At 47.2% G+C, this 87,500-nt stretch carries 82 protein-coding genes, 10 tRNA genes, 1 rRNA gene and 6 pseudogenes (2 of these 99 running past the window's edge); 69 read left to right on the plus strand and 30 right to left on the minus strand.

The features are described from left to right. The 12 genes from BBR47_RS01580 to rocF form a co-directional block, all read left to right on the plus strand. A 23S ribosomal RNA gene (locus BBR47_RS01580) occupies positions 1-450 on the plus strand (it extends 2,479 nt beyond the left edge of the window). A gap of 52 nt (positions 451-502) precedes the next feature. Next, positions 503-578: transfer RNA gene (locus tag BBR47_RS01585), tRNA-Asn, on the plus strand. 6 nt (positions 579-584) lie between these two features. Then, positions 585-660: transfer RNA gene (locus tag BBR47_RS01590), tRNA-Thr, on the plus strand. 19 nt (positions 661-679) lie between these two features. Further along, a tRNA-Glu gene (locus BBR47_RS01595) sits at positions 680-753 on the plus strand. A gap of 86 nt (positions 754-839) precedes the next feature. After that, positions 840-915, plus strand: a tRNA-Val gene (locus BBR47_RS01600). A gap of 8 nt (positions 916-923) precedes the next feature. Next, a tRNA-Tyr gene (locus tag BBR47_RS01605) sits at positions 924-1,008 on the plus strand. A gap of 20 nt (positions 1,009-1,028) precedes the next feature. After that, a tRNA-Gln gene (locus tag BBR47_RS01610) sits at positions 1,029-1,103 on the plus strand. Positions 1,104-1,109: 6 nt separating this feature from the next. Beyond that, a tRNA-Lys gene (locus BBR47_RS01615) sits at positions 1,110-1,185 on the plus strand. Between the two features lie 20 nt (positions 1,186-1,205). After that, positions 1,206-1,282 (plus strand) — tRNA-Arg (locus BBR47_RS01620). A 5-nt stretch (positions 1,283-1,287) separates the two neighbouring features. Further along, a tRNA-Pro gene (locus BBR47_RS01625) sits at positions 1,288-1,364 on the plus strand. An 11-nt stretch (positions 1,365-1,375) separates the two neighbouring features. Continuing rightward, a tRNA-Gly gene (locus tag BBR47_RS01630) sits at positions 1,376-1,449 on the plus strand. Between the two features lie 172 nt (positions 1,450-1,621). After that, entirely contained in the window at positions 1,622-2,518 is an 897-nt protein-coding gene (rocF, locus tag BBR47_RS01635; protein ID WP_012684013.1) for an arginase, read from the plus strand. A 93-nt stretch (positions 2,519-2,611) separates the two neighbouring features. Here the strand turns inward: rocF and BBR47_RS01640 are convergent, their stop codons facing one another. Further along, on the minus strand, positions 2,612-2,770 hold the full coding sequence (locus BBR47_RS01640) for an aspartyl-phosphate phosphatase Spo0E family protein (protein WP_012684014.1): 159 nt from the start codon (positions 2,768-2,770) through the stop codon (positions 2,612-2,614). A 170-nt stretch (positions 2,771-2,940) separates the two neighbouring features. Between BBR47_RS01640 and BBR47_RS31445 the strand changes: the two are divergent. From BBR47_RS31445 to BBR47_RS31450, 12 genes and pseudogenes are all read left to right on the plus strand, one after another. Then, a pseudogene (locus BBR47_RS31445) lies at positions 2,941-3,147 on the plus strand (sigma factor); the annotation flags it as partial. After that, a complete protein-coding gene (locus BBR47_RS01645) occupies positions 3,071-3,499 on the plus strand; it encodes a sigma-70 family RNA polymerase sigma factor (protein WP_231850541.1) in 429 nt (142 codons plus the stop codon). The pseudogene BBR47_RS31445 and the gene BBR47_RS01645, both read left to right, overlap by 77 nt. Positions 3,500-3,515: 16 nt before the next feature. Continuing rightward, a complete protein-coding gene (locus BBR47_RS01650) occupies positions 3,516-4,139 on the plus strand; it encodes a zf-HC2 domain-containing protein (protein ID WP_012684016.1) in 624 nt (207 codons plus the stop codon). A 105-nt stretch (positions 4,140-4,244) separates the two neighbouring features. Next, positions 4,245-5,069 carry a diadenylate cyclase CdaA gene (gene cdaA / locus BBR47_RS01655; protein WP_012684017.1) on the plus strand — a complete coding sequence of 275 codons (825 nt, stop codon included), beginning with the start codon at positions 4,245-4,247 and terminating at the stop codon, positions 5,067-5,069. Next, positions 5,062-6,309 (plus strand): CdaR family protein, encoded by a 1,248-nt coding sequence (locus BBR47_RS01660; RefSeq protein WP_012684018.1) that lies wholly within the window; start codon positions 5,062-5,064, stop codon positions 6,307-6,309. Before cdaA ends, BBR47_RS01660 begins: the two co-directional genes overlap by 8 nt. A 43-nt stretch (positions 6,310-6,352) precedes the next feature. Continuing rightward, positions 6,353-7,699: a phosphoglucosamine mutase gene (gene glmM, locus BBR47_RS01665; RefSeq protein WP_012684019.1), complete on the plus strand. Its 1,347-nt coding sequence runs from the start codon at positions 6,353-6,355 to the stop codon at positions 7,697-7,699. Between the two features lie 481 nt (positions 7,700-8,180). Further along, the gene (glmS, locus tag BBR47_RS01670) at positions 8,181-10,013 is read left to right on the plus strand and encodes a glutamine--fructose-6-phosphate transaminase (isomerizing) (protein WP_012684020.1); all 1,833 of its coding nucleotides are present in this window, start codon (positions 8,181-8,183) and stop codon (positions 10,011-10,013) included. Positions 10,014-10,443: 430 nt separating this feature from the next. Further along, on the plus strand, positions 10,444-10,572 hold the full coding sequence (locus tag BBR47_RS31745; RefSeq protein WP_269446213.1) for a hypothetical protein: 129 nt from the start codon (positions 10,444-10,446) through the stop codon (positions 10,570-10,572). A 3-nt stretch (positions 10,573-10,575) separates the two neighbouring features. Then, positions 10,576-10,776 carry a helix-turn-helix domain-containing protein gene (locus BBR47_RS29990; RefSeq protein ID WP_269446214.1) on the plus strand — a complete coding sequence of 67 codons (201 nt, stop codon included), beginning with the start codon at positions 10,576-10,578 and terminating at the stop codon, positions 10,774-10,776. 59 nt (positions 10,777-10,835) lie between these two features. After that, positions 10,836-11,030: a YgaP family membrane protein gene (locus tag BBR47_RS01675; protein ID WP_012684021.1), complete on the plus strand. Its 195-nt coding sequence runs from the start codon at positions 10,836-10,838 to the stop codon at positions 11,028-11,030. A 10-nt stretch (positions 11,031-11,040) separates the two neighbouring features. Then, positions 11,041-11,430 carry a carboxymuconolactone decarboxylase family protein gene (locus tag BBR47_RS01680; protein ID WP_050763811.1) on the plus strand — a complete coding sequence of 130 codons (390 nt, stop codon included), beginning with the start codon at positions 11,041-11,043 and terminating at the stop codon, positions 11,428-11,430. A gap of 145 nt (positions 11,431-11,575) precedes the next feature. Further along, positions 11,576-11,716, plus strand: a pseudogene (locus tag BBR47_RS31450) (IS3 family transposase); the annotation flags it as partial. Between the two features lie 98 nt (positions 11,717-11,814). Here the strand turns inward: BBR47_RS31450 and BBR47_RS01685 are convergent. Then, positions 11,815-12,486, minus strand: a pseudogene (locus BBR47_RS01685) (IS66 family transposase); the annotation flags it as partial. A gap of 189 nt (positions 12,487-12,675) precedes the next feature. Between BBR47_RS01685 and BBR47_RS01690 the strand changes: the two are divergent. Then, complete coding sequence (locus BBR47_RS01690) at positions 12,676-13,089, plus strand: nuclear transport factor 2 family protein (protein ID WP_012684025.1); 414 nt, start codon at positions 12,676-12,678, stop codon at positions 13,087-13,089. Positions 13,090-13,363: 274 nt separating this feature from the next. On the opposite strand, the pseudogene BBR47_RS01695 reads toward BBR47_RS01690, so the two are convergent. The 3 genes and pseudogenes from BBR47_RS01695 to virB10 form a co-directional block, all read right to left on the minus strand. Then, a pseudogene (locus tag BBR47_RS01695) lies at positions 13,364-13,829 on the minus strand (transposase); the annotation flags it as partial. Between the two features lie 109 nt (positions 13,830-13,938). Then, positions 13,939-14,148, minus strand: a complete 210-nt coding sequence (locus tag BBR47_RS01700) for a hypothetical protein (protein WP_012684027.1) — start codon at positions 14,146-14,148, stop codon at positions 13,939-13,941. Next, complete coding sequence (virB10, locus tag BBR47_RS01705) at positions 14,148-14,750, minus strand: type IV secretion system protein VirB10 (protein ID WP_012684028.1); 603 nt, start codon at positions 14,748-14,750, stop codon at positions 14,148-14,150. Before virB10 ends, BBR47_RS01700 begins: the two co-directional genes overlap by 1 nt. A 292-nt stretch (positions 14,751-15,042) precedes the next feature. Between virB10 and BBR47_RS01710 the strand changes: the two genes are divergently transcribed. Both BBR47_RS01710 and BBR47_RS01715 read left to right on the plus strand, forming a co-directional pair. After that, a complete protein-coding gene (locus BBR47_RS01710; RefSeq protein ID WP_081437211.1) occupies positions 15,043-15,270 on the plus strand; it encodes a TrfB-related DNA-binding protein in 228 nt (75 codons plus the stop codon). 255 nt (positions 15,271-15,525) lie between these two features. Then, the gene (locus BBR47_RS01715; RefSeq protein ID WP_197535040.1) at positions 15,526-15,978 is read left to right on the plus strand and encodes a phosphopantetheine adenylyltransferase; all 453 of its coding nucleotides are present in this window, start codon (positions 15,526-15,528) and stop codon (positions 15,976-15,978) included. 792 nt (positions 15,979-16,770) lie between these two features. On the opposite strand, the gene BBR47_RS01725 is transcribed toward BBR47_RS01715, so the two are convergent. From BBR47_RS01725 to glpT, 11 genes are all read right to left on the minus strand, one after another. Beyond that, positions 16,771-17,817: a TIR domain-containing protein gene (locus BBR47_RS01725; protein ID WP_012684032.1), complete on the minus strand. Its 1,047-nt coding sequence runs from the start codon at positions 17,815-17,817 to the stop codon at positions 16,771-16,773. A gap of 580 nt (positions 17,818-18,397) precedes the next feature. Beyond that, complete coding sequence (locus tag BBR47_RS01730; protein ID WP_041749759.1) at positions 18,398-18,787, minus strand: hypothetical protein; 390 nt, start codon at positions 18,785-18,787, stop codon at positions 18,398-18,400. 302 nt (positions 18,788-19,089) lie between these two features. Then, on the minus strand, positions 19,090-20,196 hold the full coding sequence (glpQ, locus tag BBR47_RS01735; RefSeq protein ID WP_012684034.1) for a glycerophosphodiester phosphodiesterase: 1,107 nt from the start codon (positions 20,194-20,196) through the stop codon (positions 19,090-19,092). A gap of 256 nt (positions 20,197-20,452) precedes the next feature. Beyond that, positions 20,453-20,749, minus strand: coding sequence for a putative quinol monooxygenase (locus tag BBR47_RS01740; RefSeq protein WP_012684035.1), 297 nt, complete (start codon positions 20,747-20,749; stop codon positions 20,453-20,455). A gap of 31 nt (positions 20,750-20,780) precedes the next feature. Beyond that, on the minus strand, positions 20,781-21,422 hold the full coding sequence (locus BBR47_RS01745; protein ID WP_012684036.1) for a nitroreductase family protein: 642 nt from the start codon (positions 21,420-21,422) through the stop codon (positions 20,781-20,783). Between the two features lie 25 nt (positions 21,423-21,447). Continuing rightward, positions 21,448-21,867 (minus strand): MarR family winged helix-turn-helix transcriptional regulator, encoded by a 420-nt coding sequence (locus BBR47_RS01750; RefSeq protein ID WP_012684037.1) that lies wholly within the window; start codon positions 21,865-21,867, stop codon positions 21,448-21,450. A gap of 232 nt (positions 21,868-22,099) precedes the next feature. Next, entirely contained in the window at positions 22,100-23,314 is a 1,215-nt protein-coding gene (locus BBR47_RS01755) for a Ger(x)C family spore germination protein (protein ID WP_012684038.1), read from the minus strand. Beyond that, positions 23,292-24,401: a spore germination protein gene (locus BBR47_RS01760; protein WP_012684039.1), complete on the minus strand. Its 1,110-nt coding sequence runs from the start codon at positions 24,399-24,401 to the stop codon at positions 23,292-23,294. The genes BBR47_RS01755 and BBR47_RS01760 overlap by 23 nt, the downstream gene beginning before the upstream one ends. 28 nt (positions 24,402-24,429) lie before the next feature. Continuing rightward, positions 24,430-25,923, minus strand: a complete 1,494-nt coding sequence (locus BBR47_RS01765; RefSeq protein WP_012684040.1) for a spore germination protein — start codon at positions 25,921-25,923, stop codon at positions 24,430-24,432. Between the two features lie 5 nt (positions 25,924-25,928). Beyond that, on the minus strand, positions 25,929-26,054 hold the full coding sequence (locus tag BBR47_RS31750) for a hypothetical protein (RefSeq protein WP_012684041.1): 126 nt from the start codon (positions 26,052-26,054) through the stop codon (positions 25,929-25,931). A gap of 201 nt (positions 26,055-26,255) precedes the next feature. Then, positions 26,256-27,620, minus strand: coding sequence for a glycerol-3-phosphate transporter (gene glpT / locus BBR47_RS01770; RefSeq protein ID WP_012684042.1), 1,365 nt, complete (start codon positions 27,618-27,620; stop codon positions 26,256-26,258). A gap of 305 nt (positions 27,621-27,925) precedes the next feature. Between glpT and BBR47_RS01775 the strand changes: the two genes are divergently transcribed. Beyond that, positions 27,926-29,449 carry a chitinase gene (locus BBR47_RS01775; protein ID WP_041749203.1) on the plus strand — a complete coding sequence of 508 codons (1,524 nt, stop codon included), beginning with the start codon at positions 27,926-27,928 and terminating at the stop codon, positions 29,447-29,449. A 78-nt stretch (positions 29,450-29,527) separates the two neighbouring features. Here BBR47_RS01775 and BBR47_RS01780 read toward each other — a convergent pair whose 3' ends face one another. Next, entirely contained in the window at positions 29,528-30,223 is a 696-nt protein-coding gene (locus BBR47_RS01780; RefSeq protein WP_012684044.1) for a hypothetical protein, read from the minus strand. Between the two features lie 167 nt (positions 30,224-30,390). Between BBR47_RS01780 and BBR47_RS01785 the strand changes: the two genes are divergently transcribed. Together BBR47_RS01785 and BBR47_RS01790 are read left to right on the plus strand one after the other, a co-directional pair. Then, positions 30,391-30,693 carry an ArsR/SmtB family transcription factor gene (locus BBR47_RS01785; protein WP_041749761.1) on the plus strand — a complete coding sequence of 101 codons (303 nt, stop codon included), beginning with the start codon at positions 30,391-30,393 and terminating at the stop codon, positions 30,691-30,693. Positions 30,694-30,788: 95 nt separating this feature from the next. After that, positions 30,789-31,994, plus strand: a complete 1,206-nt coding sequence (locus tag BBR47_RS01790; RefSeq protein ID WP_012684046.1) for an MFS transporter — start codon at positions 30,789-30,791, stop codon at positions 31,992-31,994. 224 nt (positions 31,995-32,218) lie between these two features. On the opposite strand, the gene BBR47_RS01795 is transcribed toward BBR47_RS01790, so the two are convergent. Then, positions 32,219-33,010, minus strand: a complete 792-nt coding sequence (locus BBR47_RS01795) for a hypothetical protein (protein WP_012684047.1) — start codon at positions 33,008-33,010, stop codon at positions 32,219-32,221. A gap of 304 nt (positions 33,011-33,314) precedes the next feature. Here BBR47_RS01795 and BBR47_RS01800 point away from each other — a divergent pair, with 304 nt between their 5' ends. Then, positions 33,315-35,291, plus strand: coding sequence for a methyl-accepting chemotaxis protein (locus BBR47_RS01800; protein WP_012684049.1), 1,977 nt, complete (start codon positions 33,315-33,317; stop codon positions 35,289-35,291). 72 nt (positions 35,292-35,363) lie between these two features. Here BBR47_RS01800 and BBR47_RS01805 read toward each other — a convergent pair whose 3' ends face one another. Continuing rightward, the gene (locus tag BBR47_RS01805; protein ID WP_012684050.1) at positions 35,364-35,945 is read right to left on the minus strand and encodes a TetR/AcrR family transcriptional regulator; all 582 of its coding nucleotides are present in this window, start codon (positions 35,943-35,945) and stop codon (positions 35,364-35,366) included. A gap of 250 nt (positions 35,946-36,195) precedes the next feature. Here BBR47_RS01805 and BBR47_RS01810 point away from each other — a divergent pair, with 250 nt between their 5' ends. The 3 genes from BBR47_RS01810 to BBR47_RS01820 all read left to right on the plus strand — a co-directional run bounded on the left by BBR47_RS01810 (position 36,196) and on the right by BBR47_RS01820 (position 39,528). After that, positions 36,196-37,404, plus strand: coding sequence for an MFS transporter (locus tag BBR47_RS01810; RefSeq protein WP_012684051.1), 1,209 nt, complete (start codon positions 36,196-36,198; stop codon positions 37,402-37,404). Positions 37,405-37,502: 98 nt separating this feature from the next. After that, a complete protein-coding gene (locus BBR47_RS01815; protein WP_012684052.1) occupies positions 37,503-38,555 on the plus strand; it encodes an LLM class flavin-dependent oxidoreductase in 1,053 nt (350 codons plus the stop codon). Between the two features lie 31 nt (positions 38,556-38,586). Further along, a complete protein-coding gene (locus BBR47_RS01820; protein ID WP_012684053.1) occupies positions 38,587-39,528 on the plus strand; it encodes an alpha/beta hydrolase in 942 nt (313 codons plus the stop codon). A 95-nt stretch (positions 39,529-39,623) separates the two neighbouring features. Here BBR47_RS01820 and BBR47_RS01825 read toward each other — a convergent pair whose 3' ends face one another. Continuing rightward, a complete protein-coding gene (locus BBR47_RS01825) occupies positions 39,624-39,968 on the minus strand; it encodes a carboxymuconolactone decarboxylase family protein (protein ID WP_012684054.1) in 345 nt (114 codons plus the stop codon). A gap of 381 nt (positions 39,969-40,349) precedes the next feature. On the opposite strand from BBR47_RS01825, the gene BBR47_RS01830 reads away from it, so the two are divergent. Together BBR47_RS01830 and BBR47_RS01835 are read left to right on the plus strand one after the other, a co-directional pair. Continuing rightward, positions 40,350-41,729 (plus strand): amino acid permease, encoded by a 1,380-nt coding sequence (locus tag BBR47_RS01830; RefSeq protein WP_012684055.1) that lies wholly within the window; start codon positions 40,350-40,352, stop codon positions 41,727-41,729. Between the two features lie 189 nt (positions 41,730-41,918). After that, positions 41,919-42,443, plus strand: a complete 525-nt coding sequence (locus tag BBR47_RS01835) for a DUF420 domain-containing protein (protein WP_012684056.1) — start codon at positions 41,919-41,921, stop codon at positions 42,441-42,443. A gap of 70 nt (positions 42,444-42,513) precedes the next feature. On the opposite strand, the gene BBR47_RS01840 is transcribed toward BBR47_RS01835, so the two are convergent. Then, positions 42,514-42,831: a hypothetical protein gene (locus BBR47_RS01840; protein WP_012684057.1), complete on the minus strand. Its 318-nt coding sequence runs from the start codon at positions 42,829-42,831 to the stop codon at positions 42,514-42,516. Between the two features lie 141 nt (positions 42,832-42,972). Beyond that, positions 42,973-43,899, minus strand: coding sequence for a macrolide 2'-phosphotransferase MphJ (mphJ, locus tag BBR47_RS01845; RefSeq protein WP_012684058.1), 927 nt, complete (start codon positions 43,897-43,899; stop codon positions 42,973-42,975). 225 nt (positions 43,900-44,124) lie between these two features. Here mphJ and BBR47_RS01850 point away from each other — a divergent pair, with 225 nt between their 5' ends. From BBR47_RS01850 to BBR47_RS01860, 3 genes are all read left to right on the plus strand, one after another. Then, positions 44,125-44,886: an exodeoxyribonuclease III gene (locus tag BBR47_RS01850; RefSeq protein WP_012684059.1), complete on the plus strand. Its 762-nt coding sequence runs from the start codon at positions 44,125-44,127 to the stop codon at positions 44,884-44,886. 168 nt (positions 44,887-45,054) lie between these two features. Next, positions 45,055-46,374 carry a hemolysin family protein gene (locus BBR47_RS01855; protein ID WP_012684060.1) on the plus strand — a complete coding sequence of 440 codons (1,320 nt, stop codon included), beginning with the start codon at positions 45,055-45,057 and terminating at the stop codon, positions 46,372-46,374. 234 nt (positions 46,375-46,608) lie between these two features. Continuing rightward, on the plus strand, positions 46,609-49,620 hold the full coding sequence (locus tag BBR47_RS01860) for a beta strand repeat-containing protein (protein ID WP_012684061.1): 3,012 nt from the start codon (positions 46,609-46,611) through the stop codon (positions 49,618-49,620). A gap of 99 nt (positions 49,621-49,719) precedes the next feature. Here the strand turns inward: BBR47_RS01860 and BBR47_RS01865 are convergent, their stop codons facing one another. Further along, positions 49,720-50,271 carry a dihydrofolate reductase family protein gene (locus BBR47_RS01865; protein WP_012684062.1) on the minus strand — a complete coding sequence of 184 codons (552 nt, stop codon included), beginning with the start codon at positions 50,269-50,271 and terminating at the stop codon, positions 49,720-49,722. 120 nt (positions 50,272-50,391) lie between these two features. Between BBR47_RS01865 and BBR47_RS01870 the strand changes: the two genes are divergently transcribed. Then, the gene (locus BBR47_RS01870; RefSeq protein ID WP_012684063.1) at positions 50,392-51,993 is read left to right on the plus strand and encodes a HEAT repeat domain-containing protein; all 1,602 of its coding nucleotides are present in this window, start codon (positions 50,392-50,394) and stop codon (positions 51,991-51,993) included. Positions 51,994-52,036: 43 nt separating this feature from the next. Here the strand turns inward: BBR47_RS01870 and BBR47_RS01875 are convergent, their stop codons facing one another. Further along, positions 52,037-53,047, minus strand: a complete 1,011-nt coding sequence (locus BBR47_RS01875; RefSeq protein WP_012684064.1) for an alpha/beta fold hydrolase — start codon at positions 53,045-53,047, stop codon at positions 52,037-52,039. A 93-nt stretch (positions 53,048-53,140) separates the two neighbouring features. On the opposite strand from BBR47_RS01875, the pseudogene BBR47_RS31920 reads away from it, so the two are divergent. The 3 genes and pseudogenes from BBR47_RS31920 (at position 53,141) to BBR47_RS01890 (ending at position 55,262) form a co-directional block, all read left to right on the plus strand. Beyond that, a pseudogene (locus tag BBR47_RS31920) lies at positions 53,141-53,945 on the plus strand (MerR family transcriptional regulator). A gap of 137 nt (positions 53,946-54,082) precedes the next feature. After that, a complete protein-coding gene (locus BBR47_RS01885; RefSeq protein WP_012684067.1) occupies positions 54,083-54,862 on the plus strand; it encodes a cyclase family protein in 780 nt (259 codons plus the stop codon). A gap of 4 nt (positions 54,863-54,866) precedes the next feature. Then, positions 54,867-55,262, plus strand: a complete 396-nt coding sequence (locus BBR47_RS01890; protein WP_012684068.1) for a hypothetical protein — start codon at positions 54,867-54,869, stop codon at positions 55,260-55,262. A gap of 2 nt (positions 55,263-55,264) precedes the next feature. Here BBR47_RS01890 and BBR47_RS01895 read toward each other — a convergent pair whose 3' ends face one another. The 3 genes from BBR47_RS01895 to BBR47_RS01905 form a co-directional block, all read right to left on the minus strand. Further along, positions 55,265-55,564 (minus strand): Ada metal-binding domain-containing protein, encoded by a 300-nt coding sequence (locus BBR47_RS01895; RefSeq protein WP_012684069.1) that lies wholly within the window; start codon positions 55,562-55,564, stop codon positions 55,265-55,267. A gap of 82 nt (positions 55,565-55,646) precedes the next feature. After that, positions 55,647-56,765: a deoxyribonuclease IV gene (locus tag BBR47_RS01900; protein WP_012684070.1), complete on the minus strand. Its 1,119-nt coding sequence runs from the start codon at positions 56,763-56,765 to the stop codon at positions 55,647-55,649. Positions 56,766-56,784: 19 nt separating this feature from the next. Beyond that, complete coding sequence (locus BBR47_RS01905) at positions 56,785-57,717, minus strand: DNA-3-methyladenine glycosylase 2 (protein ID WP_012684071.1); 933 nt, start codon at positions 57,715-57,717, stop codon at positions 56,785-56,787. A gap of 169 nt (positions 57,718-57,886) precedes the next feature. Here BBR47_RS01905 and BBR47_RS01910 point away from each other — a divergent pair, with 169 nt between their 5' ends. From BBR47_RS01910 to BBR47_RS01955, 11 genes and pseudogenes are all read left to right on the plus strand, one after another. Then, complete coding sequence (locus tag BBR47_RS01910) at positions 57,887-58,456, plus strand: bifunctional transcriptional activator/DNA repair enzyme AdaA (RefSeq protein ID WP_012684072.1); 570 nt, start codon at positions 57,887-57,889, stop codon at positions 58,454-58,456. A gap of 64 nt (positions 58,457-58,520) precedes the next feature. After that, positions 58,521-58,667 (plus strand): annotated as a pseudogene (locus BBR47_RS29995) (serine hydrolase); the annotation flags it as partial. A gap of 19 nt (positions 58,668-58,686) precedes the next feature. Beyond that, complete coding sequence (locus BBR47_RS01915) at positions 58,687-59,793, plus strand: threonine aldolase family protein (protein ID WP_012684074.1); 1,107 nt, start codon at positions 58,687-58,689, stop codon at positions 59,791-59,793. A 90-nt stretch (positions 59,794-59,883) separates the two neighbouring features. Further along, entirely contained in the window at positions 59,884-60,366 is a 483-nt protein-coding gene (locus BBR47_RS01920) for a GNAT family N-acetyltransferase (RefSeq protein WP_012684075.1), read from the plus strand. Positions 60,367-60,550: 184 nt separating this feature from the next. Beyond that, positions 60,551-61,054, plus strand: a complete 504-nt coding sequence (locus BBR47_RS01925; RefSeq protein WP_012684076.1) for a DinB family protein — start codon at positions 60,551-60,553, stop codon at positions 61,052-61,054. A 212-nt stretch (positions 61,055-61,266) separates the two neighbouring features. Then, a complete protein-coding gene (locus tag BBR47_RS01930) occupies positions 61,267-61,905 on the plus strand; it encodes a nitroreductase family protein (protein WP_012684077.1) in 639 nt (212 codons plus the stop codon). Positions 61,906-61,928: 23 nt separating this feature from the next. Then, positions 61,929-62,876: a ring-cleaving dioxygenase gene (locus tag BBR47_RS01935; RefSeq protein WP_012684078.1), complete on the plus strand. Its 948-nt coding sequence runs from the start codon at positions 61,929-61,931 to the stop codon at positions 62,874-62,876. Beyond that, positions 62,876-63,493 (plus strand): alpha/beta hydrolase, encoded by a 618-nt coding sequence (locus BBR47_RS01940; RefSeq protein ID WP_012684079.1) that lies wholly within the window; start codon positions 62,876-62,878, stop codon positions 63,491-63,493. Before BBR47_RS01935 ends, BBR47_RS01940 begins: the two co-directional genes overlap by 1 nt. Positions 63,494-63,783: 290 nt before the next feature. Further along, on the plus strand, positions 63,784-64,464 hold the full coding sequence (locus tag BBR47_RS01945) for a response regulator transcription factor (protein ID WP_012684080.1): 681 nt from the start codon (positions 63,784-63,786) through the stop codon (positions 64,462-64,464). Continuing rightward, a complete protein-coding gene (locus BBR47_RS01950; protein WP_012684081.1) occupies positions 64,461-65,870 on the plus strand; it encodes a sensor histidine kinase in 1,410 nt (469 codons plus the stop codon). Before BBR47_RS01945 ends, BBR47_RS01950 begins: the two co-directional genes overlap by 4 nt. Before the next feature lie 26 nt (positions 65,871-65,896). Beyond that, positions 65,897-66,337 (plus strand): hypothetical protein, encoded by a 441-nt coding sequence (locus BBR47_RS01955; protein ID WP_012684082.1) that lies wholly within the window; start codon positions 65,897-65,899, stop codon positions 66,335-66,337. Between the two features lie 42 nt (positions 66,338-66,379). Here the strand turns inward: BBR47_RS01955 and BBR47_RS01960 are convergent, their stop codons facing one another. After that, on the minus strand, positions 66,380-66,754 hold the full coding sequence (locus BBR47_RS01960; RefSeq protein WP_035290894.1) for an ArsR/SmtB family transcription factor: 375 nt from the start codon (positions 66,752-66,754) through the stop codon (positions 66,380-66,382). Between the two features lie 142 nt (positions 66,755-66,896). Here BBR47_RS01960 and BBR47_RS01965 point away from each other — a divergent pair, with 142 nt between their 5' ends. Beyond that, positions 66,897-67,193 (plus strand): hypothetical protein, encoded by a 297-nt coding sequence (locus BBR47_RS01965; protein WP_012684084.1) that lies wholly within the window; start codon positions 66,897-66,899, stop codon positions 67,191-67,193. 192 nt (positions 67,194-67,385) lie between these two features. Then, a complete protein-coding gene (locus BBR47_RS01970) occupies positions 67,386-69,617 on the plus strand; it encodes a heavy metal translocating P-type ATPase (protein WP_041749204.1) in 2,232 nt (743 codons plus the stop codon). A gap of 58 nt (positions 69,618-69,675) precedes the next feature. Here BBR47_RS01970 and BBR47_RS31755 read toward each other — a convergent pair whose 3' ends face one another. Then, positions 69,676-71,679, minus strand: coding sequence for an ABC transporter ATP-binding protein (locus BBR47_RS31755; protein ID WP_012684087.1), 2,004 nt, complete (start codon positions 71,677-71,679; stop codon positions 69,676-69,678). A gap of 293 nt (positions 71,680-71,972) precedes the next feature. Here BBR47_RS31755 and BBR47_RS01980 point away from each other — a divergent pair, with 293 nt between their 5' ends. The 3 genes from BBR47_RS01980 (at position 71,973) to BBR47_RS01990 (ending at position 74,258) form a co-directional block, all read left to right on the plus strand. Next, on the plus strand, positions 71,973-72,623 hold the full coding sequence (locus BBR47_RS01980; RefSeq protein ID WP_231850543.1) for a polysaccharide deacetylase family protein: 651 nt from the start codon (positions 71,973-71,975) through the stop codon (positions 72,621-72,623). Between the two features lie 69 nt (positions 72,624-72,692). Further along, complete coding sequence (locus tag BBR47_RS01985) at positions 72,693-73,658, plus strand: helix-turn-helix transcriptional regulator (RefSeq protein ID WP_012684089.1); 966 nt, start codon at positions 72,693-72,695, stop codon at positions 73,656-73,658. 84 nt (positions 73,659-73,742) lie between these two features. Then, positions 73,743-74,258 carry a DinB family protein gene (locus tag BBR47_RS01990; RefSeq protein ID WP_012684090.1) on the plus strand — a complete coding sequence of 172 codons (516 nt, stop codon included), beginning with the start codon at positions 73,743-73,745 and terminating at the stop codon, positions 74,256-74,258. A 283-nt stretch (positions 74,259-74,541) separates the two neighbouring features. Here BBR47_RS01990 and BBR47_RS01995 read toward each other — a convergent pair whose 3' ends face one another. Beyond that, positions 74,542-75,555 carry an ATP-binding protein gene (locus BBR47_RS01995; RefSeq protein ID WP_012684091.1) on the minus strand — a complete coding sequence of 338 codons (1,014 nt, stop codon included), beginning with the start codon at positions 75,553-75,555 and terminating at the stop codon, positions 74,542-74,544. A 256-nt stretch (positions 75,556-75,811) separates the two neighbouring features. On the opposite strand from BBR47_RS01995, the gene BBR47_RS02000 reads away from it, so the two are divergent. The 10 genes from BBR47_RS02000 to BBR47_RS02045 all read left to right on the plus strand — a co-directional run. Beyond that, on the plus strand, positions 75,812-77,461 hold the full coding sequence (locus BBR47_RS02000) for an AraC family transcriptional regulator (protein WP_012684092.1): 1,650 nt from the start codon (positions 75,812-75,814) through the stop codon (positions 77,459-77,461). A gap of 112 nt (positions 77,462-77,573) precedes the next feature. Continuing rightward, positions 77,574-78,578 carry an iron-hydroxamate ABC transporter substrate-binding protein gene (locus tag BBR47_RS02005; protein WP_012684093.1) on the plus strand — a complete coding sequence of 335 codons (1,005 nt, stop codon included), beginning with the start codon at positions 77,574-77,576 and terminating at the stop codon, positions 78,576-78,578. A 19-nt stretch (positions 78,579-78,597) separates the two neighbouring features. Then, positions 78,598-79,605, plus strand: a complete 1,008-nt coding sequence (locus BBR47_RS02010) for a FecCD family ABC transporter permease (protein ID WP_012684094.1) — start codon at positions 78,598-78,600, stop codon at positions 79,603-79,605. Continuing rightward, entirely contained in the window at positions 79,598-80,617 is a 1,020-nt protein-coding gene (locus BBR47_RS02015) for a FecCD family ABC transporter permease (RefSeq protein ID WP_012684095.1), read from the plus strand. Before BBR47_RS02010 ends, BBR47_RS02015 begins: the two co-directional genes overlap by 8 nt. Before the next feature lie 9 nt (positions 80,618-80,626). After that, positions 80,627-81,967 carry an alpha/beta hydrolase-fold protein gene (locus BBR47_RS30005; protein WP_041749206.1) on the plus strand — a complete coding sequence of 447 codons (1,341 nt, stop codon included), beginning with the start codon at positions 80,627-80,629 and terminating at the stop codon, positions 81,965-81,967. A gap of 277 nt (positions 81,968-82,244) precedes the next feature. Beyond that, the gene (locus BBR47_RS02025; protein ID WP_012684097.1) at positions 82,245-83,471 is read left to right on the plus strand and encodes an MFS transporter; all 1,227 of its coding nucleotides are present in this window, start codon (positions 82,245-82,247) and stop codon (positions 83,469-83,471) included. Positions 83,472-83,502: 31 nt separating this feature from the next. Further along, positions 83,503-83,886, plus strand: a complete 384-nt coding sequence (locus tag BBR47_RS02030; RefSeq protein ID WP_012684098.1) for an MmcQ/YjbR family DNA-binding protein — start codon at positions 83,503-83,505, stop codon at positions 83,884-83,886. Between the two features lie 53 nt (positions 83,887-83,939). After that, positions 83,940-85,310 carry a sigma-54 interaction domain-containing protein gene (locus BBR47_RS02035; RefSeq protein WP_041749207.1) on the plus strand — a complete coding sequence of 457 codons (1,371 nt, stop codon included), beginning with the start codon at positions 83,940-83,942 and terminating at the stop codon, positions 85,308-85,310. 405 nt (positions 85,311-85,715) lie between these two features. Next, positions 85,716-87,098 (plus strand): GntP family permease, encoded by a 1,383-nt coding sequence (locus tag BBR47_RS02040; RefSeq protein ID WP_012684100.1) that lies wholly within the window; start codon positions 85,716-85,718, stop codon positions 87,096-87,098. A 66-nt stretch (positions 87,099-87,164) separates the two neighbouring features. After that, positions 87,165-87,500, plus strand: partial view of a 3-hydroxybutyrate dehydrogenase gene (locus BBR47_RS02045; protein WP_012684101.1) — the 5' portion only. 450 nt of this gene lie beyond the right edge of the window; the window shows 336 of its 786 coding nt (coding positions 1-336); its start codon is at positions 87,165-87,167; the stop codon falls past the right edge of the window.

Genomic DNA, 87,500 nt, shown 5'->3' on the forward strand with positions numbered 1-87,500 from the left:
AACAGGCTTATCTCCCCCAAGAGTCCACATCGACGGGGAGGTTTGGCACCTCGATGTCGGCTCATCGCATCCTGGGGCTGAAGTAGGTCCCAAGGGTTGGGCTGTTCGCCCATTAAAGCGGTACGCGAGCTGGGTTCAGAACGTCGTGAGACAGTTCGGTCCCTATCTGTCGCGGGCGTAGGAAGTTTGAGGAGAGCTGTCCTTAGTACGAGAGGACCGGGATGGACGCACCGCTGGTGCACCAGTTGTCACGCCAGTGGCACAGCTGGGTAGCTATGTGCGGACGGGATAAGCGCTGAAAGCATCTAAGCGTGAAGCCCCCTCCAAGATGAGACTTCCCACAGCGCAAGCTGGTAAGACCCCTCATAGACGATGAGGTTGATAGGTTCGGTGTGGAAGCGCGGTAACGCGTGGAGCTGACGAATACTAATCGGTCGAGGACTTATCCACACACTCTTAGCAATCATGCGTATTCAGTTTTGAAGGAATAAACCTTCAACGTTCCTCGGTAGCTCAGTTGGTAGAGCAATCGGCTGTTAACCGATCGGTCGGCGGTTCGAGTCCGTCCCGAGGAGCCATATTATGCTCCTGTAGCTCAGTCGGTAGAGCGTTTCCATGGTAAGGAAGAGGTCGCAGGTTCGATTCCTGTCGGGAGCACCAGAAGTATTCTTATGATCTTGGCCCGTTGGTGAAGCGGTTTAACACAGCAGCCTTTCACGCTGTCATTCAGGGGTTCGAATCCCCTACGGGTCACTTAAAAACACCTTAACAGTGGTTAAGGTACCTGCAAAGTTCTCAGAGTATGCTTCTTAGCATACTCGTCACTTTGTCAGGGATTTGGAGGCTTAGCTCAGCTGGGAGAGCATCTGCCTTACAAGCAGAGGGTCGGCGGTTCGATCCCGTCAGCCTCCACCATAAAAAATGGGGAGATAGTGAAGTGGCTAAACACGGCAGACTGTAAATCTGCTCCCTCCGGGTTCGGCGGTTCGAATCCGTCTCTCCCCACCATTTTTTATTTTGCGAGTTGTTGGGGTATAGCCAAGCGGTAAGGCAACGGACTTTGACTCCGTCATTCCTAGGTTCAAATCCTAGTACCCCAGCCATTTTGCGAGCCATTAGCTCAGTTGGTAGAGCATCTGACTTTTAATCAGAGGGTCGAAGGTTCGAGTCCTTCATGGCTCACCAGTTTTTTAAAATTAGAATAGGTGCCCTTAGCTCAGCTGGATAGAGCGTTTGACTACGAATCAAAAGGTCGGGAGTTCGAATCTCTCAGGGCACGCCACTTATCGGGAAGTAGCTCAGCTTGGTAGAGTACTTGGCTTGGGACCAAGGGGTCGCAGGTTCGAATCCTGTCTTCCCGACCATTTTTTTATATGCGGGTGTAGTTCAATGGTAGAACTCCAGCCTTCCAAGCTGGTCGCGTGGGTTCGATTCCCATCACCCGCTCCATATGTTTACGAGAAACGAGAAACCGAAATGGTTGCTCGTTTTTTTGTGTTTTTGACAAAGCTTGTCCGACAGGTTATTTATGCAAAATCATGTCGAGTTGAGTCATTTTGCTTTCCGGGGCTACAATATAGGAGTAGAGAATGAAATGAACGAAGGAAAGGGTGGCACTTTTATGAACAAAAACATGAGCATTGTTGGTGTACCGATGGATCTAGGTGCAGACCGCCGCGGAGTCGATATGGGGCCTAGCGCAATCCGTTATGCAGGTGTTGTAGCACGCCTGGAAAAGATGGGCTTCAATATTGAAGACCGCGGAGATATTTTTGTAACGCGCCCTCATCACTTCACCGAGACGGAAAACCATAAATACCTGGATGAAGTCGTGGAAGCTAATGAAAAGCTTGCCAATGTTGTAAGCGATATCATGACTGCTGGTCGATTCCCGCTCGTATTGGGTGGAGATCACAGTATTGCCCTTGGAACCATTGCGGGTGTCGCTAAGCACGTAAAAAACCTGGGTGTCATTTGGTTTGACGCTCATGGTGATTTGAATACGGGTGCCACTTCTCCATCGGGAAATATTCACGGTATGCCTTTGGCAGCGAGCTTGGGGTATGGGCATGAGCGTCTGACGAACATTGGGGGATATACACCAAAGGTAAAGGCAGAAAACGTGGTCATCATCGGTGCGCGTGATCTGGATCAAGGCGAGCGTGAATTGATCAAGCGTATCGGGATGAAGGTTTTCACCATGCACGAAATTGATAAGTTGGGTATGGCTCGAGTCATGGATGAAGCAATCGCGCATGTGTCCAAAAACACAGATGGCGTGCATTTGAGCCTCGACTTGGATGGACTTGATCCACACGATGCTCCGGGAGTAGGGACGCCAGTAATAGGTGGTATCTCCTATCGTGAAGGGCATGTCTCATTGGAAATGCTGGCAGATGCAGATATTCTTTGCTCGGCAGAATTCGTAGAGGTCAACCCGATTCTTGACCGAGAAAACATGACAGCTCGCGTTGCAGTCGCTTTGATGAGTTCCGTTTTTGGTGATAAATTACTATAAAATAAATGAAGAAGATCATGAAAAAAGAGAGGCTTTTGGCCCTCTTTTTTTGTTTTACCGCATCTTTACTTTGATGAGGGAAAGCTGTACATTCTAAGGATGGAGACGCAGTTTATTTAATAGCTGATCCAGTTGTACACTTAGTGTAATTAATTCTGGAGTAATGCAGGCTTGTTTTTTGTATTGATCGTTGAGTTCTTTTCGCAGCATTTCAATCTCGAGGAGAACGTTTTTTTTTGACAATCGTTGCACTCTCCTTTCCACCCGTGAGATAAATGAGCTATCATTACTTATATATAGAAGAAAGCAATACGCTTATTCCTCTATTTCCCAACAAATTATCCGCACAAACACAAGATTAAAAATGAAACCATATGCAGTATCATCCGTATATAGGATTACGGTATTGTGGGGAGGATCGCATGGATTTTGTAGAGAAACGGTTGACTCAGCGGGCTAAACGCGGAGACCGTGAAGCTTTTGCGGAGTTAATCGAGATTTATAAAGATAAGATATTTCAGCTCGCATATCGTATGGTGGGAAACCGTCAGGATGCAGAGGACATCGCGCAAGAAACATTTTTGCGTGTCTATGCCAATTTGCATTCATACGATGACAGCTATAAGTTCTCCACGTGGATCTACAGGATCGCGACCAATCTATGTATCGACCGTGGCCGGAAAAAACGACCTGACTTTTCATTGGATGAAGAAACCGAACCAGGGCCTGGACTGGTATTCACGCCTGTCTTCTAACGAGCGAACACCGGAGGACAAAGTCGTAACGCAGGAGCTGCAAGAGACTGTGCAAGATGCTTTGTCTCACTTACAGCCCAAATATCGCTCGATTATGATCTTGCGTTATATCGAGGATTTGTCGTTGCAGGAGATCAGCGATATCGTAAAGCTTCCCATAACGACAATCAAGACGCGTATTCACCGAGGAAGGGAAGCATTACGCAGCAAGTTGCGATTGATGTGAGAAAGGAGAAATCACGATGGAATGCCGGGATATGATTTGCCTCATCCACGAATATCTAGATGGGGACACTGATGAATTAGCCAATCTGCAATTGCAAGCACACATAAAGACTTGTGTGAGTTGTCGTCAGCATATGCATGAGTTGCAGAGAGCCATCGCTTTTGTTCAAAGCGCTTCACATATTCATGTCTCTTCTGATTTTACAGCTCGTGTACTTGCGCAATTGCCTGCGCCGACGAAAGCGAATCTGTTATCAGGATGGCTTCGTAATCATCCGTTTTTGACAGCTGCAGCGGTATTTCTCTTTTTGATGACCGGCAGCGTACTCAACAGTTGGTTTGATCAGGATGACACTCTACAGGTATCCTCTGCTAATTTGGATAAATTAAAAATAGATCGTGAACGCAATGTCGTAGTTGTACCAGCAGGAACCAATATTGATGGAGACTTGGTTGTCCGCAACGGAAACGTAGATGTTCAAGGCCATGTAACAGGAAATGTTGTGGCTATTGAAGGAAAAGTGTTCGTGGCATCTACTGCCCAAGTCGTGGGAAATACCGAATCGATCGAAGCGATCGTAGATTGGATCTGGTATGAGGTGAAAAATATTGGAAATGACTTGCTTCCGATCTTGCCATAAGAGAAAATAGAGAGTACAGCTATCAGAGCACGGCAGTGGAGCCGTGCTTTTTCCGCAGGAGATAGACTGACTTCATTAGATGGAGCGAGATATGGGGGCTTCGTTATGATATCAATATCCATGGATTATGGGGATTTGCTACGGTATGCAACGGATATTTTACTCGTTACATACGTGTTCTATAAAATCATTATGCTTATTCGCGGGACGCGCGCTGTACAATTGCTGAAGGGGATTATGGTCATCGTCATCACATGGTTCCTCAGCAAATACTTCCAGCTCACGGCACTACACGCGCTGATGAATCAGGCATTTACATTCGGGGTTTTGGCCGTCGTCATCATCTTCCAGCCGGAGTTGCGTCGAGCACTGGAGCAGCTTGGTCGAGGTAAGCTTTTTTCCCGTTCAAGCAGTACGCAGGATGAAGAGGTAGTTGGCCGTTTGGTTCAAGAGGTGGGCAAATCGGTTACGTACATGGCCAAGCGTCGCATTGGTGCATTGATCGTCATTGAGAGAGAGACGGGTCTGAATGATTACGTAGAAACGGGTATTGGCATTAACGGGCGAGTCAGCTCGGAGCTGCTGATTAATATTTTCATTCCAAATACACCGCTGCATGACGGTGCAGTCATTATGCGAAAAGACATGATTATGGCTGCTGCCTGTTATCTTCCACTGTCTGAAAACAATTCCATCTCCAAAGAGTTGGGGACGCGCCATCGAGCGGCAATAGGGCTAAGTGAGGTTTCCGATGGCATTGCGATCATCGTATCTGAAGAGACTGGACAGGTATCCTTTGCAGCGCATGGAGCAATGAATCGCAATCTGACGGAGGCGCAACTGGCAGAGATGCTGACAGAACAGCTACAGCCTCTGTCCAAAGGCAAATCCATGGGAAGTCGTTGGCAATGGAGGCGAAAACATGGATAAATGGTTAAACAGTCACTGGTTTGCACGTGCTGTTGCGTTGCTTTTGGCTATCATGACGTGGATGATTGTCAATCTGGAAGCCGAACAAACGACGACTCCTGAGGCAAGTCAGCCCACTTTTATTGATAGTGTCAATTTGCATGTGAAATACGATACCGATCGTTACCAGGTGGTCAAGCAGCAACGAACGGTAAAGGTTGCCTTGGAAAGTAATAATCCTTTTTATCGACACAATTTCTTCCCAGAGGAATCGTGGGAAGTGTATGTCGATGCGACGAACCTGGGCAAAGGAACACATCGTGTACCTGTCCAGTACAAGGGATTCCCGGATGAAGTCAAGGTAGGGATCATCCCGAATATCGTGGAAATTACCTTGGAAGAGAAGAAGACCGTTGAGCGTGAAGTTTCTGTGGAGAAATTGGGACAGGTCGCCCCTGGTTACACGGCTGGAGAACCTATTGTAAAGCCGTTTAGAGCACTTGTAAGGGTACCTGAAAGCCAAGTGAATAAGGTAGCTGCAGTTAAGGCATCGGTTGACCTGGAAGGGGCTACTTCCGCAATCAAAACAACGGTTCCGCTCAAAGTCGTGGACAAGTCTGGCAACGTGATTCAAGGTGCCGATGTAGTGCCACTTACGGTAGAAGTGAACATTCCCGTAACGAGTCCGTTTGCCAAAGTGCCAATCAAATTAAACTTGACGAATGAATTGCCGAATGGCTATAGTTTGGCTAGTATGGGTATGAATGTGGATGAGGTCACAGTCTATGGACCGAAGGAAGTCATTGATGGCATCAAATCCAACACTTATCCAGGGCCGGAAATCGATCTCAGCAACATTACATCAGATCGCGATATAGAGCTAAAGATACCGTTAATGGATAATATTGTGAAGGTAGAACCGGAGTATTTGACCGTATCGCTGAAAGTCGTTCCATCAACGACCAAGCGTTTGGATAAGATTCCGATTCGCATTAGCGGGCTATCAGAAAGCATGGAAGCAAAGGTACTATCCACCGATGGCCAGGAGATGTCTACAATCGACTTCGACGTAATCGGCGCTCCAGTAGTGCTGAATCAGTTGAGGCATGAAGACTTGCAGGTCGTAGCAGATGTCAGCAATATGCCGGCGGGTGTGTACGAAGTACCATTGAATTATATTTTCAATCAGTCGGAGTATATCAAGACTTCTGCGGGCGCACCGAAAAAGGTCACAATTCAAATCACGAACAAGCAAAGGTAGACATAAGCTGTTGTGTGCACAAGGAAGGAAATGAGGGACAATCATGGGGAAGTATTTCGGAACAGACGGTGTACGCGGTGTAGCAAATACACAACTGACACCCGAACTGGCATTTAAAATCGGACGCGTTGGCGGTTACGTTCTCACCAGACACAAGCAGGAAGGGAAACCAAAAGTGGTGATTGGGCGCGATACGCGCATTTCCGGTCAAATGCTGGAAAACGCGCTTTTGGCTGGACTGTTATCGGTTGGAGCAGAAGTGGTCAGATTGGGTGTTATCTCCACCTCGGGGGTAGCGTATCTCACACGTGCACTTGGTGCAGATGCTGGAGTTATGATCTCCGCCTCTCACAATCCGTTTCCGGATAACGGAATCAAGTTCTTCGGCAGCAACGGTTTTAAACTGTCCGACGAAGTGGAAGCTGAAGTAGAACAGTATTTGGACGCGGCAGAGGATACGATGCCTCGACCAACAGGCGAACAAATCGGGACGGTTCTGGAATTCCTGGAGGGTGGACAAAAGTACCTCTCTCACTTGAAGAGCACTGTATCCGAGCGATTTGACGGTCTGAAGGTAGTTCTGGACTGTGCAAATGGTGCTGTCTCATCATTGGCAGCTCGACTGTTTGCGGATGTGGACGCTGAAGTCATCACGATTGGTGCGAATCCGAATGGAATAAACATCAATGACCAGTGCGGTTCAACGCATCCTGAACGCTTAGTAGAAGAAGTTTTGAAGCATAAAGCTGACTTGGGTCTATCCTTTGATGGGGACGCAGATCGCTGCATTGCAGTGGATAATAATGGTGAAATCATCGACGGCGACTATATTATGGCGATCTGTGCTCGAGCGCTCAAGGCTAAAGGAAAGCTCAACAACAATACAGTTGTCACGACCGTAATGGCCAACATGGGCTTCTTCAAAGGGATGGAAGAGTGCTCCATCAATACAACGAAGACTGCTGTTGGGGATCGCTATGTAGTAGAAGAGATGCTGCGCGGCGGCTATAATCTCGGTGGCGAACAGTCCGGTCATATCGTCTTCCTGGACTACAATACGACAGGAGACGGTCTGTTAACGGGTCTGCAGCTCTTGAACATCATCAAGGAGTCTGGCAAGCCGTTGTCCGAGCTCAAACAAGTGATGGTCAAGTATCCGCAGCTTTTGATCAATGTCCGTGTAGAGGACAAGTCAAAGCTGAATGGTAATGAAGCTATTGCGCAGGCTATTCGTGAAGTAGAAGAAGATTTGGCCGGCAATGGTCGCGTTCTGGTTCGTCCGTCTGGAACAGAGCCAATCGTACGTGTCATGGCAGAAGGTCCAGATGCGGCACAATTGGAAGGGCTCGTGAATCGGATCGTTGACGTGGTCAAACAACAATTAGTGTAAAAGTAGTGTAAAAAGTTGCAGGGAGCGGTTTCGATGCCGCTCCCTTTTGCATACAACTACAATACGACGACGAAATGTTGTCGCTCTTCACAATCTGTGGTACAGTGTTCATGTGCGCTAGCACCAAGAAAGAAAAACTTGGGAGGGGTTGTGCAAAAAAGAATAAGCACGTAAACCAAATGCATACCATTGGAAAGCGCCAGCACTGAGGCTGCCCGACATGGAGCCCAGTGGACGAGGTGGAGGTTTATCGAAGCATTCGGCGGATACCTCCCGGCAGCAGTATCACTGCCGCAGAGCGCAGGGACAAAACATCAGGGTGATCTGATGGACAAAACCTTGTGTGTGATACGTTTTTTGCCATTGCCGAAATAGATGAAACAGTATGATCATAGAAAAAACATGGAATGGCGGGGGACTCACCCCCGTACCATTGTTCGGGTGGAAGTCCCTCGCCAAATTGGAAGGGGACCATACACTTATGTGCGGAATCGTTGGATATATTGGAAATAAACAAGCGCAAGACATCGTTATCGGAGGACTTCGCAAGCTGGAGTATCGCGGCTATGATTCAGCAGGGGTTGCTGTCGTGAATGAAAACGGCTTGGATTACTCAAAAGCACAAGGCCGTCTGGCTGTTCTGGAAAGTCGTTTGGAGTCGAAGCCATTGACTGGTTCTATGGGAATCGGGCATACACGTTGGGCGACACACGGAAAACCGTCTGACGAGAACTCCCACCCACATACAGACGAGAAAGCGGCTTTTGCAGTCGTTCACAACGGGATTATCGAAAACTTCCTGCCATTGAAAGAAGAGCTGCTGGCAAAAGGCTACAAGTTTACCTCTGAGACAGATACCGAGGTTATCGCTCACTTGCTCGCTGACATGTACGATGGCGATATCGTTTCTACAGCGCGTCGTGCTGTACAACGTATGCGTGGTGCCTATGCATTGGGAATCATGACGGAGCACGAGCCAGATAAGCTGGTAGCGATTCGTTTGGCTAGTCCGTTGGTAGTTGGTGTGGGTCAAGGCGAGAGCTTTATCGGCTCGGATATCCCAGCTATTTTGGAGCATACACGTGACGTGTACATTTTGAACGAAGGCGAAATGGCTGTGTTGACTCGCGATGGTGTGGAACTGATGAACGCAGAGACCGGTGAGAAAATCGAGCGGGAACTGTTCCATGTCGAGTGGGATCTGGTACAAGCGGAAAAAGGCGGATATGATTCCTTCATGCTCAAGGAAATGCACGAGCAGCCTCAAGCTGTTCGCGATACCATGGGTGCCCGCATTGACGAGGAAAACAAGCGAGTGATTTTGCCTGAGCTGAAAATGAGCGATGCGGAACTGGCGACATATGATCGCATCTACATCGTGGCATGCGGTACTTCCATGCACGCGGGTCTCGTCGGTAAGGATGTTATCGAAAAATGGACACGCGTACCTGTAGAGGTAGCAGTCGCTTCCGAGTTCCGTTACCGTGATCCGATCTACACAGACAAGACACTGATGATCGTTATCAGCCAATCCGGTGAGACAGCAGACACACTGGCTGCGCTGCGTGAGGCGAAAAAGAGCAACGTGAAGGTGTTGGCTATCACCAACGTGGTAGGCAGCTCCGTAGCTCGTGAAGCTGACGAAGTGATCTTTACGTGGGCTGGTCCAGAGGTTGCGGTAGCATCTACGAAAGCATACACCTCCCAAGTTGTTGCCCTGTACTTGTTCAGCCTGTATTTGGCTCAAGTAAAAGGCACCATGGCGGCTGCTGAGGTTGCTGAAGTGGTTGAGCACCTGAGCGAGATCCCTGGCAAAATCGCTTCCATGCTGAATAACGATGATCAAATTCGTCGCTTTGCAGAGGGCACGAAAGAGGTAAGCAGCCTGTTCTTCATCGGCCGCAGCCTCGACTATGCGGTATCGCTGGAAGGCTCTCTGAAGCTGAAAGAAATCTCTTACATTCACTCCGAGGCGTATCCAGCTGGTGAGCTGAAGCACGGTACTCTTGCGCTGATTGAAGATAATGTTCCAGTTGTAGCTTTGGCTACGCAACCAGACATCTACGAAAAAACGGTAAGCAACATCGTGGAAGTAAAAGCTCGCGGCGCTCATGTACTGGGCTTTGCGACTGAAGGCAACCACGACCTGGCGAAGAGTGTGGATGAGGTCATTTACATGCCAGCCACTCTGCCAATGCTCACACCGATTCTGACCGTCATTCCATTGCAATTGCTTGCTTACTACGCTTCTGTCGCTCGCGGCCTCGATGTGGATAAACCACGGAACTTGGCGAAGAGTGTGACGGTTGAGTAGGGGTTGAAGGGTTAATAAGTCGAGTGATTCATTACAATAAAGTATTGTTCTGATCAATAAACTATTGTTCCAAGATGATTTCTAACAATAAAGTTATGTTTTTTAGAAAATCACTGCTTATATTTAATTTTACCACCTGATTATAAGTAAAAGTGAAAATTGACGCCTGAAACCTGTTATGACAAATCGTTGTCATAACAGGTTTTTTTGAACTTATTTATATTGTTTACTGAAAGTAATGTATTAGACTCGAAAAATAAAGTGCTAGACTGAGAAAATATAGTTATAGACTAAGCAAATAAAGATTTAGACTTAATGCCGATCATTAGGCTAACTGGTAGTTTAGTTTTAATCGTTCTCTACAGGTCATTGCTTTTTTCATTTTGTTATTATTATAAACAGAACATTACAAAAAAGGGTGTCTCTCTGAATGGCCAGAACACTAAATGATAGTTTAATAGAGGCAGACATCGTTTCGTTGCAGTTGGCGATGGAATCAGGCGAGTTATCGTCAGCGGCTTGCGTTAGCTGGTATTTGGAGCGGATCGAACGACTCTAATTGTTGCTACGGAAAACGAATACCAATTCAGAAGCCCCTTTGTATGCTACTCATGAGGTATTGTCTTTGGAATTAGGTACGGCAAGAGAAGTGGTAAGCAGGATACTGAAGGAATTTGAAAGGCTTGGATGGATTAAATTGGGGCGAGGAAAAATTTATTTACTACAGCGCTCTGAGCTTGAACAGTTGGCTCAAGTAAAGTGATTATGTCACAGAAGCGGATCGTTTTCATCCCTTATAATGACCACAGGAGGGATGAAAACATGAAAAACGTCGGATATTTGGATCGTACTATACGATTCATAATTGGAATTGTTCTATTATCGATGCTTGTATTGGTCGAAGGAACATGGAAATACGCAGGACTAATAGGCATTCCATTAATACTGACTGGTCTGCTAGGTACCTGCATCGTCTATCGGATTCTTGGTGTCCGCACATGCTCTACCAAACCGTGATAAGAAGGAGATGAATGATATGAAAACCTATCTTTCCCCAGCTAATCTACAACGGATTCCGGAATTAATAAAATTAAGTCCCGAAGCGGCTGCTTCTTATTTGGATTTCGAGCACCAAGTTTATCAAACAGCAAATACATTACCGCAGAAGACAAAAGAATTACTTGCCGTAACAGTTGCTCACGTAACGGGATGTCCCTATTGCATCGACGTTCATGTGAAAAAATATAAGGCTTTAGGAGGTACCATGGAAGAGATAATGGAAGCCCTTCTTGTTGCGGCATCAACCCGAGCTGGAGCCATTCTCAGCCACGGAGTTAACGCTCTGATATCCTACGAAGAAGGGGAGGAAAATGCGCCTCAAAAGGGATCTAATGAAGGAATTAAGTGCTTTTGCTAAGAGTATAGTATCCATCTTAGTAGAAGGGACCTTGGTCAAGGATCTTAGTAGTTTTTAAGAGTAGAACCACAAGGTCTTTCAAAGAAAAGGACGACCGAACACAGGAACAAACGGAACTCATGGCGCTGTGTAAGGAAAATTAACGATTGATGACGTCATCCGTATATTTAAAATCAAACGTTCGCTGAGCATGAAAGGCTACCCTTACGACAATGCAGTCGCAGAAGCGACTTTTAAGCTGATCAAAACGGAGTTTGTAAAGAATCGAAGGTTTGAGTCACCAACATAGTTGAAACAAGAATTAGGGGCATACGTAAAATGGTTTAACGGTAAGCGCAAATTAGCCCCGCTAAGAAAAAATGGTGAGGGCTATTTCTTCTAGGACTAGGATTTCGTGATGTGACAAACATCTGGTAATGACGTCGACCATGGAAGGAAACGGTCCAACTCTTCTCCGTTCTTCACATCAGATAATTGGGGTATTTGTTCAAACAGATAGTTCAGATATTGGAAGGGATTTAGTTGGTTCTCTTTCGCTGTCTCAAGTAAGCTATAGATGATTGCACTGGCTTTTGCACCGCGAGGTGAATTTGCAAACAACCAGTTTTTTCTTCCAATGACAAAGGGTTTTATGGACCTTTCACTTCGGTTGTTATCCATCTCCAGACGTCCGTCTTCTAGAAAGGAAGTCAGTTTCTCCCACTGATTTAAGCTGTAGGCAATGGCTTGACCAACTGCGCTTTTAGGTAGGGTACGGGCTCTTTGCTGGCAAAGCCATACCAAATAAGCATCCAAAATGGGCTTGCTCCGCTCTTTTCGGATGGCATACCGCTCTTCCGTTGAAGGTAGGACTTTTAGTGCTTCGTCAAACTTTCGGCGAGCATGTGCCCAACACCCAACAAGTGTCGTATTGGCTACCTTGTGGTATCCCACATAGCCATCCACGTGGAGATACCCATGAAAGCCTTGTAGATAATCACGGGGATGCTCACCGCCACGAGTCCGTTTATAGTCAAATAAGACAATGGGTGGACCCATTCGTCCCGTTCGATACAGCTGTTAAAAGAAAATAAACCATTAGACTGAAAAATAAAGTGTTAGACTAGGAAAATAAAGTTGTAGACTGAGAAAATATAGTATTAGACCGGGAACGGAATTAAGCTAACGGGCAGAAGAGCTGAATAAATATGTTAAAATTGGATTGTGGAAAGCTTATTTCGCCTATTCAAAGGGAGATAGTAGAAAATGCAAAGTGCCCAACAGGTGCTAACAAGTTATTTTCAAGCATTAGGAAGCAAACAGATCGATAAAGTGATCGAATTGATTCATGATGAAGCAAAATTTATTATTCTTAAAAAAGAGCCCTCTAATAAAATTCCTTTATACGGCACATTTCATGGAAAAGAAGGGGTTAGAAATTATTTAAACTTATTAGAAAAGTCAGAACAAATAGAGGGGTTTGTCCTCCACAAACTCATCGGTAATGAGGAAGCTGCGTGTGCATGGGGGAATTTCCGCATCAAGGTTAATGTAACCGGGAAAGTATTCGAGAGTGATTGGGCAATTATTTGCGAAGTAGAACAGGAGAAGATAAGGTTTTTTCAAATCTTCGAAGATACGGCTGCACTAGAAGAAGCATTCGATTTAAGAGACCGTTGAAAGTTAGTGCGCCTGTACAGCACTATGCTGAGCAATCATACGAAAACATAGGTTATTGGCCGGCAACATAGTTAAGTAATGCGTTCAACTAACTGGGAACGTTAGTTGAACGACACCAGCGGAAGTCTAAGACTTTATTTTTCAAGTCTTGGTCCGCCGCTGTTTCTTTTAATGGATCAGTCTAAAACTCATTTTTCAAAAGCTGACGATTTTTCAATTCAAAAATAGCGTCAAATCAACGATTCCAGTCTAATTCTTTATTTTCATCGAACAACAGCCACATATAGGACTGTGTTTGTGGAGCTTTCCCCTGGTTCACGAAGGACTTGTAGCGTGGTTTCATCCGCATAAAGGACATCCTGACGTAACAGGTGTACACGCATCCTCTCTACAAGGTGAGACAGCCACTTTTCAGCTCCATAGATCATCCAATCGGCAAGAGTCTGTCGTGAGAGAGGAAGACCTAAGCGAGCAAACTGCTGCTCCTGCCGATACAAGGGCTGACTCTCTACGTACTTTTGGCACATAACATGTGCCAAAATAGAGGGAGAAGCGAAGCTACCCGGATAGACAGGTCGGGGCATCGGTGCTGTTACAACAGGCGTATGAACATCTTCACGTTCGCAATGACGACAGGCATAGACTTGACGCACATGACGCACAACTTTCACTTGTGCGGGGATAATCTCTATTTCACTTCGTGTCTCCGTACTCATTTCATGTAGTGCGCCACCACAGCTTGAGGCGATCTTGGAGCAATCGCAGGGTTTCGCAGATTCCCAAGTGCAAACGGCCCAGGACAGCGAAAAAAAGGCGTGGCGCGTCGCCGGCGCTTTCGGCGGTATCGCCCTACTCCTGACCAAGACACCATTCCTGCGTGATCGCTGGTATCTGGTGCGTCGTCCAGCCGTCCGGTCCCTCGGTAAGCACTTCGCCAGGACCGTTGATAACGAACTCCGTCAACGTCTTATCGTCCAAGAACGGCCGCAACGGCGCCAGTTGTAAATCGATCGTGGAAGGCGATGTTTTCAATTCCACCGCCTCAGAACGAGCATTCATCAAAGTTTCTCCTTGAGTCCGTACACACCCCGGAAATCGAGATCGCGGGCGACGTAGATGTTGACCGTAGCGCCCTGGTGTTTCCGCAAAGTCGGCGGGGGGATATCGGCCGTGAGCTTGAGCACGTCGCCCATGACCGATTGCGTGCCTTGGATCGTGTTCGGGAAGGCAAGGACGGTGTTGTTGCCCGAACCACTTCCCTTGGTCTGACTTGCGGCGAGCGCCGAACCAACGTCATCGATCAAGCTGAGCATGATTGCACTACCGAATCGCTCCCAAAAATGCGTGTCGACCTGGCCGCTAATCCCCGATCGGCCCAGCTCGTCAGCAGCCGGCGATGCCAGGTTGATGACGACACCGTTTGGCGTCTTGGCGCGGGTCCACAGCAAGAACGCACGGCTTTGGCCGTTCACCAGAGCACGCTGCATTTCACCTGTGTACACCGTACCTTTTTCCAATAGGACGACGGCGCCGTTGTCGCTGTACGCGTCTTGCGCCTGCAGGCACGACACCATGCCCGGCAACGTCGTGTCGATTGCTTCCGGCATCGTGCATTCGACGTGCGCAGCTTGCGCGATCAGGTAATTTCGATCGGTAAGCAACGCAGCCCGCGCACCGGGCAGATAAGATCCCTGCAGCCGTTCAGACAGTCTATCACCCGATCGAGCCGCACCATCGCCGGAGCTTCAAGGCGCCGATTAAAGACTTTCTCTGCAGGCGTAAGCGGCCGTGGTTGCTGCGCACCAGGTGGAGGCGGCGCCGGCGGCGCACCGTCAGCACCGACCGAAGTCGTTGCCACTGTCTGGCCCGCTGGCGTCGACGGAGGTGGTTGCGGAGGTGGAGGCGGCACGGTCAACGGCGGTAATACGCTAACCATTTTGGGAGTTCGCGACGATCCGCCCCTACTTGAAGCGCCTGAAAGAACGAAATATTCAGGTGATTTACGAACACCTGGTCGACGGTCGACAACAAACTGAACTTGCCGACGAACTAGGCATCACGAAGAAGGCGGTAAGCCAGATGGTCAGCAAGGTATGGGCGCTGCACATCGAGCACGGCGAACGGCCGGACGGTTGGACAAGTATTAGCGTCACTCTGGGCGCTGCGCACACTACGCCTTAGAACGACTAACAAAACCCCTAGTTGCTCTGCAGGCAACAGCCGAGTACACTGAGCCGTGCCGACCGTCCGCAATCGGCCAGAAGCGGCCCTTCGCCCGACCGAATTTTTGACAGCTGACAGGGACTGGAGTGATATGAAGACTGCGTTTGTAATATTTTTACTTTCGGTCCAGTCGAGCGACTCCAGCAACACTGAGGCCTCTGCTACACCGATATCATTCGACACCGCTCAGTTCTATTACGGTTGCGCCGACAGATGCGATTAGAAATAATAATAGAAAACTTGCCTTTTGCTTCTCTAATTGATGGAGCAAGAAAGGAGCACTCAGTGGGATACGTGGTTTCTGCAATGCTGGTGGTAGCCGGAGTCATTCATCTATTGCCATTGTCTGGGGTTCTTGGAAGTGAGCGCCTTGCTTCCCTATATGGCTTGCCCTTCAACGAGCCAAATCTTGCAATCCTTATGCGTCATCGCGCGGTTCTTTTCGGGCTTATTGGGAGCTTCTTGCTGTTTTCTGCCTTCCAACCCGCACTTCAATCAATTGCCATTGTTGGAGGGATCATTAGCGTTGTTTCGTTCCTCTATCTTGCCTGGGCAGTAGGAAGCTACAACCCACAAATTGGTCGGGTCTTCCTCGTAGATGTTATAGTCCTGATTTGCCTTGTTGTCGGCGCAATCGCTCATGTTTATATGCTGCGTAAAAGCTGACTGCAGCGTGTGAAATGGTGAGGAATAACTCTCAGCTCAACACTTCGACACTGCGTTTCAACATAGGCGGTTGACAGCAATCCGTTTGGGTATCGAACGTCTGCTTCGGGTCGACAGCGGACGTACACAGCCGTGCTTTGGCTGACGGTGCGCCGCCGGCGCCGCCTCCACCTGGTGCGCAGCAACCACGGCCGCTTACGCCTGCAGAGAAAGTCTTTAATCGGCGCCTTGAAGCTCCGGCGATGGTGCGGCTCGATCGGGTGATGGACTGTCTGAACGGCTGCAGGGATCTTATCTGCCCGGTGCGCGGGCTGCGTTGCTTACCGATCGAAATTACCTGATCGCGCAAGCTGCGCACGTCGAATGCACGATGCCGGAAGCAATCGACACGACGTTGCCGGGCATAGTTTTTCTAACCATGCCCTTTTTCCTGTCCCGAATCAAGTTCTTTAAGTGGTGCGGCTTGAAATAGTCCCGTCTCAGGAGGTTAATTTATGGTTTTCCCGTATCAATCGGAATTTCATGCTGGACAAGATGTGCTGGCCTTTTTTCGCAAGCAAGAAAGTTCGCCGACGATATGTGTCTCTGGGCCAACAGGTGCTGCGAAATCTAGAGTTTTTACCACAAAAAGGAGCACTCTATACACGCGAGATAAGCATGATCATAGAGTGCTCTTCAACATTTTTTATAAATGAGATTAATAATACGATCAAAAATAATATTTCTTTCATTAAAGACATATCATGATGCACAGTTAGAAAATTTATAAAATCCACTGATAATAATCTGCAATTAATTAGAATGTACGATGTCTTGACCTAGAACCTCTTCCCAAAAAGGCGAATATTTTAGTCCAAACATCACATCTTCATATTCATCCTCAAATCGATCTTGAATTATTGCTGGATCCTCATCAATGACAGCTTGTAATGCGTCTATTGCATTATCGGCTCTTCGAACAGCTGGGTGTGTATAAACAGGTTTCCATCCATCGTCCCATTCAATGTACCCCTTACTGTCTAACTGCTGAAGGTCGGCAAAATCCATTTGGTCTCCAACAAAGCCATCATATGAAGACTTCCTCATATGGTACAAAACACTTGTTACAAGCTTTGGTAGTTTATCCAACTCATTTTTGGCAATAGTAACAGCATCCAAAAATGATTGCCACTCATCCATTTTGGCATGGTCAAGTGCCTTTACTGCTTCAGCGTCTTTTAAACTACGCAGAGCATCATTTTCAGCTTTTAGCTTTTTTACTTCTTCTTCAGCTTCATTATAGGCCTCTATTAATGAGTGATTTTCTGTTCTCAACTCTTTTAGGACAGCAGGGGTGAGGATCTCTCTACTCTTCATTTCTTCGACAAATTGTGATAAGACCTCATTATAGAATTGTTCTGCTCGATTATTAAAACGAACACTATTAAAGGTACCAACCTTTTTATCTTTCATGGATTCAGCTAAACGCATTATGTCCTCTTTGGAGTTAAATGTGATTGATTGAGCCCATGAGCGATAAGGAGTACTACCCAGAGCAGAATGTTTTAGTGGCGGGATAATGATAGGGATTAGTGCTTGTTCATTTACCCAAGCTGCTCCTAGCTCACACATGCAAAAATGACTCTCGAAGTACCTTGGAGTAATTATAGGCATAATAAGAGTCGCATCCTGCATTCCTTGTCTTATTTGTTCAATCCAGTTGCCTCCAACTTTCAATTCTTCATCTGAAGTATAGAAAAAATTCTCTCTTTGTAAATTAAATTGAGTCTGCAGTAAATCCATGAGTTTAGTTACCATTGTTGCATCATCAGTAGCATGGCTTATGAAAATTTTGACCACAACGATAATCCTCCTGAACTAGAAAAATGTTGATGTCCAACGCTAAGTGCCTATTATAGCCATAATTGGAACCAATAATCTGAATGTAATTATACCATTTTTACTTATTCAGAGAATTAATGAATTTATCTTTAGCAATCTATAAATGATTAGACTGGCTAGTTAGCCACATAAGGGTATGAACTCCTGGTTTTCAAAGAAAAGCTGGCTGATGGAGATCTTCAGGGCCGACTGCTCTTCTGTCAGTCTACAACTATATTTTTCAATTCAACCCTATTACTCCCGATTCAAATCCCTTCAGTCTACAACTTATTTTTCAGAGGTAGTTGATATTATGGGCTGGAAACAGTGTAATATCAACAACTCCAGTCTAAAACATTATTTTCAGCGAACACGAGTGAAAAACAGGTATGCACATCTGTTTTTCCTCGGCTTATTTTTATTTTCAAGACATATATTTATTGAAACAAAGTGTTAGATGAATGTTTGTTAGTAATTTGCACTCTACAATTGCGAAACCCCGCCACAAGCTCTATCAGAGTCGAGGCGGGGTTTAACGGTATAACGTACTTTTTAACTTCTATGGCTCCTCATTTGCAAACATCTCCAACGTAGCCATTAGAATGTCTTTCTTTTTAGTATAGTAGTCTAAATATGGAGTACCTATTAGCGCCGCACCTTCAATCATTGAACAAAAATCATAAACAGGTATAGGGCGTCCGATTCCTAGGGCAGCACCTACTGTCGATAGTAATGCCAGTAAACGAACCGGGTTCCATTCCCATTCCAAGAGTTGAAGAAGTTGAATGGCACTAGAAGCTCTTTTCGTTTGCTCGATCGTATATACTTCGGGGAATCGCCCATCCGTCTTGTAGGCATGGAAAAACTCGTTGTAGTAAGCTTCTGCTGCGACATCGATATCGCGGTACATTTCTCTAAAATCCGTGTAAGGTTGACTTTTATTCTTCATTACTGCCACACCAACCTTTCTTACTAGATAGATGCGTTTAGCATGACCTTCTCCCGAGTGGTCCATAAAACGCTGATAGCACCTTTAAATATCGATGACAACGATACTTATTTGATGCCGATGAATTTCCCTCCATTAGAATGATGTATAAGAATCACCTGAAAACTCCTAATTTCGTATCTCTGCTATGCCCCAAAAAGAATCCCACAATTAGTAAAGCCGGTAATCCTTAGCGTACAAGATACCGGCGTTTTAGTGTTACTGATGTGTTTTCATGTTTTCAAGTTACTTTGCGGTCTGTGTCAGCTACGCTGGTTTTTGGACATTTTACTTTGGTACTCCGCTCTTCGTAAAAAATCAACGGCACGGTCAGGGAAGTCCGTAAACACCCCGTCAACTCCTGCTGTGAAGTAGAACTGATCGAGCAGCTCCTCGAAGCTTGCTGCATAGGCAGGGATTTGTCCTTTATCCGCGCGGAAGGTGTATGGATGCACGTCCAGGTCAGCTTCATGAGCCTCTTTGACAAGATTGGTAATGATCAGGTGGTCTCTCGTCGACTCTTCTTTGATGATCATCGGTTTCCATGGCCCTACGCCGTCTGCGTATTTCGCAATTTCTTTCATCGCCCCTTTTTCAAACATCCAATCGTAGTTGTAGGGAACGGCCTTACCGTTTTCATAGTTCATGGTTTCGTTCCAGCCCGTTTCCGCCATGAGCTGTACAAGCTTCACGTTCATATTCAATTGTGGATAGAGTTCCGTGCGAATCCGTTTTGCTTCATTGGGGTCGAAAGTCTGTATGTACGCTTTGTCATTCTTGGACACATAGCCGTACTTTTTCAGCACCTGCAGCACTGCGAGGCTGATGTCCTTTCCTTCGTGTCTGTGGAACCAAGGAGCCTTGATCTCCGTATAAATCCCTACGTTACGACCCGTGCTTTTGTTCATACCCTGGATCAGTTCAATCTCTTCTTCCAAGGTGTGAACACTGAAGTTGGATTTCCAGAGTGGGAAGCGATCCGGATAATCTTGTACCTGTTTGCCGTTTTCCACTGTGAAGACCTCTGTTGTCTTCAGTTTCTTGATCTCGTCAAGAGTGAAATCAATAACGTAGTACCTGCCGTCTTTTCGTTTTCGATCAGGGTAGACCTCCGCTACATTGGTTACACTGTCCAGATAATGGTCGTGCATGATGAGCAGTTTGTTGTCCTTTGTCATGACCACGTCTTGTTCGATGTAGTCGACTCCCATCGCGTAAGCCATCGCTTTTGCGGGCAGCGTATGTTCTGGTAAGTATGCGCTCGCTCCGCGGTGGGCGATGACAATCTTATCCGCTTCGGCAAAGGATACGCTTCCAAAGCTTGTTGTAATAGCGAGAGCGGCTGCCAGGGATGTAACTAGTTTTTTCATGTTCTGCCTCCTCCATTTGGATGAAAAAAAGATCCACAAATTCCACTGGTAGGTTAAACCATACCAAATGAAATATTGTGAATCTCCTGATCTCCATCACAAAAATATTATATTGGTTACTAATGTAAGGGATAATGAAAGCGCTGTCAACAAATAGTTTCATTGCTATTACCCGTTTCATGTGCTGCTGGACAAAAAACAGCAAGGCTGATCGCAGGACCAACCTCACTGTTTTTCCGTACGTCAGAATGACAAATTACAACTTCACAGGCTCTCCTGCGAATACTTCCAATTCCATAGCTGCTGCAAAAAAGGAGGGAGCTTGCTTCACAAAAGCCTGAAAATGAGCGCTTGCATTGTGGGCTGCTACTGCGGCAGCGTCCTTCCACTTTTCTACCATGGTGTAGTGATATTCTTGCTCTGTGCTTTTCATAAGGGTGTATCCTACATTTCCTTCTTCCGCTTGGCTTGCAGCAACCAAGGCTTTGGCCGCTTGAAGGAAAGCTTCTTCCTGTGCGGGTATCACTTGCAGATGGGCATGTATAATAAGCATGGTTTTCTCCCTTTCTTCCAACGAATTCGAATTATTTCCAGGTTGTCACTGTCTCAACAGGGAGACGGTAAGAGGGGTATCCTTCCTTGGCTGCTTTCCCGATACTGATCAGCATGATCGGTTGATAACGATCCTTGTCCAAATCCAACGCTTCTGCTATTTGATCCTTTTCATAGCCGCCGATCGGGTTCGTGTCATAGCCGAATGAACGGGCAACCAGCATCAATTGCATGGATACGAGCCCGGCATCGATAAAATTAACATCGCGCAGGTCAGAAGCTGGTAGATTGGCATAGTAAGGCTTTACGGCTTTCAGCTGCATGTCCTTCACGTCCTGCGGCATGTATCCGAGCTCGACAGCTTTTCCAAATATCTCGTCCATATATTCCGCATTATTCATATCGACGAATACGGCAATGACGGCGGAAGAGGTGAGTATCTGCGTTTTGTTGAAGCGTGCCAGCTCTGCAAGCTTTTCTTTCCCTTCTTGACTTTCGATCACCACAAAGCGCCAAGGCTGCATGTTGACTGAAGATGGAGCACGTGTGGCTCCCGCTAAAATTTCAATCATTTCCTCGCGACTGATTTTTATTTCAGGATCATAAAGTTTGACAGAACGACGACCGAACGTGATTTCACGAAAATCATTTGTTCTTTGTACGGTGTTTTTCATGTAAAAAGACTCCTTTCTGGAACAATCAAATGTTGTTTTGCATCCGTTTGAGAAAATCAGTTAAGACCTGAGTTTCATCCTCGCTGAAGCCTTCCAGAATCTGCTGGATAAAATTTCGTTTCTCGCTTTTGTACCCTTCAATCCGATGATGGCCTTCTTCGGATAGACGAACGAAGGTTTCGCGGTTATCATTTGGATTTTTGTGTCGGGTCACCATGCCATCCACTTCCAGTTGCTTCAGGTGGCGTGTAATGGCAGCACTGTCGATATTGATGTGCTTTTGTAGCTGGGACTGATTGATTTCGTTGCATTCGCAAAGGATTTGCAAGATTGCGAGACGAGTAGAGCTGATTCCGGTACAGCGTTCGAACTTGGGACTTATTTTATTGGTTAATCCGATGAGCAGATTCAGTATTTGCTCCTCTTCAAATTCCTTGCGTGTCATGAAAAATGCCTCCCGGGGGCAATATGAATAGGAATAATTGACGCATCAATGATTGATACGTCAATTAATATAACACCTTATTTCAGCGTTTGCAACATATGGTCTGTAAAAGTCGCTGGACGGTATGGTCATAGCAGAAGTTAAGTGATTCATACGAAGAGGGAATGGAGTAAGGGGAGAGGGGGCATCTTACTCCAATCGCAATTAATGGATAACAGAACGAAAGGAAGCTTCACTTGCTAGGCCCTGATGCGCCGAAATCAGTAGTGGTAAGCTTTACGAAGTAAGTGATGGGTACGGTGCTGAATGTTTGGTCCCAATCTTTTTTTACTTTCTCCCACGTTTTTGGATACTCGATTCGCAAACGTTCTCCGAATCCGGCAACATCCGCATGGAAATGGTTTTGCATTTTTGCTGTGACATTCTTGACCAGTTTCCGTACTTCCAATTCAGCCGCTTTTTCCACCCTTTTTAGGAATTCATTTTCAAAAGGATTTGCGTTCAACACCCAATTTTCAGACAAGCGTCCCTTCGAATTGATATGCACATCAAAGGAAATCTTGTTTCCGTCAACATGGGGAGTGATTTTGCTCTCCATGGTTTCGATCTCATAGATGATCAGTTGACCTGTCTCCTTGTCAAGGCTTCTCACTAGCCCTCCTTTACCTTTTCCGGTTATCCACGTTATGCCCTCCAAATCCATTTCGTTTAAAAATCCCGCCCATTTTTTTGTCTTTCCATTGATCACGGCTGCCCCCTCAAACTTCACTTCCTTGTTAGAAGCGGCAACATTTTGCAAGAGAAAGCTTGACTCGGAATTCAACTTGGCCGTTAATTTGGCGAGTGACACAGGAGGTAAAATTTTGGCTGTTCGGTTTCGGTTATCTACGATTCCAAGCAAATTGAGTGCTGGCAATTCTCCCGGTTTTTTGGTTTCCAAGACATCGCGGGCATTCCCGTTACTAACCAATAACAAGCAGCTTGGACGTATTTCATTATCTCGCAGAAATAGATCCAGCAAAGATTCCAAACGATGTGTGTGTAACAGAGCCTCGCTAATCACAATTACTTTTAAGTGTGGGCTGAACAAGGGGGTATCATGGCTTAATGAAAATTCACGGATGATTGGAAGGATAGATTCACCAGTTTGGGACGCATTCAAATATGCTTTTTGTTGTGGTCCTGCCGAACTGCTTTCTTTGCTTGTTGCTTTTGGGTTAATAAATTGATAGGTCATGGTGATTGTGTCAACGTGAGGGGGGCTCTTTCCCTGCTTTTCCAGCTTTTTTTCAACATTTGATTTGTTGCTGGCATCCAATGCCAAACCGATGCCCATACCCATCTTGTCGATATCGTTGCTGCTCCAGCATCCGGTCAGTAAGAAGAGCAGGAAAACAGATAACGATGTCAAGAGGAGGAGCCTCTCACGATGATGACTTTGCTTCATGCTTACCCACCTTCCAGCCAGAAATAATAAGAAGGAGAAGGGGCATTACACCAAATAAGAAAAAGGCTGCATCGCCCACAAAATCTCCAAGTGCAAATACACTATTGATTTCTTTTGGAGTCATCGTAATGATGTAGATAACAGGCAGCAATCCGAATAGAAACGGCTCCATATTTTTCTTGAAGAGCTGGGCGAGGCCTAGAGCGGCTGAGTAGTAAGCCAACGTGAAAGTAGAAAAGATTTGCATAATCCATAATACGAGCAGCAACGATTCAAACCGTTCAAAGAGTAAACCGGTAATTTCAAAGCTTCGTATGAGATCAATGGTCGGCCATGTCCTTGTGACGACTCCATCGATTGAAAACGCCCCAATGACCATCACGACTGTCATCAGGTAAAAGATCAACGAGGCGCTAATTCCCACCACAACGGCTTTCACACCTTTGTTTGGCTGTCTCATGTATACCACTATAATCATCATTATTTCAAAACCGGTATAGGCGAGCGCAGTTGGTTTAATCCCATCGAACACCGGTTTCCACCCCAGCCCCAATACGGGACGAAGATGATCGATTTCAAAAATTTTTATGCTCATCAAGGAAACCACCAAAAAAAAGAGGACAGTAATTGGCAAGATAATCTCAAGCATACGGGCGAGACAATTGATGCCACCTATGACAAGATAAAGAGCAACCCACAAAAATACCATAACAATGGCCCACATTGGGGTTTTCTCCAGCAAGTAAAAGGTTGTTACTTCAGCCATAGATCGGACTTGAAGAGATGAGGTCATACAAAAATAACAGATGATCAGAAGGCTGAGCATCCTTCCAACCCATTCCCCTGCAATTTCCTGGCTGTATTCAAAAAACGTTTTCTCAGGGAAGCGCTGGCTTAATTTTACAATGATTATTCCAGCGAGCATCGCGAGTAAACCGCCAATGATGACACTTATCCAAACATCCGGTGTCTTTGCTTTTTCCACTGAGATTCTAGGCAGGGTAAGGATTCCCGCTCCCAATATAAAGTTGATGATGATCACTGCTGTTTGCGAGGTGGTGATCCGATCATTTCGGGTGGGTAACATTTTGGGCTTCACCTACTATACTGAGTGGCTATCCTTTGCGAGTCGGCTCTTTCGTATGCAGCATTTTTGGACGGCGTTTCATCATCATGAGTGGCATGCGCACCATAAAATCTTTCCAATCCCTTAACCGATAGGGGACAGCAGGAGTAACATAAGGTACACCAAAACTTTTTAGTTTTACCAAATGACTCGTAAGCAAGAGAAAAAACAAAATCACCCCGTACAATCCAAACATGGCTGCTGAGAACATGACCAAAAACCGAATGAGACGTAAGGAAATACCTAGGTTGTATGACGGAATGGCAAAGGAGGAAATAGCAGTGACAGCCACGACGATTACCATAATTGGGCTGACAATACCTGCTTGTACTGCAGCTTGACCAATAATCAGTCCACCGACAATCCCGATGGCAGGGCCGATTGGTTTCGGCAATCGAAGACCGGCTTCTCTCATAATCTCGATAGAAACTTCCATGATCAGTGCCTCCAACAGAGCGGGAAATGGAACTCCTTGTCGAGTGCTGATGATGGAAATAGCCAATTCGGTAGGAATTAACCCTTGGTGAAAAGAGATAAAGGAAATATAGAGGGCCGGTATAAGTAAGGAAGAAAAGGCAGTGAAAAAGCGCAACAAGCGAATGAATGTGCTTGGAATCCAGCGCTCATAATAGTCTTCAGGCGATTGCAGGAGCATGCTGAACGTCACTGGAACGATTAAGGCAAAAGGAGTACCATCCAGCAAGATGGCCACTCGTCCTTCCATTAATGCACTGATGACGCGGTCAGGCCGTTCTGTGCTCTGCGCCTGCGGGAATGGGCTGAGATAATTATCTTCAATAAGTTGCTCCACATAGCCGGATTCCGGCACATGGTCAATTTTAATTTTCGTAATTCGATTTTTTACTTCTTCAACCAACGCGGGATTCGCAATCTCTTTCATATAGGCGATAATCAGCTCTTTTTTTGCACGCTCTCCCACCTGAAATTTTAGGAAGAGAAGATCTCCATTTTCACCGTGTCTCCGCAAGAGGGCGGTATTTTCGCTTAACGTTTCCGTGAAGCCTACTCTAGGGCCTCTAACCAAAGATTCTGAGACAGGTTCATCTATATTTCTTGTTTTTACTTTTACGGTATTAAGAAGGAGAGCATTTGCGGTCCCTTCAATCAACAGTGCCGTAAAGCCAGTCAATACTTTTGTCCTCAGATCGTATACATCCCGGCATTCCAGTATTTCATGGATGGAAAGCACATGATTGATGAAAAAATCTTTGGATACAGAAACGTCCCCCGAAGAATTCTCCTGTACCATCACTGCCACAGAATCTTTCATGAGCGTTTTCAGAATAGTATTATCGATGAGATCGCGATCGGATAACCCATCTACAAAAACAATGGAAGCACGACTGGCAGTCTGTCCGAAAGAAAATTCGCGGATATGCACATCTGCGTTTTGGGCGATTTCCTGACGGATAAGATTTAAATTCGATAGGTAATCGTCTGTAAATGGAGCGATACTTTCCATCTATATCACTCTTCCTCCGTTGTACGAATCCAATGAAATAATCTTGAAATCGCATAAGGAACAAGAAAAACGACTGCGGCTTGAATAAAAACTGGCCAGGCAGGAAGATTTGAAACAATTGTTTTCCACATGGTTTTCCTCCTTTGCAGCTTCATTACAGTCGTAAAAAGAACTTGTCCTATTTTGTTCTAGCATGACAATTCTTATTCCAATCAGCTGGGAAATGTGGTATTCAATGTTCAGGTTAGGCCATGCTAAAACCACGCAGGTTATTCATTCCATAAAAAAGAAGGATAAAAATCATAACGATTTTCATCCTTCTTTTTGCTATTTTAATGATTTTTAACGACTTCCTGCCCACGTACATTCCACGTAAAGGCAAAAACAAGAGCAGCCAATGCGCACGAAGCTGTCAGCAACATAAATCCTGCATCCCAGCCGGAGGCATCAACGATAACCCCCATCAATGCATTCGCTGTTACTGTACCTCCCAGGTAACCAAACAGACCAGTCAGTCCTGCAGCGGTTCCGGCAGCTTTTTTCGGAACAAAATCAAGGGCTTGCAAACCAATCAGCATGACTGGACCGTAAATCAGGAAACCGATAGCGATCAGGCAAATCATATCGACTACGGAATTTCCAGGTGGGTTGAACCAGTAGACCAGAACAGCGATCAATACGCCGAGCATAAAGACAAACCCTGCGGGTCCACGGCGGCCCTTGAACAATTTATCGGACAGCCAGCCGCACAGGAGCGTTCCCGGGATACCTGCCCATTCGTACAGGAAGTAAGCAACGCTCGACTTGTTCATATCAAAGCCTTTTTCCTCACTCAAATAGGTCGGCGCCCAGTCCAGAACGCCGTAACGGACGAAGTAGACGAAGATGTTAGCAATCGCGATTGCCCAAACCCATTTGTTGTTCAACACATATTTGAAAAGGATTTCTTTTGTGGAGAATTCTGTTTCAAACGTTTTCTTCTCTTTGTTTGGATAGTCATTGCGATATTCTTCAATAGGCGGCAGGCCAGCTGACTGCGGAGTATCGCGAATTAAGAAATACGTAATGAATCCAAAGACAATGGCAACCAGAGCAGGCAGGATAAATACGCCTTCATACCCGGAAGCGGCACTACCCGAAAACGTGGTGAACATGGCTGCACCTGCAACTGCGATAGGGGCCATCAAGCCTCCGCCAACGTTATGGGCTACATTCCAAATGGCTGTTTTGTTTCCTCTTTCACTTACACTAAACCAGTGTACGAGCACACGCCCGGATGGAGGCCAGCCCATTCCCTGGAACCAACCGTTCAGGAACAACATCACAAACATGATCGTGACGGATGAGGTGAAGTAAGGAACAACACCCATCAATAAACTAATAAGTGCAGAAAGAATCAAACCGGCAGGCAAGAACATTCGCGGGTTGCTTCGGTCTGAAAAAATAGCCATTACAAACTTGCTGATCCCGTAGGAAATTGAAATGGCGGATAACGCAAAACCGAGCTCTGATTTTGTAAATCCTTCTTCAATCAAATAAGGCATGGCGAGCGAAAAGTTTTTGCGGATGAGATAGTACGCCGCATAACCGATGAAGATTCCGAGAAACACTTGAAGCCTGAGCTTTTTATACTCAGAATCAATTTGTTCGTCAGGCAATCTGTCAATCGGCGGTGCAGGCTTAAACAGTTTGAGCATCATATTCCTCCCCCTTGATGATTTCTAACAAAGACGGAGATGCACGTAAAAAAACCCATACTTTAATGGCGCTTTCAAAAATGAAAGTGCCAAAAAGTATGAGTCTCCGAATCTCCATCATAGTTAACTTGTCGTAAGTGTATTCTATTATTCTGTGAAAACGTTGTCAATGCCGATAGAGATTTTCTTGATGGATATGTTATTCAAAAAAATACATTTTTTCCAAATATAAGTATATCTTTATATTAGCTCATTTGTATGAGGCATCTTTTTTGCACAAGTAAAAATGAAGGAGGCTTTGTTTGATGTATTTTTTGATGAGAAAAGCAGGAGTTTTGGTAGTACTATCGCTTCTCTTAATTTTTTCGCTATTCCCGCATTCTTCTCACGCCATGACACCGTGGACTCCCAACACCGTATACAAGGTAGGAGACATGGTTACGTATCAAGAGCAAGATTACAAATGTACATTTGCTCATACATCGCTTGTCGGGTGGGAACCGCCTAACGTACCGACACTGTGGCAGCCGCAAGGTCCCTCTGCTCCCGATACCATTCCACCTACGTCTCCCACAAATCTTAGTGAAGTAGGGAAAACGAGTAGTTCAGTTAGCTTGTCTTGGTCAGCTTCTACGGATGATAGAGCTGTTAAGGAGTATCTCGTCTACAACGGAGATACACTCGCTGGTATATCGAGTACACCATCCTATACCGTGACAGGGCTTCTAGCGAATACGACATATTCATTCACGATCCAGGCAAAAGATGCCGCAGGTAATGTATCCCCACCCAGCGCCTCGATAACGGTAACCACTTTATCTACATCCCCGAATGAACCGGTGTCCAAACGAGTTTTGATTGGCTACTGGCATAATTTTGACAATGGTTCAACAGTACTCAAGCTAAGAGATGTCTCAGATAAATACGATGTAATCAATGTTGCGTTCGCTGAACCAGTCGGTGGCGATCATGCGACAATGGGATTTGTGCCGTTCAATGCATCCGTTGAGGAATTTAAGTCGGATATCGCCTTGTTACAGTCAAAGGGGAAGAAGGTCCTCATCTCGATTGGCGGAGCGAATGGTACAGTCGAGCTGACGACGGAAGCAGCCAAACAAAGTTTTATTACCTCGATGACCTCGATTATTCAAACGTACGGGTTTGATGGTATGGATATTGATCTGGAAGGAAGCTCCTTGTCGCTAAATGCGGGGGACACTGATTTTAGAAATCCGACAACGCCCAAAATTATAAACTTGATCGCAGCGACTCAGACGATCACGAATACATTTGGCCCATCTTTCATTTTGACAATGGCGCCAGAAACGGCTTATGTCCAAGGAGGTTACGCTGCCTATGGTGGGCCGTGGGGCGCTTATCTGCCTGTGATTCATGCCCTTCGCGACCGGATGAATTATATCCACGTTCAGCACTATAATTCTGGAGCGCTAGAAGCATTGGATGGCCGTACGTATCAACAAGGAACGGCTGATTTTCAAGTAGCGATGGCAGAAATGCTATTGAAAGGATTCCCTATCGGGCGGAATCCAAACAACATGTTTCCAGCCTTGAGGGAAAACCAAGTCGCGATCGGGCTGCCTTCTGCTTCAAGTGCTGCCGGGGGAGGCTATACGTCTCCTGCCGATATCCAGAAAGCCCTTCACTATTTGGTAAAGGGTACGTCTTTTGGGGGAACCTACAAACTCCAAAATCTAGCTGGTTATCCTCAGTTCCAAGGAGTTATGACCTGGTCTATCAACTGGGATGCTAGAAATAACTATTCGTTTGCCAATCATGTTCGCACTTCGCTTGATTCGTTGAGCCAGTAATGACGGAATCTTTGAAAAAACCCACCCGCTCTCACGGGTGGGTGTCATTGCTATTAGGCAAGTTTAATCTGAGCACGACTATCCTTTATAAGTAAGGATATAAAAGTCTGATGTAGCGGTTGTAATGACCCAACCTGGTGGTATTGGGGTAGTTTTTGCGGTCTGCACTGTCGTTCCATAGCTTGCCCCTCCTACGTACATCCATACAAAGAAATCGGAAGTGGCTTGGGTGATCACCCAATTTTCCGGAATTCGAGTGATCTTTGCGGTCTGTACTCTCTGCCCAAAACTTGCCCCTCCTACATACATCAGTTGATAAAAATCCGATGTTGCCAGAGTGATCACCCAGTTTTCTGGAACTTGGGTTATTTTTGCGGTCTGAACTTTATATCCGAAACTAGCACCTCCCACATACTTCCATACAAAGAAATCGCTTGTTGCAACAGTGATCACCCAGTCCTTTGGAATGGGGGTCGTTCTAACAGTTTGTACTGTTTGACCCAAACTTGCTCCACCTACATATTGGATGACGTAGTAGTCACTCATTACTGTTGTAATGACCCAATCTGGGGGAATCGGAGTCGATTTTGAAATCTGCTTTGTAGCTCCAAAACTAACACTAGTTATTCCTGATACTTTACGAGAGTCGGTAGATTTATTTCGAAGTAGCGTTTCCTGAGAAGGTGTTGTGAGTTCAGCAGCCTGGGTAGGAATGGATAGAGACATTGTTGCTACTAATAGACCCAAAGCAGAAACCATACTTTTTTTGAGCATGAACAAAACACTCCCTTGTGGAAAAAAATGTATGTATGAATTCGCTTTTGTCTCAATGAACTCCTTCAACCATAATGGCGGGATTTGGTGTCACAAGGTCGAACATCGCTTCTCTCATTCGAATCAGAGTTGTTGACATATCGACAATTCCCGATATAATAATGCGTATGGATCCAATTGAAATTTTTAAAGCGCTGTCCAACGAGTCTAGACTCCAAATTCTACATTGGTTAAAAGAGCCTGAAAAACATTTTATACCCCATGAAGGAGTGGATATGAGAACGATCGGGGTATGCGTCAGTCAAATAACTGAGAAATTGAATATGACTCAGTCAACTGCGTCCCAATATTTGTCCATTCTCCAACGCGCTGGGCTAATCAAGACGGAGCGTATTGGGAAATATACGTACTATACCAGGGACGAGGAAAAAATACGTGAAATAGGCGCTTTTTTTAGCAGTCAAATATGATCGAATAAGACTGGATGCTTCATGGAGTATTCAGTTTTATTCCGAGTTTTATATCGACACATCTTAATATGTCTAAATTTCGAGGGGTGCAATTCATGTCGAATACGTGGAAGGTTTACCTTTTGTCATTGGTCAGTTTTTTAGTGGGTACTTCAGAGTATGTAATCTCCGGCATTCTGGATAAGATCTCGGATACGATGGGTATCTCCATTACAGCGGCAGGACAGCTGGTTACTATATTTTCATTTGTTTATGCCATTTTAACTCCTGTGATGATGGCCATAACGGCGAAAATGGATAGGCGGAGGCTTCTTGTTAGTGCACTAGGAATTTTCGTAGTTGCCAATATACTGTCGTTCGCTCTTCAGGGGTTTGAATTCTTTATTATGGCCCGTGTGATCATGGCTATAGGTGCTGGAATGGTGGTTGTGACTGCATTAGATATCGCGGCAAAGATCTCTCCTGAAGGCAAGCAGGCAAGTTCGATCGCAACTGTCATTATGGGATTTACAGCATCTTTAATTATCGGTGTTCCCCTTGGGCGAGTGGCGGCAGCCGCATTTGAATGGCAATCTGTATTCGGGTTTATTGCAATTGCAGGTCTTTTGGCGATGGTTGTCCTGTCCCGCACGATCCCACAAGTAAAAGGAGATGTACCCGTACCTCTTTCGAAGCAATTAGCACTGTTGAAAAACCCGAAAGTCGGGCTTGGTTTATCGGTTACGTTCTTTTGGCTGGGTGGGTATTCCATTGCCTATACTTATATATCTCCTTATCTTCTCGAAGCCGCTGATATAAGTGAAAATTTGTTGAGTAGCGCTTTATTGGCGTTCGGTTTAGCTAGTCTGATCGGTTCCAAATTCGGTGGTTACAGTACGGACAAATGGGGAGTATCTCCTACATTACTTGGTGGAATGCTTCTGCATGTTGCAGCTCTCATTTTGCTCTCCATTACCGTATCTATCTCACATGAACCGTTTACGGTGATCGCGATCTTGGTATTATGGTCCTTCGCCGCTTGGTCTTCGGGACCAACGCAACAGTTTAATTTAGTTCGGATTGCACCGAATAATTCAGGGGTAATGCTTGGTCTTAACCAATCTATGATGCAGCTCGCGATGGCGGCAGGGGCTGGAATTGGAGGCATCGCTGTTGATCAAGTATCCTTATCGTCAATTACGTGGCTAGGTATGAGTGGCGTGGCGATCGCTATCGTTGCTGCACTGATTTTACAAGTGATGTTAAAAGAAAGAGTTAGACATAAACCAGGTGCATACGAAACACGCTCCAGCAATCGCTGATCGCCAGTCACAGGGACACAGGCTCGAAGGAACAATTCCGACGGTGACGCGATGTTAGCAGAAGGCCATCCTTTGAGGGTGGCCTTTTTGTCGTTTTAAACAACTGTTTAACAGCCAATTTGATAGCCATTCGCCCGGGTTTCCCGGTATTTTCCTCTGAAAACAAACTGAAAAAACCTCCAGAGCTATCAATGTGTAGCAGCAGGAGGTTTCTCGCTTACAAGTTATGCAATCCAATCGATGGTAGATCCAGACACTTGTTGGTTTTCCATTCGCTTTTGCAGATAAGGGTTTTTCTTTTGCTCATCTGCTTGCTTGTCGTTAGAAGAATGCTCTGCCTGATTAGCATCTTGAGATTTTTCAAGCCTTTTGTCGATCTCGTCAGCCATCTTCAGCAGTTTGCCGTCCAAGCCTTCTGCCTTCCGCTTCAGTTCTTCTGACTTCGTAAAATCTCCGTCCTTTGACGCGGGTTCCCACGCCTTCGCCTCTAATTCCAAGGTAATCTGAGCCCGTTTTACACTGTGCATATTCTTGAGATGGTGGGTTGCCGTTAAAACAGCATGGAGGGTAGAGGAGGATTGTAGGGATTCATCTTGTTTGGGGGCGATATCGGAAGCTTTCTGTTCCTTGCTCTGCTCTTCATCCGTGCCTCTCGCCTTGCGTTGTTCTTCCAACTGAATTAGTTTCATCTGCGTATCGATTTCCTCGATCTGTTTGTCCATCTCATCCAGTCGTTCTTTCATGACTTTTGGGTCTGTCAGTTTTTCAACCGCATCCGCATAGTAGTTGTTCCGTCTCTCTAGCATCGCTTGCTTTTGTTCCATGAGGCTTTGCAGCATCTTATTCTTATTGGGAGAGTTGTTCCCACTGCTTAGCTGTAGGCCTTGCTGGCTAATCGTTAGATGATCCTGCTTTTTGTTACTGTCGTGCTCTAGTGCTTTCGTCTGTGGGTGAATTCCCGGGCTTCTATACTGGACAGACGAGCTTACGGCGTATCTAGGTGTAACAGACAACATAAATGATGATACCTCCTTTCATGAATCGAGTCGTTGGCCAAAACGGCAGCCAATCCAGAATGCGGATCACTGGTTTTTGGTTATTATTTGTATCGGAAAGAAGTTTTCCAAATTTTACTTGTTTGATGCCCTGAAGTTTCAAATAAGTACTAACAGGGAAAATATACTTTGCAGAAATGTTCATGTAGAAAAGATGGGCATAGGTATGAATCTGGCCTGATAGGAACGCGCCTTCTAACGACCGGTGAGGCGTTGTTTGCGTTGCAACTCGTTATTCTACTTCACTAGAGAGGAGTCATCATAGATGATAAAGAAAATGATTACTGGTTATAAAGCATCGCTATCTAAGCAGATCCTGTTTTTGCTCGTCTTGCTTATTGTTGTTCCCTCTGTTGTTCTGAGCCTGACCTTGACACAACTGGCGCGCAACCAGTTAGAGCACGAATTGTTGTCCCAGGTCGAATCGGTTACCACGATGATTACACAAGTGCTCAATAATTCATACGAGGATTATTCTGCTACGATCGATAGCTTTGCGGATGTTCAAGTTCCGCCGGGGCAAAGTGCGGATACGTATATCTATGATCGCATTCGCAACATAGAGAAAGACATCGATAATGTTTTGGCTGCGTTCATGTACTACGACAATCGATATTATAATTCGGCGAAAAAGGAAATTGATCCGACTACCCGTGAATGGTACAAGGAAGCGATGCAGCATAAAGGGCAGGTCGTTGTGACGCCACCTTATATCGACGCGATAAGCGGAGGTTACGTGATTACGTTTGCCAAGACGCTCTCCGATGGTAAAGGGGTAGCGGGAATCGACGTTTCTATCGATCACTTAAACGAGCTGGTAAAGACGTACAAGATCGGAGAAAAGGGATATGTCAGCTTGTTCGATCAGAACAATGTGACAATGTCGCATCCACGATTCCCGCAGGGCAAGCCGCTTGAAGACATTCGCTTCCAAGTGATGCGTGATGGAGCGGAGGGTTCTTTCGAAGTGGATGATGACGAGCTTCGTGAATATTATCATTTCAACAAGCAAAATTCGCTCGGATTGAACGTCGTTTCCGTGATAGATTGGAATGAAATCAATCAAAAAACGGGGCCACTGTTGCGGACCTCATTTTTGTTCATCGTACTGTTGCTTGCCCTCATTGCCCTGTTCGTTTGGATATTCATGAAACGCACGGTGCGACCCATTCTGCAATTGAAGCAACTGACCGACTTAATCGCTCAGGGGGATTTGACGGTCCGGTCTATCGAGAGTGGAAGAACGGATGAGATTGGGCAGCTGCAATCCAACTTCAATACGATGTCGCAATCGTTGTCAGATGTCCTGCGTCAAATTACCGATCATTCCGAGCAAATCTCTGCTTCCTCCCACCATTTGTCTGCGAATTCGGAGGAGAACGTGCAAACGATTGAACAAGTCGCTACCTCCATGCAAGAAATAGCGTCCATGTCTTCCGATATGAATCAGAGTATAGATACCGTGAAGCAATCGGCAACGCAAGCGCAACAGGAGCTGGATGATGCCATCCGCATCCTGCGTGAGAGCACGGAAATGTCGCAGCTCATTACAGGTCTGGCTAATACCGGAGAGGAGTCCCTTGGAGCGGCAAGACAACAGGTGAATATGATCGTGGAACATTCTGCCCGTTCTAAGCAAGAGATGGAGGAATTAAAACAGGTTGCTGAAGAAATTAGTGGGGTGACGAATTTCATCCAGGATATCGCCTCTCAGACGAATTTGCTTGCGTTGAATGCTGCTATTGAAGCGGCGCGCGCCGGGCAAGAAGGTCGCGGGTTCGCTGTCGTCGCTGATGAGGTACGCAAGCTGGCTGATCAGACAGGCTCTGCTGCTGAAAGGATCGACAGTTTGATCGGCGAGGTTCAGAATCGCGTCCTTCACATGGTTAGACGAACGGAGGAAGGCGTGGATTCTGCTACAGCGGGAAGTGATTTGACACAATCTGTTGAGCAGCGTTTTACGGAGATGTATGAGGCCATTAACCGCATTGACGCGCACCTCGCGCAAGTAGCCCGCGTCAGCGAACGGTTAATGCAATCAAATACGGCGATGCTTGTAGCCTTTGGTGAATCGAGCGCCATGAGCCAAGCCACTGCACAAGAGGTCGACCAAGTCGCAGCAGCCAGTGAAGAACAGAATGCTTCGATGGAGGAAGTGGCAGCATCGGCAGTGCATCTTGCCAACATTGCGGAAGAGTTGCAGTTATTGGTGCAGCGTTTTAAATTGGAGCGTACACAGTAGTTGTAGTGATAGATTGAAAGACCAAAGACCAACAGATGTTGGTCTTTTTTTGTCCAAGCAAGGTCCTGATACTTACCTAAGTAACGTAAGCGTAACCTCTATCGAATTATCAACAAATGATCGATTGGGACGAGATTTCAAGATTACGGTCAGTCCAATTAACGATACGATAAGCGCTTGGGCGGTAGCTTTTGCGTCTATACTCGAATCGAGTTCACCTGATTGGATACCTCGCTCAATCGTTTCTTGAAAAATGACAGAGAGGTACATTTGGTGTTCCCTTGTCAAAATCTCAAATTTCTCATCATGAGGGGCTAGCTCGACCATGGTATTAATGCAAAAGCATCCTCGGCTGAGACCTTCCGTATATTCCTCGTCGGCCACCTCTTTAAAAAAATGGCGAAATGCCTCTTTTACGGATGGCGTGTTTTGAAGCTTCGTTCGTATCTCCAAAGCACGAGACATCGTGTATCTGCGTAGTGCGGCTTCGAACAATTCTTTTTTGTCTCCAAAGGTTGAGTAAATACTGGGGCGCTGGATACCCATTCGGGAAGTTAAATCACTTAATGAGGTAGCTTCATACCCCTTCTCCCAAAAAAGCTGCATAGCTGCATCAAGTACTTTTTCTTCGTCAAATTCGCGTGTTCTTGCCATAAAGAGTTCCTTTCATTACTTATGTATTCGAATCTATGTAACGGCCAACAAACCTTTTTGTACTGAATGGTATTTTATATTTTATTGTTTTTTATCTCCTTTGTCAATTTCAGGTTGGTTTATTCGAGTTTGAAAAGAATGTGTTGACAGAAAAAGAAATGTCGGGATATATTTACTGGGCACAATAACGTACTGATCGGTATGTTATTGTTGATTAAACCAAAAATGAAAGGAGGTAAGGTGAAGTCAGATGGAGGAAGTTATTGAAAAAGTAACGGCCAATTCGCCCATGCCTCGCTATGTAACACTATTGTTTGCCGTTGCTTGCGGGATGTCAGTTGCGAATATTTACTTCGCGCAGCCACTACTTGATCATTTGTCGAGTGAGTTCAGAATTGACTATTCCATCATTGGGATTCTGATCACCCTTACTCAAATCTTTTATGCGGTAGGACTGTTGTTGCTTGTCCCGCTTGGCGATTTATTGAACCAGCGTCACTTGATTATCGGTCAGATGTTTTTATCTGTGGTAGCGCTGATTATCGTAGGGACTGCCTCCACAAGCACGGTACTATTCGCAGGTATAGCAGCGGTCGGATTGCTTGCCGTTGTGACGCAGACGATTGTTGCATTCGCGGCGACCATGGCTGCTCCTGCTGAGCGAGGACGAGTGGTTGGAGTAGTTACAAGTGGAATCGTCATTGGCATTCTTCTAGCGCGAACCATTGCGGGAGTTTTAACAGATCTTGCGGGGTGGCGTTCCGTATATCTGGTCTCTGCTGCATTTCTATTGTTACTGGTTTGCGTGTTATTTCGGGTATTGCCAAATAGGGGACGGGAGGTAAAGCCGCTATCCTATCTCAAGTTGCTTGGATCGGTACTGATGTTGTTCGCCCAAGAACGGCTATTACGTATTCGCTCTGTTCTGGCGATGCTGATTTTTGCTGCGTTTAGCATTTTGTGGACGCCATTGGTACTGCCTCTGAGTGCGCCGCCATTATCTTTGTCGCATACGGCAATCGGGGCGTTTGGTCTCGTGGGAGTTGCCGGAGCGCTAGCGGCAGCAAGGGCAGGGAAGCTTGCAGATCGGGGTTACGGACAGAGAACGACGGGCTTTGCTTTGAGCCTATTGCTACTATCGTGGCTGTTAATCAGCTATATAGAACAGTCGTTATTTGCCTTGGCGATCGGTATCGTTTTGCTTGATTTGGCGGTACAGGCGGTGCATGTTACGAATCAAAGCATGATCTTCACCTTGGGGGCAGAGGCGCGGAGTCGGCTCACGGCGGGGTATATGGTTTTCTATTCAATCGGCTCTTCTGCTGGCTCCATTGCCTCGACCTATACATATGCGCATTTTGGTTGGGAGGGAGTATGCTTGCTCGGAGCCTCCGTTAGTGGGTTGGCTCTGGTGTATTGGGCAGTGACCAGACGCGTTTCGGCTATCTCAGGGAAATAGAGCTACTGAAATATTTCAAAATGAAGATATATCAAATGGAACTATTCTGCTTCCAGAGCTGTTGACTGATACAAGTTTTGCAAAAGGAGAGATGGTCTGTGGAGATTGGTATTACTTCGTTTGTGGAAACGACGCCGGATGTTCAGACTGGTGAAGTGATGAGCCATGCACAGCGATTACGTGAGGTTGTCGAGGAAATCGTCCTCGCTGATCAGGTTGGGCTTGATGTATTTGGCATAGGTGAACATCATCGTAAGGATTATGCTGCTTCTTCTCCAGCCATGGTGCTGGCTGCGGCTGCACCACTGACAAAAAGGATTCGGCTGACCAGTGCAGTGACAGTGCTTTCTTCGGCTGATCCAGTGCGTGTTTTTCAAGATTTTGCTACACTCGATGGCATTTCGAATGGAAGGGCAGAGATTATGGCGGGACGCGGTTCCTTTATCGAATCTTTTCCCCTGTTCGGTTATGACTTGAATGACTATGATGAGCTGTTTGAAGAACATTTGGAACTGCTCCTGAAAATACAGGCGTCCGAAAAAGTAACCTGGAGGGGCGGTCATCGGCCAGCTATTCAGAATTTGGGCGTGTATCCACGGCCCGTTCAGAATCCTTTACCCATATGGATTGGTAGCGGAGGCAATCAGGAATCTGTTGTTCGTGCGGGTCTGCTGGGATTGCCACTGATGCTGGCGATCATTGGTGGAAGTCCGCGACAGTTTGAACCACTTGTGCAGCTTTATAAGAAGGTGGCTATGCACGCTGGCCATGACGTCTCGCGATTAACGGTTGGGTCCCATTCACTCGGATTTGTTGCAGAGGAAACGGAACTGGCGGCAGATACATTCTTTCCTTCTACCCAAGCAGGAATGAATAAAATCGGAAGGGAGCGGGGCTGGGCCCATTATAACCGTGCTAGCTTCGATGCCGCACGCAGCTTGGAGGGGGCATTGTATGTGGGTGATCCGGAGACGGTTGCTCAAAAGATCATCCACCTTCGCAAACAGGTAGGCATGACGCGCTTTATGATGTATGTGCCGATATCTACGATGCCGCATGAACAAGTAATGAGAGCCATTGAGCTGCTAGGGACGGAGGTAGCGCCTCGGGTGCGAGAGGAAATAACCAAGTGGGAAGCAGAGACAGAGTAAGAATCAACATTTGCTTAATGGAGGGATTCACGTGGATTTTCATCGTCGAGTACTACCGGAATTAAGGCAAACATTAGCACAATTCCCGGGTTTTCAACTGGAAGAAAATTTGGAGTCGAGCAGGGCCATGCTGAAAAATCCGCCTATTGTGAAGTCAGAGCATGTACGTACTACAAGTCGAATGATTCCGGGCGCAGCAGGAGAGATGCTAGCGAAAATATACGAGCCCGTCCAGCGAACAGGCAGTAAGCTTCCGGCTATGCTGTGGATTCACGGAGGAGGCTATGTGATGGGGCACCCTGATATGGATGACGCTCTATGCGAACGGTTTGTACAAGCAGCTAATTGTATTGTCGTATCGGTAGATTATCGTCTGGCCCCTGAGCACCCTTATCCTGCTGCTCTCTATGACTGTTACGCTGGTTTAACGTGGATGACAGACGAAGCTGAGTCACTCGGGATCGATTTGAATCGGGTTGCGATTGCTGGTGCAAGCGGGGGAGGAGGGCTGACCGCAGCACTTGCTTTAATGGCTCGCGACAAAGGGGGACCAGCCCTTATCTTCCAGATGCCATTGTATCCAATGATCGATAACCGTAATCGTACAGCGTCGAGCTATGAAATCGAGGCTGAGAATGCAACTTGGAACCGGAAGAATAATTTGGCTGCGTGGCGCATGTACCTGGGCGAAGGTGCCGACGACAGTCAGGTATCCGCATATGCGGTGCCGTCGAGAGCAGAAAGCTTGGCGGGGCTACCGCCGACGTATACGTGCGTAGGACAGCTTGATCTGTTCCGAGATGAGACGATCGAATATGTGACGCGCCTTGCACAAGCGGGCGTAGACGTAGAATTTCATCTGTATCCCGGATGCTATCACTGCTTTGAAGTATTTGTCCCCGAAGCGGAAGTGAGCCAGAGAGCCAGCCAAAGCTATATAGATGCGATGGCAAGAGCGCTTCATCCTAAATAATCGAGGAGGCAAAAAGCACAACAATCGTTCGAGGGAGATCTCGACGATTGTTGTGCTTTTGTAAACGCAGTGGTACAGGAATTTTCGGCATCGTCTCATTGAATCGTTCCCTGTTTTTCCTCCATCACATCATTGATTAATATGACGCCATGCGAAAGGGTAGTTCCGCCGCCGAATGCTCCAGCTACTGCTACTGTTTCAGCAATTTCTTTTTGGGAAACTCCGTCGTTGAGAGCTGCTTCCAAATGATAGACAATGCAGTGCTCATTTCCGGAGTAAAGGGAGATAGCCAGTGCCTGCAAGTGCTTATGCTTGGATGACAATTCACCGGACGAAAAGCATTGGCTGGTGAATTCATTATATGCTCGCAAGGCCTCTGGCATCAGCTGTCCAAAAGCTTGCAGCCCTTCTCGATACTGTTCGGCCAAATAGTGCTCCATGTTCCATTTCCTCCTATTTTGAAATTGCTGATAGTATTTCTTTGCTGGGGAATTTTCATACTGCTTCCTTATATAAGTAGAATCACATTCAGAATTAATTGATTTGTCACGTATTTTTCTCCTGGTTGAATGCAATTATATTTGATTATCAAGTATTTTCCTTGTAAATATAATTGTAGATATTATAAAAACATATTAAAATATATGAAGTAATCTACCAATATAGTGTAAGGCAAGAGAGGTGAATAATCTTACTAACTAGTAGGAATGCTTGATAAGAAGTGAAGAGATATGTAAGGGGCCGTTTTTCAATCAATAAAACGAGAATGACTAGAAGCTATCCGAAATACCGCCAACAGCAGAGAGGAAGAGGAAGCTTACGTGGGAAACAAGGAACTGAAGAGAGGCTTGGAAGCCCGTCATATTCAGATGATTGCTTTGGGCGGTACGATTGGTGTTGGGTTATTTATGGGGTCTGCCAGCACGATCAAATGGACAGGACCATCTGTCATGCTAGCTTATGCAATTGTAGGAATTTTTATTTTTTTCATCATGCGTGCAATGGGTGAAATGCTGTATTTGGAACCAAGTACTGGTTCATTCGCAACCTTTGGGCATAAGTATATTCATCCGTTAGCAGGTTATATAACGGCTTGGAGTAACTGGTTCCAGTGGGTCGTTGTCGGGATGGCAGAGATCATTGCTGTCGGGACGTATATGAAGTACTGGTTCCCAGATTTGCCGGCTTGGGTACCTGGTATTATTGCCATGGTGATACTCGGTATAGCGAACCTGGTTTCTGTGAAGTCATTTGGTGAATTTGAGTTTTGGTTCGCCATGATCAAAATTGTAACGATCGTTTTGATGATTTTTGCAGGGTTTGGTTTGATTTTCTTTGGTATTGGAAACGGTGGAAACGCAATCGGCTTATCGAATCTGTGGGAAAATGGCGGGTTCTTTACGGGCGGTTGGACAGGCTTTTTCTTTGCCCTCTCCTTGGTGATTGGGGCGTATCAAGGTGTCGAGCTCATCGGGATTACAGCAGGGGAAGCAAAAGACCCGAAAAAAACATTAAGAAGTGCGATTCAAAATATCATTTGGCGCATTTTGATTTTCTATATTGGTGCGATTTTTGTTATTGTAACCGTTTACCCTTGGGATCAATTGCAGGCAATCGGTAGTCCGTTCGTTGCTACCTTTGCGAAAATTGGTATTACCGCAGCGGCAGGTCTCATTAACTTTGTCGTGATCACTGCTGCCATGTCTGGCTGTAATAGCGGGATTTATAGTGCAGGGCGTATGCTGTATACCTTAGGTGTAAATGGCCAAGCGCCGAAAGTTTTTACCAAACTATCTTCGAATGGTGTGCCGCTGTTAGGTACGATTGGTGTTCTGATCGGCCTCGGTATTGGGGTTATCTTAAGCTATATCGCCCCAGAAAATCTCTTCGTGTATGTGTACAGTGCGAGTGTGCTACCTGGTATGGTTCCGTGGTTTGTCATTCTGATCAGTCAAATCAGATTTCGAAAAGCAAAGGGTGCTGAAATGGACAACCATCCATTCAAAATGCCTTTTGCCCCAGTGTCCAACTATTTGACCATTGCTTTTCTCATCATGGTACTCATCGGGATGTGGATCAATGATGAGACACGCGTCTCCCTGATTGCCGGGATTGTCTTCTTAGCGATTGTGGTTATTAGCTTCTTTACACTCGGAATAAATAAGGCAGTACCGCTGGACGAGCAATCAAACAAGAAATAACGAAAGGGGGCCAACATTTGTTGGTCCTCTTTTTTGTTCATCAAATCGCCTTTGTACGGCATACCTACTTCGTTTATCATTAGGATGACTGGACTGGTTAACCGTTTGCGGCAGCCAATGTCCGGGCTCGTCAATGGGTAGACTAAAGCGGGATACTCATTCATGATCTGAGAAAAAAGGAGCATAAGAATGAAACAACGCAACTATACACCGATTATCGTTATTCTCACCATAGCGATTAACACGCTTGTCGCCATCTTGTACTTCATGCCGAAAAACAATGATTTCAGCCATCTCGACCTGACGTTTCTGCCGTTTTTTAATGCGGTCATGAACAGTTTTACCTTTATATTTTTGATTGCCGCGCTTGTTTCCATCGTGAAGTTCAAAAACATAAAGATGCATCGGGGATATATTTTTGCAGCCTTCTCTACAACAGCTCTCTTCTTGGTTTCGTATGTGATCTACCACGGAATGGCACCTAGTACTTCCTACGGGGGAGAGGGAATTCTGCGTCCGATTTATTACTTCATCTTGATTACACATATTCTGTTGTCGGTAATCATCGTTCCATTTGCGCTGATTACGACTGCACGTGGACTCAACATGAAGGTGGAAAAGCATAAAAAAATCGCCCGCTGGACGATGCCGATGTGGCTGTATGTCAGTGCGACGGGTGTCATTGTTTACCTCATGATTTCTCCGTACTATTAAGCAAAAAAAGAGCATTAGCTGCTGAAGCTAACGCTCTTTTTTTATGGTCGAAGCCTTGTTACGGTTCCACTTACCAATCCCAGTGGCTTTGTTTGATTCCGAGATTTACGGCGAGTACGGAAGCAATCGGTTGCTTGATGGGTGCAAGTGAATTTGCCGTGCAGCTGGATTCTGGCTGATAATTCAATTCCTGCGCTTTTCGAATATCGGCTTCGGCTAGATTGTTCGTTTTGTTGGCTTGCTCATAACAGGGCGGTGAAATATACCTCTTGTTCGTGTGCTCCAATATGACCCGTGTATCAGGTGAGGGTTCTGCCTCAACAGGAATGGAAAGCACGCCTGCAACAACGACTACAGCACTAATGCCAATAAGAAGTCCGCGTTTCATCCTATTCACTCCATCTATTTAGTAAAGGATTGTCCAAATGAGCCGATTCATTGTAACACCTTACTTCCAAGTGGGAAATGGCTCCATGTAGCTATTTGCATAAAAAACACCGCCTCCAATATGGGACGGTGGTTGGTTTATCTAGGAAGTGATCTCTATGCCGTTTTCGTCGACACCCAGAGCTTGTCGTGCCATGATCTTGAACTCTTCCAGCCCTGATTTCAATGCGAAGGTGGCAAGAGTGACGGGGTACGCAGCCGTCATTTCGACGATATGCTCATGCATACGTGACCATACACGGCCTCCTGCTTTCTCATACCGTTGGATGAAATCGGCCAAGCCAGTATCCCCGAACAACAGGTAAACGACCGTGAAATCAATAGCAGGGTCAGAGACTTCTGCCTCCGTCCAATCCAGGAGCCCTGTTACCTTGCCGTTTTCAGCAATCAGGATATGCCCCGGATGGAGGTCACCATGCACAAGTGCAGAGTGAGCAGGCCAGAATGTTTCATCTGCAAGCCATTTTTGCCATCGATCCCATAGCGCCCCAGAAACGCCAAAGACGCGTTTGATTTCATTCATCTTTTCTCGAAGGCTTGCTCGTGCATAGCTAGGCTGCTTGACGCGGATACCAGCATCTCGAGCGAGATCATGATGAATACCGTGTAATTCCACCAATGCTTCCGCCCACGTTTGGATGCACAGTTCGGGTAGGGATTCGGGATTCAAATACCAGTCATAATTTTTGGTTTCCATATTGATCGTCGCCATCGGTGTGCCACCCAGAATCGGATAAGCGATGAATTCAGAGGTGTGAACCTGCCAATCCGGTACGTCGACACGCAGATGTTTTGTAACGAGATCTAGCACCCTTTTCTCATAACGGGCTGTCTCCACAACATCGTCCCGGCGCGGTTGCCGCAATACCCATGGAACACCATCTATCGTACTTGCAAAAATCGCAAGAAAATCCAAGCCGGATTCATTCACTTTCACGGTAGTGGGGTCTACTAGGATTCCGTTATTTTTCGCGAGTGCAAGCATGTGCTCTACATTGTTTTTTGACATAACAAAAACACCTCATTCATGAATAGTTAAAATCAATCAAACAAAAATAAACTCATACCATTCCGTTTTTCAAAATGGCTGAGCCTACATGGGGGCTTGTCGATTTTAACGAAGTCTCATGAATGCGATGCCTATTGCAATGTCCATCATCGTAACCTCCTATAATTGAAAACAAAGATAGTGTACCATGGAAACTAACGAATAGCGACGAGGAGATTAGCGATGATGAAATTGATTTCTTGGAATGTAAATGGACTTCGCGCATGCGTGAACAAGGGTTTTTACGAGTACTTCAAGGAAGCGAATGCTGATATATTTTGCTTGCAGGAAACGAAGCTGCAAGAAGGTCAAATCGAGATGGAGATCGGCGAGGCGTATCATCAATATTGGAACTACGCAGAGAAAAAGGGTTATTCCGGAACGGCTGTTTTCACAAAAATGGAACCATTATCTGTCCGTTACGGCTTGGAAGAAGATCATGAGCCTGAGGGACGAGTCATTACGTTGGAGTTCCAAGATTTCTACTTGGTCACCGTATATACCCCGAATGCGAAGCGTGATTTGTCGAGATTGGATTATCGGCTGGAATGGGAGGATCGGTTTCGGAACTACTTATTGCAGCTGGATGGGAAGAAGCCCGTGGTGGTTTGTGGGGATCTGAATGTTGCGCATCAAGAGATTGATTTGAAAAATGCGAAGTCCAATCGCGGTAATTCCGGGTTTACTCCTGAAGAGCGTGAGAAGATGACAAGCTTGCTGGCAGCTGGGTTTGTGGATACCTATCGATATTTTTATCCGGATCAAACAGATGCCTATACATGGTGGTCTTTCATGCCGAAAGTGAGAGAACGGAATATCGGGTGGCGTATTGATTATTTTCTCGCGTCTGAGAGATTGGCTCCGGCGTTGCTCAGGGCGGGAATTGACTCACAGGTGATGGGAAGCGATCATTGTCCGGTCGTGTTGGAGCTGGGGACCATCGAGTGAGTATGTTATACCAGTAGTTAGTAATTGTGAGGGTGAGAGACCTGAAATAGCAAAACTGCCTATAATCAAACAATGAAGACGAAATTGGATATAAGCGAACATTGATATGAAAGGGAGGAGTTTCGTACAATGAAAGCCTGAGACTTCTAATGAAGAGGGGATAGGCTATTGCTAACCATGAATTTGTTACTAATTGCTTTTCTGATTGTTGCTACTGCTTTTTTTGTGGCAACTGAATTCGCGATTGTAAAGCTTCGCCCAAGCCGTGTAGACCAACTGGTCATGGAAGGGAGAAAGAATGCTCTTGCTGTTCAGAAAGTAGTTAGTAACCTGGATGGATATTTGTCAGCGTGTCAGTTGGGAATCACGTTGACAGCCATTGGCTTGGGGGTTTTGGGGAAACCGACGATTGAGAGTATCATTAGCCCATTTCTTACGCCGTATTTACCCGAACAAGTCGTTGCAGTTCTGTCGTTTGTGATTGCTTACTCTCTCGTTACGTTTCTTCATGTGGTTGTCGGGGAACTGGCACCGAAAACAGTGGCGATCCAAAAGGCAGAAGCGGTTAGCTTACTTTGTGCGAAACCCATTATTTGGTTCTATAAATTGATGTACCCTGCGATCTGGGTGCTGAATGGCTCGGCTGCTCTACTTGTGCGTTCATTTGGTATGAAACCGACCAAGGGGCACGAAGAAAGTCACTCAGAAGAAGAGCTGCGAATCATTCTGACGGAAAGCTATGAGAGCGGAAAAATTAATCAGTCTGAGTATGGATACGTTAGCAATATCTTTGCTTTTGACGAGATGCTGGCTCGGGAGATTATGGTCCCGCGAACAGATATGAGCTGCTTGCACAAGGAATATACCCTTGAGCAAAACCTGCGAATCATGAAAGAAGAGCAATATACCCGTTTCCCGGTTATATCGCAAAACAAAGATCATATTATCGGGATGATTAACACGAAAGAGTTCTTTCTGAATTATGCCGATGATCCAAATTTGGATTTTTCCAAGCTCATCCGACCGTTTTTGATGGTTTCAGAGGCGACTCCTGTAAAAGACCTTTTGAAAAAAATGCAAAAACAAAGAACACATATCGCTATCCTGATTGACGAGTATGGCGGTACCTCCGGAATGGTGACGATCGAAGATATTTTGGAGGAGATTGTAGGGGAGATCCGTGATGAGTTCGACGCGGAGGAAAAAGCCGAGATCGAAATCGTGGAAAAGAATAGCCATGTGATCGTGGACGGAAAGGTACTTCTCTCCGAGGTTAACGACTTGCTTAACGCGAATATTAATGAAGAAGAACTCGATACCATCGGGGGCTGGCTATACAGTCAAAATCCGACGCTCAAAGAAGGTATCCAATGGCAATACGATGATCTCGTCTTTACAATCAGAAAGAAAGACAAGCATCGCATACGGAAAATTGAAATTCAAAAAGCAGCAGAAGTTCCAGCTCGTGAGCTGCAGGATGTAACGTAATGAAAAGATGGGGAATTCTCCATCTTTTTTCTTTTGTCTTGAGTGGTGAGATATACGACATACAACGAATGAGCATAACATGAATAGTTTATAAAATCGCAAACTAGGCGATCACAAATGTACAAGGTGCAAACATGGTCTGAAAAAGGATGATGATCCTTACGATAAAAATTTTTTCGGAAGGAGAGAGCGAAAATTAACGATAAGCGGGCTAACGCATTCAATAAGAAGATATTGCCACTGATATTCCCTCCCCAGGGTTGTCCGGCAATTTTTCCAGGACCGACGTTAGACCCACCTGATCCGCCTGATCCTCCAGGGGTGACGGGAGCCACAGGTGCGACAGGACCAACGGGTGCGACTGGTGCGACTGGGGCCACAGGGCCAACGGGAGTGACAGGGGCAAATGGAGCAGCTGGCGGAGACACTGGAGCTACAGGAGCCACGGGTCAAACAGGTGAAACGGGGGTAGCTGGAGCTACAGGAGCCACAGGAGCCACAGGAGCCACAGGAGCCACAGGCCAAACAGGCGAAACGGGGGTAGCTGGAGCCACAGGAGCCACGGGTCAAACAGGTGAAACGGGGATAGCTGGAGCTACAGGAGCGACGGGTCAAACAGGTGAAACGGGGATAGCTGGAGCTCCAGGAGCTACGGGCCAAACAGGCGAAACGGGGATAGCTGGAGCCACAGGAGTGACGGGTCAAACAGGCGAAACGGGGGTAGCTGGAGCTACAGGAGCCACGGGTCAAACAGGTGAAACGGGGATAGCTGGAGCTACAGGAGCTACGGGCCAAACAGGCGAAACGGGGGTAGCTGGGGTTACAGGAGCCACAGGAGCCACAGGCCAAACAGGTGAAACGGGGATAGCTGGAGCTACAGGAGCCACAGGCCAAACAGGTGAAACGGGGATAGCTGGAGCCACAGGAGCCACGGGTCAAACAGGTGAAACGGGGATAGCTGGAGCTACAGGAGCTACGGGCCAAACAGGCGAAACGGGGGTAGCTGGGGTTACAGGAGCCACAGGAGCCACAGGCCAAACAGGTGAAACGGGGATAGCTGGAGCTACAGGAGCCACGGGTCAAACAGGTGAAACGGGGGTAGCTGGAGCTACAGGAGCAACGGGTCAAACAGGTGAAACGGGGATAGCTGGAGCTACGGGCCAAACAGGCGAAACTGGGGTAGCTGGGGTTACAGGAGCCACAGGCCAAACAGGTGAAACGGGGATAGCTGGATCTACAGGAGCTACAGGATCTACAGGAGCTACGGGTCAAACAGGCGAAACGGGGATAGCTGGGGCTACAGGAGCCACGGGTCAAACAGGTGAAACGGGGGTAGCTGGAGCTACAGGAACCACGGGTCAAACAGGTGAAACGGGGGTAGCTGGAGCTACAGGAGCCACGGGTCAAACAGGCGAAACGGGGATAGCTGGAGCTACAGGAGCTACGGGCCAAACAGGCGAAACGGGGATAGCTGGAGCCACAGGAGCTACGGGTCAAACAGGTGAAACGGGGGTAGCTGGAGCTACAGGAGTCACAGGCCAAACAGGCGAAACTGGGGTAGCTGGAGCTACAGGAGCCACAGGCCAAACAGGCGAAACGGGGATAGCTGGAGCTACAGGAGCTACGGGTCAAACAGGTGAAACGGGGGTAGCTGGAGCTACAGGAGCCACGGGTCAAACAGGTGAAACGGGGGTAGCTGGAGCTACAGGAGCGACGGGTCAAACAGGTGAAACGGGGGTAGCTGGAGCTACAGGAGCGACGGGTCAAACAGGTGAAACGGGGGTAGCTGGAGCTACAGGAGCCACGGGTCAAACAGGCGAAACGGGGATAGCTGGAGCTACAGGAGCTACGGGTCAAACAGGCGAAGCGGGTGTAACTGGAGTTACAGGAGCCACAGGCCAAACAGGCGAAGCGGGTGTAACTGGAGTTACAGGAGCCACAGGAGCCACAGGCCAAACAGGCGAAGCGGGTGTAACTGGAGTTACCGGAGCCACAGGAGCCACGGGTCAAACAGGCGAAGCGGGTGTAACTGGAGTTACAGGAGCCACAGGTCAAACAGGCGAAGCAGGTGTAACTGGAGTTACCGGAGCCACGGGTCAAACAGGCGAAACGGGTGTAACTGGAGTTACAGGAGCCACGGGTCAAACAGGTGAAACGGGGATAGCTGGGGCTTCAGGAGTTACGGGTCAAACAGGAGCTACGGGAGTAACTGGAGCTACAGGAGCCACGGGTCAAACAGGTGAAACGGGGATAACTGGGGTTACAGGAGCTACGGGAACAGCAGGGACAACAGGAGCCACAGGCGCAACGGGGGCTACCGGAACAGCAGGGACAGCAGGAGCCACCGGCGCAACGGGAGCTACCGGAACAGCAGGAGCCACGGGTCCAACGGGGGCTACCGGAACAGCAGGGACAGCAGGAGCCACCGGCGCAACGGGAGCTACCGGAACAGCAGGGACAGCAGGAGCCACCGGCGCAACGGGAGCTACCGGAACAGCAGGAGCCATGGGTCCAACGGGGGCTACCGGAACAGCAGGGACAGCAGGAGCCACCGGCGCAACGGGAGCTACCGGAACAGCAGGGACAGCAGGAGCCACCGGCGCAACGGGAGCTACCGGAACAGCAGGGACAGCAGGAGCCACCGGCCCAACGGGGGCTACCGGAACAGCAGGTACAGCAGGAGCCACCGGTCCAACGGGAGCTACTGGAACAGCAGGAGCCACCGGCCCAACGGGAGCTACCGGAACAGCAGGAACAGCAGGAGCTACCGGTCCAACGGGAGCTACCGGAACAGCAGGAACAGCAGGAGCTACCGGCCCAACGGGGGCTACTGGAGCAACCGGCGCAACAGGTTCTCTCCAACAATTCCATGTATCCCAGAACACTCCAAATACTGTAGGAAGTTCGGCCATCCCGTTGACTACTGTTGCAACAACGCTTAAAACGATCACAATGACAGGAGTGGCAGCTGGTAACGCTGTTTGGTTAACGGGGATCGTCGGCTGGCAATCTACCGCGGGGACTACGAGCGTCCAACTGCAAATTTTACGTGGAACTACTATAATCTTTAGCATTAATCATCATTCAGCTGGAAATAACACATTTGAAGCAACGAGTGTAAACCACGTTGATTTAACGCCTGGAACGGGGAACGTCACGTATTCATTAGTCGCACTAACGAATGACGGGACTGCCAATGCTATCGGTGCTATCACTTTAACGGGAGCTTTGCTAGCTACCACATAGCACTGATAACGGAGGTACCGAAGAATATTAGCTTGTTAATTTCAAAAAAGAAACGGGGCCGATTGATGAGGTCCCGTTTCTCTTATTAATTTTGCGAAATTATAGATAAACAATGTTGTAAGTAGGCTTCGTAACGCCGTTCGCGTACTGTTTCATGTCCACTAACTCGAGTTTGAGACGTGGCTTCGCACTTCCAAATAGCGGGACACCTTCACCGACCATCACCGGATTCACTTTCAGCACTAATTGATCAATCAGTTGATGTGCCAGTAACGCTCCCGCCAATTCACCGCCCCCACATAGCCATAGCTTGCCGTTTTCTTGCTGTTTGAGATTCTTGATAAATTCGATGGCATCGCCTTTGACCAGCTCGACTTCTGCATTGGATTCAAACTGCATGGAGTTTGAGAAAATATAATGCTTGATTCCCTTATAGCCTGGTTCGCCTGGCTTGGCACCAAATTTGAACCCAAACTCGTAGGTCTTGGCGCCCATCAGCACAGCGTCATATTCCTGAATTTCAGATAAAAAGTCGGGTACATGTTCTCCCTCAAATAAAAAGAGTGTGCTGTCGATATTTCCGTCCATCATGGCTTGATCGGCAATGAAATTGTCTAACGATACGGCAACATGATAAATTAATGAGGCCATTTGGAAATCCCTCCTTTTTTCTCCACTTCATTTTATGTGAAACGATTTAGGGCTTGCACGCATTTTATTTGAGCACTTATTTGATACAGTCTGATTCATTAGATAAAGAGGAGGATCGACATGAAACAATTGACGCCGAAAGAACAAGGGCTTCTTGAGGAATTGTATAGATCGGACGAAAGAAAAGGAGAAATTCTCCACTCCTTGGGCAAGATGGGCAGCATGATCACTCTGACCTTTCTATTACCATTTGCCTTGGAAAAAGGAGAAGAAGTACGAAAAGCAGCGCTTGCGGCTGTCCATCAAATAACCTCGCGCCTGCGTACACAAGATTTCATTGGCTTGGATCAATACATACGGAGATTGACCCCCTATTCAAATAGAAACCAGTTGGAAGCGTGGCATGAATTGTTGCCGGAGGATATCCGGAACTTTTCAATAAACGATGAGGCAGACCTTAGCTTCATCGGAATTTGCAGCTTTCATCGAAATGGATATGTAAGGGAAGCAGCAATTGAAGTGTTGTTAAAACAGGTTACGGGTGCGGAGATTCCCTTTTTGTTAATCCGCTTGAATGATTGGCAGCCCAAAATTCGTTATCTGGCGTTCAAGGCGTGCAAGGTGAGATTCCGTCCCAATTATGTGAAACACTTTCTCGAATCAATTTTTTTGTTGAAGCATTTGTCCGCCTACTATAACCGTGAAAAGTTCTCCGATTTCCTAGAGGAGATCGACGCAATGTTTCGTCATCCAGATAATCGGGACGTGTTACGCAGTGGCTTTCGCTCAAAGGACCCGGTTGTTCGGCGATTTTGCTTTGATTTGGCACTCAACCTACATGATATCGATCCAGATGAAGTCATTGCAGCTGCTTTGATTCAGAAGGATGCCATGATCAGGCTCCAGACGGTTAGGTATCTGTGCAGGCAGGACGACAATGAGCGTCTGCGAAAATGGCTCGATCGAATTCGACGTGACGTTTTTCCTTCGATTCGCCAACTAGCCCTACAAGCTTATGTGGATCGCTTACCTGAAGAATCGACGGATGCGTTGCTTGCTGCTCTGCTTGATGGACATAAATCCATCCGCGAAATGACCCGATTTTATTTGAGGGACAAGAAGATCGATCTCGTTGCCTTCTATCGGGAAAAATTGAGAGATGCCGAGGAGCAGGTGATACCAATAGCGATTGTGGGAGTAGGAGAAACGGGTGTGAAAGCAGATGATCAATCAATTCTCCCTTTTTTGCTCCATGAAAATGAACGAATACAAAGAGCAGCCATGAAGGCACTCGCTATGCTGAATCCAGATGATCATATCGAAGTTTTTATCCGCGCGCTACAAACCAATAAACGAAGCGCATCCCGTGAAGCAAGACAAATACTAGCGGATCGAGTAGAGCTTCGTCATACGGATATGCTCTGGGAGATGCTTGAAAAAGATGTGGGTCTTCATGTGAAGAAAAACATTCTCTTCTTATTTTCGAAGATGAACAAGGCAGACAGTATTTCATTATTATTACGGGCATGTGTTGTGCAGGAAAAAGAAATACGCGATGATGCAATCCTGCATGTCGAGTATTGGCTGAATGGATATAATAAAAGGTTCTATTTGCGATTAAAGGATGAACAGTGTGAAAAAATTAGCCATACTCTTGAAGCAGTTCGAAAGTTTCTGCCGGAAGATATAGCTGAATCCGTCGAGTCACTCCTGGCAAAATGATAAGGAAGGGGCACCATTATAGGTGTCCCTCTACTTCGTATTTTCAGTTCCTTCCCAACAGTTCTTTTAACGTGTTATCAATAAAAGCGGTATCGACTGGATTAAGTCCAAACCCAGCCAAGTGTCCCCAGATTGATTCAATCGGCTTAAAGGTAGCGTTGGGGATGTGCTTCGTCTCATATTCACTGTCCTCTGGCGTGAAATACAAATCAGTCCGTACGGGCATCACAACCGTTCGTGCCTGGATGCTTCGTAACGCTGTCTCAAAGTCTCCCTTGTACCTATCATTTTGGCTAATGTCGGCATGCTGCCACGTCCACATCATCGCCAGCAAGTCATTTGCATCCGAAGGAACAAAGCTCTCCTCCCAAAATCCCGAGATAAATTCCGAAAGTGTCTCATAGCCCAAAGCTTTATAGCATTCCTCTCGGTAAAATGGCTGTGAAAACCCCCAACTCGCATAAACGCGGCCCAAGGTACGTAAGCCCACCTCGGGAGGCGCTGTATACTGCCCGTTATTCCAAGCTACATCGGCTTGCAATGCTGCTCGGATGCCTTCGATCAAGACGATGTTATGCGGCCATGTTTTTGCGGTTCCGGCAAAAGGAGCCAATCTTTCGACCATATCTGGGTAGCTCGCCGCCCAATGAAAAGCCTGGATGGCTCCCATCGACCAGCCAGTTGCCAGCGCAATTTTTTTGATGCCAAACCTCTCCGTAATGAGTCGATGCTGAACTGCGACATTATCGTAGATCGTAACATGTGGAAAATGGGACTGATCATACGGGCTTGCCGTGTTGCTCGGGGAGGACGATAGCCCGTTGCCGAGCATGTTGGGAATGATGATAAAATATTGATTCGGGTTCAAAGCCTTATCTTCCCCGATAAGCCATTCGTTTTGGTAATGCTGGTCTCCAAACGATGTAGGAAATATAATGACGTTATCCTTGGCTGCGTTGAGCGTGCCGTACGTTTTGTAAGCAATAAATGCATGCGGTAGTGTCACTCCTGACTGCAAGCGAACATCTCCCAAGTGAAAAATGTCGTAATCCATTTCGCATTGCTCCTTTTCTAAGCATGATTGTTTTCAATTATAAACGTTCCCGTACAGGGGAAAGTCAAGGGGACGATAGAGTGGGGTTTTTCCATGTTTAAGATCAGTGAATTTTCCCGATTGAGCAGAGTGTCCCTAAAAACGCTTCGTTTTTATGACCAAATTGGCATTTTAAAGCCAGCGGATATCGACAAAGAGACTGGCTATCGGTTTTATGCAGCAGAGCAATTGGTTACGCTCAATCGAATCCTCATGTACAAGGACTTGGGATTTACGTTGCAACAAATTCAGCAATTGCTGCATGAAGAAATGTCCATAGACCAACTACAAGGCATATTCAGGCAAAAAGAAAGGGAGGTGGAACGGCTACTTGAGGAGGAGCAAGCACGATTGAATCGAATCAAGGAGCGTCTGCTATCGATTGAGCAAGAGGGGTACATAGAACAAGAGGTTGTCTTTAAACAAGTCGAAGCTCAAAAAGTTGTTTCATTTCGTTCAGAAGGGACGGTGGAAGAGATTCCGATGCTTTTTTGATCAGCTGGCTCATTATGCAGGCAAGCAGCAGAGAGGGATGCTTTCCTCCATCGTTTTGTGGAAGGAGTCGGAGAGAGACGAGACGGCATTCGAATTAGAGATCGGCTATGTACTCAAACAGGACATTGCCTTGCCATCCGACAAGCTGGAAATACGTATGCTGCCAGAGGAGCCGATGATGGCCACCCTGGTCCAACGCGTAGAGCCATTCGTTCCTTCTACGGCCTGTATTGACTTGGCAAAATGGATAGAGCGCAATCAATACCGGATCAAAAAAGATCAGCCAGGCAGAGAAAACTATCTGCAATCCCCACATGGGGGCGATACGTATGTAGAAGTACAAATTCCCATAGAATCCCCATGAAGAAGGCCAGTACCTGTATAGACGATGAGGTACTGGCTTTTTGCTTGTGTTCATTTGACGATGGTGGAAGGCAGGTAGTACAGTAGGGTTGATTGAAAATACAGAAAACTCAAAGGGAGAAAGAAGGGAATCCTGCTATGAATAGAAAAGCACGTCGGTTCATTGATCTGAGTGTGCCTCTTGATCGTCTGGCAAAAGAACCGTTCCCACCTGAGATTCAATACAATAGTCATGAAGAAGGGGCTGTCCAAGCCGCGCAGTATTTCGGATTGCAACCAACGGATTTTCCCGAACAGAAGGCTTGGGCGAGTGAAACGGTGACACTCACGACACATACAGGGACACATGTCGATGCACCATGGCATTACTGGCCTACTTCAGAGGGAGAGCCAGCGAAAACGATTGATCAGTTGCCATTGGAGTGGTTCTACGGAGATGGTGTCCTGCTTGACTTTAGTGAAAAGCCGTCTGGCTATGAAATTACGGTGAAGGATGTGAAACAGAAGCTCGCCCAAATCGAATACGAACTGAAACCGTTCGATATTGTCCTGATCAGGACGGACGCGGATAAACGATATTATGAAGCTCACTATTTTCAATCACATGCGGGAGTATCCGCCGAAGCGACACATTGGTTGATCGATCAAGAAATCAAGGTCATGGGAACCGATGGGTGGGGATGGGATATCCCGTTTTCCGTTCAAGCCGCTGATTATAAACAAAATCCGCGCGATGGCGTTTTATGGGCGGCTCACTATGTGGGTAAAGAGAAGGAGTATTGCCAAATTGAAAAGCTGGCGAATTTGGAGCAATTGCCGAGGCCCTACGGGTTTACCGTTTCTGTGTTCCCTGTAAAAGTAAAGGGAGCAAGTGCGGGATGGGCGCGTCCTGTTGCGATTTTTGAAGAAGAGGAGTAGTTGCATGGGCATGAACAAGCGAGCGAAAGTTCTGTTCCTCCTATTTTTCTTGGGTTTTTGTTTCATCATGATCGCATATGTTTCTCTGATCTGGCATCCTGCACTACCATTCGATTCCAAGTCCAAAAGAGAAGTGACGGAGCTGTTGGGCGAAAACACGGGAACCATCGTCAAATTGACAACGGAGGAAAACGTCGATTGGTATGGGTATGGGCCACAAGCAAATCAAGCTACAGCGGCAGAAGCGATGAAGCGAGCGGTGACAGAAAAAGGCTGGACCTTTATCCAACAAGATGGGGCCGGATACTTTTTTGAACGGGGGAAAGAGAAGCTAATCATTACCTCACAAATGTGGACGGGCAACTATGTACTCTTTCGAATCCCCGCAGGTGTTCTATAACCTTAAAGGGGAAGGGCTTTCCACAACAAATATTTCTCCCGTAAACAAGCAGCGCAAGGCCGATACCCCGCAGCAATAGCAGTGGCTTCATCCGCAAAAAATACGCGATGACGGACATAACCGCCTCGCGTAATAGCTCTGATGGCAGAGGGGCAATCCAGTCGGCCGTATATTTTGCGTGGTCGATAGCCCCCCAATGTACCCGGAGTATCACTTTGATAAAAGGAACGATCAGCTCCGAGCAGGGTGTATGTTTTGGCAGAGTCAGCATCTTGAGGTGCTGGCTTTTTCGGTGTAGGCATATGGCTCCCCCTCTATTGGTAATGTGTCGTTTTCACTCCAAAAGGAGGAAGCCACGGTCAGCCTACAAGTAGTGTTCTTACCTTACGAGTATTTCGGAATCGCGAAGTAGGCAGTCAAGCGGTGGTTGATCTGTTCTTCGGTGAGCTCTGGGAACAATCTCGCTTCCTTCACCATATCGTACAGACGCTCCATCGGCTCACGACCATCGGCTTTCTTTGCCTTCGCGTCGTTTTTGAGCAGCTCCCAAATCCCAACTACATACTCGCGTCTGGTGACATCTTGTTTGCGGAAAAAGAAATCGAGGCGCTCCACATGATCCATGAATTCGTTGCCGAAGCGCTTGTCCACTTCCCCGCGTAGGAGGGCGATTTCTGCCTCGTACATCGGACGCTCGTTGCCTTTTTCCTTGCTGATCCAAGGTGTCTCCAGTACAAGCGGAAGGTGACGGATTTTCTCGTGGTTCACGATGTAATTCATCGCATCAAAGCCGATGAGTCCCGCACCGATTGGCGCATGGCGGTCTTTGCCTGCCCCGCGGAAGTTTTTGCTGTCATTCAAGTGAACAACGGCGAGACGGTCCAAGCCGATTGTCCGGTCAAACTGTTCCAGGACGCCATCGAAGTCGTTGACGATATCGTAGCCAGCGTCGTGAATGTGGCAAGTATCCATGCAGACGGTCAGTCTGCTATTGTCTTCTACTTTCTCGATGATGGCCGCGATTTCCTCAAAGCTGCGACCGATTTCCGTCCCTTTGCCCGCCATAGTCTCCAACGCAATTTTTACGTCGGTGTCTTTAATGCCTGTCAAAACCTCATTCAAGCCTTCCGCGATCCGGGCGATGCCGTACTCCGCATCTTTGTCGGTGTAAGCACCAGGGTGCAGCACGATATTTTTGACACCAATGTAGTCGGTCCGGCGAATCTCTTCTTGCAGAAAGCGGACAGCGAGCTCATAGGTATCGTCCTTGTAAGAGCCCAGGTTAATAATGTAAGGGGCATGTACCACAATTTCATCCACGCCCTGCTTCGCCATTACCTCTTTGCCTTCCGTAATGTACTGATCCTCGATCGGCTTGCGGCGGGTGTTTTGCGGCGCACCCGTGTAGATCATAAAGGTACTCGAGCCGTAGGTGGCTGCTTCTTGGGCGGCATTCAGCAGTCCTTTACCGGAGAATGATACGTGCGAACCTATTTTTAGCATAGGATAGAACCTCCTTAGATTAATAAAGAAAACGCCATAAATAAAAAGTAGCGTACGACTCCCAATTCGTCCAAGTCTTGGACAGCTCTCGTATTTCTGCTTTTGTCGGCTTTTTTTCTTTGCCTAGTAAAAATTTGATCGCATTGTGCAGGCCGACATCATCAATGGGAAAAGCAGAGGGCATTCGCAGACAGCGCATGAGCACATAATTGGCCGTCCACGGTCCAATCCCGCGGATACTGGTCAATCGTTTCTCCGCGGTTTGATAATCTCCTCCGTCCCATAATAGCTCTTTCGATAGTTTCCCTTCAACGATGAGTTGTGCGACGTCAATTAAATACTCGCATTTCTTGGTCGTCATGCGCAATCCATCCAGATCAGTGACGGATAATCCGGCGATTTTTTCTGCTGTGGGAAAAAGCCAATACGTCTCTCCTTCGAATTCTACCCGTCTTCCGAATGCCTCTACCAACCGTCGTTTAAGCGTGTACGCGTAGGTCAGGTTAATTTGTTGTCCAATGATTCCCCAACTGAGCGCTTCAAATAGGTCGGGAATACCCATGGTCCGCAGCCCGTAAAACTTTTCAACGGCCTGCTTTAGAAGAGCATCCCCTGCAGCAAGCTCATAAAACGGAACGAGATCCCTGTCCAGATCAAACCAGTCTCGCACATAACGTGCTACTTCTGTTCGTACTTTTTCATTGGGAAGTGAAGGGCTGAGAAAACGCACAGTCAATCCTTGATCATTCTTTGCGTGAATTTCGACCACTTGTGAATCCTGTCCAATCGGGATGGCTTTGTAGAGGCGCCCATTTTGAATGTGAAACATGCATTCGTTGGATGCTCTGGACAAGTAGTGAAGATTTTGCGAAAAACTGAATTCCGTAGGTACGGACAAAATGATTTCATCTCTATTATCGACCCAAGCCGAGTGTGATAGACCGCTTGTCATGTGAAAACCTCCTGTCTGACTTCCTCCTAGTTTTATACCAAGATAAGCGGGGCTGTCATTTCGTTATCTTGCTATTTTAATCTTCTAGCAGTACGGATCATGTAGTGTGGGGGTATACTGTCGGTAAGAGCAAGCGATTCGATGACAGCTACGGCAAAGGAGATGACATGTGTTGGAGGAACGGGTAACCGATGAGCGATGGCAGGCTATTATTCATAACGATGTGTCTTACGATGATCAATTTTTTTATGCGGTAAAAACGACGAAGATCTTTTGTAGACCGTCATGCAAGTCGAAGCCACCGAAGAGGGAGAATGTGCGGGTTTTCCAAAATGCAAGCCAAGCCCTGCGGGAAGAATTTCGGCCATGTAAACGTTGCAAGCCCACGGGAGAGAGGTTACCTGATCGTGAGTGGGTAGCACAAATTACACAGTATATTGATTCTCATTATAACGAAAAGCTGACGTTGGAGCATTTGGCTGATATGTGCCATGGCAGTCCGTTTCATTTGCAGCGAACGTTTAAGCGACTCATGGATATGACGCCCGTGGAGTACATCCAGAAAAAACGGATAGAAAGGGCGCGAGAGCTGCTGGCTCATTCGAACAACCAGATCGCGGATGTTGCGCAATTGGTAGGAATGCCGAATACGCCGTATTTTATCACGTTGTTTAAAAAAATGACGGGTAAGACCCCGAGTGAATATCGCCAACTGAACGTCAAACAACAAACGACATAAGCTGCTTGTGAAATGTGATATCTTTAGAAGTAGAAGCATCAGCATCTGAGAATAACGACCACTTGACGGTGGTTTCGGAACGTCAGCATACACAGATCCGCAGGAAGAAATGATTGGCATTCTCCTGACGCAGCGTCTGATGGATTCACCACAACCACCTGGTGCTTTCCTTGATTTCTGGACCACTGCCTATCAAGCGATTGAAGATTAGAAAAAGGAGCCCTGCCAAGATGAACGATACGAAAACCTTGCGAGAAGTATTTAAAAAGACCACTTATCAAATCGCCGGGCACAGCAAGAGAGACCTCCATCAATTGCAGCAGGTCCTGTCCAGGGTGGATGGGAATGTGGAGGGCGATATGTACGGAACAGGCGAACTCATCGAGAATTTTCAGCGCAAGATGGCCGAATATTTGGGCAAAGAGTCTGCCGTGTTCTTTCCGAGCGGTACGATGGCCCAACAAATCGCGTTACGTATCTGGTGCGATGAGAAGGGAATCAAAAAGGTCGCCTATCATCCGCTCTGCCACTTGGAGATCCACGAGGAGGATGGGCTCAAGGAGCTGCATCAAATCGAGGCTGTCTTGCTGGCGGATAAAAACAGCGTGATTGAACTGGACGATGTTCTCGGCATGGACGACGATATCGCGTGCCTGTTGCTGGAATTGCCACAGCGTGAGATTGGCGGACAGCTGCCCGCGTATGAGAATTTGGAGGCGATCTCCCGTTATTGTCGGGAAAAAGGAATTCGCCTGCATCTGGATGGTGCCCGGCTTTTGGAAATCCTGCCGTATTACCAGAAGACAGCCGAGGAGGTATGCGCATTGTTCGATAGCGTGTACGTTTCCTTTTACAAAGGGATAGGCGGAATTGCCGGGGCGATCCTGGCTGGGGATGAAGACTTCACGAAGCAATCGAAGGTATGGAAAAGACGCCATGGCGGGGACCTGATTAGTTTGTACCCGTATATTGTCACGGCAGAATACCATTTTGAACAGAGAAAGCATAAATTCAGTCAATATTACGAGCATGCAAAAGAGCTGGCGGCACTCTACAATCAATGCCAGGGGATATCCACGAGACCGACCGTGCCTGTGTCCAACATGTTTCATGTTCACGCAGATTTGCCGAAGGAAGAGCTCGAGCGTATCATGGTCTCACTTAGTGAAGAGACAGGAATTGGCTTCACGCATTATGTCAGACAAGATGACGAATCTTCTAGCTCCTATGAGGTAAGTATTGGCGATCGGTATGCGATGATCCCGAAGGAAGAGCTGGCATTGGCGTTCGAAAAGCTGCATCAGAAAATAGGGGAGCAGAAATCAAATGCAGTGTAAATGAATCAATTTCGGGGCGGTGGCAGTCTGGTGCTTACAGATCATACCAGGCTGCCGCTAATTTCTCCGTAAGAAGAGAAAGGAACCAAGATGTTCAGTATCAGACCGTACGAAAAAAGCGACTACCCTTCAATCATGGCTTACGATTTGCCGCAAGAACAAGCGATCTACACGTCTATGCCAGTCGATGTGATCGAAGCAACTCAAAACAATCCTGGCTATAAGCCCTATGTGGTTTTCGACGCAGGCCATCTAATCGGCTTTTTTGCCTTATTCACACCACACACAGGCAATCCCTACACACCAAATGGCGAGGCGGTTATTTTCAAATCATTTTCGATCGATTCCCGCTATCAAAAAAAGGGCTACGCCTTGCGTGTATTCCATGAGTTGGCTAACATTGCACGAGTGCATTACCCGGAGCGAGATGAAATCGTGTTGACCGTGCATCATACGAATACGCCAGCGATCCAACTGTATAAAAAAGCGGGGCTAGTCGATCAGGGATGGAGATTTGCGGGTGAGTTTGGCGAGGAGCTGATTTTTCATCTCGATTTGACAGCATCCACATAAATGGTTGCAAGTAGTAGATTTTATTTTCTCTCGACTGCTGTACAGACGCTCCTGGTCGGAACAGCTTATGCGGTATAGTAGCGAAAAGCCCCTTTCTGGCATGGCAGGAAGCATCACTGACCGTATTTGTCAGGGAAGCAGGTCTATGATAGAGCTATCGACGAACCAAAGAGGGGGCTTTATCATGACACACTATGCCAAAAACATGTATGACTTTCACGCATGGGCGAATCAGACGTTAATCAATCGCTTGAAGGAACTTCCGGAAGGTGTTTACGAGCAGGAGGTCCAAAGCGTTTTCCCGACCGTTGCAAAAGTGATGGAGCATATTTATATGGTGGACCATAGCTGGCTTCTCATATTGCAGGGGATGGATATGCAAGCTGCCATGGATGAGACATGGCGGCAAGAGAAGAAAATTACGGGAAAAAGCTTGGAGGAAGTAGAGCAGTTGTATGCCGAGCTGGTCGAGCAATTCAGAGCTTTTCTCAGCCAAGAAGAAGATTTGGAGCGGCGCATTGTCCTTGATAATCCGTACACGAGAGTACGCGATACGAGCTTGGCAGAAATCATCATGCAAGTGGTCAATCACGGTACGTATCATCGTGGAAACATAACGGCGATGCTGCGCCAAATGGGGTATTCTTCTGTTATGACCGAGTATGCTCTTTACTGGTACGCCAACTGAAAAAAGCCTTGGGCTGGAAGAGATTTCATTCTTCTGGCCTTAGGCTGTTGACAAGGGACAATTCTCGTCCTATAATTATCTTAAATTCAAGATATTTAATTTTCGTAACATCGTCATCCTACTTCCCCAAGCAGGAACATTTTTAAATCTATTATCTCTAATTTGAGATATTAAAAAATGAATGAGATAGAAAAAATCGAGGAGGAAGTCCCATGAGTGAATTCACTACCCTTGTAAAAAACAGAAGATCCGCAAACAAGTTTCTAACGGATGTAACGATAACACCTGCTGAGATCGATGAAATCATGTCCCTGGTCAAATTCGCACCATCAGCATTTAATTTGCAGCATGCCCATTATGTAGTTGTCATCGATCCAGAAGCCAAAGAGCGTGTATATGAAGCAGCATATAGACAATATAAGGTAAAGACCGCTTCGGCAGTAGTGCTTGTATTTGGTGACAAGGAAGCGTATCAAAGCGTAGAGCGCATTAATGAAGGTCTTCTTCATTTAGGAGTCATGGATCAACGTGAGTACGACCACAACAATTCTTCTGTCAGAGCAATGCACGAGGCTGGAGGAGAGCAGTTCAAGCGTGATGAAGCGATCCGCAATGCCAATTTGTCCGCAATGCTGTTCATGCTCGCTGCAAAGGATAAAGGCTGGGATACGTGCCCGATGATCGGATTCGACCCGGCAGCGGTGCAAGAGATAGCGAAGGTTCCGGACAGCTTTGTGCCAGCTTTGATGATCACGATTGGAAAAGAAGATACATCCAGTCAGCGTGTCAGAGGGTACCGCAAGCCCGTTGGAGAGTTCGTAAGCTACAACACATTCCAAGCAACTAAATAATAAATTTGAGGAGGCAATTCAAAATGACACAGCAAACAGCAGGAATTCACCATATCACAGCTTTTGTAACAAGCGCCCAAAATAATGTTGATTTTTATGCGGGGTTTCTCGGATTGCGCTTGGTGAAAAAAACGATCAACTTCGATGCACCAGATGTATATCATCTGTACTTCGGGAATGAGGTCGGTAGTCCAGGAACTGCGATCACCTTTTTCCCGTGGGAAACTGGTCGCCGTGGACGCGTTGGCGGTGGGCAGGTTGGCTATACGACTTTCTTGATTCCAGTGGGGGCGTTTTCCTTCTGGGAGGATCGACTGAAAAAATTCGGAATCGAGTACAGCCGCGTGGAGCGTTTTAATGAAACGTATCTGCAATTCACAGACAGAGACGGCTTACAGCTGGAGATTGTGGAACGTGAAGGCGGTCCAGCGAGCAAATGGTCCTTTGGCGGAGTGCCAGCTGACAAGGCGATCAAAGGCTTCGGCGGAGCGATCCTGTACAGCATGGCTCCAGCCCACACCATGGATGTTCTCGAGAGACTGATGGGACTGACCAGAGTCGGCGAAGAAAACGGCCTTGTCCGTTTCAAGGCTCACGGCGATTTGGGCAATGTCATTGACGTGAATGCCGAGCCGATACCAAGAGGAGCAGGCGGTGCAGGTACGATCCACCATATCGCATGGCGTGCCGTAGACGATCAGGATCACCAGCTATGGCAACAGCGTGCGGCTCAATCCGGTCTCCATCCGACGGATATTATCGACCGTCAATATTTCAACGCTATCTACTTCCGCGAGCCGGGTGAGATTTTGTTTGAGATTGCAACAGATCCTCCAGGCTTTGAACGAGATGAGCCATTTGAGGCATTGGGTCAAAAACTGATGCTCCCTGAGTGGTATGAGCCACGTCGTGCCCAGATTGAGCAAGGCTTGACGCCGATTACAGTCAGAGTGTTGGAGGAAGATAAATAATGAACTTGAAGCACATTTTTCGAAAAGGAACCGAAACAGAAGCACCAACCCTGTTGTTGCTTCATGGCACGGGCGGAGATGAGAACAATCTCTTGCCACTGGCCGATCGCATTTATCCAGGCGCTTCTGTTCTGAGCGTCCGTGGGAATGTTCTCGAAAACGGCATGCCGCGATTTTTCAAACGCTTGGCAGAGGGTGTTTTTGACGAAGAGGATTTGGTCTACCGCACGCAGGAGCTGCATGAGTTTTTGGATCAAGCGGCGGTTACGTATCAGATCGACCGAGACAATATCGTGGCAGTCGGCTATTCGAACGGGGCGAATATTGCAGGTAGTCTCCTGTTCCATTACCCGAATCCGCTAAAAGGAGCGATTCTTTACCACCCAATGGTTCCACGTCGTGGGATCGCTCTCCCTGATATGTCAGCCATCCCAGTGTTCATCGGAGCGGGCACGAATGATCCGATCTGTACTGCACAAGAGACGGAGGAGCTGAACCAACTACTGACTGAAGCAGGTGCTGACGTGACTGTGCATTGGGATTCGTATGGTCATCAGCTGACGGTGAAAGAAGTAGAGGCTTCGGCCGCGTGGTTTACAGAGAAGTTTCGCAAGTAATGGATGAGTAACAAGAGCGGCGGACCTGAGTGTCTGCCGCTTTTTTGTGCGCGCAAACAGTTGTTTTTCCGGGAAAAGGGCATGTTTCCCGCAGATTTAATCAAATGTGTAAAAGTCTTCAAGAGCCAGCAGGATTCGTTCATCTCTTGTTCATATTGCTTCTTTACGATTGATCCGACTAGATAGGCACAAGCCAGTGACGATTTGCAGGAGGATCGACAAGTGAGTATCATTCAAAATAATGAGGAAGCAAGAGAACTAGAGCGCGGAGTAGCAAGGGGGCCAGCTTGATGAAACTGACGATACTGATTGCAGATGACGATCCACATGTACGTGAGCTATTGCGATTTTACTTAGCAAAAGAAGGGTACAACGTTTTGGCTTGTGTGGATGGAGAAGAGGCTTCACAACTGTTGGAACAGGAATCCGTCCAGCTCGCCATCGTGGATGTGATGATGCCAGGCAAAAACGGTTGGGAGCTGTGCCGGGAGATCAGAGAATTTTACGACCTTCCTGTCATCCTGCTAACGGCAAAAGGAGAGGTGAGGGATAAGGAAAAAGGTTTTTTGGCGGGGACGGATGATTATTTGACCAAGCCATTTGAGCCTACCGAATTGCTATACCGCATCAAGGCCTTGCTGCGTCGGTATCAGATGGTCAGCAAACAAATCATTGTCTTAAACGATACCGTCATCGATCGGATCAGCCATGTCGTGAAGGTAAAAGAAGAGTTGATTCATTTACCGTTAAAGGAATTTGAACTGCTTGCCCAGCTTGCTAGTTTTCCTGATCGGATTTTTACCCGGGATCAACTGTTGGAGCTTGTGTGGGGCGGCGATACCGAGAGCGATAGTCGTACCATCGATGTGCATATTAAGCGGCTGCGAGAAAAGTTTACGGAGAAAACAAATGACTTTGTCATTTCTACCGTTCGCGGCTTAGGCTACAAGCTGGAGGTACGAGGCTCGTGAAATCTCTTTACGTTCGGGTCGTTCTTACCTTCGTCGCCATTGTACTGATCAGCGGCACACTGGGATTTTTGCTGGCAAATGAGTATTATCAACGAAATCTACGCGCTTATAATGAACAAAAAATCATGAGCATCGGACAGCAAATGATTGATTTGTATGAGCATAAATCGTCGCTCGACCTGCCTGCCTTTATGACTCATGTCGCCAATTTGAATTTTCAGCTGTATCTCGTGGATGAGAATGGTGCTGCAAGCCAGTTCGGAGCACCTTTTCGCGATCAGCAGATAGAGCCTGCCATTATTCAAAAAGTGTTGGCGGGTGAGACCTACAGAGGGATTACAGAAGAACAGCACGGCTTGTTTGTGACCGGATTTTTTGAAAACACGTTGACAAACAGCATTGGCTTGCCGCTTACAGCAGAAGGGAAAAAATACGCCCTGTTTGTACGGCCAAATATTGAGCAGCAGTTTGGCGAGGTGCACATTATGTTTGCTTTGCTGTTGGCAGCGATGTTTGTGCTGAGCTTGGTCCTGATCTTGATCTTTACCCGTTACTTGGTGAAGCCGATCGAGAAGCTGAGCCATGCGACCAAAAAACTGGCGGAAGGCGAGTACGATATCCACTTGGACATCTCTCGCCGGGATGAAATCGGCGATTTGGCTATGCATTTTGCCAGGATGACAGAGTCTCTCAAGCAATTGGATGAGATGCGCCAAGAGTTTGTCTCCAATGTCTCTCATGAAATCCAGTCTCCATTGACATCGATCCAAGGCTTTTCTCAAGCCATCCGCAGCGGTGGTGTGACTAACGAACAGCGGGAAACGTACTTGACTATCATCGAAGAGGAGAGCAGGCGGCTGTCTTCCTTGAGCAAGCAGCTGTTGACGCTCGCTTCCCTGGACAAGGAGACAGGTCTGTACGAACCGACACGATTTCGTCTTGATGAGCAGATCAGGCAAGTCCTCTTAGTTTTGGAGCATCAGTGGCAACAAAAAAAGCTCACGATGGAGCTGACCTTACCGGAGACCTTTATCGTAGGTGACAAGCAGCTGCTCAATCAGGTATGGATGAACCTGATTGCCAATAGTATCAAATTCACCCCAAAGGCTGGCTCTATTTATATTATGATACAGAAGGATACGCGAATCGTCGTGACCATTCGGGATACGGGGATTGGCATGTCAGAAGAAGAGCAGGAGCATGTCTTTGACCGTTTTTACAAAGGAGACAAGTCACGCAATCGGGAAGCGACGGGAAGCGGTCTCGGTCTTTCTATCGTGCAAAAAATTTTGCAGGTCGCAAAAGGCGGCATTCACATTCAGAGCCGTATAGGCGAAGGGACAACGGTCACGGTCAGCCTCCCGACGGGTGAACATCCTACTACGCGAACGACAAACGAATCATAACGAAGCGAAGCAAAGGAGTGATTTCCATGAATATCGGCATGCGTATACTCGCCGCAGTCATATCACCTCTCTTTACCGGTCTGTATGCTGCGCTGATCATCTACCTTTATCGTGATCCAAGCGCGCCGTACGGGTTTGGAAAAGAGTATTTGCTGGGCGTACTCATAAGCATGGCAATGAACCTGATTGTCTTCGTATGGCTGTCGGTATTCGTGGACTGGCTAGTGAGTCGGTCACACTTGATCGGGTGGAAAAAATACGTTGTGCGTTTCGCAGGATATGCTGTCATCGGTTATGTACCTGTACTTTTTCAATGGCTAAAGAGTGTTGATCCGCATGCCGCATTGTTTTATCCGCAGGCAACGGTTTTAGTATTCGCTTCGATCTGTTACTCTCTTATATTTGTGGGAATAGAGGCGATAAGGAAGCGGTTTACCCGGAAAAGCGAGGAAACCCGTTGCGGTTAATCAAATGTTTAAAATGCTGGAGTAACAAAAAAGCCCGAGCAATCAGGTAGCTCGGACAATGGTTTTCTGTTCTTTGGCGTGTTCAATCCCCGCAGATATGAGATGGCGTACATGGTCATCATCCAACGAGTAAAAAACGAGCTTTCCTTCTTTGCGGTACTTGGCCAGTCCCATGTTGCGAAGAAGCCGCAGATGGTGGGAGGTGTTAGCGATCGAGCTTCCGATGATAGCAGCCACATCGCAGACACAGAGCTCGTCTTCCATCGAGAGGATGTGAATGATTTTGGCGCGGGTGTCATCAGCCAACGCCTTGAAGATTTTTGCTACCCCTTCTGATTCTGTGGCGAACGGCTTTAACCGATTTACTTTTTCCTCATCAAAACATTGGATTTCACAGATGTCATCCACTGTAACCATCACCTCATGCTCTACAATGTCCTACTATTATAGACATTCACAGGGAAAGTGAAAAGGAAAAACGACATTTTGATGGCAGTGTAGTGTCCCTCTCTGTTTTCGTGTAAGATGAACATGATCCAAGAAATGGGGAGAGAATACCATGAGTGCGCAACCAAAGTGCCCGAAGTGCCGTTCTGCGAAAATCGATTTGACGGAATCGATCAATAAGCCATTATACATAACCATTTATGCAGCAGTTTTGGCAGTGCTTGCCTTGATCGGTATTTCGGTGAAAGGAACTCCTGTCATCTTTTTGTTCCTCGGACTATCAGGGGCCTTTATCCTGTTTGCCGTTCGTCTTGCTTTAGAAAAGCGCAAAGTAATCAAGTGCAAATGTCTGGACTGTGGGGAGCGTTGGCAGACTACCCCAACACCTGTAGAAGCCAGTTCTAAGTAACGAGACTCCTAGTAAAATAGGGGTCTTTTTCTTTATTCCCAGTCTGTAAAAAAATGGGCGAAATATTCAAATCAATTCTTGAACGAACCAGAAGGATGCGATAATATAATAATTAAATATTTGTTTGAATGTTTGTGGATTGATTTCATTCGAAGCTGGGCAAAATAGATGCTTGGAAAAAGGTGAAAACAGATGGCAGAAGAACGAAAAAAAGATGAGTGTTGCAGTGGGCATCAATGCGGCAGTGAGCATAAGCATGCTGGTAAAATTCTCACGGTTCTCGAGCCTGCGGCTGCGGCAACTGAAAGCGCAGGCATTCTTTCTTCACAGGCTGTTGTCTATCGCGTTATAGGTATGGATTGCAGTTCGTGCGCCAAATCGCTGGAAAAGCATATGCATACGTTGCCTGCGGTAAAAGAGGTAAACGTGAACTTTTCCACGGGTAAAATGCAGCTCGTCGCGGATGGGCTAGGAGAAGATGCGGTGGTCAAGGAAGTCGCAAAGGCCGGATATAGTGCCATGCTACTTACGAGGCGCACGGCCAAAGCAGTTCCGAAAACGGATCAAGCAGGGACGACGCTGACGGTGATTTCTGGTGTGTTGTTGGCTCTCGGTTTTCTAGGTTCCTTATCGTCTGGCATACCTCCGCTGGTCGTTACTGTTCTCTATGCGTTGTCGATCATAAGCGGCGGCTACCGACCTGCACGCAGTGCTTTTTACGCGATAAAAAGCGGTTCACTGGATATGAACGTATTGATGTCTGTTGCGGCTGTTGGAGCCGCATTAATCGGTGAGTGGCTGGAGGGCGCAACAGTAGTCTGGCTCTTTTCCATCGGAAACTTGCTGCAGACCAAGTCGATTGAAAAAACGCGCGACTCCATACGTAATCTGATGGATTTGGCTCCGCCTGAAGCATGGGTCAAGGTGGGGGAGTCTCTTACCCGCAAACCGGTTGAGGACATCACAGTCGGTCAAGTCATCGTAGTGAAGCCGGGAGAGAAAATCCCGCTGGATGGTGTCATCGTACACGGGACATCGAGCGTCAATCAGGCCCCGATTACAGGTGAATCGATTCCCGTAGATAAGCTGGTCGGGGACAGTGTTTTTGCAGGAAGTGTCAACGAGAGTGGCGCGGTGGAGATCAAGGTAACAAAGCTGGTGGAAGATACAGCGATTGCCAGAATCATTCATCTCGTGGAGGAAGCGCAGGAAAAAAAAGCGCCTACTCAGGCGTTCGTCGACAAATTCGCTACGATCTACACGCCAATCGTGCTCGTGCTTGCTTTGCTCGTGATTGTATTCCCGCCATTACTCGGACTCGGTACCTGGGGAGAATGGTTTTACAGAGGGCTTGAGCTGCTAGTCGTTGCTTGCCCGTGCGCACTGGTCATTTCTACGCCAGTTGCGATTGTGTCCGCGATTGGAAATGCCGCGAGAAACGGCGTCCTGATCAAGGGTGGTACGTTTTTGGAAAAGGCAGGAGCGATTACCGCAATTGCTTTCGATAAAACGGGCACATTGACGGAAGGAAAACCACAGGTTGCGGCGGTTATCGAGATGGAGGGAAGCGAGGACGACGTAGTGTCGATCGCCAGAACGATTGAAGAGCGATCTTCCCATCCGATTGCACTAGCGATTCTCACCTATGCGAAACAAAAGCAGATTGCTTCCCAGAGTGGGCAAGATTTCAAGGCGATCGTCGGAAAAGGGGCGAGCGCTGTCATCGGAACCGAAACATTTTATGCAGGAAAGCCCGCCCTGTTTCAAGAGCTGGGAGTCGATCTGTCGGCATGGCAAACGAAAGTCGAGTCGTTGCAGAGTGAGGGACATACACTGGTGGTTATCGGTACCGCAACGAAATTGATCGGGATGATTGCCGTTGCCGATACCATTCGTGAGATTACGGTTAGTGCCATTGGCAAGCTCAAGGCCGCAGGAATCGAAGACATCGTGATGCTGACCGGTGACAATACGGGTACGGCGAAAAAAGTAGCGAGTCAGACAGGCGTCAATCGTTATTTTGCAGAGCTGCTGCCACAAGATAAGGTAGAAGCGGTCAAGCGACTACAGCAAGAAGGCAAGGTCGTCGCCATGGTGGGTGACGGGATCAATGATGCACCTGCTCTCGCATCAGCTGACTTGGGGATTGCGATGGCTGGAGCAGGTACTGATACAGCAATGGAAACCGCGGATATTGTACTGATGGCTGACAATCTCGAAAAGCTGCCGCACACGATGAAGATCAGCAGAAAAGCACTCACGATTATCAAGCAAAACATCTGGTTTTCGATCATCGTGAAGCTGATTGCACTCGTGCTGATATTCCCAGGCTATCTAACCTTGTGGCTGGCGGTGCTCAGTGACACGGGAGCGGCTTTGCTGGTCATCTTAAACAGTATGAGACTCTTGCGTATGAAAGGCTAAATAAAAAAGGGGAGATGAGCTGTCGAAGCTCTCTCCCTTTTTCTTTTGTATATAGGTTTTACACCAAGACGCCGCCGCCGTATCTTTCGAATTCTTTCTGGGTGCAAGCGACAAAGTGACCGCGCTCCACTTCACGCAAGACGCGTTCTTCCCCTTGATCTCGCAAATATTCCTGATCATCGAAAACGATGCGCTTACGGTTGCGCTCATAATCCGGATCTGGCAATGGAATTGCCGAGAGCAACGATTTGGTGTACGGATGAATCGGATTCTCGTACAGGCGATTACTTTCTGCCAGCTCCACGATACGTCCCCGGTACATAACACCAATGCGGTCACTGATGTATTTCACCATGGACAGGTCATGGGCGATGAACAGATAGGTCAGGCCTTTTTCTTTTTGCAGGCGTTTGAGCAGGTTAATGACCTGCGCCTGAATGGACACGTCGAGGGCAGAGATCGGTTCATCGGCAATGATGAATTCCGGATCAACAGCCAATGCCCGTGCAATCCCGATCCGTTGGCGCTGTCCGCCGCTGAACTCATGTGGGTAACGGTTTGCGTGCTCGCGGTTGAGGCCGACGGTTTCCAACAGCTCGTGTACCTTGGCGATGCGTGCTTCCTTGTTCGCCAGACGATGAATGTCCAGACCTTCCGCAATAATATCGGATACAGTCAGACGTGGATTCAACGATGAGTACGGGTCTTGGAAAATCATCTGGATTTTGCGGTTGAGCCATTTCTTTTCTTCGAGTGTTTTCTTTCCGTGTACACTTTGTCCATTGAACAAGACCTCTCCGCCAGTTGCATCGTACAAGCGAAGGATGGTGCGTCCTGTGGTCGATTTACCGCAACCGGATTCACCCACAAGGCCAAAGATTTCCCCTTTGTAGATGTCGAAGGTGATACCATCTACAGCTTTCAGCGTATGACCATTCCCGAGGTCAAAATGCTGTTTCAAATCTTTGACTTCAACCAGCTTCTCACGATTCTCGTAGTTGAACGTTTTTTTCGTGCTTACAGGAGCCTCAGTTGCCTCATCAGAATTGACTTTTCGTCTCACAGCCGAAGCAGGCGGTTTGATGTCAGGTGCCATTTCATGCAGGAGCCATGTTGCTGCATAGTGCGTATCGGAGATTTTGAACATCGGTGGTTCATATTCCAGATCGACCTTCAACGCAAATGGGTTACGAGCCGCGAAAGCATCACCTACAGGTGGTTTAAACATGTCAGGCGGCGATCCAGGAATGGACATCAGCTCGTCATCACTGGAATCGAGACTAGGCATGGAACCTAATAGACCCCATGTATACGGGTGTTTAGGATCGTAGAAAATTTCATCGACTTTGCCGATTTCCACAATTTTTCCTGCATACATAACCGCTACACGGTCTGCCATGTTCGCAACTACACCGAGGTCATGCGTAATAAAGATGATCGAGGTACCCATCTTCTTTTGCAGTTCCTTCAGCAACTCCAAAATCTGCGCTTGAATCGATACGTCCAGAGCAGTCGTCGGCTCATCGGCGATGATAATTTTTGGATTGCAGGCCAATGCGATGGCAATGACAATCCGTTGGCGCATCCCACCAGAAAACTGGTGCGGGTATTGATCGACACGTTCTTTGGCAAAGGGAATCCCTACCATTTCCAACAGTTCAATAGCACGGCTGCGGGCGTCTGCACGGTTCAGCTTTTGGTGCTTGATGAAGCTCTCCATGATTTGGTTCCCGATAGTCATCGTCGGATTCAAGGAAGTCATCGGGTCTTGGAAAATCATTGAGATATCGCGACCGCGAACATCCTGCATTTCTTTTTCGGAAAGCGTAACCAAATCTCTTCCTTCAAAAAGAACTTGCCCTTTTGGAATGCGTCCAGGAGGAGAAGGAATGAGGCGCATAAGTGCTTGGGAAGTGACGGATTTACCGGAACCAGATTCACCAACAATCGCCAGCGTTTCTCCTTTTTCCAGATCGAAGGAGACGCCACGTACTGCCTTGACTTCACCTGCATACGTATCGAATGACACATGCAAATCTTTTACTTCTAAAACTTTTCCCATATAATCATCCCTTTCGAGCATGCTTTGTCGTGATTAACCCGCCATGTATATCCAACGCTCTCTCTAATAGAGGTAGTTCAAAAAGTCGACTTTTTGAATACGCACTAGTATAAATTTTTGCGAAAATGAAAATCATTATCACTATTATACTATATTCATTAACCGTTGTTAAAAAATTTTTTTCTGCGTTGCATACTCATGCAGAATCGGTTTTTTTAGCGTTACCAAATGATAGCCCAGTCATACTATGCATCAAAGCAGCAGAATACTGGCTTATAGGGAGGGTAACGCTTGTGAACAAGCTCAATGGGCCCAAGGAAATCGCACTCACTTTTGATGATGGACCAGATCAATTGTGGACGCCTCGTGTGTTAGACATATTCGCTCACTATCAGGTAAAGGCCACTTTCTTCTGTGTGGGGCAAATGGTGAAGTACAACCCGACAATACTGGAGCGGATTGTAAAGGAAGGACACATTGTCGGAAACCATAGCTGGGATCACCCTGACTTTACAAAAATCCCTCTCTTGGCTGTTCATGAGCAGGTAGAACGTACCTCGGATCAGATCGAAAAGGTAGTAGGTGTGAGACCTCGGATGGTTCGGCCGCCATATGGAGCAGTGAATGAGGAGGTCATCCAGCTACTTGTGGCGAGCGACTACGAAATGATTTTGTGGGATATAGATAGTTGGGATTGGAAGGGTCTCACCGGCCCACAGGTCGCAAGAAACATCTTGGGACATGTCACCCCAGGCGCAGTCGTGCTTCAACATTCAGCTGGCGGTACGAAAGATACGCTAAAGGGGAGTATGGACGCCTTGCCCTATATTATTGAGGTGTTAAGTGAGCAGAAATATACCTTCTCAACCGTTTCCGCCATGTTTCAACTGGCAGCTTATCGAGAAAGAACCTGTCCAGTCGAGAAAAGGAGAAGGGGCAGATAGAGGAAATGGATAGAAATCTGTGGTAATTAGTAGAATCAGAAGATTTCTTTTAGGGGAGCGAATCAGAACATGTCCAAAGCCGATAATATGCTCTCCATTTTGTGGCTGTTGAAGACCGGCAAGCGAATGACAGCCAAGCAATTGGCAGAGATTCTCGAGATTAATATTCGCACCGTTTATCGCTATATCGACTCACTGTGTGCGAGTGGTGTACCGATCATTTCTGATGCCGGACACAACGGTGGCTACAGTTTACTTCAGCAATTTAATGAGGCTCCGTTGTTTTTCGACCTCAACGAACAAAAAGCCCTGATTCATGCAGCCGCTTTTGCCCAAGAGGCAGGTTATCCCTTCGGAGCAGATTTACACCGAGCCATTTCCAAGCTAAAACGTTACACAAATGAAGAGCAGCGTGACGCGATAGACCGACATAGTATTGGCTTCGAGGTGATCCAGCCCCCTGTTGATCCTTCTCTCGAGTCTACTCTACAGGAACTGGAGCTGTCTGTTGCCAACGGGTACACCCTTTCGATCGAGTATCAGAAAGCCTACCAGACAACGAGACAGATGCGTCATATCGATCCATACGGGCTCGTTTATTGGAAGGGGAACTGGTATATCGTTGCCTATTGCCATCTCCGTAGTACCATTCGCAGCTTTCGTGCAGATCGTGTTCATGAGATCCAACGTACAGAAGGCAGCTTCCAACGCCCTCCTGAATTTTCTGCCCGCCATTTTTTTCTCTCGAATTTACTGCCGGAAGCAGACAAGCAGGGCAACACCATTTTAATCAAAATCAAAGGAAGGCCACAGTCACTCGCTGATTTGTGTAGGCATTGGTATCTCGGACATACTGTGATGGAACGCAGCGAAGCACAGGTGATTTTTCAAGTAGATGAGCAAATGGCCCATTCGATCCTTCCTCATTATCTGTTGCCATACGGAAAATCCATTCAAGTGGAAGAGCCAGCCTATGTAAAAGAGCGATTGGCTGCCATCGCTGCCGATTTATTTCTTTTTTATCAGTCGACTTGATATCACTGACCATTTTTGTCAGCAGAGTTGATTTATATTGAAAGCAAAGAAGAGATGGAAAAAGGGAATGGGGGCAGATTGATTATGAAGCATGAAGCATTGCGTTTGTACGAATATCATGTATGGGCAAACGAAAAGGTATTCAAGCGGTTGCAGGAGGTACCAGAGGGAGTAAGTGAGCAGGAGGTTCCCAGCGTGTTTCCGACCATCACCCAGACGTTGGCTCACATTCTCAAGACGGATTATGTTTGGTTGTTGGCCATGAAGGGGGATAGCTACGAAGAGGTAGGACCGAAAGTTGGGGTTCTCTTGCAGGAATTAAAAGGGAAAAACGTACACGAGCTGCGAAAACTGTTTGCCGAATCAGCCCAGCAGTTCAGAGACTTCTTCGGGCAAATCTCGATGGAGGACACCGCGCCTTATACGCACCCGGCATTAGGCACGGTTCATGCTCGTTATGCAGACATCGTCCAGCACGTCGCCAATCACGGAACCTATCACCGAGGCAATATCTCCGCCATGCTTAGACAAATGGGTCACGCGGGAGCTTCCTCCGATTACATTTTTTATCTGTTCGAGACTTCTGCGGTAGAACAATAAAGGTCTTTCCGTTTTTTATCAACTACCGAAAAAAACAAGCAGCTTGTAGAGGGAACAGGAGAAAACAGTGAAGATCTTAGGGACACCGACCGAGACGTAATGCAAAAAGCGAAACACGCCCTTAAGCGTCCACCTCTGAGATACTTCCAGATTGGACCACTTTGGACGCGGTTTCGCTTTTTGCATGGAGTCGGCCAGTCAATCCCCAGCGGGTGGCCCTAGAAGCTGAGTCGTTTTCTCCTGTTCCCTCTCCTCCACTACAGCCACGCAAACTGCATGTTTTTTAAGGATTCATCGTATGAGCAATCCGCACCTCGAGCCCATTCAAGAACTGACTAAGGTTCGGCTTTCGTTCTCCAATGATACTTTCACCAGGCTTGCCGGGTTCAAAGACCACGTCCTTGTTTTTAGCGACCTCGCTCAAGTAATCCTTAACGATCTGTCCTGTTTTCGTAGCCTCATATTTCTTGGCAAAGTTCTGATACTCTTCCGTGACGGCCGGGAGCAGTTTCATTGTTGCTTCATCAATGGCATCATAACGGTAATCAGACAAATATGTTTTGAGGTAGTCGATATAAAGCGTACGTAGCTTCACTGCACGTGGGCTACTGCGATAGTTGACCAAATACTCTTCGACTTCAACCATTCTGGGCCCGAGCTCGGCCCGCGTGATTTGCAACTTGCCGTCACCCAAATACGGTTTGCCCGTTTCCGTTTCTTGAATGGACAAGTAGTCCTTCCCTTCCTCGCCGAGCGAAGCAGCATATTTTTGCAGTACTTTGTAATCCACTTGCCAGTAAAAAGACATGTCGTTCGTTGCCTTTAAGACGAGTCCGCCCTCTGTTTGATTGAGGAGCCATTGTTTGAAACTGTCATCGCCTTCTAGCTTGTTGAAATCGTAAGGGTATTGCAAGGCATACAGCTTTTCCGCATTTCCAGGCTGGGCGAGGAGAGCCTTGAAATTATCGTTTATCGTGGGCAAATGTTTTTCATAGTACTGATCAAGTGCAAAAAATAATTGATCGGCGGTTTTCGTGTCCGTTTTCGCCAGATGCTGATCCAAAAAGGCAGTTAGCTCATTCGCTTCCTTGGCTTGTGCAGCTAGTACGGTGAACTGCTTGAGCAAATCATCCGCTGGCTTTTCGCCTTTTGTTGCATCGGCAGGAGACGTGCCTGTGTTTTCCGGTGCAGATGGGGTGGGATCTTTTACCGTCAATTGTTCAGAGGCAGAGGTGCAACCTGTTACAAAAGTAATCGCAATGAGGCTAGAGAAAAAAGGTAGAACATATCGTTTCATATCTTCATTTTCACTCCGTTATGTTGAATGGTTTCAGTTGATAAATCGTCGTAACTACTTGAGCACCTTGCGTCCAGCGCACTCTCTCCGTCGTTCCCTTTCTATTGGTACGTACCATACCACGTTCAAGTTATCGGTTCAATTCCATTAAATATTCCTGATAGGAAGCAAGCGTCACTTTTGATATACTTTCTCTATCGGTGATAATGAGAATTATTATCAATATTTACGTAGAGAATTGGGCAGAGGTGAGAACATGAACGAAACACAAGCCTTGGTTCAACAATTCACAGAGAAGACCATGGCAGAAGCCATTTTTAAGCTGCGTGATATTACATGGCTCAAAGCAAAAGGATATGACCGACTACGCCAACAATTCACTCATTCGCATATTTTGCTGGTCGTAACCGGGGGACGAGGGCGCCTGCGTCTGGAGAACGAGGAGTACCAATTGCGGCAGGATGCGATTTACGTGTGTCCTCCTATGCTTACGTTTGGGATCGTCCCTGATTCAGCTGATCATTTGGAGATGTACATGCTTCGTTTTGATGTCTTTATGGAAACGAAAGACAGACATCGGCGCTTCCAAGCCCTTCGGGAAAAGGATCTGTTTCCTTTTCGGGGAGAGATCTCTGTCCAATCGGCAGGGCAGCTTCCTGTCTATTGTGACTTGATCCAGAATCTATGGAAGCAGGAGACGGCGCTCGAGCGTTTTCGAGGCCAACATACTTTTCAAGAGCTATGGTACCACATCGTCAAGCATGCTCACTTCTCGGCCACAGATGCTGGAATGGCGCTGGAGCAGGCACGCGCACATATGGAAGAGCATTACTCGGAAAATGTGACGATTGAACAGCTGGCTCGCATCGCAGAGGTGAGTCCAAAGTATTTCGTCGATCTGTTCAAAAAAACGTATGGCATCTCAGCTATGGACTATTTGGCAGAGCTTCGCATCAGCCGGGCGAAGCAGATGATGGTGCAGTCGCATGCCAAGCTGCGCGATATCGCTCATCAAGTGGGCTACAACGACGAGTTTTACTTTAGTCGAAAATTCAAGAAAGCTGTCGGTGTTTCACCCACACTTTATATGAAAAGCCGCCAACGAAAAATTGCGGCGTACGGCTCGACCATCATCGGGCATTTGCTGGCTTTGAAAATGATTCCTTACGCGGCGCCACTGCACCCGAAATGGACGGCTTACTATCATCACAGCTATCGAAACGATATCCCGGTACATCTGAGCGCATTTCGAATTAATCAGAATTGGAAAGCCAACATTGAAACGCTTCGCGATGCCATGCCGGATGTCATCATTGGCTTGGACGAAACGAGCTTGGAGGAACAGGAGCAACTCAACGAGATTGCGCCCACCTTGTATGTTCCCTTTGAAGAGCGGGGATGGAAAGAACAACTGCAGCTCATGGCAGACTTTTTGGGTGAGTCCGTGGAAGCAAATCATTGGCTTTGCGAGTACGAGAAAAAGGTGAAGCGAGCCCGCACAAAGCTTCAACAGGTTCTGGGCGATGAAACGGTGCTCATCGTGCGGGTTTTAAAAAACCAGATCTTTGTCCACTGCAATCGCAGTATGAATGAAGTGTTTTTTCAGGATCTGCAAGTCAAACCTGCTTTTGTCTCGAAGCAGAAGGAGTACGACCAGCTTGTGACCGCACAGGAATTGGCTGCGCTCGCGCCAGATCGCTTGCTGCTGCTGGTTTGCCAAGAGGCTGAAACGCTGGCATGCTTCCAGGCCTTGAAAGCATCGGGACCATGGCAAGAGATCGAAGCAGTCCGCAACAATCGGGCGCATGTCATAACATCCGACCCTTGGCGAGAATACTCGGCAACGGCTCATGAACGGATCGTGGAAGAGAGTGTGAAATTGTTTTCAGGAGATCGTCCATGTTGATTCTGGATTTCGTCCATGGTCGGGCAGGAGTGGATGCTTTATAATCACGAATGATAATCGTTATCACTCGCACAGGGTGAAACATTACATTTCTGAGAGGGGTCTTTCAAGAATGAAAAAGATATACCTTGGCTTGAGCATTGCAGCGCTGACATTGGCTCTGACAGCGTGCGGCGGAGGAAAAGAGGCAGCGAATAACACGACTGCACCTACTACAGCACCTGCGACAACAGCTACAGCAGAAAAGCCGGCGGATGAAGATAATAAAGCAGAGACGCGCACGATCAAATATTTGGATAAAGAATATACCGTTCCTAGCAAAACAGAGCGGATCGCCATTGTAGGCAGCATGGAGTCCATGGAAGATTCGCTGGTACTGAACGTGAAACCGGTAGGAGCGATTTCTGTAGGCGGTAAATTCCCGGAGATGTTTGCACCGATTACGGGCGAAGCCACATCCATCGGAGAAAAAATCCAACCGAACCTAGAAACCATCCTGTCCTTGAAGCCTGATGTCATTCTGGGAAGCAGTAAATTCCCGCCTGAAATGGCTGAGAAATTGAACAAAATTGCGCCTACCTTCCCTGTGTCCCACATTTCGACCAACTGGGAAGCGAACCTGCAATTGCTGGGTGAGTTGACTGGCAAACAAGCTGAGGCAGAAAAAGCGCTCAATGAATACAAATCAGGGATTGAAGCGGCGAAAGCAAAATTGGGCGACGGCATGAAGGATAAAAAAGCACTCGTAATTCGTCTGCGACAAGGAAACATCAACATCTATCCAGAGAAAGTGTTCTTCAACCCAGCTCTGTACGCAGACCTTGGATTGACTGCACCTGAAGAAGTAAAAGCAGCGAAGGCACAAGAAATCATCTCCATGGAGAAGTTCACCCAGATCAACCCGGACTACCTGTTCATCCAGTTCTCTCCAGATGAGAATAAAGACAAGCCAAACGCATTGGAAGATTTGCAGAACAACCCGATTTGGAAGAGCGTGAATGCAGTGAAAAACGGCAATGTTTACGTAAACGTGGTTGATCCTCTCGCACAAGGCGGTACTGCTTGGAGCAAAGCACAATTCCTGAATGCGGCTGTAGAAAAATTGTCTGCCAAGTAAAAGTGGGCGAGGGTAAGCTATGCAATCCAAAAAAGCAACTTCCATGATCATACTAGCTGTTTCGCCAGTGGTGATCCTGCTTACAATCTTGCTCTCCATTCATTACGGGGCCAAGCCGATTGATGCGGGGACAATTTATCAAGCTTTCTTTGCCTTTGATGAAGGGAATGTTGATCATCAAATTGTCATGCACTCTCGCTTGCCGAGGGTCTTGGGCGCACTCATGATCGGCGCGTTCTTAGCGATATCAGGAGCGTTGATGCAGGGGATGACGAGGAATTACCTCGCGTCCCCCTCTATTATGGGCGTGTCTGATGGTTCGGTCTTTGCTGTTACCCTTTGCATGGTTTTCATTCCATCCGCTACGAGTGTCACGATGATTACCATGTCCTTGATCGGTTCAGCACTTGCGGTTGCGATGGTACTCGCTTTTTCTCGACTATTGCCGAACGGCTTAACGCCAGTAGGGATGGCGGTCATCGGTACGATTACGGGTACCTTTCTGAGCAGTATTTCAGCCGCGATTTCTACTTATTTTCAAGTCTCGCAAAACGTCAGCTTTTGGTACAATGCAAGGCTGCATCTCCTGGAGCCTGAATTGGTGAAACTGGCGGTTCCTTTTGCCATCGTCGGTATTGTCATAGCACTTCTTTTGTCCAAATCGATTACGATCTTGTCCTTAGGCGACGAAGTATCTCGCGGTCTCGGACAGAGAACGGTGATGGTTAAAGTGCTGGCAACGACTGCTGTTGTCATTCTCACAGGCATTTCCGTAGCGTTGGCAGGAAAAATCGCTTTTGTCGGGCTAATTATTCCGCATATTACCCGCTTTTTGGTAGGTCTCGATTATCGATGGATCATTCCATGTGCAGGATTACTGGGCGGCATTTTCCTGGCCTTGTCGGACGTTCTCAGCCGATTTATGAACAGTCCGTTTGAGACCCCAATCGGTGTGGTAACGGCCTTTATTGGCGTCCCGTTCTTCCTCTATTTGATTTACAAGAGAGGAGGGGGAAAGCATGCCTGATCGAAAAGCTAGATTTCGTTTGCTGTTACTCGTCAACATCGCCTTGATTTTGCTGGCGATTTATATCAGCCTGACCAACGGCGTATTTGACATGACGGTGATGGATGTCATCCGAACGTTATTGCGTATGGATCCTGTAGCGGAATTCGATTTGGTTATTTTCGATTTTCGCCTGCCGCGGATTGTTATTGCGGCATCGGTCGGCTTTGGCTTGGGGGTTGCTGGTACCGTCATTCAGGGGATCACCCGTAACGGGCTGGCTGATCCGGGGATTTTGGGCATTAATGCTGGGGCAGGAGCCGCTATCGTCGCCTTTATGTTTTTCTTCGGTGGACAATTTATGGAGGCGAGCTGGTATTCCATCATGGCCATGCCTTTGTTCGGTTTGACAGGCGGATTGCTTGCGGCTGGACTGATTTACCTCTTTGCCTGGCGTAACGGAGCGCTTGATCCACAACGGCTGATTCTGGTGGGGATCGCCATTGGCTCCGGATTAGGTGCTGTATCGCTGTATCTCTCGTTAAAAATGAATCCCAACGATTTTGAAATGGCAACCGTGTGGCTCTCAGGCAGTATTTGGAGTGCCAACTGGACGCATATTGCAGGGATGTTGCCATGGCTAGTCATACTCATTCCTGTTTTGATGCGCAAGGTGCATATTCTCGATTTGCTTCAACTGAGCGAGGAGTCCGTCAAAAATCTGGGTGTGTCCGTGGAAAAGGAGCGCAATATTCTCCTGCTGTCGAGTATCGGGATCGTGAGCGCGTGTGTCTCGGTTTCTGGAGGCATCGGATTCGTCGGCTTGATGGCACCGCATATTGCGAAGCGTTTGACGGGAATCCAGCACAGGTATGCTCTTCCCTTGTCGGGAACAATCGGGATGCTCATGGTCGTGGCGGCTGACTTTATCGCCAAAACGGTGTTCACACCCATTGAACTGCCTGTGGGTATCGTCATTTCGATCATCGGTGTACCGTATTTCTTCTATCTACTGAGTAGAAGAAAAAAATAAAGAGGGGACGTGCAAATTGTGAAGGGACAATTGCTTGCAGACGTATGCCATCACCGAGCACTGCTCGTATATTTGCCGCCATCCTATGACAAGAGTACGTCCCGTTTTCCCGTCATGTATGTCCATGATGGCGGTGACTTGTTTGATCCTGCGTTTAGTACTGCCCTCGATGCAATCGAAGATAAGTTTGCAGAGGGGAAAATTCCTGAGCTGATTCTCGTCGGCATCCAACCAGGAAACCGCAGGGATGACTATACACCCTGGTTTTCCAAAGCGATCTCGCTTGAGCGCAACATTGATTTTGGCGGGCAAGGAGATGCGTATCTTTCTTACGTTGCCAATGAATGTAAGGCGTATATCGACAGCAAATACAGGACAGACCCTAGGCCGGAAAAAACAGGGATCATCGGATTTTCGCTGGGTGGCTTGATCTCGATGTACGCTGCGCACCAATACCCGGATGTTTTCACGAAAATCGGCAGCATCTCGGGATCGTATTGGTATGAGGGCATGGTTTCGTTTATGCGGGAAAAGAAAATGTACCATCCCGGGCTGCGCATCTACATGGATGTTGGCAGTAAGGAAGGTGCTAAAAAACAAAACATCCAGAAACAAATGGTCCCGCTGACAAAAGAAGCCCATCAGATATTGGCTGATAGCGGCTTCACAGCAGATCAGCTCGTCCTGTTCATGGACGAAGGGGCGGATCATTTGAGCAAATATGCAAACGCCAGATTTCCTGGGGCGTTGCAATGGCTCTGGAATGAGAAGGAGGAGACAGAAATGGAACTGACCAAATTGATTAGAGAGCGTCGCTCCATTCATCGCTTTACAGATCGGGAGGTAGACCCTGCGCTGGTTACAGAACTGATGGATACAGCCGTGTGGGCGCCGAATTATCACATGACACAACCGTGGCGCTTTATTGTGACGTACGGGGAAGGCAAGAAAAGAATCGCCGAGGCCGTGCGAATCATGAAGGAGAAGCGGGAGATTGATCCGTCGAAAAAGAAAGAAGTCGGCGATAAGTTTTACAATAAAATTATGGCGATTCCGATGCTGATGACGGTCATTATGGAAGAAAGTCCGAACCTGATTACGCGTCAGGACGATTTCGCTTCGACCAGCATTGTCATTCATAACTTTAGCTTGCTGGCGTGGGAAAAAGGCATCGGTCTGACATGGGAGACGTACCCGTGGATTCACGAGCCGGAATTCCGTGAAGCGATGGGCATTCGACCAGGTGAAAAGGTGCTGGGGAACCTGCATATCGGTTATCCAGCCGCGATCCCTAACGCACAGCCACGCATTCCAGCAGCAGAGCGCATCACACTTGTAGATAAGGCATAGGACAAGATCAAGTGAATTTTTCTTGTCACAGGATTACTTTTTGTGGTACCCTTGGGTCATTCTACAAGAAAGGGTGACCATTAAGCCGATGATCTGCTAACTCCTATTTCCACAAAACCAATCGGATAAATCGATGCGTTTTTGGATAGGGGTAGTATGTGCATATTGGCGAATAGATGGTAGATCCTTTTTAGACTCACCAAAGGGTTTCTATGTCTTTTTGACGATAATATGCGTAGCCTCCTGTCCAGATCGCAATGGATAAGGAGGCTTTTTTATGTCAAATGTTTTGAAAAATCGTTATGTCAGGGCTATTTTGTTATCAGCAGTTCTGTTGCAAATCGGAGTATGGGTGCGCAACATGGCGATTCTGCTCTATGTGATGGATCATACAGGAGGCGATCCGTTTGCTGTCTCCATGATTTCTGTGGCAGAGTATGCGCCAATCTTTCTGTTTTCCTTTCTTGCTGGTACGTTTGCCGATCGCTGGCAACCGAGAAAAACGATGGTCTGGTGTGAGGTGCTCAGTGCTCTATCGGTTGTCGGAGTGCTGCTTACCTTCGTTTTCGGCTCGTGGAAGGCCATCTTTTTTGCCACACTCATTTCAGCCATTCTCTCTCAGTTTTCCCAACCGTCCGGTATGAAGCTGTTCAAGCTGCATGTACCTGGTGAACAGCTTCAGGTAGGAATGTCGGCGTACCAGACTATTTTCGCGATCTTCATGGTATTTGGACCGATTGTCGGTACGTTTGTGTTCCAGCAATGGGGGATGGAGGTTGCTATGGTCATCACGGCAGTTGCGTTCCTCGCAGCGGCGGGTGTCCTGTATTTGTTGCCGCCAGATCGTGTCGAGAAAGGAGAGCAGCAAGAAACGGCACTGCTTGGGGAGATGGTCAGCGGGATTCGTTATGTGTTCTCCAGTCGCGTGCTGTCAATGCTTGGCTTTTGCTTTTTGGCTGTAGGCTTCTCATTGGGAATGATTCAGCCGCTTGGGATTTTTATCGTGACCGAACAACTGCAATTGCCAAAAGAAAGCCTGCAATGGTTAATTACCGCCCAAGGTGTGGGGATGATTGCCGGAGGGGCCATGACGATGGCAGCTGCCAAAACGATTCCACCGCAAAAGCTATTGGTCATGGGACTTCTGGGAAATGCGGTCGCAGTAGCGATTTGCGGGATGTCCACGAATCTGTGGCTGACGCTTGTTGCCCAGTTCATTGCGGGATTGCTCTTGCCCTCCATTCAAATCGGGATCAACACTATGCTGCTTAAAAACACAGAGAGTACCTTTATCGGTCGGGTGAATGGCATACTGACCCCGTTGTTTACAGGCTCCATGGTCGTCATGATGAGTATTACGGGAGTATTGAAGCTGTATCTTCCGCTCGCAGTCATATACGGGATCGCTGCATTCCTGATGATCATTGGTCTCAGCTTTATTTTGCCGCTTTATCGTATGAGAGAAGGAAACGTGGTGCAAAGTACAGAACAGACTGGTACATGAGCGTTTGGATGCAAAGGGAGGCTTGGACCAGATGGTGCACGAACAGATTTCTTCTATAGAAAGTTTAAAGATGGTAGCTGCTGTTCGCGAGCTGGCGATGCGGTTGCCAGAGGTAACGGAGCAGGTAGACGCTTTTGGACATACATCGTTTCGGGTAAACGACAAGCCGTTTGTCATTTTGGGAGAGGGGGGCACTGAAGGCCCCTCCTTTTCTGTGAAGGTGCTGAAGACGACCCAAGAGATTTTGCTTGCACAGGAGCATTTTTACAAGACACCGTACATCGGTCATCACGGCTGGGTTTCGATTCTGGACAAAAACGTGACGAGCTATGATGAAATTGAAGATTACATACGGGAAGGCTATATGTGCGCGGCTCCCAAGCGATTGGTCAAGCAATTACAACACCTCCCCTGATCGTTCCTGTATAATTTTTACACAACCGCATTCAGACAAAGGGGGAGCCGGTTTTGGATTGGAATCTCCAGCAGATGAGCAAATTGCTTGAGGTCGTTTTTGAAAATGCCCATGAACCGATGATCGTAACGGACAAGGACGGAAAAATACTCTTATTGAATCGGAGCTATCGGGAATTTCTTAATGTACAGGACGTGATTGGACAACCAGTGACGGATGTCATCGAAAACACGCGGATGCATATTGTCGGTCAGGCTGGCGTTGCCGAGATCGCTGACATTCAGCAAATAAAAGGACAGAACATGATTGCGCATCGCATCCCGATCATGGACGAAGGAAAAGTGATTGCGGTTCTGGGAACGGTGCTGTTCCAAGATGTGCAAGAGCTCACTGCCTTGGCTGCGATGGTTGCTCAGCTGAAGGATGAATTGACCTATTATAAGAAAGAGCTGCGGCGGCGGATGGGGGCTACCTATCACTTTGACCAAATCGTTGGGTACAGCCAGAAGCTGCAGGAGCTTAAAAAGTTTTCTCAGAAAGTTGCGAAAAGCGATTCGACTGTGCTCATCACGGGCGAAAGCGGGACGGGCAAGGAGTTGTTTGCCCACGCCATTCATGCCGAGAGCAAGCGCAAAATGGGCCCTTTCATTCGGGTGAATTGTGCCGCTATTCCGGATTCTTTGCTCGAATCAGAGCTCTTTGGCTATGAAGAAGGTGCGTTTACCGGGGCTGTTCGCCGCGGAAAAAAAGGAAAGTTCGAGCTGGCCAACCACGGAACCATTTTGTTGGATGAGATCGGGGACATGCCGTTGCCGCTGCAAGCCAAGCTATTGCGTGTGTTGCAGGAAAAAGAGGTCGAGCGGGTAGGTGCTGTACGGACGACGCCAATCGATGTGCGGGTGATCGCTTCCACGAATTCGGATATGCTTCAAAGCATCAAGGAAGGGAAGTTTCGGGCAGACCTCTATTATCGGTTGAATGTCGTGTCACTCTCGATTCCTCCGTTGCGCGAGCGTCTGGAGGATTTGCCGGAGCTGGTTTCGAATCTACTCAAACAGCTTGGCGAGTCCACTGGCGTTGCGGTCAGGGCCATTGATGAAGAGGTATGGCACGTACTTCGTGGCTACTCCTGGCCAGGCAATGTACGGGAGTTGAAAAACGTACTGGAACGAGCCCTGCATCTAATGGAAGACGATATCTTGAAAAAGGAGCATATTTGGCTGCCTGTATCTGACGAAGGGACACCCTCATCCTTGTCGGTTTCAACTCATGCCGTTCGACCATTGAAACAAATCTTGGAAGAGGCTGAGCAGGAAGCGCTTCGTCAAGCGATGCAGCAAGCAGGGGGAAACAAGCTTAACGCCGCCAAGCTGTTGCAAATCAGCAAGTCCAGCTTTTACGAAAAGTGGGAGAAGTACCAGTAGCACGAGGCGTGTATAAGTCGGGGATGTGGCGTTGAGCCAAGTTCGCGGCTTTTTTCATCTGAAGCAATAGCGTTTTGGTAGATTCCGGTTTTCTGGAATAGAGCAAGAGGGTCTCCGGTAAAAACCCAATAGCCTTCCATGAGCAGATTCCCTAAAAAATGGGCGGATTTTTGCTAGATTCCATAAAACCGGACAATAAATTCCGGAAATCCGGAAAATTTGCAAGCGCTATCATCTGCTCCCTAACACTCCAGGCACGATGAAGGGGTATGGTTGAACGATTTTTCTGGAATCGGCTGGGGTTGGCATGGTCCGTGCAATTGAATTAGATTTGAAAGCGTTTTCCTCAAGTGAGTCCACACAATCTCCTCTGTAAAGCGGAGGAGAAATTGAAAGGAGAATTCTATGATCATCGAAGTGTTATCCATCTTGGTTTCGCTCGGCCTGCTGATGTTTTTTGCGTATCGGGGCTATCCTGTTATCGTATTTGCCCCTATTTTTACGCTGCTGGCCGTTGTCCTTTCCGGGATCTCTCTGTTGCCGAGCTACACCGAAACCTTCATGACGAATGCAGCAAACTATGTGAAATCATTCTTCCCTATTTTCTTACTGGGTGCCATTTTCGGGAAAGTCATGGAGTTGAGCGGTGCCGCCTCATCCATCGCTCACACAATTGTGAGGGCGCTTGGCTCCAATCGTGCGATCTTGGCTGTCGTTCTGGCTTGTTCGATTTTGACGTATGGCGGGGTTTCCTTGTTCGTTGTGGCATTTGCGGTGTATCCGTTTGCCGCTGCGATATTCCGTGAAGCCAATATTCCGAAGCGTCTCATTCCAGGAACGATCGCGCTCGGGGCCTTTACGTATACGATGGACGCCTTGCCAGGTACACCACAAATTCAAAACATCATTCCTACGACTTATTTTGGTACGGATGCTTATGCTGCACCTGTTGTTGGAACGATTGGCGCCATTATGGTTTTCATTGGCGGGATGCTATGGCTGGAGCGCAGACGCAAGCAAGCTGTCGCTGCTGGGGAAGGCTACGGTGAGGGACATACGAACGAGCCAGAGCTGATCAAAAATGAATCCTACATGAACATCTGGGTTGCGATTCTCCCGTTGGCATTGGTGCTCGTGGGTAACTATATGTTCAGCAGAGGGATTTGGACAGTAGAGACGTGGTACGATCCGGCGATCCTCAAAGAATCATTTAAGATTGAGAAAGTGAAAAACGTCGTATCTTCTTGGTCACTGATTATTTCGCTCTGTCTTGGAATTATTGCCGCAATTTTAATCAATGTGAAGCAAGTCAAAAACAAGCTGGCGAGTGGTTTGACTGCTGCCGCGATGGGTTCTCTCTTAGCGATCTTCAACACTGCTTCCGAAGTTGGGTTCGGAAACGTTGTGAAAACATTGCCGGGCTTCAAATTTATCCAAGGCTGGATTATGGGAGCAAGTGATCATCCGTTGGTTTCTGAGGCACTGGCTGTAAACGTACTGGCAGGTGTGACAGGTTCAGCGTCGGGCGGTATGTCGATCGCGCTGGAGGTTATGAGCAAGCAATACCTGGAGATGGCAAATGCTGCGGGAATCAGCCCTGAGTTGCTGCACCGTATTGCCTCGATGTCTTCCGGTGGTATGGACACATTGCCACACAACGGAGCGGTCATTACATTGCTCGCGATTACTGGTTTGACGCATCGTCAATCGTACAAAGACATTTTCGCGATAACGGTTTTGAAAACAGCTGTCGTGTTCATTCTGGCATTTGCCGTGTCTATTTTCTAATTTTCATCAAAGATCAGCGAGTTTATAGACAGAGAAAATGAGGATCAGGAGAGGAGATAGTAGGGGATGGAGAAGTTGTTGGAGCAACAGGTAGCAGTTGTAACAGGGGCTGCAAGCGGTATTGGATTGGAGATTGCCCGGACGTTTGCCGAGGAAGGGGCGAGGGTCGTCATACTGGACTTGAATGGGGAAGCAGCGGAAGCAGCAGCAGCCCAATTGCAGAAGGAAGGTCACGAAGCAATCAGCTTTGGTTGTAATGTTACTGACGAGGTACAAATGCAGGCGTGCATCCAGCAGACAGTCCAAATTTTTGGCAGACTCGATATCCTAGTGAATAATGCCGGATTGCAATTTGTTTCTCCTATAGAAGAGTTTCCGACTGCAAAATTTGAACAAATGCTC

Source organism: Brevibacillus brevis NBRC 100599 (assembly GCF_000010165.1).
Taxonomy (GTDB): domain Bacteria; phylum Bacillota; class Bacilli; order Brevibacillales; family Brevibacillaceae; genus Brevibacillus; species Brevibacillus brevis_D.

Excerpts from the sequence above, each read along its gene's own strand:
- rocF (WP_012684013.1), top strand. The coding sequence starts at position 1,622 with ATGAACAAAAACATGAGCATTGTTGGTGTACCGATGGATCTAGGTGCA.
- BBR47_RS01645 (WP_231850541.1), top strand. The coding sequence starts at position 3,071 with ATGCAGAGGACATCGCGCAAGAAACATTTTTGCGTGTCTATGCCAATT.
- BBR47_RS01650 (WP_012684016.1), top strand. The coding sequence starts at position 3,516 with ATGGAATGCCGGGATATGATTTGCCTCATCCACGAATATCTAGATGGG.
- cdaA (WP_012684017.1), top strand. The coding sequence starts at position 4,245 with ATGATATCAATATCCATGGATTATGGGGATTTGCTACGGTATGCAACG.
- BBR47_RS01660 (WP_012684018.1), top strand. The coding sequence starts at position 5,062 with ATGGATAAATGGTTAAACAGTCACTGGTTTGCACGTGCTGTTGCGTTG.
- glmM (WP_012684019.1), top strand. The coding sequence starts at position 6,353 with ATGGGGAAGTATTTCGGAACAGACGGTGTACGCGGTGTAGCAAATACA.
- glmS (WP_012684020.1), top strand. The coding sequence starts at position 8,181 with ATGTGCGGAATCGTTGGATATATTGGAAATAAACAAGCGCAAGACATC.
- BBR47_RS31745 (WP_269446213.1), top strand. The coding sequence starts at position 10,444 with ATGGCCAGAACACTAAATGATAGTTTAATAGAGGCAGACATCGTTTCG.
- BBR47_RS01675 (WP_012684021.1), top strand. The coding sequence starts at position 10,836 with ATGAAAAACGTCGGATATTTGGATCGTACTATACGATTCATAATTGGA.
- BBR47_RS01680 (WP_050763811.1), top strand. The coding sequence starts at position 11,041 with ATGAATGATATGAAAACCTATCTTTCCCCAGCTAATCTACAACGGATT.
- BBR47_RS01690 (WP_012684025.1), top strand. The coding sequence starts at position 12,676 with ATGCAAAGTGCCCAACAGGTGCTAACAAGTTATTTTCAAGCATTAGGA.
- BBR47_RS01700 (WP_012684027.1), bottom strand. The coding sequence starts at position 14,148 with ATGAATGCTCGTTCTGAGGCGGTGGAATTGAAAACATCGCCTTCCACG.
- BBR47_RS01715 (WP_197535040.1), top strand. The coding sequence starts at position 15,526 with ATGCGATTAGAAATAATAATAGAAAACTTGCCTTTTGCTTCTCTAATT.
- BBR47_RS01730 (WP_041749759.1), bottom strand. The coding sequence starts at position 18,787 with ATGAAGAATAAAAGTCAACCTTACACGGATTTTAGAGAAATGTACCGC.
- glpQ (WP_012684034.1), bottom strand. The coding sequence starts at position 20,196 with ATGAAAAAACTAGTTACATCCCTGGCAGCCGCTCTCGCTATTACAACA.
- BBR47_RS01740 (WP_012684035.1), bottom strand. The coding sequence starts at position 20,749 with ATGCTTATTATACATGCCCATCTGCAAGTGATACCCGCACAGGAAGAA.
- BBR47_RS01745 (WP_012684036.1), bottom strand. The coding sequence starts at position 21,422 with ATGAAAAACACCGTACAAAGAACAAATGATTTTCGTGAAATCACGTTC.
- BBR47_RS01750 (WP_012684037.1), bottom strand. The coding sequence starts at position 21,867 with ATGACACGCAAGGAATTTGAAGAGGAGCAAATACTGAATCTGCTCATC.
- BBR47_RS01755 (WP_012684038.1), bottom strand. The coding sequence starts at position 23,314 with ATGAAGCAAAGTCATCATCGTGAGAGGCTCCTCCTCTTGACATCGTTA.
- BBR47_RS01760 (WP_012684039.1), bottom strand. The coding sequence starts at position 24,401 with ATGTTACCCACCCGAAATGATCGGATCACCACCTCGCAAACAGCAGTG.
- BBR47_RS01765 (WP_012684040.1), bottom strand. The coding sequence starts at position 25,923 with ATGGAAAGTATCGCTCCATTTACAGACGATTACCTATCGAATTTAAAT.
- BBR47_RS31750 (WP_012684041.1), bottom strand. The coding sequence starts at position 26,054 with ATGTGGAAAACAATTGTTTCAAATCTTCCTGCCTGGCCAGTTTTTATT.
- glpT (WP_012684042.1), bottom strand. The coding sequence starts at position 27,620 with ATGCTCAAACTGTTTAAGCCTGCACCGCCGATTGACAGATTGCCTGAC.
- BBR47_RS01775 (WP_041749203.1), top strand. The coding sequence starts at position 27,926 with ATGTATTTTTTGATGAGAAAAGCAGGAGTTTTGGTAGTACTATCGCTT.
- BBR47_RS01780 (WP_012684044.1), bottom strand. The coding sequence starts at position 30,223 with ATGCTCAAAAAAAGTATGGTTTCTGCTTTGGGTCTATTAGTAGCAACA.
- BBR47_RS01785 (WP_041749761.1), top strand. The coding sequence starts at position 30,391 with ATGGATCCAATTGAAATTTTTAAAGCGCTGTCCAACGAGTCTAGACTC.
- BBR47_RS01790 (WP_012684046.1), top strand. The coding sequence starts at position 30,789 with ATGTCGAATACGTGGAAGGTTTACCTTTTGTCATTGGTCAGTTTTTTA.
- BBR47_RS01795 (WP_012684047.1), bottom strand. The coding sequence starts at position 33,010 with ATGTTGTCTGTTACACCTAGATACGCCGTAAGCTCGTCTGTCCAGTAT.
- BBR47_RS01800 (WP_012684049.1), top strand. The coding sequence starts at position 33,315 with ATGATAAAGAAAATGATTACTGGTTATAAAGCATCGCTATCTAAGCAG.
- BBR47_RS01805 (WP_012684050.1), bottom strand. The coding sequence starts at position 35,945 with ATGGCAAGAACACGCGAATTTGACGAAGAAAAAGTACTTGATGCAGCT.
- BBR47_RS01810 (WP_012684051.1), top strand. The coding sequence starts at position 36,196 with ATGGAGGAAGTTATTGAAAAAGTAACGGCCAATTCGCCCATGCCTCGC.
- BBR47_RS01825 (WP_012684054.1), bottom strand. The coding sequence starts at position 39,968 with ATGGAGCACTATTTGGCCGAACAGTATCGAGAAGGGCTGCAAGCTTTT.
- BBR47_RS01835 (WP_012684056.1), top strand. The coding sequence starts at position 41,919 with ATGAAACAACGCAACTATACACCGATTATCGTTATTCTCACCATAGCG.
- BBR47_RS01840 (WP_012684057.1), bottom strand. The coding sequence starts at position 42,831 with ATGAAACGCGGACTTCTTATTGGCATTAGTGCTGTAGTCGTTGTTGCA.
- mphJ (WP_012684058.1), bottom strand. The coding sequence starts at position 43,899 with ATGTCAAAAAACAATGTAGAGCACATGCTTGCACTCGCGAAAAATAAC.
- BBR47_RS01850 (WP_012684059.1), top strand. The coding sequence starts at position 44,125 with ATGAAATTGATTTCTTGGAATGTAAATGGACTTCGCGCATGCGTGAAC.
- BBR47_RS01865 (WP_012684062.1), bottom strand. The coding sequence starts at position 50,271 with ATGGCCTCATTAATTTATCATGTTGCCGTATCGTTAGACAATTTCATT.
- BBR47_RS01870 (WP_012684063.1), top strand. The coding sequence starts at position 50,392 with ATGAAACAATTGACGCCGAAAGAACAAGGGCTTCTTGAGGAATTGTAT.
- BBR47_RS01875 (WP_012684064.1), bottom strand. The coding sequence starts at position 53,047 with ATGGATTACGACATTTTTCACTTGGGAGATGTTCGCTTGCAGTCAGGA.
- BBR47_RS01885 (WP_012684067.1), top strand. The coding sequence starts at position 54,083 with ATGAATAGAAAAGCACGTCGGTTCATTGATCTGAGTGTGCCTCTTGAT.
- BBR47_RS01890 (WP_012684068.1), top strand. The coding sequence starts at position 54,867 with ATGGGCATGAACAAGCGAGCGAAAGTTCTGTTCCTCCTATTTTTCTTG.
- BBR47_RS01895 (WP_012684069.1), bottom strand. The coding sequence starts at position 55,564 with ATGCCTACACCGAAAAAGCCAGCACCTCAAGATGCTGACTCTGCCAAA.
- BBR47_RS01900 (WP_012684070.1), bottom strand. The coding sequence starts at position 56,765 with ATGCTAAAAATAGGTTCGCACGTATCATTCTCCGGTAAAGGACTGCTG.
- BBR47_RS01905 (WP_012684071.1), bottom strand. The coding sequence starts at position 57,717 with ATGACAAGCGGTCTATCACACTCGGCTTGGGTCGATAATAGAGATGAA.
- BBR47_RS01915 (WP_012684074.1), top strand. The coding sequence starts at position 58,687 with ATGAACGATACGAAAACCTTGCGAGAAGTATTTAAAAAGACCACTTAT.
- BBR47_RS01920 (WP_012684075.1), top strand. The coding sequence starts at position 59,884 with ATGTTCAGTATCAGACCGTACGAAAAAAGCGACTACCCTTCAATCATG.
- BBR47_RS01925 (WP_012684076.1), top strand. The coding sequence starts at position 60,551 with ATGACACACTATGCCAAAAACATGTATGACTTTCACGCATGGGCGAAT.
- BBR47_RS01930 (WP_012684077.1), top strand. The coding sequence starts at position 61,267 with ATGAGTGAATTCACTACCCTTGTAAAAAACAGAAGATCCGCAAACAAG.
- BBR47_RS01935 (WP_012684078.1), top strand. The coding sequence starts at position 61,929 with ATGACACAGCAAACAGCAGGAATTCACCATATCACAGCTTTTGTAACA.
- BBR47_RS01940 (WP_012684079.1), top strand. The coding sequence starts at position 62,876 with ATGAACTTGAAGCACATTTTTCGAAAAGGAACCGAAACAGAAGCACCA.
- BBR47_RS01945 (WP_012684080.1), top strand. The coding sequence starts at position 63,784 with ATGAAACTGACGATACTGATTGCAGATGACGATCCACATGTACGTGAG.
- BBR47_RS01955 (WP_012684082.1), top strand. The coding sequence starts at position 65,897 with ATGAATATCGGCATGCGTATACTCGCCGCAGTCATATCACCTCTCTTT.
- BBR47_RS01960 (WP_035290894.1), bottom strand. The coding sequence starts at position 66,754 with ATGGTTACAGTGGATGACATCTGTGAAATCCAATGTTTTGATGAGGAA.
- BBR47_RS01965 (WP_012684084.1), top strand. The coding sequence starts at position 66,897 with ATGAGTGCGCAACCAAAGTGCCCGAAGTGCCGTTCTGCGAAAATCGAT.
- BBR47_RS01970 (WP_041749204.1), top strand. The coding sequence starts at position 67,386 with ATGGCAGAAGAACGAAAAAAAGATGAGTGTTGCAGTGGGCATCAATGC.
- BBR47_RS31755 (WP_012684087.1), bottom strand. The coding sequence starts at position 71,679 with ATGGGAAAAGTTTTAGAAGTAAAAGATTTGCATGTGTCATTCGATACG.
- BBR47_RS01985 (WP_012684089.1), top strand. The coding sequence starts at position 72,693 with ATGTCCAAAGCCGATAATATGCTCTCCATTTTGTGGCTGTTGAAGACC.
- BBR47_RS01990 (WP_012684090.1), top strand. The coding sequence starts at position 73,743 with ATGAAGCATGAAGCATTGCGTTTGTACGAATATCATGTATGGGCAAAC.
- BBR47_RS01995 (WP_012684091.1), bottom strand. The coding sequence starts at position 75,555 with ATGAAACGATATGTTCTACCTTTTTTCTCTAGCCTCATTGCGATTACT.
- BBR47_RS02000 (WP_012684092.1), top strand. The coding sequence starts at position 75,812 with ATGAACGAAACACAAGCCTTGGTTCAACAATTCACAGAGAAGACCATG.
- BBR47_RS02005 (WP_012684093.1), top strand. The coding sequence starts at position 77,574 with ATGAAAAAGATATACCTTGGCTTGAGCATTGCAGCGCTGACATTGGCT.
- BBR47_RS02010 (WP_012684094.1), top strand. The coding sequence starts at position 78,598 with ATGCAATCCAAAAAAGCAACTTCCATGATCATACTAGCTGTTTCGCCA.
- BBR47_RS02015 (WP_012684095.1), top strand. The coding sequence starts at position 79,598 with ATGCCTGATCGAAAAGCTAGATTTCGTTTGCTGTTACTCGTCAACATC.
- BBR47_RS02025 (WP_012684097.1), top strand. The coding sequence starts at position 82,245 with ATGTCAAATGTTTTGAAAAATCGTTATGTCAGGGCTATTTTGTTATCA.
- BBR47_RS02030 (WP_012684098.1), top strand. The coding sequence starts at position 83,503 with ATGGTGCACGAACAGATTTCTTCTATAGAAAGTTTAAAGATGGTAGCT.
- BBR47_RS02040 (WP_012684100.1), top strand. The coding sequence starts at position 85,716 with ATGATCATCGAAGTGTTATCCATCTTGGTTTCGCTCGGCCTGCTGATG.